The following is a 115,079-nucleotide window of genomic DNA, read 5'->3' on the forward strand; positions in this document are numbered from 1 at the left end:
AGAAGAGTCGGTACGTATCGACCTTGAACGCGTCGACTACTGGGTAAGCAAAGGTGCGCAGCCTACTGATCGTGTTGCGCAGCTAGTTAAGGAATATCGCAAGGCTCAGGCCTAATCGCCAGGAGATTGCGCGATGGCTGATTCCGCAACAGAGTTTGTTGTCTTAGGCAAAATTAATGGTGCCTACGGCATTAAAGGGTGGGTAAAAGTGTATAGCTACACCGACCCAATGGATCGAATTCTGGATTACGGCAAATGGTTTCTACGCCGTGACGGAAAAGTTAAGCCTGTCGAAGTAAATCGTGGCCGTAGTCATGGTAAAGGCATGGTGGCACAGCTAGTTGGCTGTGAAGATCGCAACGCAGCAGAGGCAATCTGCGGCAGCGAAATCCTAGTTGCAAAACAGGACCTGCCCAACCTTGAAAACGGTGAATTTTATTGGTTCCAGCTCGTAGGCTTGGTTGTAATAAATCAAGACGGCGTGCGCCTTGGAACAGTAAAAGAAATGATGAGTGCCGGTAGTGCCCATGACGTAATGATCGTTGATGGGGATACCGACAGTGTTGATCGCGAGCAGCGCCTCATTCCATTTGTGGAAGACGTGTATGTGAAGTCGGTCGACATTGCTGAGCAACGCATCGTTGTAGACTGGGATCCAGAGTTCTAGCCATGTGGATTGGCGTAGTAACAATTTTCCCAGAAATGCTGCAAGCATTAACGGACTGTGGCGTAAGCCGCAGAGCGGTAGAGCAGGGCAAAGTGGTGGTAGACACCATTAACCCAAGAGACTTTACCCACGACGTGCACAAAACTGTGGACGATCGACCGTTTGGTGGCGGCCCTGGCATGCTAATGAAGTATGAACCAGTGGTGGCTGCCATTAATGAAGCCAAACGCCGAGCGCCGGGCGCTGCAAAAGTGATATACCTATCACCGCAGGGCAAGGTGTTTAACCAGCAGGCGGCAACAGCATTGACCAGCGAAGAGAATTTAATTTTCTTATGTGGTCGCTACGAGGGTGTAGACGAGCGCATTGTTGAAGCGCACGTTGATGAGGAGTGGTCGTTAGGCGACTTCGTACTCAGCGGTGGAGAGCTTGCAGCAATGACCATGATGGATGCCATCATTCGATTGTTGCCAGGTGTGTTAAATCACGACCGCTCTGCTGTAGAAGACTCATTTACCAATGGTTTATTAGATTGTCCGCACTATACGCGGCCTGTAGAGATTGACGGCATGTCCGTTCCAGATGTACTCCGCAGTGGCAATCACGCAGCTATCGAGAATTGGCGAAACCAACAGGCATTAGCAAGAACATGGCTAAGACGCCCAGAGCTGTTAAAAGATGTCGAATTAGACAAAAAACAGCGAGCGTTTTTAAAAACGCTACGGGAGTCTGGGCCGAGCGAAGATTCTGAGGAGCTTTAAATGAGCAACAAAACACCACTGATTCAGCAGCTAGAAGCTGAACAAATGACAAAAGAAGTCCCTGAGTTTGCACCAGGTGACACCGTAGTAGTACAAGTTAAAGTAGTAGAAGGCACGCGTGAGCGTCTTCAGGCATACGAAGGCGTAGTAATTGGTAAGCGCAACCGTGGTCTGAACTCTGCTTTCACTGTTCGTAAAATTTCAAGCGGCGTTGGCGTTGAGCGTACATTCCAAACGTACAGCCCACAAGTAGCTGAAATTGAAGTGAAGCGTCGTGGTGACGTTCGCCAAGCGAAACTTTACTACCTACGTGAGCGTTCAGGTAAATCTGCACGTATCAAAGAGAAAATCACTGCTAAGTCTAACTAAGCATTGTTATCTCAAAAAAAACCCAGCCATTGGCTGGGTTTTTTTATGCGTAGGTTTTACAAACCGAAGGTTTGGGAAACATTGATTGATGCCAATCAACCCCATCAAACTTGTCAAATCGATATTTTACTACCTTGGATTCGGTCACAAATCTACCGTTTAAATTTCATAATTCTATCATTGTTCGGTAAAAAATGAGGGGTAGGGCTGGTTTTTAATCCTGACTTTTGGTTTAGTTGTGCCACGTTTAAATACCAAATTTGAGGTACGTGATGGCCAAAACAATTATTAAAGCCACACCACTGCTGTTAGCCGGTATTGTGCTAGCAGGCTGTAATAGCTCTGGCGGGGGCGGCGAACAAGCGCCACAACCAGCTGATCCTACCCCGGTAGTCACAGCAACACCTATTGCTACTCCAACCCCTACTCCGACTCCAAGGGCAACTTTGCCGCCAACGCCGATTCCTTCTCCGAGGGCAAACTCTGAGACAGTGCTCAACGATACCGGCATGTTGAAATGTGGGGATGTTGCGAGTTTGCAGTCTACCGGTCGTCAAGGATCGGGTATTAGTTATACAAATAATGAAGACTGCATTTATTACTATGATGAGGGTGGCGACCCAATCCCACAGGGTCAGGATGGTCGAGTCGGTCGAGATTCAACCAACTTTGATGACACAGACGGTACTGCAGGATTTTCATTTACCAAGTTAGCTGCAGATGGTGGTGGCGACCTTGCCCAAAACTCGTCATCTTGGGGCTGTGTTCGTGACGAGGTATCGGGACTAATCTGGGAAGTGAAGGATGATACGTCCATTACCAGTCCTAGTTTCCCAGAGTTCACATTCTCTTGGTTTTCTAGTTCCTCTAGTGCAGATGGCAATGGAGTTAATGGTGGTAGGCAGGGTGAAGGTATTTGTAACGACAGTGAGTTCTCGCCGTTAGAGCGCTGTGATACCGAAGACTTCATAAATAAAATCAACGAGTCGCAACTTTGTGGCCTTACAAATTGGCGCTTACCGACGCGTACAGAGCTATTGGGCTTGGTTGACTATGGGTTCAACGACTCACCGGATGGCCTTAGAAATGCCGCAATTGATATGAAATTCTTTCCAGGAACTCGACCTGATCAGTATTGGGTTAGCTCTCCAGCAATCACACTAGATAACACGGTAGAAGCCATTGGCTACAACAGTTTCATCGGTTACACGGTCGATTTTGAGACCGGGCTTTTGGTTAAATCATGGCGCAACAATGAAGACCCAAATCAGATAGGGAAGCATCGTGTTCGCCTTGTTAGTGATGGGTTTGGAGAGTAATGATGAAAAAAATAGTAATAGCGATGTCTGTTCTTATTGGTGCCACTGTATCGGCAGAGCAAAAATGTTTTTTTGATAGTATCACTGCTACTACTCCAACCGCAGAGTTCGTTGACAACCTTGACGGAACGGTTACAGACTCTACAACTGGACTGATGTGGCAGGCGTGCTCTGAAGGGCAAAGCTTTGCAGATGGCAGCTGTTCAGGGCAAGCGCAAGCTCATACATGGAAAAGCGCGCTCGAGGTTGCTCAGTCGAGCGCTTTTGCAGGCTTTTCTGATTGGCGACTGCCAAATATTAAAGAGCTCGAGTCGATTGTAGAGCAAGCTTGCGTTAACCCTGCCGTGAACTCACAAGTGATACGGTCAGCAGAGGCCAGAGATTACTGGTCGTCTACGCCAGATGTATTAAATGCAGACCAAGTGCTCGCGCTAGAGTATTACTTTGGCGAGCTACGCTCTGTTAAAAAACAGCCCGGTGATACCGAGATTTTCGTTCGTTTAGTGCGCGATGCAAACTAAGCTTCGACAGAAAAAAATGCCGGCGATTGCCGGCATTTTTGTATGCATCATCGGCGAAAATCATTGTCTAGCCCTCAATATAACCTTTTTTAGCAAACAAAGTGTTTTGTGTAATTGACACTTTGCTCTCTAGCCCTTATCGTTCCGCTGGTTTTAATCGCTGAATTCATTCAGCTCATACAGCACGAAAAGAGGACGTCAAATTGAATCCGGTTAATGTAGGAATATGCGGTCTTGGTACTGTCGGCGGTGGTACTTTTAATGTACTTAAGCGCAATGCTGACACCATTCGTCAGCGCGTTGGACGCGATGTACGAATTACCCGCGTAGCAGCGCGCCAAGCCAATCCAGCTTGTGACCTAACCGGTGTTGAGCTTACCAATGATATTATGGACATCGCGCGCGCTGACGATGTGGATATTGTGGTAGAGCTAATTGGCGGCTACGACGCAGCATTTGAGCTGGTTAAAGAAGCTGTGAGCAACGGCAAGCACGTGGTAACAGCAAACAAAGCCTTGATTGCCGTGCACGGCAACGAGCTATTTGCACTAGCAAAAGAAAAAGGCGTGACTATCGCGTTTGAAGCAGGCGTTGCCGGTGGCATTCCAATCATTAAAGCATTGCGTGAAGGCCTAACGGCAAACCAAGTAGAAAGCTTGGCAGGTATCATCAATGGTACCGGCAACTTCATCATGACCGAAATGGCCGAAAAAGGCCGTGCGTTTAATGATGTGCTCGCCGAAGCGCAGGCCCTTGGCTATGCCGAAGCAGACCCAACATTCGACGTAGAAGGCATTGATGCGGCACATAAGCTAACGATTCTAGCGTCGATTGCATTTGGCATTCCGTTGCACTTTAAAAAAGTATACACCGAAGGCATCTCGCAAATTTCGCAAGAAGATGTGCAGTTTGCTGACGAGCTGGGTTATGCCATTAAGCACCTAGGTGTAGCGCGCCGCGCCGAAGAAGGTGTTGAAATGCGCGTACACCCAACACTCATACCAAACAAACGCTTGTTGGCAAATGTTAACGGCGTGTTAAATGCCGTACAAGTACAAGGCGATGCCGTAGGCCCAACCATGTACTACGGCCCAGGTGCTGGTTCTGAACCAACTGCCTCGGCGGTAATTGCCGACATCATTGATATCGCTCGCCAAATTGATTCGGGCTTTAGCGTGCCACCACTAGGCGTAGCTGAACCAGACGAAACCGTGCGCGTGTTGGATATTGAAGAAGTTGAAAGCGCCTACTACTTGCGCATGAATGTTGCCGACCAAGTAGGCACCATGGCAGCGGTTGCGCAAATTATGCGTGATAATGAAATTAACATCGAAGCCATCATTCAGAAAGAACCAAAAGAAGGCCACAACATGGTGACCTTGGTAATGCTGACGAAGGCAGTCAAAGAAAAACGCTTGAACAGCGCTTTGGCGCAACTAGGCGACATGCCACAAGTGATGGAAGGCGTTACGCGCATCCGTGTGGAGTTGCTGGAAGGTTAATATGAAATACATCAGTACTCGTGGCCAAGCGCCAACCCTAAACTTTGAAGACGTGTTGCTCACTGGCTTAGCCAGTGACGGTGGTTTGTACGTGCCAGAAACGCTGCCGCAATTCTCGTTAGACGAAATTCGCGCGATGCGTGAACTGCCATACAACGAGCTAGCATTCAAAATTGTGCAGCCATTTGTTGGTGGATGCATTGCCGATGCCGACCTAAAAGCCATTATCGATGATACCTATGGCTCGTTTGCCCACAAAGCGGTTGCACCGGTAACGCAAATTGACCATAACGAATATGTATTGGAGCTATTCCACGGCCCAACACTAGCGTTTAAAGACTTTGCACTGCAGCTATTGGGCCGTTTACTTGACCACGTATTGGAAAAGCGCCAAGAGCGTGTAGTGATTATGGGTGCCACCTCTGGTGATACCGGCTCGGCAGCGATTGAAGGCTGTAAGCGTTGTAACAACATTGATATCTTCATCTTGCACCCGCACAACCGGGTAAGTGAAGTACAGCGCCGCCAGATGACCACCATTGAAGGTGACAACATCTACAACATTGCCATCGAAGGCAACTTCGATGACGCTCAGGCAATGGTGAAAGCGTCGTTCGGTGATCAAGGCTTCTTGCGCGGCGAGCGCCGCCTAGTGGCCGTTAACTCGATCAACTGGGCGCGCATCATGGCGCAGATTGTTTACTACTTCTACGCTAGCCTAAACCTAGGCGGGCCAGACCGTAAGATGTCTTACTCGGTGCCAACCGGTAACTTTGGTGACATTTTCGCAGGCTACCTAGCCAAGCGCATGGGCTTACCAATCGACCAGCTGGTGATTGCTACCAACCGCAATGACATTCTGCACCGCTTAATCTCGACTGGTATCTACAAAAAAGAAGCCCTTGAGCACACTTTGTCGCCAAGTATGGACATTGTGGTATCAAGTAACTTTGAGCGTATGTTGTTCGACCTATACGACCGCGATGGCAACGTGCTGGCTGACCTAATGCAGCGTATGAACAATGAAACCGTTGAACTCGACGCTGATAAGCTAGCTAAAGCACGCGAACTATATAGCTCGGCAGCGGCAGACGATGAAGTGACATCAAAAGTAATTAGCGATGTGTTTAACGACACCGGCTACTTGCTCGACCCGCATACGGCTATTGGCGTACATGCCGCGCGCACCACGCGCTGGAACAAAGACGTTCCTATGATTACGCTAGGTACCGCACACCCAGTGAAATTTGCCCCAGCCATAGAAAAAGCTGGTTTGGCATCACCTGAGTTGCCACACCACCTAGCCGACTTGTTCGAACGCGACGAGCGCTACACAGTGCTACCAGCCGAACTCACAACCGTGCAAAGCTTCATTGCTGACCACGTATTTGGCTGATAACAACCAAACACTGACTCTCTCTCAGTGAGCCCACCTCTGGTGGGCTTTTTTAATTGTGTTGGTCATTCCCGCGAAGGCGGGAATCTATTTGCTATATTAAACCCTTCAAACTAGACACCCGATAAGACCACTCGGGTGTGACGGGGTTGAGTCATTCCCGCGAAGGCGGGAATCTAGTTGTTGGACAGACTACCAGCTGGATCCCCGATAAAATCACTCGGGGATGACAAACTCGGTCACACCCACGCCATGCTGTGCCAGGCGCATTGGGGGCTAGCGAAGGCGCGGCGGATGTAGGCGGTGCACTCATCAACAAAGCCTTCGCTGGTATCAGCCCTCCAAAACTGGCGCCCAGCTACGTAGGCTGTGGCATATTCCTGCCACGAGCGATATAGCGGTTTGGCAAGGCTGGCAAGCTTTAGGTGTTGCTGGGTAGCCACTTCTGAGCTAATCCAACCACAGCGATGCGCACACTGGGTCAGCCAGCTTGCGCGGCCAATGTCCCAGGCTTTAATGCCGCCTTGGGCTAGGCGGTGGCGATAATTTAGGACTAGCTCAAACTTGGCTTGGTCGTTGGCATCAAAACGGCTAATAAACGCACGAGCACGCGTGTCAGTCATGGTGCGCAGGCGATGGCAGTACTGCCAATAAGAGTCGGTATGGCCGCTGTCGATTAACCACTGATAGGTTTCAAAATAGTCATCGCCCGATTCAATACCCCAATCACGTTTTAAGCTTTGTTTGGTACCAGTTAGGTCGTTGTCGTTTTCTTCACTTAGCAGCTGGTTGTATGGGGTGTTGTTCTGCGAGGCCAGCACGGCACCTAGCCCGATGGCCCATGTTAGTTGGTCGCTCATGCGGCTTCTCCTAGTGCATCTACTTGTGGTTTAAACGCAGCGGCGGTTTCGGGCGCTAGTGTATTCAACTGTTCCCAAGCTTGGTTTGCGCGCTCGCTGTCTTGGCGCTTTATTGCTAGCTCTAAAACCTGCTGCCAGCACGCTGGCATGCGCTCCTGTACCCGTGCGGCTTGGTCGGCCGCATCCTGTGCTTTGTCGAGTTCGTTTAGCGACTCGTAGCAGTAAGCAAGGTTGCGATAAGGTTGGGCGCTATAAAGGTTTTTACTGGCGGCAAATTGAAAGTGCGGCAACGCTTCTAAATGCTGATTTAAGCGCGAATGCAGCACACCCAAGGTGGTGTGGTAATCTGCTTTACTTGGCGCTAACGCCACGGCTTGCTTGGCAGCGGCTAAGCCAGAATCAAATGCGCCCGTTTGAATGCTCAATGTAGCAACTTGATAAAAGGCTTCGTCGTCACTTGGCTGGTGCTTGCATACGGCTTGCCAGCGTTCTAAAGCTTTCTCTTGCTCACCTTCACTGGTGTACATCTCGGCCAATAGGCGGGTGGGTAAGTGCACCGGTACCTTGTGATGCCACTTTTTCAATAAATACTTCAGCTCGAACTCGGGCTTTTTCTGGGTGCCCAAGCGGTACTCACACAGCGTGCGATAAAACAGGCGCAATGGCCCGCCTTGGTAAAACTCGTGACCAGGTTTTTCATGTTTGCGCAGCCCCCGCCAAAATTGCAGGCTAAAGATACTGGCGCTTTTAATGTAGCGCAGCGCTTCCTCATATTGCTCGGTGGCTACTAGACTTTTCACCAATTCTTTTGCCACCACGTCGCGCTTGGAACCCTTGGTTTTTTGGTAAGCTGCTTTTAGGTTGTTGATCATGGCTTGGTGGCATTTTAGCTGCAGTACACGCAGTTCCACATCATAAGGCGCGTGGCTTGCTACGGTTTCAAGAATAGCGAGCGCTTCGCTAAACAACCCTTTTTCAATGTAGGCATTAGCCATGCCCCGAAGGGCATCAATGTTCTGCTCGTCTATTTCAAGCACCTTGCGGTAGCACTCATTACGCTCGTGGTTATTACTGGCCAGGCGCGCTAGGGCAAGCCAGGCATCGGCATCCTCTATTTGCTGATAATGCACCTTGGCAGTGGCGATATTATCCTGGCATTCAAACAACACACCGGCTAAGCGGTGCAGCTCTGGGTCGGTATTGGTAAGTTTGAGTAGGTCGGCCAGCACCTTTTCGCCCTCGGCCCATTGCTCGCTTTGAATGCAGTGCTCTAAATATTCACGCCCATTTAAGTAGTGGTCGAATTGGGCTGGGTCGGCAATAGTCGCGTGCAGGGGTAACTGCCATTCACTCATTTGAATGCGGCGTAAGGTGCGGTCGATAAACTCGTCGCTAAAGTACTTACTCAGCGCCACATAGTTTTGCTGCCAAGCAAAGCGCTGCTCAAAAAATTGCCACACTTGCGCTGGCACGTGCGGGTGCTGGCCTAAATAGTTAAATACATTCAACGCCAAACTTTGCAACGCACCCATGTGTTGCAGTGCTGGCGAATAGAACAAGTTTTGCCAATCGGCTTGTGAAGTACGCTTGCTGGTATCTTGATACAGAGCGTCGAGCTGGCTAAGGAATCGTTTGGCGAGCACGTCGGCTTCGCTTTCTTCTGGGGCTTGGTTGCTGGCTTCTGTCGTACTGGCTTCCGTATGGTCTTCTTTAGTGGTAGAAGCTGTTTCGGTGCTCTCTGCCTTGGTACTGGCTGTTTCAGTCTTTGCAGCGCTTTCGTTTGCAGTCGTTTTTACTGGCGCTTTTTGCATGCCGGCTAAAGCGGCTTCATACGCTTGGCGCAGGGCAACAAACTGCTCTGGGTTATCTTCTGGGTTACAGCGTTTTAGTTTGCGCGCATACGCACGCTTAATTTGTTTGCTGTCGTGCGTTGGTTCAATCTCTAAGTGTTGCCAACAATCCATGCTTATACTTCCTCTAAACTATTAAGCGACTGACTGACCAGTTCGCGCACTTGCTCAATAATCTCTGGATCTTGCGAGGCCAGTGCTGATTCAAACTGCTTAAGCCACTCATCAACCCGCTCGCGCTCATGCCCACGCAGTTGGGCATACAAGCGCTCACCTTTGGCAATAACCGAGGCGTTTAACTGTTGGTCTTTGGGGTGAATTTTTAGCGGCGCTAAGGCTTCTAGGCGCTTGGCAATCTCGGCTTCACTCAGCTCTTCACTGCTTTGCACAAACACCTTATTGGCTGTTTCGCTGCCTACCGACGCTTCTACCTCTAACAAACCATCGATGTCGTAAGTAAAACGAATGCTCACCAGTTGGCGCTCATCGCGTGGCGCAAACTGCACATTGAACTCACCTAAGGCAAAGTTGTCGGCAAGATTGCGTGACTCGCCTTGAAATACCTCTACCTTAATCTCTTCCTGGCCGGGATAACTAGTGCTGTATTCGTTCATTCGGCTAGTAGGCACCACGGTGTTGCGCTCGATAACAGGCGAAAAGCGATTGCCAAATTCGCCTTGCACTGCCACCCCTAACGTGTGTGGACATACATCGGTCACCACCACATCTTTGAGGGCTTGATTACGCGCTTTCAGCCCCGCCTGAATGGCTGCACCACGCGCCACAACCAACTCTGGTGCGGTATCGATGCGAGCAAAGTTGCCTAGCCACTGGCTTGCCGCCGAACGTACCAGCGGCATTTGACTTGCGCCACCCACCAGTACCACGTCGTCTAGCTCGCTGGCTTGCAGCTTGGCATCCATCATAGCTTGTTGAATGGGGCGTTGCAGGCGCTGCATAAGGGGCGCGCAAATATCGCTGAAGGTATTGCGGTTAAGCTGCCAAGTAAACGACGCTTCAGCCAAATTTACCTCCACGCTTGCTTCAAACTCATTGGTGAGCTGGCGCTTTAACTGCTCGCCCAAGCGGCGCAACTGCGCCTGGCTTTGTGGTGATAAGTTGGTTAGCCCTTGTGTGTGTTGGCAATGCTCAATGATGGCATCGAGGAAGTCTTCACCACCTAGTTGCTGGTCGCCAGCGGTGGCGGTAATTTCCATAATGCCATCAAAACTATTCAGCACCGAAACATCAAAGGTGCCGCCGCCAAGGTCGAGTACCACAATATTGCGCTCGTCATCCTCGGCAAGTAGGCCATAAGTGAGCGCGGCAGCGGTGGGTTCATTGATTAAGCGCTCCACCTTAAACCCTGCTAACTTGCCAGCAAGCTTGGTCATGCGCCGCTGCGCTTCATTAAAATAAGCTGGCACACTGATAACCGCCTCGGTGACCGGCTCGCCCAAAAACTGCTCGGCATCTTGCTTAAGCGACTTCAGCACCATAGCCGAGAGCATCTCGGGCGTGTAGGACACATGATTCAGCACCACAGTGCGCTGCGTGCCCATTAGGCGTTTAAACAAATGAGTGGTAAGGGCAGGGTGGGTAATTAAGCGCTCTTGCGCAGGCTTGCCAACCAATAAAGTATCGCCATCCACACTCACCACCGACGGCGTTAAAAAATCGCCATGGGCATTGGGAATAAGCGTGGCACCGGCATCGGTAAATACAGAAATGGCACTTTGGGTAGTGCCCAGATCGATTCCAACAATCATAGCTGTCCTTGCAATGGTTTTTAGCTAATGTAGCAAACTCTAAAGATTAGGATCAATCGTGCGATAGGTGGTTGCGACGGGCGTCTAGCTTATAGGTTACCGCCATCACACCCGTCACGCCCGAGGGTTTAATCGGGCGTCTAGCTTATAGGTTACCGCCATCACACCCGTCACGCCCGAGGGTTTAATCGGGCGTCTAGCTTATAGGTTACCGCCACCGCACCCGTCACGCCCGAACGTTTTTATCGGGCGTCTAGCTTAGGTAAAAAATCCCGTAGGTCTTTAAATAAATCCGCTTGCGGATTTTTTGAAGACAATAAACGCTATAAAAAGCACTAATTTATAAAAATTAAATAAAATAAATAAATTAGTAATAAAAAATCACAAAATAACTAAAAAATAAAATAAAAACTACGAGTTCCTACCCAAGCCAACAAGCACGACAGCCAGCAAGCATTTCACCCCAAGAATCGCCACCAGATTAAGTACCTTCAACTCGGCAGCTGACCGGTAAACTTCGACACCAACTCATCAACTTTCGAGGCTGGCTTGTGCTTCAGTTGCTCACAACCACATTTTGGGCACTGTGTGGGGGGTGCTTCAAACACTGCATCGCCAGGTGGTGCATATATTCCCGACCATCTGCATTGCGTACACGAAATCTTTCTAGCCATCGGCTTTATTGGCATTGTTACCTCCTTGAAGCCGCCCTATGAAGGGCGGCAGCCTTTTTAAATATTAACGTCAACAATCGACAGCAGATTTGTATTCGTTCTTGTCCACCATTCTTCTTCATCGATACTCATTAGATCAAGTGCTTTCATTAAAACTGGCACTGCTTGTTCATTATCGCCAAGTTTCATAAGACACTCACCGCGCATCGCAAATGCTATATTGCGCTTTCTCTTATAATCATTGGCTAAGCTTTCATAAGGAATAAGAGCGCGAAGCTTGTTTAATGGGAACTCTTTGCGGTCGTCATAACTAGCTCCATAATAGGGTTCCAGTGTGCTCGTTATTATGTTCGCTAGGTAGTTGGCTTTCTTGCTATAGTCTTCCAAAACTGGTATCGCTTCTTTGCATTGCTCGTTAGCGAATAGCTGTCTTGCGCTCTCCTCAAGAGCATCTACTGCAGGCTGTGTCACAATGCCAAGCTCATCTGCATCCTCTTGCAGGCTAGAAAGGTTAAACGGGTCCTCGGCTATAGAGAATGTAGCCAAAAACAGCAAGGCAAAAATAGAAAGGTTTTTCATAAATGATCCTTGTTTATTTAGGTGTTGGTGAAACAAGAACCAGATTAATAGCCAGTAATCATCAAAGCGATACTGGCCAAAATAACATGTCGCAATAACAGCCAGAGCTAGCCAAAAACATATCCTTTTATTTCATCGGCATTGGCGAGCACTATCTGTTGGGCTTCGGCTTTAGGTTCAATTTTATGAGTGTCGATACCGTAGGCCTGCAGTACATACTTTACCAATGCAGCGCGAGTGGTGATCACCAACATGCCAGACTTCATACCATAATCATGCTCAATAACGGCTTGCTGTGCCTTTGTTAGCCGTGGATCTGGCGTGAATACAACATCTACCTCGGTATTCCAGTCAACGTCTTGCTCCACAGTGTTGTCGCTTGGAAGCAATACATCCGATTCAGCCCGAAAGCGGCTAAGCACAAAGTCTCGGTAGTCCTTGTTCTTTTCACAAAACGCCCGAACGTGCCATCTTAGCGGGGTATAAACAATGCTGTGGGGTGCAATGACGCGTGTTTCCACATCTGGCGAGCTAAGCGATACATAGTCAATTTCTACGCGCTTTTGTTCGCGAATGCCTTGCAGAATAGGGCGAAGCACTTGTGGTTCAATGGATCTTGAAACCGGTGTCAAAATTTCACTATGAGCAAAACCTAAGTCCAGCCCGTGGAAAGTCTGCCGTAAATCTTGGCTGCGGCTCATTACATGCAAGTACTCATCTGCCGAACCGGTTGTGAGTACCGGACTAAAGTGTTCGGCAGGTTTGTAGCCTTTTAGCGACGAGTCGTACTCAAGATTCCCTGGCGCAACATCTTCGCGGTAGTTGCGAATATCTTTCGAGGCCTGCTGGCGACCCATGCCAAAGCTATTCATTAAGTGATTGGTGGTTAACCGCCCTTCCCATAGCGCAACAATTTCTATCAACCGATACCGCGCTAGCAAGTCCCACTTCATAGGCCAGGTTTGCATAAAATTCCCAGTGTTCCTTTTGTTGTATTCGTTTGGATACCACAGTTGTACTTTTCAACAAAGTTACATTTCGAACATTGTTTAGCCGTTGACGAATCTTTGATCGGTATCAAGAAAACTAGTACCTGGAGGGATGATTTTAGGACATGCCGTTCTAGGCGACATGTTAATTTGTACAGGCTTGTATGCTGCGGTAAAAATGTGAAATAGTTAACATTGTAATGCTTTTTAAGAGCTCTAATAGGCAGAAGTTATATGAACTTCAGAAAACAAGGAAGCTTGATAAGCTGGATTGGCACAGCAGACCTTAATGCAATAGACAGTTCCAGTGAAGGTCAACCAGTAGGTCCTATAGCGGCAATGTTACAGGAGTATGATTTTGACAGAGTTTGTTTGCTGCACTCCTACTCTAAACCCGAAGACAAAGCTAGAGTTGATAGTTACCTAAGCTGGCTTCGCGAACGTGTAACTACCTCAGTTGATGATCATGATGCTGGGCTGACATCGCCCGTAGACTTTGGTGAGATTTACCTAATTGCAGATAAACACCTAAGCCAGCTGGCGAAGCTAAAGCAGTCAATATCAATACTTTTGAGCCCGGGTACGCCAGCGATGCAAGCCGTATGGATTTTGCTCGGTAAAACCAAGTACCCCTGTGAATACTATCAATCGTCGCCAGAACAGGGTTTGCAGAAAGTACAGATTCCTTTTTCGCTATCTGCTGAGTACGTGCCATCGCTTAAAAGGATGAGAAATAGTCAGCTGTCCAGGCTAATCGACACTTCCGCGCCAGTAAATGTCGCCTTTGACGATATCGTCACTCAAAACCCACACATGCTGAAGCTGAAGGCGCAAGCTCAAGTTCTCGCCGAAAGAGAACTTCCAGTACTCATTTATGGTGAGACAGGTACTGGTAAAGAGTTATTCGCTCGAGCAATTCATGCTGCAAGCTCTAGATCTAGCAAAGATTTTAAGGCAGTAAACTGTGGAGCGATTCCAAGTGAACTAATTGATGCTGAATTGTTTGGCTATAAAAAAGGGGCGTTTACTGGGGCTATTGCCGACAAGCCCGGCTATTTCGACCAAGCGGATGGTGGAACGCTCTTTTTAGATGAGTTTGGTGAACTAGAACCTAGTGCACAAGTCCGACTGCTTAGAGTGCTAAATGATGGTGAGTTTACGCCAGTAGGCAGTACCACTTCTAAAAAAACGGATGTTCGACTGATTACCGCAACACATCGGAATCTAATGGAAGATGTTGCCAATGGCAGATTTCGCGAAGATCTGTTTTACCGTGTCGCTGTGGGTGTCTTACATCTTCCTCCTCTAAGAGAAAGGCAGGGCGATTTACTGTTTTTGGTCGACAACATCATGCAAAGCCTGGCCGAGGAGGATGTGGCTTTTAAGAATAAAAAAATTTCCCCAAATGCAAAAAATCTTATCCTTTCTCATCCTTGGCGCGGCAATGTCCGTGAACTTAGATCAACTTTACTGCGCGCGTCGTTATGGGCTCACGAAAATTTGATTACCTCGTCTGATATTCAGCAAGCGCTCTTTCAAATGCCGGAAAAAGAAAACGCTCTACTACATAAAGATGTTGCGAACGGTATTGATTTGAAGGCAATGATCGGTGAGTTTGCGGCAAAGTACGTCAGAGGTGCAATGGTTGAAAGTGGTGGTAAAAAGGCCAAAGCCGCTGAAATGTTAGGGTTCAATAACTACCAAACGCTCAATAATTGGATGAAAAGATACAAGATTTCTGACTAAGAAAAAAACTTGGCACGCCTCTAGCTTATGTACTGTTAAGTGGCCTCGCTAGAAGCCAATTAGAAGAAAATTAATTATCAAGGAGAGTCATTATGTCTCAGTTGAAAAAATTCCAACACGAAACAGCCCGCCCGTTACCGATTATCATCCTTGCCGACACCAGTGGCAGCATGAGTGTAGATGGAAAGATCGAAGCGCTTAACTTGAGTTTGCAGGAGATGATCAAAAGCTTCGCCACGGAAAGCCGGGTTCGTGCAGAACTGCAAGTATCGGTCATAACATTTGGTGGTTTGCAAGCCGAAGAGGTTTTACCTTTAACGCCCGCTCACGCAATCGAAGCAATGAGTTCGTTCGATGCAGCAGGTCCAACCCCGATGGGCGGTGCCTTTCAGCTAGCCAATGCTCTAATTGAAGACAGTGAGCGCATCCCATACCCGCGCGCATACAAGCCAGTTGTTGTGCTCGTATCCGACGGCTATCCAACAGATGATTGGCAATCTGCATTCGAGCAGTTTAACCAGGGCAAGTACTCAGCCAAAGCGACACGCTTCGCAATGGCAATCGGTAATGACGCCGACGAAACCATGCTAAGCGAATTTGCCAATGACCCCGAAGCACCGCTTTTCCGCGGTCAAAATGCCCGCGATATTCATCGCTTCTTCCGTGCCGTTACCATGTCTGTCACGACTCGTAGTCGCTCTGCCACACCCAATCAATCGGTTGAACTGGTGGTCGATGAGGCTGACGACGTTGAGTGGGAATTTTAATGAGGCTACTTGCTTCCAGTGCAACAGTGATTGGGCCTGCTCACACGCAAGATGGACTACCCAATCAAGATGCGCACGTAGCAAAAGGATTCCGCGGCGGTTGTTTCGCCGCGGTTGCAGACGGGCTCGGCAGTCGGCCGCTAAGTCATTTGGGTTCTGCAGCGGCAGTTACTTTAGCCAGAGAGCTCTCGCCTCATAACTGCAAGCCAAGCCAGTTAAGCGAAGCGTGGAAGGCTAGTTTTGAAAATGAGTTCGACCTGTACGAGACCACATGTTTATGGGCTTGGGTGAACGACCAAGGCTATGGTTCTGTGCACCAAGCGGGCGATGGACTAGTGCTCGCCAGAACTGGTGGCAAATTTCAGGTGCTTTCGCCTGAAAACCAACTGTTTGGTAACCAAACAACAACGCTCGCACAGGCTACAAACGAGCTAGCTATGAACGCAGATATCAAGCTGACTAAGGCAGGTGACGGTCTGCTGCTAATGACAGATGGCATTTCGGATGACCTAGTGGCCGAGCACCTAGAAAGCTTCTTTGAGGTCATTTATCAATATCAAAAGAGCCGAAGCCGCCGCAGAATGAAACGCTGGCTAGCAAGCGAACTTGAGCAGTGGTCAACACCATTGCATGGCGATGACAAAAGCATCGCTTGCATACTTAGAATGGATTGAACGAATGAGCAAACAAGAAAAGCCAAGAAAGCGCATTGTCGAAGACACCAAGGGGACACGCTATGAGCTTGGTAATGAGCTAAGCAAAGGTGGGCAAGGCGTTGTTTTCCACACCAACTACCCTGGTGTACTGATCAAGGGCTTTACTAATAAGAACGAGAAAGCAGCACAGCGTTGGCGTAAGCAAATTGAATGGTTAACTCGCCAAGACTTCACCGAGCTAAAGATTGCCAAGCCTGTTGCTTTGCTAAAAGAACCGCGTAACGGCTATGTAATGGAGCTTATGGACGGCTTAATTCCCCTACAGAGCTTGTTAGAAAGCTTTGTCGAAGCCGAAGAAAATGCTGCCGAAGACTACATTCGCCAAGGCGGCTTACGACGCCGTATCCGTATTCTTTGCCAGTTAGCTAACACGCTAAACCAGCTACATGCACAAGGTATGCTTTACGGAGACTTGTCTCCATCTAACATCTTTGTTTCCGACGATCCAAATTTTGCCGAAACCTGGTTAATTGATTGCGACAACATCAGCCTAGAATCGCACAACGACCACGCTCTATATACCCAAGATTACGGCGCACCAGAGGTCGTCAAAGGTAAAGCATTATTGTCAAGCTTAACCGATGTCTGGAGCTTTGCAGTCATTGCCTATCAGCTGCTAACGCACAACCATCCGTTAAAAGGCGATATGGTGAACTATGGAGACCCAGAGGTTGAAGAGGCGGCAATGCGGGGCGAGCATCCCTGGATTAATGACTCTGAGGATATCGACAACGAGTGCATGCAAAACTTACCACCTCATGTAATTGAGCACTCTCGATTACCACAGCTATTTGCCCAATGTTTTGAGCAAGGCAAATCGCAACCACTAGAACGGCCAAGTATGGCGCAGTGGCTAGAGGCGCTTACCGAGTGCGATGAGCGCTTGGTACTGTGCGAAAGCTGCGGCGCACATAATCTGTTTGCTGAAAATTCAGATTCAGAATGCTTTTTTTGCGAGGCGAAGATTGACCCAAATTTAGTAGTTTTTGAAGAGTTTATTGTTCCCACTTCAGAAGACAATACGCCAATAGAAAGTAGTGATTGGATACCATCGGGAAGAAAAGTGGTTCTACAGCCTGGTGTTGAAAAAGAGCTTAAACGATTGCTGCCAAGTTATGCTTATAGCTATTGGCCAAGTGACCATCTAAAAATTGAGTTCTTGGATAAAGGCTTAAAAATCAATGCGACTGAAGATGACTGCGTTACCTTGCAACGCGGGTCAAAAACCAAGCTCCTATCAAAAGGGCAAGGTATTCCCTTGGCCAAGCGTGGGCAAGATGAAACACCGTTTTGGTTGCATATAGGTGAGCTCGCCACGCAACACATTGTTTGGCAGTTTAGGTGGTGAGCACTATGGACTTAAAAGATTTTCCTTTTTTTGATGAAACGGTTCTAACACTTAGTTCAAGCGATAACCTTGACCAACTTGTCGAAGGCCAGAAGGTAGCGATTCAGAAGTATGGTGATGACTGGCTACTTGTGCAAAATGACCAGCGCGTAAAAGTTAGGCCTACCGCAAATAATAGAGGCAATTTTGAATTGCTGGTGGAGCGCGACCAAACACAATGGTTATTAACTAAAGCAACAAAAGGCAAATTATTATTAAGATATTGCGCGCCAGTTGAGTTGCAGTTCTTAGACATCGAAGTGGGTATCGATGAGCTCATTATCGACGATTTGTATAGCAAGCAAGAAATTCCCACCCAAGATCCAATTAAAGCTAGCGCTTGGTTTGCAAAAACTTTCATCGTTGATGCCGCTAACAGCCAATGGCTGGTCGTGGCCAACCATGTTAACCACGCTAAAGCTGGCGCTTTTCAGTTGTTAGGTAACGGCTGGCGCGCCGATATAGAGGAAACGGACGACGCCAAGTTGCTGGTGAAACGACTCACTCGAAGAATCAAAAGAGACGGTGGTTTTGCACTAATCATAGGTACTTTCAGCTTTGTAGATGCTTCGGTAGCGCAAGCGCTACAAAGTGGCACTGAAAAAGCCATGCTCGACGCAGCGCTGCGCAGTAATCAAGGCTATCTAGATTTATGGAATCTTTATAACAGTAAAGAGTGGGATCAAGCTTTAGATCAAGCGAGTACTCTAAGAACACTAAGAATTACTGAAATCGAAGGTCGGCAAGAAGGGCGAACCAACTATTGGAAGCTAACACCTCGAACGCTCGATGACTTAAAAGAGTTTAAAGAGCGTTGGCAAGTGCTTGAACTAGAAAGTAACCAGCAATACGACCTTGGTACTAACCCGCCTGATTTTACTGAAGAGCTCGCAGTGACTGCTTTGCAAGCCGGCGAGCGACAGGTACCAAGAGGCACGATTAGATTTAGACCAGATCATGTTGAGTTTCGGCCAGCAAGCACAGGTCAGCACTCACAGCTCCGCCAGCAAGATGGTTGGTTGTACCTGTCTTTAGCAGGGCATAGAACAGCTGGTAAGCGTAGGCTCGCTGCCAAACAAACAATCGACTCGGGCAAGCGTTTAACACAGTTAAAATGGTTGCTAGAAGGTGTTGCTGTACCCCCAAGCCGGCGCAGAAAAATAAAAGCATTAACACCCTACGCAAAAGAAACGTTTAAAGGTGGCAAGCCCACGGCAAAACAAGAGAACGCCTTAGAAGTGGCACTCAATACCCCTGATCTTGCCATCATTATAGGGCCGCCAGGTACAGGCAAAACTCAAGTGATCGCTGCACTACAGCGTCGTTTAGCCGAAGAATCGCAGGAGCAGAGCTTATCAGGCCAGGTGCTTATTAGTAGCTTTCAGCATGATGCAGTGGATAACGCGCTTGATCGCAGCGACGTCATGGGTCTGCCAGGCACTCGCATTGGCGGCAAACGTGGTTCAGCAGATCAGACAGCATTACTGGAACCTTGGATTGCCCAACGAGTCGACTACTTAAATGACCAAGTCGCAGCCGAGTACGAAAAACACTCGGAACTTAAACTGATTAATAATCTTGCTGATCGTTTAGCAATGGTGCGCTTAGCTGGTTATCAACAGAATCGCCTAGCAGATGAACTCGAAAAGTGTCTAGAAGATATTAGAGCCTTGCTTAATAACGGCATCTCTGTGAATAGTGAGCTGGAGTTTGAACTAGAAGACTACATCAGCGAGCTGCGTAGTAAAGGTGGCGCACAAGCAGCAAGTATTGAGCAGGCTGATAAGCTAGTGAAAAAAATCCGTGCTATGCGCATTACGGCAGAATCATTTGCTGACGATGGCAGCGAGCGAGCATGGGATTTGTACAGTACGCTCAAGCGTACAAATCACAATGTTGAGCCTGGTCTATTAGCCGTATTGGAGGACCTAGCAGAATCTTCGTCAGATAATATTGAATCCTTTGATGGGCTTGCCCAGTTAAAGCACCAACTACTCGACAAGTTCTTACCCGACTATCGCCCGCCTGCACTAAAGCAAAAAATAGATGACCAAGGTTTGGCCTTAATCAGCAAGCTCGAAATCCAAGTCGAAAAACTGGTACAGAAAAGCAAGCAAGGTGCTGCATGGGTACTCGAACAGCTAGTTGCCAGTCTTAGCCAAGACCAAAGGGCGACCAAGTCAGTAATCGATGAGTATTCAATGGTTGTTGGCGCTACCTGTCAGCAAGCAGCTGGTAAACAAATGGCTAGCCTCAAAGAGATCGCCGGGTTTGACAGTACAGAAATCGAGTTTGAAACCGTTGTGGTCGACGAAGCCGCGCGGGCAAACCCGCTAGACTTATTTGTGCCTATGGCAATGGCTAAGCGCCGAATCATCTTAGTAGGCGATGACCGCCAGCTACCACACATGCTTGAACCTAGTATCGAAGAAGCACTACAACAAGAACTAAATTTAACCGATCAGCAGCAAGAAGCTTTTCGTTCAAGCTTGTTTGAGCGGCTAAGAATTAAGTTGCAAGAACTGCAGAAGCAAGACGGTGTTGATCGAGTGATCATGCTCGACACTCAATTTCGCATGCACCCCGTGTTAGGCGACTTTGTTAGTCAGCAGTTCTATGAATCAGAAGGGCTAGGCAAAGTTCATTCGGGCCGCTCAGCCGAAGACTTTGCTTTTAGCGAGAGTTTCTTAACCAACATAGCTGCTCAAAAAGGTAACTATGAGGATAAAGTTTGCCAGTGGATTGATGTAGCTGACGCCAATAATCCGGCTCGTCGAAATAACGGGAAAAGCCTTAGCCGAGAAGCCGAAGCAGATGTCATTGTAAATGAAGTCCAGCAGCTTTTAGCAGCGGGTGGCGAAGCCATGTCAGTCGGCGTGATTACCTTCTATGCCGCCCAGCGTGAACTCATTATGCAAAAACTCGCTGAGCGCAAAGTAAACAACACACCTTTGATGGTCAAAACCGATCAAGGCTATGAGCCGCATGATGATTTTAAATGGACCAAAAAGACCAATAAAGACGGCTCAATTACCCGCGAAGAGCGTTTGCGCGTTGGCTCAGTTGATGCCTTTCAGGGTAAAGAGTTTGATGTTGTATTGCTCTCGGTAGTGAGAACGTTCAATGCTAAAAAACCAGCGTCAGAGCCAGGTATTAGCGAAGAAGAAAAAGAAAAAAGGTTGCGCAGCCAATTTGGTTTTATGCGCTTAACCAACCGTATGAACGTGGCAATGAGTCGCCAGCGCCAAATGCTTATCTGTGTTGGCGATGCGCAGCTGGCGCAAGGCCAGGATGCACAAACGGCTGTGCCGTCTTTGGCCGCATTCTATCAACTTTGTAAAGGGGATCACGGTGCAATTCGTTCATACTAACTTATTCCTCAACTTCGCCCCATTCTCCTCTGGCAAAAGGCAAACCGTACTCTGGCCTGTGCGTGTTTATCGGGTGTTATATCCAGAGCCACGCCGCACAAGGCTAAACTTGTTCGAGCGAGCGATTTTAGGGTTGATACGTGCCAAACGTTGGCAAGTTACTGAACTGCAGACCCTAACCGGCCTGCATCCTGATCTAATCAAACTGATCATTGCCAATTGCATTAGCCGCAATTGGCTTGAGCATTCAGGTGAAAAATTGACCCACGAGGGTGCTAAAACATTAGACGACGAAGAAGTGGATAACCAAGATCTTAAAGCTGGATATTTATTTCAAGATGCCATCACGGGTCATTTTTGGCCAAGAATGAGCACCACGTTAAATGAAGTAGAGCCAATTAACCCGCATGCCAAACAGCTCAAATTTAGCCTTAGTCGCAAAGAGGGGAGCTCAATAACGCCCTATCTGCTTGAACCGGTGCAATCAGATTTACCTAGCTTAACACCAGAGCAGTTAAACCGAGCATACCGTGAATACCGACGAGACGTGAATGCCTACAAACAACTCGAAGGCAGTTATGGCAGTAACGACCTAACACTGCCAGGCGTGCAGCAGCTAGATGATTCACCTGAGCAAGCTTACATGTTGCTCGATATCACAGCAGACCACTATGGTGAGCAGCTTTTTATGGTGAAAGACCCATTCGAAATCCGCGAACATGCCTGGTGGTTAACAGAAGGGTTAAATGACTTGCTGGCTCGTGACAAGCAATTTTGTAAAAGGTTGGGAGGGTTAGTCGGCAGGGCTGATATGGCCGAGCAAACCGCTGCTGAATGGATTAAGAGCCTGCAAAACGAAACTGAGCTCGAGCTATTAACCAGCTACCCTTGGCTAGAAAAGCAAGCCAGCATAAGCCGCTACTTCGCCAGGCTAATTGAAAAAGAAAAGTCCGTTCAACAAGGCAATCAAAGCCCAGCAAACCTCGAAGCAGCGCTTAGCGAATGCCAAATGTTGCTCGAAGTGGTTATGCAATGGCTAATCAAAACGTATCCCATTGCCAAAAACGCAGTGCCACACCAAGAACGCCACAGCTTCAAGCTTAACCGAGAAATATTAAAAGGTCTGGGTATTCCTGCTGCAACTGACAGCGTAATCGCAACGCTTGCTGGCCAAAGATTAAGTCAGGTTGCAAGAGCGGCGCAAAGCCCAAAAGCGTCGCTTAAAGCTTTGTTATTCGCGGCAGCGTTAGGTGTATTCGAGCACACGGGTCATCCATTACTGCATTTAAGCGCAGAGCAACTAGCGCTCGAGGAGCTGTTAAAGCTTGCCAATTTGCGTAACCAAACCAGTCACGCACAGAGTGAGTTTAACGCGGCTCAGCTCCAGCAGGTCACCGCTGACTTGGTACTCGGCTACATCAATTATTGTAAAAAATTTACTGAACAATTTAAGGATTGGTTCTAATGGGCAAAAGAAAAACAACGCCAAAGCCAACATCACCGGCCACTCAACTGACAGGACTCGCGAGTACACTAGGTGCTTCATTCGAGAACGCCTCAAAGTTTTATAATGCGAGCAGTGCCGCATTCACTATTGATTTTGAAGATCAATGGCTTAAAACAGTTCTGGGTTCATTGGAGAAACATGACGAAGCGCCGAAAATTAAATCTTGGCTAAACCGCTTTTCAGATGTCTGCAAAGAGCTCAATAAATACCAAGAAGCTCTAAATAAGGAACATGAAGAGCGCTGGAATCTAGTAAATGAAATGGGTGCCAACAACGAAGAGTTAGGTCAGCTACACGAAGAAAAAGCTCAGCAACTAAAAGCACTTGAAGATGAGTTGACAGAAAAGCAGAACGAGCTTGAAACTGAAGAAGCCGAGCTGGCTAGCTTAAAAGCGGAGCTGACTAGAAGAGAGAAAGAAGTTAAGAAGAAAGAGCTAGACGCAAAAGTTGGATTTACAATCGAAAACGAAAATGCCTTAAAACAGCTCGAAGCAAAACAAAAAGAGCTAGTTGCCCAGCACGAAAATGATCTAAAGGAGTTGCGCGAGGAGCAACATCGTCTCGACAAAGCAATCAGAGAGGCAAAACGAGAACTAGAAACCGTTCAACACGAGTATACAAAGGCAGAAGTAGATCGACTTGAAGCGCTCGATATTCGAGAAAGCAAACTAAAAGCTGAAGAAGCTCTTGTTGCCCGTGATAAAAATCGCGTGGGTCGCGAGTGGCGAGAAATCAAAGCCGAAAGAGATGATCTCGAAAATGTAATCGCCGAAAAAATGGAGCTTGAGCGCCAGGCGCATGAAAAACAAGTAGAGCGCCAAAAACAAAGACTAGCCGAAGTCTTTGAGAGGCTAAATACAACAAAAGAACAGTTTGCCGACCTGGCAGCATTGCAACAAGAGTTAGGTGATAAAGCACCTAACGAGCTGCTTGATGAGCTTGAAACACTAAAAGCGCAAAATTTTGAACTAAGAAGAGAGCTTGACCAGTCTGATTCCGAAGGACTGCGCGAAGAAAAAGACTACCTAAGCAAGCGAGTGAATGACCTAGAAAACGACCTCGCAACGCTAAGGCCAGAACTCGACGCTGCCCGTCGTGAACTAAGTACTAAAAGACTTTCAGCTACTGACCTGGAAACCGTAGAGTGTGAAAGGAAGGTTCTCGAGCACCACAAAAATGTTCTAAAGGTTCATATCGACGACCTCGAAAGCCGAGTTACACAGCTTACCGACGCCCAAAAAGCCAAAACGGCTTTCCCAGCCATGGCAAAAATGGATCAAGACAAGGCGTATACGGCGCCAATTGAACTTGAGCATGTACCCGAATTAAATGCCTTCGCTGGCGAGCTGCAGCACCGCATTGCCCAGGCCGAAAAGCATGTTGAGCTATTTTACCCACTCGAAGACATTCAGGTGCTACTGGGTGGTTTGGCCATGAGCCAGCTGCATGTATTCCAGGGTATTAGTGGTACAGGTAAAACCAGTTTGGCCAAAGCCTTCGCCAAAGCCATGGGTGGTTTCTGCCAAGATATTTCGGTACAAGCAGGCTGGCGTGACCGCGATGATTTACTAGGTCACTTCAATGCTTTCGAGCGCAAGTTCTACGAAAAAGACTGCCTGCAAGCCTTGTACAAAGCTCAAACAACTCGCTGGCAAGACTCTTGCAACGTCATCTTGTTAGATGAAATGAACCTATCGCGCCCAGAGCAGTACTTTGCCGAGTTCCTGTCTGCATTAGAAAAGAACAACCCTAGCGAGCGACTAATTAGCCTGGCCGAAACCGAACTGCCTGGTGCGCCACAGTATCTGCGCGATGGCCGCCAAATTTTGGTGCCAAATAACGTTTGGTTTATCGGCACCGCTAACCACGATGAAACCACTAATGAGCTGGCCGATAAAACCTATGACCGCTCACATGTGATGACATTGCCGAAACAAGACGCGAGTTTTGACATTACACAGTTAGAGCCTAAAAAGTATTCTTTCGAATCACTGATGAAAGCATTCGATAAAGCCTGTAAAGACCATTCCAAAGAGGTAAAAGAATTATTGGCTGAGTTAACGCGCAACGATTTCACTGCGAGCTTAGAAAAAGACTTTGGCCTGGGTTGGGGTAACCGTTTTGAAAAGCAAGCGCTGCGCTTTATTCCCGTGATGATGGCCACAGGCGCAACCAAGGGGCAAGCGCTTGATCACCTACTAGCAACTCGCGTTATGCGCCAAGGCAAGGTGACTAGCCGTTTTGATGTAAACAAAGACGCGCTAGAAAGCCTACAGTTAGCGCTCGATAGTTTCTGGCAATCTGCCAAGCTCAACAATCAGCCAACCAAATCACTAGAACTACTAGAAAAAGACATCTTGCGCAAAGAAGGTGGCTTTTAATGTGGCAAGATCGGCTATCCGGTAGCAATGTAAAAGTGCTCCCTCCCGAGCTTGAAGCTGGGCGCTACTTAGAGCAGAAAGATGACTCAACAGCAGGCGAAAGCCTGCTAGTTGATGCCGCTGGCGCACCCATACTAATAAATGACGAGCGCAAAACGTTCGTAAAACCAGCGGCAGAAGTGCTTCAACGAGCCGAATTATTTGAACGCATTCTTACCACCATCGAAAGCACCTACGATGAGCAATCTACTGAACTACCATCGCCTTTAATGCCGGCAGGCGTGGTGACAGACGACTGTGATTTAAATACCTTTGAACACACATTGCTTAGCGTGCTGGAGGCGGGGCATTTGCACCAAATTTCTGCCCGACCAAGACTCGATCTGCGCTACAGTGAGCAAATTACCGACGTTGCTAGGGCAAAAAAACTGGCCAAAAATGCTCTGGTGCATCTAGCATCGCACTCGGAATGTTGGCAACGGCAAACCTTATCTGGTGTTGTACCAAAGCGCGTCAGTGCCCGTTTTAGTGAGGATGATTATCAAATATACGAAAACATCGTGTTCGCCCGGCTGATAGACAAGCTCGACAACTATCTAAGCAAACGCATCGCTCTGTTACACGAATTGAAATCAGCGGTGAACGAAGCACTCGAATTCTATAACGCGACCGATGTTCACCATCGCTTATCGCAAGCAATCTGCAAGCTTTGGGGCCAAGCATTTAGCGAAGAAGAAACCAATAAAGCCTCAGAAAAGTTGACCAATACCCTAGCGCAGCTAGTGCAGGCACAATCGACCGTGCGCGGGCTAAAGCAAAAAGGCCTTTATGGTTTAGTGAGTCGTCATTTGCAAGTGACAGATAGCCTGCACCTAACCAATATTCTTACCCACGATCAGCACTACCGCCACTTAACCATTTTGTGGAACGAACTAAGGGCTGTAATCGGTGGTAAAAAACTCACCGCCGAAGAACGACGAGCGCAAACCCTAGCCAAACACAAAGCCTATTCGCGCTATGCTGGTTTGGTGTTAAAACACGCGCTATACCCATACTTGAAGGGTGAATTGGTAGCAAACTGGGCCGGTAACACTCTAACGCTTGAGCAGCACGACCTCGACTGGCAATTAGTGATAGAAAGCCCAGGCAAAAAGGCGGTTCTATTGCATATAACGCCTTGGCTGGGTTTTGTTGCCAAACCAGATATTAAGCAAACCACGAGTACAGCCCAGCACATCATTGCTTGGCCAAACCTAAACAAAGAAGATCAACCAGCAAGCGACCAGCCATACTCTGGCAATTGGCTACAGCTATCGCCGTTCGATCTATATGGAGTAGAACGATTTGGCTACCTAGTAGACAAAGTATTGCTCAATGTATTGATGCAAAACTACAGCCAGCCGATCTGCAAAATACCAAGTAAAGTGGAAGTGCAGGCTAAGCAGATAGGTCAGTTAAAGGTATTGCCTAACCATCAGCTATCTGTGCTGGAATGGCTGCCCAAAGCAGAGGTTCAAGCTTTGAAACAAGCGCTAGTTCGTGACAACGCCCGTAAACAATCCGAGGAGCTTGTTAAAAGAAACAACGAGCTGGCAGCATTGAATCAATGCCCCGTTTGCCAGGCAACAGCTGCGATTACGAGCCAGCAAGCAAGCGGTTTTCGCAGTACATGTCGAACTTGTGATACCTCCAGGTATTTACGAAGCGAAAACGGGCATAAGGTGTATCAGCAAACGGCCAATCAGTTGGATCGCTTCTCACAGGTAGGTCGGCGAAGCATGCAGTTCATCGTAGCCTAAAGCGAAAACCAACATAAAAAAACAAGGAAAAACAATGACAATTATTGTGCAAAATAGCCAAGGAGAAGCCTCATTAAAAGGCTTGCAGTTGCAATGGAGTAATCACCTAGACTTGGTTAAACAGCTGCTAACGCATTGTGATGAATGTTTGATTGTGTCGCCTTTTTTGGCGCAAGACAGCCAGGTACTACTTTCAGAACTAGAGCTGACAGGCAAGCGGTTCGAGTTAATCTCTACGTGCCCAAAAGCAGGTAGTGAGCAGTTCACCAAACCACAAGCGCTAATGAACTTTGGTCAATATATTGAATCGCAAACCGGTCACTGGCCAGTAATTGGGTTAGATCAAAAACTGCACGCTAAAATCTACATTTTTAGCAAAGCAGGCTCAGATTTTTGCGGCATCGTCACATCTGCAAACTTCACCATGAATGGCCTTAAGCACAATCACGAAACGGGTGTGCTAATCACCGATGAGCATGCTCTGCAACGACTAAAAGAAAGCGCTCGTAACGGCCAAGACTTTGTAAACCTTGCTCAGTGGCAGCTAGACAAGCTGGTGCTAGTCGCAGACATGCAAGAAAAAGCGAACAGCCACGATGAAGTTGGTGATATAGGGCTGCACAATATGCTCAATAACCATTGCACGCCGAGCGAAGGTAATCGCTCAGTTAAAATAAACGCAGCAGCTAAGTACTTTATAAAGGTGTCAGGCTACAAAGAAGAACCAATTTTGCCCGCCGACCAGCGAGTAATTGATGAGCCGCATGCAATGCTAACGTTTGCCAAAGCGCCAAAGAATATTCGCCAAGGCGATTGCCTGCTAGAAGTTGCCGTTGGCGGGCAATGCTTCCTCAGCTACTATGCTTGCGCATCAGCGGTCGCAGAGTTTACCGAAGAAGAGCAACGCACCGATAGCCACAAAAAGCGCTGGCCGCATTACATGTATGCCAACAATCTTTCTCTGCAATACGGTAAACAATGGTTCAAAAATCCACTTTTTTACAACGACGTGATCGAAAGTTTTAAAGCAGCAAACCCTGGCGAAGCAGTAACAGCAAGCGGTGGGTTTGATATCAAAGGCACCATTCAATTCGGTAGCTCATACTTCGAAGTAACCAAAGCATTCGCTGAGTTTGTTATTGAGCAAATCAATCATCAGTTTTCTAATGAAGAATCAGATGTTCTTGTTCAGACTTAATCGGCCAGCCGATACCAGGTACTACCTCGCTTCTTTTAAACCTTGCTGTTAACATTCAGCCATAGTTTCAACACTCTTTTACAAAAGGTCTGCACATGAAAATCGAATCGTTAACGCTGACTAACTTTAGGCGCTTCGAGCACCTAACGGTCGATTTTCATGACCAACTTACCGTTATTGTGGCAAAAAACGGCCAAGGTAAAACAACATTACTAGACGCTATTTCAATTGCCCTTGGCCCTTTTGTCGGCGCTTTTGATTTGGGCAAAAACAAAGGAATGGAAAGAACAGATCCACGTTTTCAAAGACGAAAAGAGCTGTCTGATAACGAACAAATCTTTCCCGCTCTAATTACGGCTGAGTTTGATGGTTTCAACGGCAGTGTATATCGGGAAATGAATAGCCCCAAAGGCAAAACCACAACAAAAAATGCTAAGTTATTGTCCAACTATGGCGCAAAGTTGATGGAACAGGTTCGTGCGCTTGAAGATGTAACACTTCCTGTTGTGGCGTACTACGGCTCAGGCCGACTTTGGAATGCTCACAAGAATGCTAAACGCAAAGCGGTATTAAGTGAGAGTAGAACAATGGGCTACGAAGACTGTGTTACGGCGGCTTCTAGCTTTACCCAAGTTCAGCAATGGATGAGCAAAGCCGAATATGCCGCTACCCAGCAAGAGCGCGATTCAAGCTATTCTGGTTACACATTGCGAGAGCAAATTGACGGTATACAAAATACAGTTAACGCCGTGTTAGCTAGTGAAGGTTGGTACAAATTTCACTACAGCATAACCCATGAAGAGCTAGCGATGTCGCACGACGATGCCGGCATCTTACCGGTGTCGATGCTTAGTGACGGCGTACGAGCCATGGTAGCCCTAGTTGCCGATTTAGCCTGGCGCTGCGCCAAGCTAAATCCACACCTACACGAAAATGCTAGCCAGCAAACCAATGGTATTGTACTGATCGACGAAGTGGATATGCACCTACACCCAGCGTGGCAGCAAAAGGTTATTCAAGCACTGCAGCAGGCCTTTCCAAAAGTGCAATTTATCTTAACCACGCATAGCCCACAGGTGCTCTCGACGGTTAAAAAAGAGTCGGTTCGAGTTCTGTCTTCAGACCTTGCTGGTAACTCAATTGCCTCAACGCCGGTCTCAAAAACTTATGCGCACCCAAGCAATGAAGTCATGCAAGCGGTAATGGGTACTAACCCAGTACCAAATATCAATGGCATAGAACTGCTACGCAGCTTTTTGGTTGAGGTAGAGTTGTGTACCGACAATAGCCAGCTACCAGAGTTAAAAAGCCGTTTAGAAGACTTAACTCAAGACTTTGGCAATCATGACTGGTTAACCAAAGCTAAGCGTGTATTGGCTCGCAAAGAGGCATTGGCCAATGCACAAAATAGTTAAGCGCGACTGCAACCGGCCCGAACTGCGCACCGCCCAGCAGAGCCCTCCAGAAGACAGCTCAGAAGCGGCTTCACGCTGGAGGCGCATGCGCAAAGACCTCCTAAGCAAGTTCCTTTGGCAAGAGCAGCGTGGTTTATGCGCCTATTCCGAAATTCAGCTAAAAATTGAAGGCGGTTTAGATGAGCGGCCAACCAGCCTAGCAGTTGGCTATCACATTGATCATGTGCAGCCAAAAAGTGCGTACCCAAGTAGAACCTTTGATGAGTACAATTTGGTGTTGAGCGCTTTTGCGCAAACCGACCTAGCTCGTTTTCCCAAAGATGCCATATTTGGTGGTGACCCCAAAGACAACCATTATGATGAACACCGATTTATTTCACCGCTGCAAGATAACTGTCGTGGCTATTTTCTGTTTTTACCCAATGGTGAAATGACACCGCATCCATCGAAAAGCATAACCGATCAGCAAAACGCCCAATATACGATTGATCTGCTTAACCTAAACGCAGAGCCACTAAAACTTGAACGAGAAAAGTGGTACGACGAGATTGAACAAGCATTCGATGTACACATCGAAAATGGCGATTGCCTGACTAGTTTAATGGGCTGTGACCTAGTGCCAAGGGGCGGCCAGCTCAGTCCGTTTTTTAGCTTAACCAGTCAAATATACGGTGACTTGGCGCATACCTTTGTAACCGAAGTTGAAACTACCAGCGCCTAAAACCCGCCTTAAAAAGCGACCTATACAAACATACAGTATCGTAAAGGTCGCTTAACCCTGCCAATATCAAGGCTATCAGCCATTCGCAACAGCGAAAAAGCAATGAAAACAGCATCATAGTCATGCGCGCAAAAGTGTGATTTGGTAGACTTTTTGTTTTCGATGCCTAGGGTGAACAGGTTGGAGACTAAGGTGTTAGAAGCATTTGGATTTAAATACGGCAAAAGTGGGGCGCATTCGGCGCGCAGCATGATGATTGCCGAGCTCACCGAGCTACTAACCTTGCACCCGCAAGGTGCTGCCTTGAGCACCTTTAAAGACGACATCATCGACTTTAATGTGCTGCACAAAAACACCGCCAACAGTCGCAAACTGACCTACCGCCACCTAACCGACCTATACGGCCTAGACGACAGCATTTGTTTGTATCGCAACTTTTTAGCCCTATGGCAAAACACCAGCGAGCAAAGCCGGCCCCTGTTAGCCCTGCAACTCGCTTTTTGCCGCGATGCACTACTGCGAATTGCCATACCAATGCTGCAAGCCGTAAAACCTGGTGAGCCATATAGCAAACAGCACACCATGGACTTATTAGAGCAACATAACCCTGGTGGTTATAGCCCAGCCTCGTTGAGCTCGTTTGCCCAAAACATCAATGGCAGCCTAACCCAAGCTGGTTATTTGCAAGGGCGAACAAAAAAAACACGCAGCCAGCCGCATGTTAGCGCCACCAATGTGGCATTTGCCTTATTTATTGCCCACCTGCACGGCGAAGATGGCAACATTGGCCTAAATAGCCAATGGCTCAAACTACTAGGCATTAATCGCGACGAACTCATCGCGCTTGCCCATAACGCCCATAGCCGCGGTTTAATCAAGTTTTCACATGCCAGTGAAGTGATGGAAATACGCTTCCCAAATTGGCTAACCGAATCAGAAAAGGAAACCCTAAATGGCCGACCGCATCAGTAATCTGCTAAAAGAATACGAAAGCCATATTAGCCTCTCTTGGCCTGCCGTTGCGTCGGGCGAAGAGCGCTCAATTTTTGCCATTTATAAACCCGAAGACGAACTCAAACTACGCGCCAGACTCGAAGCCTTTGAGCAAGCCACCACGGCCCATGGCCACCAATGGCAACTGCTCAACATTACCCATGCCTTCGAAGCCTGGTTAGCTGGGCAAGAATACGCCGAAGCCTATTTTGAAAACCCAGAATACCTAGAAGCCAATTACGAGTTTTTTGCCGAAGACCTCGTCAGCCAACTGCGCCAAAACATTCAGGCGCAAAGCGAAACCGCCAATACTGTCGTTGCATTATTAGGCTGCGGCACACTTTTTGGCATCAGCTCGGTGTCAGACCTGGTTCGCCAACTCGCCGACACAATTGAAGGACGTTTGTTAGTGTTTTTTCCGGGCGAAAAAGATGGCAATACCTACCGCCTGCTCGACGCAAAAAACGGCTGGGGCTACTTGGCAACCGCATTAAAAGGATAAAAATAAGGATCGCTCATGTTAAACAAAGACATCTACCATAACGACCCAACCACCCACCTATTAAAAAACCAAGGGGTGGCCAAAGTAAGTGATAGCCGCGACGCGGAATCGCTCGCCACATTAGAATATGAGCTAAAAACCTTCGTTTGCGATGGCAAATACCAAGCAGGCATCGAGGACATTTTAAGCCAGTTTATCAACTGCTTTAACGGCCGCGACGAGCAACCAGGCGTATGGATTTCGGGCTTTTTTGGCTCGGGTAAATCACACCTAGCCAAAATGATGGCCGCACTGTGGACCAACGATAGTATTGGCAATCAAAACGCCCGCACGCTAGCCAACTTACCAAACAGCACGCTAGAACTATTTAACCAACTAGACAGTATTGCTCTGCAAACACCTGGTAAACACCATGCATCGGGCACCATCGGCAGCGCTGGCACCAAAAACGTGCGCTTGTCGGTTTTAGCCGTATTATTCCGCTCGCTGGGTTTACCCGAGCAATATCACCTAGTGCGCTTTTGTGTTTGGCTCAAGCAGCAAGGCTTGTTAAACACCATTCAACAAGAGCTAGGCGAAGAGCAGTGGCAAAAAGCACTGCGCAACCTCTATGTTGCGATCGACCTACACAAAGTACTTTTAAAACACATGCCAGACCTAGCCGAGAGTGTACCGGCAGTTGGTAAACTGCTTGCCAGTCAGTACCCTAAAATCACCTCAGACATCAGCGATGACGACCTGCAGCAAACCTTCTTTGATGTTCTCGAAGATAACGGCGAAGTGCCGCTCACGCTAATCGTGCTAGACGAAGTACAGCAGTTTATTGGCAACGAAGTAGACCGCGCCCACGACATTCAACACGTTGTCGAAAAACTCTGTTCGGCACCCAAGCTAAAATCGCGAGTAATCTTTGTCGCTACCGGCCAAAGTGCACTAAGCAGCAACGAAAACCTACAGCGCCTATTAGGCCGCTTTCAGCTAAAAGTACAGCTAGAAGACACCGACGTTGATTCGGTAATTCGTAAAGTGATTCTGCAAAAAAAAGAATCGGCCCGCTCGGCCATCGAAACCGAAATAAAAGGCCACCTAGGTGAACTTGCGCGTCACATGCATGGCACCGTGATTGAGCACAATGCGGCCGACGAAGAGCACATGGTTGCCGACTACCCGTTGCTACCCGTGCGCCGCCGTTTTTGGGACAAAGTTCTGCACGCACTGGATGCCACCGGCACAGTGTCGCAACTACGTACACAGCTACGTATTGTACACGACGCCTGTAAAACCACCGCCCATAAGCCGCTAGGCCACGTATTACCCGCCGACTTTATTTACGACCAGCTAAAAACTCAGCTGGTACAAGCGCAGGTGATTTCCAAAGACATTCACGAAACTATTTCGCGCAAAGCCGATGGCAACGAGCAAGAACAGCAAGAAGCTCGCGTGCTGGCGCTCGTGCTGCTCATTGGCAAACTGCCAACCGACGTTGACCACGGCATTGCTGCCACGGCCGACTACCTAGCCGACCTAATGATTGAAGACCTAGCCGGCGAAAAAAACAGCATGCGCCGCGACGTGCCTGAACTGCTCGATTCATTGGCCAAGCAAGGTCTACTAATGTCGATACAAAATGCCCAAGGCCAGCTTGAATACCGCTTACAAACTGCCGAAAGCCAGCAGTGGTACGACCAATACATCAACGAGCGCAACCAGTTAACCGGCAACCCTGGCCGCATTGAAAACCTGCGCCTCGATATGCTGCAGCAATATGTCCGCCGACTCATTGGCAATACGCGCCTGACCCAGGGCGACAGCATGGTGCCACGGCCACTGCATGCTTGTTTTGAATCGTCACTGCCGGCCGATGCCAAAGAAAAACTCTATGTGCATGTGTTAAACGATTCAGAAAAGAACTTCTTAACCGAAGCGCGCAGAGCGACCAGCGACCAGGCCACCATTTATTTATATGTGCCAAACCTGCACCAAAGTGACTTATTCGACGCCATGGTCGAACATAAGGCTGCCGAGCTAACACTCGAAAGCCGTGGCACACCCAAAACCGAAGCGGGGCGCGATGCCAAAGCCGCCACCCAGCTACGTGTTAGCCATGCCAACGGGCGCATCGACAGCATCACCAAAGAAATCTTCGCCGCCATTCAAGTTAAAATGGCCGGTGGCAGCGAGGTCGATGGCGACACGCCAGCCGAACAGTTAACCAGCGCTGGTCGCAAAGCCATTGAACGCCTTTACCCAGAGTTTAAAAAAGCCGACGACAGCAAATGGGGCCAGGTATACAATGCCGCCCGCCGCGCCGGTGGCGAAAACGCCATTCAGCTGCTTGGCGCTAGTAACGAAAGCAGCACAGATAACAGCTCAGGCAATAACCACCCGGTGACGGATGCCGTCAGCCGCTTTATGGGTGTTGGCAAAACTGGCAAAGAAGTACAGCAGCACTTTGGTAATGCGCCTTTTGGTTGGCCAACCGATGCCATAGACGGCGCCCTAATGGCCATGCTGGCCAACGGCCAGCTTAATGCCACGCTTAACGGTCAAATGACCGATGCCAAAACCCTAGAGCGCCGCGACATTGCCAAAGCCACCTTTAAGCCAGAAAAAGTGCAGCTAACAACAATGCAGCTGCTGCGCATTAAAGGTACTTTGCAAGCGCTTGGTGTGCAGGTGCAGCCCGGTGAAGAAGCCAGTAAAGCCCACAGCGCTATAGACATGGGCCTTGCCCTTGCGCGCCAAGCCGGTGGCGATGCACCACTGCCAGCCAGCCCTGTGCCAGATTACCTAGAAGACATCTCGATGTACGCGGGGAACGAACTGCTACTAGAGATTTTTGCCAACGCCGACAAAATTAAAACCGACGTTGCCGACTGGCAAGCCAAGGCCGAGCTGATTGGCCAGCGCAAAAAAGACTGGGCCGAGCTGCAAAACCTATTGCCACTGTGTCGCGATATGGGCTTTTTTGCCGAGCTGCAACAAGAGCAACAAGCCATTATGGCCAATCGCAGCTTGCTGGCCTCGCCAAACCCTGTAACACCGTTGATTACCAAGGCCATTAGCTCACTGCGCGATGCCATTGTGCACCACCAAACAGAATACCAGATGGAATACGACAAATGTTTGGCCGAGCTAGAAGGCGACCAACAATGGCAAAAGCTAAAACCAGCCGAGCAAACCGAGGTATTGCAAGCCAACCACATTAGCGCCATGCCACCGCTCGACTTAACCAGCAATGGCCATGTGCTCGAGAGCCTAGACCAATGCAGCCTAAGCCAATGGCGCGACCGGACCGCCTCGCTGGCGTCTAAGTTTGAGCGTGCCCGCGCCGAAGCCGTGCGCCGCCTAGAGCCGCGTATGCAAGTGGTACACGCACCACGCAAACTAATTAAAACCGACGAAGAGCTTAGCCAATGGCTGGCCGAAGCCGAAGCCAACATTCGCGAAAAACTGGCCTCTGGTCCGGTTTCGGTTTCTTAGTGGTCTGCCTAAAAGGCGCCCAGTAATAGGTAAAAATGATGACAGTTGAACAAACACGCCAAGCACTGAGCAAAACCCTGCGCAACCAGCTTGAAAGAACTGTGACCCAGGGTAGAACCCTGGTCGAAAAGGCCGCCCGCGAAGAAATAGAACGAATTGGCGTGGGCGAAAGCAGTGCGCCGGACTATTTACAGCCAGCTGATGCCAAATTACGTACCCAGCTGCGTGCCCATGGCCGCAGCCTGGGTGATGTAAAAGCCAGCGATAGCAGCCAGCAAATCGACCATCTGGTCAGCGAGGTGGCCTACGAGCAATGGCACCGCATGTTGTTTGCCTACTTTTTGGCGCAAAACAATCTACTGATCTGCGAAGGTTACCCCGTATCACTGGCCGACTGCGATGAACTAGCCGCCGATTTAGGCGCCCGCAGTGGTTGGGAGGCCGCCGGTTTTATTGCTGCAAGCATGCTACCGCAGGTATTTCGTGCCAGTTCACCAGCGCTCAAAATTGCCCTGCCGCGCGATGCCATTCAGCAACTCGAACAGCTGATTAAAAGCATTCATCCCGACACGTTCCAGGCGCAAGACGCCCTCGGCTGGCTCTACCAGTTTTGGCAAAGCGAGCGCAAAGAGGCGGTAAACGCCTCTGGGGTTAAAATTGGTGCCAGCGAGCTCAGCCCAGTTACCCAGCTATTTACCGAGCCCTACATGGTGAGCTTTTTGCTCGACAACGCCTTGGGCGCTTGGTGGGCCAATCGCCAACTCAGCCAAAACGACCTAAGCACCACCACCAACGAAGCAGCACTGCGCCGCACTGCCAGTGTGCCGGGTGTGCCACTCAGCTATTTGCGTTTTGTTAAACCCGATGCCGAGCAACCACCCAGCGAGCAAAACCCTTGGGCACCTGCCGCGGGCACCTTTGAGCAATGGCCAACCCAGTTAAGTGAACTAACCGTTATTGACCCTTGCTGTGGCTCGGGCCACTTCTTGGTGGCGGCATTTTTAATGCTGGTGCCCTTGCGCATGGCCGACGAAGGGTTAAGCGCCAAACAAGCAATCGACGCCGTACTCAGTCAAAACCTGCATGGCCTCGAGCTAGACCAGCGCTGCGTTGAGCTAGCCGCGTTTGCCATCGCTTTAGAGGCCTGGCGCTACCCAGACGAAAACGGCAACCCACTAGGCTACCGCCAGCTACCCGAGCTACAACTAGCCTGCAGTGGCGTTGCCATTGGCGCGGCCAAAGGCGAGTGGAAACAACTGGCCCAACAAATTGCTGCCCACGCCAACCCAGATAATTCAGCAAGCTCAGGAAACTCAACTAGCTCGGCACAAAAAAGCAACCTCAGCATTGCCCTCGACTGGCTACAACAAACCTTTCAACATGCTCCAGTATTGGGCAGCCTAATTAACCCTCAGCGCAGCGACGCTGCCAAAATTGTTAACTGGCCAACTCTGCAAAGCGCGTTGAATAATGCCCTAAAAGCCGAAGAAGCGGCAGAAAAGGGCGAATTAGCAGAAACAAGCCAAACCTTCGAAGCCCAGGTGGCCGCCCAAGGTTTAACCAAAGCCGCCCAGTTACTCAGCAAACAGTACAGCTGGGTCATCACCAATGTGCCTTACCTAGCCCGTGGTAAACAAAGTGATGTGCTGAAAAACTACTGCGAAAAACATCACCCGGCTGGTAAAAACGACCTAGCCACGGTGTTTTTAGACCGCTGCCTACAAATGAACACCCAGGGTGGCCATACCAGCGTGGTATTGCCACAAAACTGGCTATTTTTAACCAGCTATAAAAAGTTCCGCCAGCAGCTCCTCACCCAAGATACTTGGAATATGGTGGCGCGATTAGGGCCGAAGGGCTTTCAAACGCCTATGTGGGATTTTAATGTGCAACTATTAGGCATTACCCGTGGCCAAAATGCCGCAGAAGCAGCCCTCACTCTGGGCGCTACCACCAGTGATAACAACGACCACCAGCTCCGCGGCCTAGACGTCGCCGACTACAAAACCGCCGCCGATAAAGCCGAGGCGTTATTGGTTGAAGAGATCAAATCGGTTAGCCAAGCAGGGCAGTTGGAGAATCCGGATTTTAGGGTCAATCTTGATGAAGGATCTGATCTCGAGCTCTTGTCTGAAAGTGCAGATTGTTATGTTGGAGTGCAAACTGGTGATGACCCTAGGTATGTTCAGAAAGTTTGGGAACTGGATCGCTTGAATGAAAATTGGGAATGGTTCCAGGGTACGCCGTTGTCAGATGGGCATTTCGAGGGGCAGTGTGAGATTATCCGGTGGGAAAATGGCATAGGCGGCCTACATTCATCGGGTAGTGCACGTATCCAGGGCATAAAGGCTATTGATAGCAAAGCAATAGCACTGCAAAGGATGCGTGTAATTCAAGCCTATGGGTACTCGAAGGGTATTTTCCACCAGAATATTGCTGTTATGGTTCCTCAAGATGTAAGTGAACTGACTGCTATGTATTGTTATGTAAGCTCGGAGGAATACTTTACAGAGATTCGTGCCATTGACCAAAAATTAAATGTGACTAACGGCACGTTGGTAAAAGTACCGTATGACAAGGCTAAGTGGCATTCTGTAGCTGATCAACAATATCCTAACGGCCTACCTCAACCCTATACCAATGATCCAACCCAATGGATTTTCCATGGTCATCCATGTGGTTCGGTGGTTTGGAGCGAAGATAGCAAATGGACTGAACCCGGTGATCTGCGTGTTGACGACACCGTTTTGCAAGTTGCCACGGCCAGGTTATTAGGCTATCGCTGGCCAGCCGAACTTGACGCTTTATCAGACAATGAAATGGAATTAGCAGTCGAACAACGTGAGTGGGTAAAACGCTGTGATAAGTTGTTGGGTGATGATTTGGTCGACGACGATGGCATCGTTTGTTTGCCAGCTCTGCGCGGCGAAGCCGCGGCGGCACGCCGATTAGAACTAATGCTCGAAGCGGCTTATGGTGAGGCTTGGTCAAACACCGTACGCGACCAGTTATTGGACAGTGTCGGTGCGAAATCGCTAGAAGCCTGGCTGCGCGATAAGTTTTTTGAGCAGCACTGCAAGCTATTCCAACATCGCCCATTTATTTGGCAAGTGTGGGATGGTCTGAAAGATGGTTTTAGCGCCCTGGTTAACTACCACAAGCTCGATGCCAATAACCTCGACCGGTTAATTTACACCTACTTAAACGACTGGATCAGCCAGCAAACCGAAAACGTAAAACAAGGTGTCGACGGTGCCGACATCCGCCTCGAAGCTGCCAAAACCCTGCGCACCGAACTAGAAGCCATTAAAGAAGGCGAAGCCACCGGCAATTCGGCAACCGACACTGGCTACGACATCTTCGTGCGCTGGAAGCCCCTACACGAGCAGCCAATTGGCTGGAACCCCGACCTCAACGATGGCGTGCGCCTCAACATTCGCCCATTTATGAGCGCCACCGACATCGGCAAAAAAGGCGCCGGCATCCTTCGTGCCAAACCAAACATCCACTGGAAAAAAGACCGCGGCAAAGACGTACCAAGCGCCCCATGGTACCACCTAGGCCTGCAATACGGCGGCAAAGAAGGCGATCGCATCAACGACCACCACCTAACCCGCGCCGAAAAACAACAAGCCCGCGACGACTTTGCCAAAAAGCAGGCCAAAGTACAGACGGGAAAACTGACTGAGGCATAACCAACGGCACCAAAGCGCCCGCCCAACCAGGCAGGCGCTAAAAACGATAACAACAAGTATAAAGACTAGGGAATTTATGAGCAGTAAAAGGCATTTGCGCTATAAGGACATTACCCAAAGCGGCTGTTCACAAAAAGGACTAATATGCAATGATTTTTAATAATAAGGCTGGAAGCTTAATATGGGGATCAGTCACAGGGAAAAAAAGAGAGAATCTAGTTGACGGTACGTTAGATGAATCTTTGCCAGCCAGCGAGGATATAGTGCCGGAACAGCAGTTCTCTGACCTGGACGAAGAACCGATGATTGAAGAGCACACCATAGAGCAAGTAGGTAGCGAAACACTTACTGCTAGTTCAAGGGGCATATGGCTTGGGTTTCATCGCGCGCGTTCTGAAAGGGCCGCGAGCCAGCATGCGCGTGATGTTGAAGAGCCCCTTGCGCCTCTGCATAACAACCTAGCAATCACAACACGCCCGAACAAAGGATTTTTTGGGCTTTGGGGTCATTCAAGGCAGCCAAAACCAATTTTGATTGCCGCCTCAATGAGTGCTGGTAAGTCTTCTTTAATTAATGCTTTGTTGGGCATGGAATTAATGCCTACCGGCAACGAGGCGACCACTGCCAAGATCACGCGCATCACTGTGGCTGCCGACCAACCTTTCGAAGCCAAAGCCTATTCTCAATCTGGGAAACTGGTAAAAACCAGTTCGAGCCTTTGTGCCGAACAAATCAAAAGATGGAATAGCTGGCGTTATATTGGCGAAATTGAAATCACCATCCCACACATAACCAATCAATCTTGCAGGGGGTTAGTAGGTTTTACCTTAGTGGATACACCAGGTGCTAACAATAGTATGGATGAGCGGCACAAGGCGCAGTTTACTCGTGCGCTCGAGACCTACCCTAATGCACCAATGATTTACCTATTAAATGCTGAGCACCTTGGCACCAATGACGACGTTGAGATTATTCGCACTATTGGCAAGCGTCGGTCACATCGCAGAGTGATCTTTGCTTTGAACAAGATAGATCAGCTTGATGAGGAGCGTGGTGAAACCGCGGTGCACTATATTCAACAAGCACGTTGCTACCTTGAGGGAATGGGGTACAGCAATGCCACCGTGATCCCTTTGATGGCGCAGCAAGCGCTCATAGCGAACAAAAAGCTGAGCCAGCAAGAACTATTGCGCCGAGAGCGAAGCAGACTCAATGCAGAGCTGGAACGTTTTCGAGAAAAGCCATTTCACTTGTACACCGCAACCGATATTCAAACAGCCGATGGGCAACTATTAAAAAGTCATTTACGGAAAGAGCTAGTTAAGGTGAAACAGAGCACCATGGCGACACACAGCGACGACGAGTTGACTACGTTTATCGAGTACACAGGTTTAAGTACTGTGCGTGCTCTGGCTACTAAAGCAGCTCGGCACAATTAAATACAACAATAACAGATAGCGAATAAGGATTTTTCTATGGAAACCATCCATATTACTCACAATCCATTTTTGATTGAGACTGAGTTTTTGATTAATGGTCAGGCACCGGCGGCGGGGTCAAAAATTAATGCATTCAGTAAAAAGCGTTTACAGCTTTGGGTCGAACAAATATTTGACGAGTTGGTTGAGCTTTTTAATGGTTGTAAGCAATTTCAAGTCGAGTTTAAAGGCGTTCAAGCCGACTTTGAAGATGTGAAAGAAGCTGCCGAAAAAGCCACAGCAAAAGGCCTGGAGATTGAGCTGTCGTATACGCTAGTGGAAGGCGCGCAGGAGCGCTTAACAAAAATCACCGAATTTATGACTCGGTTAAGATATGAATCGGAAAAGTTTGCTTCCTACCTTGAACAAAGCGATCAGAACGCTAAGAAAGACTTTGAAGAGGCCCTCGACAACGACTTTGATGCTTATGTTGTCGCGACTATGTCGTCGGGTAAGTCCACGTTTATTAACGCTTTGTTGGGCCAAGATCTACTGCCAGCCGCCAACCAAGCAACCACCGCGACAATCGCCAAGATCTATGATGATAAAGAAGTTGGTGACACGTTTATAGGTGAACGCTTTGACCGCACTGGTCAGTTAGTCGAAAAGGTCGAAGAAGTAGATCGCGAGATTCTGCAAAAGTGGAATAGCGATAAAGAGACCAAAACCATCGAGCTTCATGGGAATATTCGTGCAGTAAAAGAAAATGCAAACATTAGGCTGGTATTAACCGACACACCAGGGCCGAACAATGCCCAAGATGCTGAGCATCAGCGTACAACGCTAGGTTATATCCAAGACTCCGCTCGTAATCCTCTGATCGTTTATGTGCTCAATGCTACCCAATTGGGCATTAATGATGATCAGCAGCTGCTGCGACTGGTTGCCGACACGATGGAAAAAGGCGGCAAACAAAGCAGAGACCGTTTTCTATTTGTGATAAACAAAATGGACGAGTTTGATCCGGAGAAAGGGGAGAGTGTTGAGAAGGCGCTTGAAAATGTTAAGGCATATTTAGAAAAGAACGGCATCGTCGACCCGATTATGTACCCCGTTTCTGCTCGTATGGCTTATCTGCTTCGCCGCCAAGGTAGTCTGACCCGCTCGGAGCGCAATGACAAAGCCTGTATGGCTGACTTGTTACTCGAAGAGCCGAGTATGGCAATGCCGCAATATATGCGGGTAAGTTCGAGCGTGCGCCAAGCCATGGAAGATAAAGCGAAAAACGACCCAGCGCTTGTAGACGCTACCTTGGCGGAGGCTCTACTAAATAGCGGTATCACTGGCGTTGAAGCTGTTATCGATGAGTATATTGCCAAATATAGTTTTCCAATGCGTTTAAACCGGGCTCATTTAGCGATGAAGGCCGCGCTAGAAGAAGGTTTGCAGGAAGCGGAGCTAAACAAGCAGCTTGATATGAACGAAAAAGAGTTGGAGCAACTTAAAGCCCAGATACAAGACCTTATGCAGCGCCGAGAGCAAGGTTTTAATACAGCTGCTTATCAAGAGACGCTACGAACAGAAAGGCCTGATTTACCTGGCGAAGTGCAAGTGCAGCTAGATGAAGCCGAAGCGCGGGTACTACAACATATTGCGGATTTAGGCAGAACTTACAAGGGCGAAGCGAGTGAAAGTGAGGCGAGCGCAAAGTTAGATCGCTCGGCACAAGATATACAGTTCGAGTTTAACCGAGTAATTAACGAGTACGAAAGAGCCTTTAAACGCTCACAAGAGCTGACTAAAGAAAGATTACATGAGGAATATCTGCAACAAGTGAAGGCACTGTTCCCCGATAGCTCGAGTTTGAATCTACCAGCATTCAAGGTGCTAAAAAAATCGATTGATGATTTTTCACTAAATATTGAGCTGCACAGTAATGAAATCCAAACCAAAGACGTTGTTGTTGATTCATATACTGTGAGTGATTTCACCTGGTGGAAACCATGGACCTGGGGTGATACTCGCACAGTAGAGGTAAAGGAAGAGCAGTCCTATGTTGACCTTCACGACCTATGGAAAACGCGCGTGATTAATATTCGCAGTCAGTTTAGCACGCTTAAAAGTGGCGCAATTGAGCGAATAGAATCAGATATCCAAAAGCTGGTAGATAACTATTTAGCCTTTTTAGATAACGAGTTTGCGCCAAAATTTAACGCCTTGCTTGCTGATCTAGAGCACAAGATCGAGCATACGGAAGAACGCAAAGAAGCGATTGCTAGGGCTGAAGAAGAAATTGCCGAGATCGAAGGGATCAAAAGGGAGTTAGACAGCATTTTGCAGATCTAATGGAAACTTGGGCTTATTTAGCAACAGGATAATGCGTTATGAATACAACAAATGAACTGCTGAGCTCAGAACTAACACCAGCGGCGTTTAAAGATCATATTGTAGACTTTGTGAAGAACCCTAATTGCTCCGCAGAGTTGCTTCGCCAGGTCATGGCAGAGCTGCCCTCTGATAAACAGGCACTGTTCGAAGAGTATAAAACCAGTGTTGTCATTGATGAAATTGGCACTGACAAATATGAATGGGAGCGCCCTGGATACTTTGAAAAGCAGTTGTTTGCGGCGAAGAAAAACTTCTGCCAGCGGCGTCTCAACCATTTATTAGAAGTAAAGAGTTACCTAACACAGCGTGGTGTCGCTGGGTTTTCGAAACCAGTGCAACCGAAGCAGAATAGTACAGGTGGTGCTGAAAATAATAAGGATAACCCGATGAAATCGTCCCTCGCTTCAGTGAATTTGCAAGGCTTTACGCCGTCTCCTTCTCTAGAAAACTGTGTGCAGAAAGGTGACTTGTCGGCGATACGCGTCGCGTTGTTTATGGAACTGAATGACGAGCGTTTACCGACCGAAACGATTAAGCAAGCTTTTGCCTGGGTGCGCTCTAAACAGCCTAATCTTTTTGTTGCCTACGAAGAAAATGCTTATGCCAAGGCAATGAGTGAAGACAGCTCTAAATGGACTGACGACTACTATCATTTGCAAGAAGTGTACGCGTCTTCCAACTTTAGCGAAGAACGTATCAGCCACATGATTGAGGTGCGCGAGCATGTCTTTAAGCCTGCCAAAGCAATGCCACCTATAAAAAGCATCTCAAGGCCTGCGCAAGTAACTGTTGCTGAGAATGCCAAACCACAAACGACACGAAGGTCTAGGTCTGCTCACCCTGCACCAGAAAAACAGCCAACGGGCAATAACTCTTTACAGGCTATGTTGTTAGTTGGTGGCGCTGCCGCTGCGCTAGCTATAGTCGTTCTTGCAGTGTTAATTTAGAGGAGTTTGCTATGGAAGCAACAGGGAATCGATCACAGGAGCTCACAGAGACTGATGAGTTATTACCATTGCAGAAGCAAGCGCTTACCACCTTGGCTACAGCCAATGTGCTAATTAACAAAAGCTACTTGGCTGAGTTAGGGCAGTACGATGTGTTACCTATGGCTGGCACAAGTTCTGTGCGGCTTAGTCCTGGTTCGGATGTGCGAATTTTTCAAGTTGAGCGATTAGTACAAGAAAACAAACAATCAGTGATAGAAAGCATGACAGCTGCTTACACCGCAATGGGTGCAGCGGGTTATACGGTGTTTTTGTACTTAACGTCAGATGGGCAAGATACCTTGTTTTATATAGGCACGCGTGGCGAGCCTGGAAGAATGCTTGGGCAAAACTCTGGCGAGTTATTGCAAGAAACATTTAAAGGTCACTTTCCTGGTAGTAAGCTTTCAAAGCTCGATGGTTCTAAGACAACTGCGCTACTAAATAAGTTAGGCGACAACAAAGCTGGTAATACAGTCACTGCGGTAAGTAGTGTGCCTAGTCTATCGACCGAAGATCAAGAGCACTTTATGCAAGGTCTTGAGCGTTTTATTGATGCAGCGGAGGAGCGAGTTTACGAAGGACTAATTCTGGCAGAGCCTGTTTCGATGCAAAACTTGAATGTGGTCCGCAGTGGTTTCGAGCAAGTGTCGACGCAGCTATCTACTTTAGCAAAGCGGCAATATAGCTATGGCGAGCAAGACAGCGAGGCGGTAAGTACAAGCATTAGTGAGGGGATCAGTCATTCGTTAGGCGAAAGCCTTGGCTTAACCGAAACGACGGGCACCAACTCTAGTAGCACCACCTCTAAATCGACCACCCATTCAACATCTAGTAGCACTAGCTCACCAGATTTAATTTCAGGTATTGCAGGTGCTGGCGCAATGGGCATTGGTGCTCTTGTTGGTGGTCCTATAGGTGCTTTCGCCGGGGCACAAGTGGCAGGCATACTTCAACGTAGTAATACCCAAGGTAAATCTGAGTCAAAGACTGATAACTTTAGTGAAACCAAAGGGCACTCTCATTCGGCCGCATCGTCTAATACCAAGAATGAAACAGAGACTAAGAGCTTAAATAGTACCGAAGGAAAAACTCAAACTCAGGGTACCTCACGCCAGCTTAGTTTTGAGGTCGTTGATAAAGGAATTGTTAACTTATTAGACAAGATAGATCACCACTTAAGGCGCGTGGATGAAGCCAAAAGCCATGGTGGCTGGCAAAGTGCTGCCTACTTCATTGCTGACAGCGCGGCGACGACAGAAGCATTGGCTAGCCAGTTTCTAGGTTTAACTCGTGGCAGTGATTCTTCTATGGAGGAACTGGCTATGACAACCTGGGACAGCGACAAGGCAAATGATGTGCGGCACTGGCTTAGCCAGCTAGCGCACCCAAGGCTAAAACCGAGCTTTGCTAGCAATGCGAATCTTTCGTTTTTAACGCCAGCAACCTTTGTTTCAAGCAAAGAAATGGCAATTCAACTGAGCCTGCCAAGAAAATCTACCTCAAACGTTGTGGTAAAAGAAGCGGCTGCATTTGGCCGAAAAGTGCAGCGGCTAAATGCCAATCAATCATTGGATTCCCGAGAATTGGAATTAGGCGTTATCCGTCATTTATGGACAGATTCAAAGCAAAGACTTCATTTGGATTTAGACCAGCTTGCCAGCCACACTCTAGTGACTGGCTCTACTGGCTCGGGTAAAAGTAACGCCATTTACTCGCTGCTTAGCGAAATAAAAGAGCAAGGTATTCCATTTTTGGTCATAGAGCCGGCAAAGGGTGAATATAAACATGTACTAGGCAATGACCCCAATGTGCGAGTATTGGGAACCAACAGCAAATTTGCCGAACTGCTTAAGATCAATCCGTTTTCATTCCCTGCGCAAACCCATGTGCTTGAACACATAGATCGTTTGATTGAAGTATTCAATGTGTGTTGGCAGATGCATGACGCCATGCCTGCATTGCTGAAGAGCGCTTTGTTACAAAGTTATGGGTCATGTGGCTGGGATTTAAGCAGCTCGACCCAAGATTTTGAGCCTAATCTGTTCCCTAGTTTTTCTGACGTGCTAATTGAACTTGAGTCTGTCATTGCACACTCAGACTATTCTGACGAGGTTAAGGGTAACTATACGGGTGCTTTAGTTACGCGAGTACGCTCGTTGTCGAATGGCCTCAATGGCGAAATATTCACTGCAGATGAAATGACTAATCAGGCACTATTTGACCATAATGTCATTATCGATCTCAGCCGAGTCGGTTCTCAAGAAACCAAGTCATTAATTATGGGGTTATTGATCATAAAACTTGCTGAGCATCGTGCTGAAAGCAATGAGATGAATCAGCCGCTTCAACATGTGACGGTTTTAGAGGAAGCACACCACCTGTTAAGCAGTAGCCATAGCGATCAGCATACGCAGAGCAGTACATTAGCCGCAAAGTCAGTAGAGCTTCTGTGTAATGCTATTGCCGAAATGCGAACCTATGGTGAAGGCTTTATTATTGCTGATCAGTCTCCAGGCGCTTTACACAAGTCTGCCATTCGCAATAGCAATACCAAAATTACCATGCGTTTGCCTGATGAGGCGGATAGGGTGCTAGCTGGTAAGTCAGCTGCGCTGAGCGATGACCAAATTGATGAGTTAGCTCGCCTGCCTAGCGGTGTTGCCGTTGTTTATCAAAGTGATTGGTTAGAGGCTGTGTTGTGCAAAGTAAAATACTTTAAACCAGAGTTTAAGAGCTATGATTATTGTGCAACAAAGACCGCCTTTTGGAATGAGGCCGAGTTCCGCATTCGGTTGGCGAAATGGTTGGTATCTCCTAGATGTGCTATCGACGCTAGTGCAGAGCATCAATCGGTGACTGAAGACTTGATGAAGAGCACTCTGCCAACTCAAACCAAGGTTAGTTTATTCAGCATTCTAAATGCTGGGAATGGCAAAGCACGGCTAGACATTCATAAAGACGAGCATTTTAGCTCACTAGCCAAACTTGTTTTATTGATTTTGGACTGTGAACAAGCGATAACACGTTTGACAAATGAGACAGCAACGGTTGCTGAATTTAGCTCAGCCTTTGAAGCCCTCATATCCAAGAAGATTGGCTCATGCCATCGGGTCTTGCTGCTTCAGATTTCCCATTCGGTGCTAAAGGCGCTTTCTTTGAAGAGCAAAGACTATTTTAATCTGTATGCCGCGTGGACAACACAATTTCCGAGGGAGGCGCAATCGTGATTGATATTCCTAATATGAAGGAGCTGCAAGCCGAAGTTAGACCAAAGCTCTTTGATTCACTTGAGCAGCGGAAGTATTCGCCCGAAGAGCTGCGAGACTTAGATAAACCAATCATCGAAAGATTGGCAAAACGCGAAGCTTTTGAGCCCCTCGATGACACAAAGAAAAAGGAACTAAAAGACTTAGGTTATTCGGAAGATGTGATCGAGGCAGTTGGTTCCAATGAAGAAGCTGATATTTATATGGGCGCAGATCTTGAGTCAAAAAGCCTGAATGATCGCGAAGTGTTGGTTAAGAAAGACATCGACCTTGAACAGCAAGATGATTTTGGCGCGACTAACCTAGAGCGAATGGAAAATGGCAAGCCACCTTTAGATAAAGATGGAAGGCCGATTGAGTTGCACCATATAGGGCAGAAAAATGATGCCCCATTGGCTGAGCTAAGTAAATCGGAACACACCGGCGATGGCAATGATAAGGTTCTTCACGACAAAACTAAGGAATCGGAAATCGACCGAACTGGCTTTGCCAAAGAGCGGGCGGAGCATTGGCAAGCTCGAGCCGAAGACATAAAGCAACAGGCAGGTACTGAAAATGGATAAGTTAGCAAAATTGCTTGAAATGAATGGCGCAGATACCCTTCCAGCAACAGCGGAACAAGTTGAAGCAGCTGAGCAGAAGCTTGGCCTATGCTTTGCACCTTGCTACAAAGAGTACTTGCGCCGCTTTGGTGTGATTTCAGTGGGTGCTAATGAGACATATGGCCTAGGTGTAAAAGAATCGTCATTTTTGAACATTGTTAATGCTTTGAGTGAGTTTAAGAAGAAGGCTGGTTTTCCTGCGAACTTAATTCCTTTGTCGAGCATTGGCGATGGTCATTATTATATGTTCGACAATGATGCGCAGAAAGTTGTTGTGCTTACTCTACCTGACCTGGGGACAAGGGACTTTGCCAATAACCTAGAACTCTTCTTAATTGACCTGTTGTTAGCCTAGTAACTCATGGCTATTTCAGATGAGCAAATAGCCGCAGTCTATGAAATCGCCAAGCGCGCCTATGCGCAGGCGATTTCATTTGACGACGCGGTTGTAAAGCTTGAGTTGGTGCATGGTTGGAACAGCAACTCAGCTCAAATCTATTTGAACACGTTCAGTTGTATGATGAGCGGTGAACAGTATCAAAGGACCATCAATGCGGGAGCTACTGAATACTTTTTAAGGAGTATTCATACTGACTTTGGTGCTGACGCTTTCTACTCGGCGGTTGGCTCAGTTCGAAAGCATTTGGACTACTACCGATCTAAAGGTAAATCAGCGCAGCCAAAAATTCAGCTACTGGTTGATCGATTAGTAATTGAGGTTCGCCAGAAATCTGAACTGGAATTACTTAACGAGAGTTTTTCCCAGCAAGTATTGCGGTCGCTAGCGCTAGCAGGCACTGAAAGGCAAAAAATACTGAGTAGATCAAATAGTCTTCCACGAAAGGTATCGGTAACAGCGACAGTCTTTATTCGTAACCCACACGTCGTGGCAGAGGTACTAGCTAGGGCAGGCGGAATATGCGAACAGTGTAATTGCCCAGCACCTTTTAATCGGGCCAGTGATGGTAGTGCTTACCTTGAAGTCCACCATGTTAAACCACTAGCTAGTGGCGGCGAAGATACGGTTTGCAACGCTATTGCACTTTGCCCCAACTGTCACCGAGAAGCGCACTACGGCTAGGATTCTTCTTTTCAAGTGTGGCTTGCCTGAGTTGCGATTGGCCGTTACTGTTCTTGGTAACAAAGGAACGACCTACCTCTATGAAGATCATTGATTGTTTAATCAGCAATATTCGCCAGCAAGCGCACAAAACCGACTTGTTAGGTGTTGAACCGGCGGCCATTTTATGGACCGACAAAGACGGCGCTTGGCAGAGTTCCATGCCGCTACTCAAGGCAGCCATGCCAGAACTGTTGGAGCTTGGTGACTATGCGCCAGAAAAGCGCACCGGCCCGGCGGTGTGGCTAAAATGTGTGATTGCTGGGCTTACCAGCAAGCTCGAGAGTGACAATGTACCGGTTATTTATTTGCCAGGAGTTTCGCGCCGCGAATTACGAGCAATTGAAAGTTGCCCCGCTGAGTTGGTTCAGCTGGCCGAGTTGCAGTATCGGTCCCGCTGGTGGGCAACGCCCAATAATAATCGTGACTGGTCAGTATCCGCCTTTTTAACAAACAAGAGGATTGGCCTAGAACTGGAAGTTGGTAAAGATAAAACCACGCAAGAGATGCTAGCGCAGGTACTTGAGCCGCTGCTCGAAGCCGATGCAAAAAGCCTACAGGGTAAGCGAGTAACCAGTGCCGAGCTTGCCGCTTTGGTTGTAGACGACCCAATTCGAGACCTATTGCATTGGCTGGATAACCCAACGATTGTTGCAGACTGGCCAGCCATGCGGATGCAAATGCTCGACCAGTATTGCCAGCAAACTTATGGCTTGCCAGCTAGCGAGCAAAGCAAAGCGAGCTTGCTGGCAAATATGTGCGAGCAGCCATCACAGGTATGGCAAGCGCTTTGGCATCGTTTTGAAGACATGGCCGAGCGGTTGCCTGGTTTATTAAAGCAGTTAGAGAGTATTCAGCCAGAGGCGCTGGCGCTTAATTCTGAGTGTTATTTGTCGATTACGCTTGATGGCGAGCAAAACCTGGCGAGCGCATTGCAGAGCTTGCACACAATGAGCGAGCTAGAGGCTGAGCAGCATGTGACCGATTTACATGTTAAACATGTGGCTAGTGGGCACCCATTGTGGAAGCGCCTAGGTTATACGGCCTACAGTTGTGCACTGGCGCATTTAGCAAAAATTGTTGAGCTAAAAGCCAAACCATTAGGTGGCCCTAGTTGCGATGCGATGGCCAAGGCATATCAGCGAAACTTTTGGCAGCTAGACTACGCGGCGCTTCAGGCGATGGCATGTGCTCAGCATGATCAACAGCGAGAAGTGATTGCAGGCGTTCTGAAAGCCATCTATACACCTTGGCTGGCCGGCACCGCTGAGCATTTTCAGCAGCTAGTAAAACAAAATGGTTATGCCAATGCGCCAGGCATTGAGTTTAATGACCCACAAGCGAATGAATACCAACGTGCTAGTCAGGTAGTGTTTTTTGTTGATGGTCTGCGCTTTGATATTGCCAGTGCTTTTGTTGAAGCGCTAAAAGCTGATTACCACGTTGAGCTAACAAGCCAGTGGTCGGCGCTTCCATCGCTGACTGCCACAGCCAAAGCAGCCGTTACACCAATCAAGCATTTGCTCGAAGGCGATTTTGATCATGGCAGCTTTGTACCCAGGGTGAAAGAAACGGGTAGCGAGTTTGGCTCGACAGCCTTTAAGAAGCTGTTAGATCAAGAAGGGTGGCAGTATCTTGATGGTGTAGAAACTGGTGACCCGAATGGTTTAGCTTGGGTGCAAACTGGCGATTTAGATAAAGCAGGGCATAAAGAGCAGTTGCGTTTGCCAAGCCGAATAGACACCATTTTGGCTGAAGTAAAAAGCCGAATTGATGGGTTAAAACAAGCGGGTTGGCAACATATTCGCATTGTGACTGATCATGGTTGGCTATGGGTACCCGACAAAATGCCTAAAACCGAGCTTGCCAAAGCTGCCGCCAGTGATAAAACACCGCGCTGTGCCATGTTAAAGAACACATCAGATGCCGAACACCTAACCTCCCCTTGGTATTGGAACGACGATGTGCGCATTGCTTTTGCGCCTGGCATCAGTGCATTTAGGGCTGGACTACACTACGAACATGGTGGGTTAAGTTTGCAGGAGTGCTTAACGCCGGTGATCGATATTCGCTAACAATAGCTTTTCTCTAACAGGGGGCAACCATGAGGGACTGGTTTTTTAAGGCAACAGGATGCTTGCTTGAATCGGACCTAGATGTTGCCCTATTGCTCTGCCCAGAAATTCACAATGTTGTTGGTTTTAGTGAGGGTATGCCGTGCATTCGGATCGATGGCCATACGGTAAAACTGGCGCTATCACTATGTGGGCGCCAGGGCCAGTCATTTGTGAGCCAAGGCGATCAAATATTACTTGCCCGCAACAATGATGCTGAAGTGCTATTTTGGCTACCGGCCGCAGAATTTTATCCCAACAAAATTGATAATAAAGCCTACGAAAAACATCGTAGCGCTTTCTTTGCCCATGTTTCTGGTGCACAAGTCAAAGCAGTCATAGAAGGCAAGTGGCTAACAAAGTCTCGTGCTCTTCTCATTGAACCTGTTGATTCTCTAGCAGACCCTATGCTTGCTGGCACTATTGGTCGCAAGCAAGAGCTGAAAGGTGCCGTGCAGAGGCTTGCTAGCTTTTGCCCAGGACAGATTACGCAAATCAGTCGACTCGACTTAATAAGTTTGATGCCGAGTAAGCTTGCCGCATGTAAACCGAGTAAAAATACCGCTATTGTTGAAGCTCGCCAGCTATTGTCTGCTTATTGTTCGCCGAACCGCACTTTACTCGATGAGCTTTGTTTCTATAAGCATGTGGATGGAAAACTCACATTAGATGAGTTTTGCTGGGTGACTTGTTCGCCGTTGATTGCTAATCAGATTTTTCGCTTTCGTGACATGTTAGTGGCTCTAATATCAGCGAAGCCACAAGACAGTCGTGAAGTATTGAGATTAAAACAGAAAGTACAGGGTGACGATTGGCAGCAAGCTGAAATTGATATTTTTGCCAACGCGGAGTATCGAGAGGCAACAGAATATTGGTTAGAGCAAAGTAAACAGGCTATTGCTTTTTACGAAGAAGTATACAAGAAGGCGTCGCTTTTATTACCCAAATTTCAAACGGCGCAAAATGCAATTGCCAAGGTTGTTGAAAGTTACCAGTCTGGTTCAAGGTTGCAGCCAACCTTTGAGCGCCAAGATCAGTTATTGGTTGAGCATTGGCTAAATGAAAAAGTGGCATGGCAGGGTGAGCTTGAGTTTGTGCCGGCAAAGCTAATGTCGGCTAGGCGAGCTGAAACAGGCGTGCTGAAGCTTTTTCCTGGTGCCGTTGATACATCGGTGTCGCAAATTTCAGATACGCCTGGAGATTGGCGTAATACAGATATTACTTTTGGTGATGTCTGCATTGATGTGAAAAATGCTCGGGTTAGTTATGCATTTCATCATTGCCGAGACGAGCATAAAGTACGTTATTCAGAGTTTTGTATTCCACCAGAAAAATCCCGGCGCAGCCAACGATCAGGGGTGGTTTATGTTGGTGTGCTGTCGGAATACAAGCGTGACTTCGTAGAACTAAATAACGTGAAGCCGCGCTTACTTGGCGCGTATGAGCCCAGTTATATTGATGCAGTGCAGCAATCTATCAGCCAAGCCGGTTATGGCAATCATCTTAATTTTTACCAACGAGACAACAAGCGCGTGCCAGGATGGTTGTTTTCTTTTGAGAATATGCCGGGTTTCATCTGTGCTGATCATAGCTTGGTCGTTGATTGGTTTAAAACGATCAAACCAATAGCCAAAACAGAAAGAAGCTTTGTTAGTTTTTATCTAAGTTTATTAAGCAAACATAAGCACTCACTTACCAGTTTGTATATGGCTGTTGTAGCTTTTGTTTTGCAAAGCCCAGCAGAGTTGGTGCAACGTGCGCAGGCCTTGCATCGGCTTTTGGTAAGCGATGTGGTAGAGACTAATGAATCTGAAAAAGACGCTCGAACTTGGGCTGGGCAAGAAAAATACTATGGCAGATCTGACTCAAGGACAGTGCTTGTTACCTATGATCCTCTTGGCTTTTTAATAGGTATGCTCGATGCATTGGTTAGAGTGGGTGAGGCCATTCAAAATTTAAATTACCCGGTTACATATTTTAGGTATGAAGGGGTAGGGCTACTAATTGGGCATACCCAAGCTCGTAAGTCGATGAAGCTGTTAGCCTATTGTGGAGGTAAATCATTGGAAGTTCCCCTAGCAAACTGCGGTTATGAGCCGTTGGTGGTAGGCGAACACCAAAACTGTCCCGCCTGTGGCTATTTAATTTGCCCTAAATGTGGCACTTGTTCACCAAGCTGTGCTGTCGGTGCTTTGCGTAGGCAGCAACTAAATTGAACCTCTGCCTGCTAGGGGCTGCGGTCAACAAGACCATAGCCCCTGGTAGGCAGAGATTTAGTCAAAAACTGATGTGCCTGTTGTACCTCTTTTCTCAACTTTTTCGTGTTCTGCAATTGCAGCGCCACGTTCAAATAGCACAACGATGCTATCGTCATCTTCTATACCAAGCTCTCGACATAAGTCTTCAACCTCGTAGGCTTCAATTGCTCGTTTATACTTTTCTTGCTGAGCCGACAAGTTATAGATGCTAAATACAACGGCAAACACTTGTTTGTCTTCAACACTTTCACCACCCCCTGGTGTGATTAGCGTCTCGTAGTCAATGATTTCGCCCGCTTCTAGCTCAGCCAGATAGTGAAGTGTTCGAAAGCGCACTGAGCTCATGCTATGGCTGTAATCATCAAATGTGACGCCGTTTACCCACTGCGCTTTGATCCAGTTTTTATCTGCTCCGCGCAAAGAGCGATTAGCTTTAATTATGGGGCCTTCGTCGGCAAGTAAGCTTTCACGCACTATGTTGGCAGCTTTGATAAGCGTTTGATTAGTGGTGTATTGTTCAAAATCGCTTTGCTTGCTTTTTAACTTCAGTGGCAGCACTGCATAGTCACCAGTTTGGTAGCGAGTTATGGTTTCTTTTTCTCTGATAACGGCCGGTTGCAATAGACTTGGTGTTTTTAAACCACGATCGAACCCTTGTATCTCGTACCTAGTGCAAATACCTTCAAAGGTGTCGCGGATGGCTAAGAGGCTAGGTTCGTCGTTTGCTAATTCTAGGTGGCTTAGAATCTCACTATAAGCGCTGATGGCATCAATATTGGTGTAGTGAATGGCATTCAAATTGTTGTGATAACCGCAAGCTCGGCCAATATTTGCTTGCACCACTGCGGCGATATTGGCAATGGTACTGTCCCAGGTAGCTAGTAGGTGATTCTTTAGCTCTTGGCCAAAGTTGATGCCAGCTCGAAAGCTTGCAACGGTAATGGCAATTACCTTTTCATCAAACTCGATTGCGCTTTCGCACTCGCGTTTAAATTCTGTTAGTGACGTTAGCTCGCTTTCGTCTACACCTTTCAAGTTTTGTCCAATAATGAAAACCTGATCTTCACTAAATCCCGCGTCGATACATACGGCTCTGGCTTCATGAGCATTATTCGGAGGCACTCGAATTAATGCCCAACCTGGGCCGTTATAGCTGTGTAGGTGATCGAATAGCCTGCGGCGCATGATCGAGTCGGCACAGAAATTTCGTTGGTCCGCCGCAATGCCGGTTATTTGTCGGTCGCGGTGCATTTGGCGAATGCCACGGTATTCATTACTGGCTTGGTGAAAGACAATGCTGGTATTGAAATTGTGCTTTAAAATGGAGTCTTCGCCACTTGCAAACAACGCGCTAAACGGGGTTGCAGAAACAAACACAACTCGCCCAGTGAGGTTTTCTTTTTCTAAGTAATTAAAGATATCTCGGTAGCGAATGGCCGACTTGGCGGAGCCGTAATGGCACTCGTCAATAATAATGAGCTTGGGCGGCTGGTGCTTAAAATCGCGCGCTATGGCTGAGCGAAAGTGAGTAAAGTTACTGACAACAGCATTGCGAGCAGGGAGAAGATCTACTTGTGCCTGCTCGAGCAGAGCGGTGTCGGCCATAGTCACTAAATAGAGTGTATCTTTGAGCTGGCGTTTGTCGCAAATTTGCTCATCACTTAGGTTTGTGCGCTGCAAACAGGCCAGCGCTAGTGAGATACCTGATTTACCGGATTGCATTTCTGCGGCCAACACGACTGCTCGTGAACCCTGATTTAGTTTATCGAAGGTGCGTTGAGCAGCTTCGTGTTGGTGCGAGAAAGTGTTGTTTTGTAGCGCGCTTTCCATGCGCTGCCTATGTTTTATTGCGTTATTCATTCGTCGTCAAACGTTACATCTGGGAAGCCAGTGAACTGACTCTCGTCGTTAATGATGCTTTCGCTGTCTGGAAGCTTGTTAAGGTTAATCTTTATTTGGGTTTGCTTATTATCGAACTCACCTTGTGCGTATAGTACAACTATGGTGTCGTCGTATGGCACGTTCAATAGTTTTGCAATCTCCTGCAGATCTTCGTCGTCCATCTGTTTTTTGTCGACCTTACGGCGAGACAAATTGTAACGGCTAAAGATGGTCGCTGTGACGGTTTTATCAGCAGAGGCTTCCCCGTTACCTGGCGCAACAATGTGGTTGTACTCAACTTCCTCACCAGCTTTCAGCTGCTCAATGAACTTCACGGTCCGGTCTTTCATTGTACCTAGGCGGCCAGCCTTCTCTGGGTTGTCGTAGCTATCACCGTTTACCCACTGCGCCTTGACCCAGTTCTTTTTGCTACCGCGCATTGCTCTGTGCCCTTTAGGGCGTGGGCCTGCATCGCGTAAATACTCTTCGCGAATTAGATGAATAGCGCGTAAAAAGTCAGAATTGCTAGTGTATTGCTCATAATCAGGTTCTGCTTCTAATAGTTGCAGAGGTAGGGCTACAAACTCACCCGTTTTGTAGGTTTCGACGTCGCCAATTGGGCGGCGCTTTTTGTGTTTAACCGTTAAACCAACATCTAGGCCTTGAACGTTATATTCGTCACACAGTGAATCAAAGAATTCACGCAGGCCATCAAAGTCAGAAGCTCCGTGCTCGTTTGTGTTGTTCTCTAAGTAATCTAGCGATTCGGCATAGGCTTGGGTGGCAGGCAGGTTAGTAAAATGCAAGGCAGTGTCGTTGCTGTGGTAACCACAACCACGCCCAATGTTTGCCTGTACGACCGCTGCCACACTGGCAACCGTGCTATCCCAGGTCGAGATTAAAGTGTTTTTCATACCACCGAAGTTGATCCCTGCACGACAACCGGCAACAGTGATGGCGATAAACTTTTCGTCAAAACCTTCGGCATTTTCATATTCTCGCTTAAAGCGTTCTATTTCAGTTTGATCGTCTTTTGGAATGCCTTGCAGTGATTTGCCAATAATAAAAATATTATCTTCATCAACGCCTTGGCTAATGAAAAATGACTTGGCATCCATTACTGTGCCTGCAGGTACACGTACCAGTGACCAACCATCACCTTCATGCTCATGAAACTTTTTCATAAACAAATCGCGAGCGCCCGACGGGTTAGCGAAGTTGCGCTCTTCGTCTACCAAAGGTTTTACCATGCCGTTGTTTAGCATTTCACGCACACCAAAGTATTCGTTACTGGTGCGATGGAAAACTAGCTTGGTACCAAACGCACGTCGTAAAATGGAATTTTTTGCGGCGTTTTCTGCTAATGCCTTGGCTTTTGCAGCAATCTTTAAATCTCCTATTGCCTCGGCACTCTCAGCAAAGTCAGATGCTTCTTCAAATGCTTGTTCGGCTGCGTATAGCGCACCAAAAGGTGTTGCAGAAATGAAGATAACTTTGCAGTCGGTGTGTTCTTCAAGGTAATCGAATACGCGGTTATAGCGAACCGCTGTGATATTCGAGCCGTAATGGCACTCGTCGATAATAATTAATTTAGGTGGCACACCCTTAAAGTTACTCTCAATGTCCCGTTCAAAACGATTAAAGTTAGTTACGACAGCATTGCGGGCATCTTTTAGGTCGTCTTCAGCTTGTTTGAGCAATGCAGTATCGACCATGGTTAACATGTAAAGTGTGTCTTTAAGCTGAGCCTTATCTTCAATGGCGATGTCACTTAGACTAAGCCTTTGGTTGCAGGCTAGGGCTAACGAGATGCCTGATTTACCTGCCTGCATTTCTGCCGCCAGCACAACCGCTCTTGTTTCACTGTCAAATGCTTCAAACGTTTTACGCGCAGCCTCTCGCTGATGCTCGTGCATGCCGTTGCCATTTAGTACTTTACGAACTTTTTGGCGCATGCGGTCAGCGCGAGTGATAGATGCTTCTGTCATCGATATCTTCCTTAAATGTATCTACACATCCTACCTAAATTTATGGCTAATCCAAACGGTGTTTCCCCTGGAGCGAAGACTTTAAGCTAACAGGTGAGTTAGCCGATGCCTTTGAGCAGGCCAAGCAAAAAAACGGTGATAACGATGATGGGTTTTATAAGTGAACGCCAGGCGCGCTACCAAAAGTGTTGCTCAAGAAGGAGGTTTTAAAGCCGTATATATTCTTTTATGATCAGCAGCTACACCTTGAACAGGTGGCAGCTGAGCTACCATCTGTTCATATTCCCTTTGGTGTTAGGAATCGAGCTTCTTGAGTGCATTGGTATAAAGGTAAAGGGCACTGCCGATTATCAGTGTTGCCACAGTGAATGAGCTCGTTGTGGCTCTTGGCTCTGCCAGCATGTATAAAATTAGCAACGGAAACGCTGTTCCAAGCAGTTGTGCGGCAATTTTAAGTTGGAAATTAGCGCTAGCTTGCTGTTTGGTCTTCATAGATCACTCCTCATGTAGGTGAGTATTCAAGCTATCACTGTTTTTAAACATCCCAAGGTTTGTTCATTAATGCATTTAGTTTTGCTGTCGATAGCCCTTAGTCTGTCGCTAGCCGAGTTTTATTCCCATATTGAAAACTTGGCTAAACTACCTTGGCATACAAAATAATCAAAGGATGAAGTTGCCATGGCAGAGTGGTCAGATTGGTTTAAAAAGTCGCTGCGTGAGATTGATCGTGATGGGGATGGTGACCAACTTAGTCATATTCTCGCGCTTAGCAGCGTGCGTGAACTATGGATTCAAGGTGAGCTGTATCTTCGAAGTAATGATGTGCAAGGCTTAACTGTTAATCATGACTTTGAAACGCATAAGAGTTTCGGCGATAGTGTGAAGGTCGATTTGTTAGCAGAGCCAACTAGTGCCGCTTGGGCACCTATGTTGTGCGAAGTAAAAGTCATCACGAATGACTTTCAAGGTAAGGTTGTTGGCTATTGGCAGAAGGATATCGAGCGCTTGTATTACGCAATTGGTAAGCAATATGAGCGATACTTTCTGGCAGTGGTAGGCAACTTTAACCGCAATACACCTGATTGGTCGCAAACACCTGATGAGCAAGACAAAACAGTTCAAAAATGTATTCAAACGCTACACGACGAGCAAAAACAACTAAAAATTAGCGCGATTGAAACCTTCAAAATCCGGCCAAGTGAGCCAGGAAAGCCGGCATGGGTAGAAGGCATTTTGTGCCGAGTAAATTCTGCCTAAACAAGCGAAGCCGAAAGCTTGGTGGAGTATTGAGTAACTGGGTTTAAGGCTTGGTAGTAAAAAACAAAATTAAACCTCTACATAAAAACAGAACATTGGCTGTTTGCCCGTATAAACATGGGGAGCTGCTTGGCAAATGGTTTCTGGGGACTCTAAAACATCGCATAGCTGATGAAACACAGCTTGGCTGATGTTTCCTAGTGCTTGTACTGCCACTAAGTTTTTGGTGGTTGCAAATCTAAGCGCCGCTTCCCAGTTGCTACAAATGGTTAGGTTCAGTTGCTTGCCCGCTAATGCAGTTTGCCAGTCGGATAGATCGATACCGGTTATGCCGTGGTGAAATAATGCGTTCACCGCTAGCCATTGCTGCGCCTTGGGTTCTGAACTCGATATGCTCACACCTATGTGGTTGGTACCACCATTCACCACGATGCTGAGCTCCGCTGGAAGGCGGGGCTGTTCAATGCACCCCCATAAAATGTGAACTGGTAAGTGAGGGTGTTTGGGCTGTTCGAACACACTGTTAAGTAGCCGCGCTGCGCTCAAAGTGGATTGCGCTTTAGTTCTGTCGGCCTTGTCTGCAAATAAGTTTATCGGTGCTACGTGTAGCATTAGTCTAGCCAGCAAGAATTGAACCTTTAGCTTACTAGTTGCGCGCTGCAGTTCTATAAAAAGCTCAAAAAAAGCATTATATTGGCGCGTGGCTAGTCTTCCGGTAAGACATTTGATTTATATCTGTAGTTTGACTGAATGTTTTTTATACAGTATTAACTTCCGAACAGTATTTGGTAATCTGGTTGTATCGCTCAGCTTGCTAAGGATTTGCCATGACTGCCCAGTACGCCGAATTAAAACAACAACACCGCGATGTGCGTGATAGCTACCCCGAAAACCTAAACCTGCGCGTGCACCGCGCGTTGAGTTGGTTGCATCGGGCTGAGTTGTGTGACGATGTAGACGGCAAGTTCGTTTTCTTATGGATTGCCTTCAATGCAGCCTATAACAACGATTACGTTGACCAGCAGGTCAGTGAGCGCTCGCAGCATGAGCAGTTTTTGTGGAAACTGGTGAAGTTAGATAAGCATAAGGTGCTCAGTAAGCTGGTTTGGCAGCAGTTCTCAATTGCTATTCGTTTATTGCTGCGTAATCGTTATGTGTTTCAAGGGTTCTGGGACCACATAAACGGCCAAATAAGCGAGGCCGAATGGCGTGAGCGTTTTAGTAAAGCCAAACAGGCGGCTAACTTGGCGCTGGCGCGCGATAACACGGCTGATGTATTAGCAATTGTATTGAGTCGTTTATATACCCTTCGTAATCAGCTAATGCATGGTGGCGCCACCTTTAATAGCAAGGTAAACCGCCAACAAATGCAGGATGCAACTCGGTTAATGGAGCGCCTAGTGCCGGCGGTTATCCAAATTATGCTCGCAAGCCCAAACGAGCATTGGGGCGAAGCGAGTTATCAGGTAGTAGAGTAGGGCTGCTTGATGTCGTTCTTGTAGGGAACCGCTAATAACCCCTTTTTCTCATTTCTACTCGCTGAGCGCAGCCCGGTTAAAATCGGCTCGTGTGCGAGTCCAATCAAAATGCTCATTTACTACAGTAAACTGCGCTTTCTCGCCGATTTTTGCCTCGTCGAAATTTCGCCTGCTAGGTTCTTAGATGCTCCCTGTAGCGATAGGGGTTAACGGATAAGCAGTGTTTGTTTGGCGAATCGTTGTGATAGTATGCCGAGTCAAATCGACTACCCGAAGTATGTTCACCGTCAATGAATAACCAAGCGCCTATTCCAACTTTATACGGTTTAACTGAATCGCAAATTTCTAATTGGCTAGAGGGCGACTGGCGCTCGTTAACCAATATTGAAGTTAAAGAACCGAGTAGCATACCGTGCAATGCCGAGGTGTTCTGCTACTTGGAGGCATTATGGTTGTATTGGTCTAAGCATGGCGACATTAAGCTAACAGGAAAAGGTAATTTACCGCGCAAGGTCGTTGAGTTTGCCAGTAACCACTTTGAAAAATATAACCCGCAGGGTGATACTTGGGGTTGGGGCGTAAAGAACGAAGAAGACGTTGCCGCCTTGCACTTTTGTCATATTTTGCTGCGCGAATGTGGCTATATCGCGCCACTAAAAACCAAGCTGCGCTTTACTGCGGAAGCGCAGCAACAGATTATTGAAGCTGGCCTGATTTGGCTATTTATTGAGTGCTTCAAATATGCCAGCACGCAGTTCAATTTTGCTTACCTAGATTGGGGTGAGGAGGCTGTTGCTCAGCTGCAAGCCTTTTCTATCTATGCCCTCTGGCGGTTAAGTTGCCATGGTAGTCAGCAGCGGTTGGCTGAAGACTTGATGATTGCCGAACCATCGTTAATCGATGAAGTTGATGACTGGGTGCCATCCATATTCGAGTTTGACCTGTCGCCTATGGAACTATGGTACAAGCGCTTAGGCAAGCAGTTTTTTGGCAACTTTTTGGCAATGTTTGGCATGGCAGAGCGTGTTGGCGAGATCACGGCGTATAAGTATCAGTTAACGCCGCTTTTTGCTGAGATGCTTAAGTTTAGCGTTACTGAGGGTGAGGGTGTTGAGTTCTCTAATCCGTGGTTAAACGATGGTGCCTATGACGACAATGAAATGTTCAATGAGCATGTAGAACTTGCTGTTGGCGAGATCGAGGCTTTACAAGAAGGGTTTATGGACTTTCTTGATCAGTCGCAAGCTCGGGTCGATAATGCTGTGGATCTATTCAAAAAGCATCAACCACATCTGTTTAAACTGATGGGTTTGCTCACGCCTGTTTTCGACGATCAAGACAAGCTAGGCTTGTTTTCGCGGGCCTGCGTTTATTTGTGGCACCAGCACTCCAGCGATTTGTTGAAGATGTTGCCTGCTGATATGGAGACGCTTCAGCAAGAATTGGACGAAATTATGGCTTGGTATCCGCAATCCGGGCCTCAACGCGACCAACAGTTAGCCGAGTTTTTCTCGCAATCGCCCAACGCTGTAAAGCCCATGTTTTTGTATGCGGTATCTTGCGAGTTGAGCGAGCATGACATGCACGAGCCAGCACAGATCACCGCGCTGGTGATAGGGAATGCTTTGGCAGCGATGTAGTGATACACGTTGCCCGGCGCAAAAACGCGCCGTACAACCTACAGGCGATGATTTGTAGGTTGTACGAACCGGAAGTTCGGGAAACAAGTATTACAGCAATACATGTTGCCCGGCACGAAACCATGCGCCGTGCAACCTACGGTGATCATTTGTAGGTTTTACAAACCGTAGGTTTGGGAAACAATGCACAATTGATCTACTGCCTTACGTTTAGTTACTCTTTTCTGTAATTATATACACTTATTTTGGCGCGGTGTTTAAATATACAGCTATAGTTAAAGCAGGCTCGTCAACAGGGTTTTGAAAGAGGTGTCGCTCAGGAGTGAAGCAAGGTAAGGCAAAGGTAGCAGAAGTGATTCAGTTGCATTGATTTTGTTGTGTGGGCCAAATCATGCGCCGTGCAACCAACAGGTGATCGGTTAACGTGGTTTACAAACCGAGGGTTTGGAGCAACTAGCAAGCGTTCAGTGAAGGTGTGTTGAGCAAGTTATTATTGGAAATTTACGTCTAAAAGAATAAGAGAGCGTGTGATGAAAATTGGTCGCAACGATACTTGCCCTTGCGGCAGTGGAAAGAAGTTCAAGAAGTGCTGTATTAATGTGTCTGCTGGACCAATTGAGCAGGTTGCTGGGCGTATCGAATCTGTATTGGCAGGTCAGCCTGATATGTCGATGGCAGATATACAGCAACTAGCCAGTAGGGGAGTTGATGATTTCAATCATGCCCCGTTGCCAGAGCTCTTTGGTTTAAGCCCACATCTAATGGCCAATTGGCAAGGAGGTGACTGGGGTAGCTTTGAACACGTCTCGCTCCAAATCCCGAAAGAGCACCTTCACTATTCTGTGGTTTACGCTTATATCAAGTCGCTTTGGCAATACTGGCTAATTGAGGGTGATTTTAAACTGACAGCGAAAGGCAACTTGCCACGCAAGTTGGTGGAAAAAGTAAATTATGACGTCATGGTTTACATGCCAGATTACGCTGAGGTTCTGCAGTCTATTAAAGAGCTTACGCCTGGTAATGCTGAAGATTTCCCAGAGCTATCACTTACCCATAAGCTGCTGCTCGATTCGGGTCTTCTGCGGAACCTAAAAACTAAGTTTTCTTTTAGTGCCAAGGCTTCACTTGCGTTTCATGAGCATGGCATCAGCGCCCTTTATATTGCTTGTTTTGAGTTTGCATCGCGTAACTTTAACTACGGCTACTATGATTACGAAGATGAGACGGTACTCGGCTTAATAAGGCTCACACCGTTTATCTTGTGGCGCCTTCAGCAACATAAAGATATTGATTTGGCCGCTCGCGAGTTGGTCACGGCGATACCTGCGTTGGCTAATGAATTTAAACCAAAATCTGGCGATGCAATGGCTGCCTGGATTAAGGTGTTTAGAAAGCAGTTCGTTGAGACCTTCCTGAACTTGTTTGGGCTTGTGAAAATAAATGGCTGGGGCGAGTTTGGTCATCGAGACTGCGCTATAACCCCTCTATTCGATGAAGTTCTTCAGTTTAACGTACACTCTAGTTTTGAGGTGCCGTTGGTCGACCCATGGTTAGAAGGCGGCGGTGAAGCATTTTTTAATGGTGAAATTGATTTAGGCAGAGAGCAACAGGGCGAATTAGAAAAAGAATTCGAGCAGTTTATGAGTGCTGCCAATGAAGTTGTGGCAGATTATGCAGAGCAATTTATTGAGCGTCGAAACGATCTTGCTGAGTACGTACTCAGCGAGTTATCTGGTAAATCAAGCGAGGATATGGTCAGTTTGATCATGGCGACAAGTACCTTTGTATACCATCGCCACAGCGACGAATTGAACCGGCGCCGCAAAGTTGATGGAAAGCAGCTGGATCAACTAGTCAAAGATGCCAAACGATTGTTTCAAGGCAGTGAATTGCAGCAAGGTAACCGACTCGATTGGTATTTATCGAAGAGCGCGAACCCAAAGACTATATTGTTGGCGTTGTCTTTGATTGAATCAATTGATTCTGATCGCCGCGACCTTTACGCCCGCGCCGTGCAAGTGGCGGTGCTGAAAGCTCTAGTTGGATAACGGATTTTGTTGCTCGGCTCGTTATGTAACCATGGCGATTTTGTCTGCAAACATTCGCTTCGCAAATGATTTGCAGACCTACATTTCATTACGCTTTTCTGTAAATATATACATATTTTCTCTGTAACTGTTTAAATATACAGCTATCTTTAGAGCAGACTCGTAAAGGGGCTGCTTATGGCGAAGATCAATAATCCGCACGACAAGTTTTTTAAGCAGAGCATGCAGCAGCCAATTTTGGCTAAACAATTTATGCAGCAATATTTGCCGACAAAGATTGCTAGTGCCTTAGATCTAGAGTCTTTGGTGTATCAAGATGGCAGCTACATAAACAATCAAATGCGCAGCGTTTGCTTGATCGTGGATTTTCGGTAAGCGAAGCTGCTCAGATTGCCGATTTAGATGAAGCCATTGTGGCTGAGTTAGTTCAGTCGCATTGATTTGTTGCCCGGCCAGTGTGGCCCAGCGCGAAAACGCGCCGTTCAACCTACTGTAAGTTGAAAAACGCTTGCGAAATATAGTCGGCGTCAAGCATTTCTTGCTCTAGTCGGTTGGGTTGTTGATGTAGCCGCTCAAACAACAAGGCTTCTTGCTCAGTTAAATCAGTTGGCACCGCGCCACACGAATTGCCCTGAGTAGCGCGGTGGTTGAATTGCTCGAACGTGTTCACGTCCATCATTACACTGACTAGATTAGGTTGCATTGCACGAGCGCGGGCTAGCAGGGTTAGGCCATCACTGTCTATGTCACCCCAGTAAATGACTTTTTTATCTTTTACCCAATCGGCGCCTAGCCAGTTAAGGTGATTGCCTGTACCACACACCACTACGGCGTGTTCAATATTGGGTACCACCAAACCAGACTGAAGATTTTCTACCACAATAAGCGTGTCGCCAGGTAAGGGGTAGGCCGCGAGTTGCTGGCCAGTAAGCTGCAGCAATTCTAAGCCAGCGAAAGCTTGTCTTGTTTTCTCGCAAAGTGGGCGAATGGTTAGCCAACCGGCAGGTTTGTTCATGCAGCCTAGCCAACTAAGCAAACCATCTGCCTTGTTAACGGCCTGATCGTGTAAGGCGTTCAATAATGCGCTAATCAGTTTTTCATGTTGCTCAATAAACTTGCCATGCACGCCAGCAAGCGGCAAGGCGCGCAAGTATAAACCCACGCCCATGCCGGCTTGTAGCTGCGGCAGCAGTGCTTGCAGCATGGTGAGTTCTGTCGTAGTTAACTGCATCAACGCTGCTAACTGTTTTTTTAGCTCGGCTTTGAAGTCCGCCGATTCAGGTGCCAAAGCAATTAATGGCTGAACTCGTTCAAACCATTGTTCAAGCTCGCCGGTTACCTGTAAAAAATCGGTGAGGCTTTTTAAGTTATGAAACACTAACTTTACTGGCACTTGTTGACTGCCAAGGCGCTGCCAGCGTTTGTCGGCCCACTCAACACCGCTCACGTTGCGCCAATCTTGCTGCCAAACAAATAGCTTTTCTGCATCGCTGCTGGCTTGCTTATCGCTCGGTGGCTTTAATCCTAGGCTAATTGGAAAGGTGACCGAGCCATTTAACAGGCGCTGGCATTTGGGCCAATTTTGCCAATAGCGGCTATAAAGAACTGCTCGCGCATCGTTAACACTTATTCCCCAGTCGCTCACTCGGCCTCCAAAGCAGCGTTCAAGGTGGCTTGGGCTTGCGCGGCGCGTTGTTCGTCTAGTTCTTGCCAAGTAATTTCGAGTAAACGGCTTTCATGCTGTTCGGCGTCGCGTTCGGCAATTATCAACGAGCGCGCTGATTCGCGTGCCAAGTTTAGGTTTTTATACGGCGTAATCAGGTTTACGTGAATGTTCAGCGCTTTAAATACTTTTAATACTCGCCTGCTCACCGACTCGGCGGTGTTGGAGAAGGCTTCGTCCAAGAAGACCGTGCTGTAAATTGGCTTGTGGTAGCCATCTGGGGTGAGTACGTAGGCGAGTGCAGCTGCCACAATGGTGCCGGCGAACGACTCTTTTTCGCCACCCGACTTGCCACTTGACGACTTTAACACATCGATGGTTTCACCATCTTCGTGGCGGTATTCTTCGGCATAAAATGCCATGCGATAGCTAGGCTCTAGCAGGCGCAGGCTATGTTTGGTCTTGGCGGTGCTTGGGTCGCAGGCTTTTGCCAAGGTCGAGATCACTTGTGCAATGTGCTTGAACTGCACCTCTGGATCGGCATCGCTGCCTTTAGCACTTAGCGCCTGTTTAAGTTGTTGGTCAAACTCGCGCACATGCACATAGTTTTCATTATCCCATTTTAAGCGCAGTGAGCTGCCTGCGCGAAACTCGGTACGTGCTAGCACCTGGTTAATTTGCTCAATTCGATCGGCAATATGTTCGCGCTCATCGTGCAAGCTGCCTTGCAGGTGTGCCAACGATTGGCCTGTGTGTTTGTTGAGTCGCTCTTTAAACTGCTCCACTAGTTCGGGCAGGCCTTCATCAACTAAGCTTTGATAATGGCCAATGTAGTCGTCTAGGCCATCTAAGCCAGTGCCCCAATCAACCGTTAGTGGTGCCCATTCTGGGTTGCCGCGAAACTTACTAATAATGCCAACTATGGTGCTTACCGCTGTGCCGATTTGCTTTTGTAGGCGGTTTAGCTGCTGCTCGTACTGTTGTTGCAGCGCCGTTTGTTTGGCTTCAGCTTTGGCTAGCTCGGTTTGTTGGCCAAGTTGTTTGTTTACCTGTTCAGCAATGTCTTGTGCTAGTGCTAGCTTGGCCAGTTGATTTAGCGTGGACAGCTTGTTTTGCCGTTCGGCTAACTGTGCTTCTAGGCCGCCTTGGCGTTTGTCTAGCGCACTCAGGGTTTGTTCCAGCTGCTCAATGGTTGCAAGGCTGTCCTCGTAGGCTTGTTTGGCTTTTTCGATTTCTCCACTTTGTGCTTGTAATCGAGCAAGATCGGCTTCAATTGTGCTAATGGCCTGTTGCCAGTGGCTAACATCAATTTGCGGCCAACTAAACTCAACTAGGCGCTGCCATGCGTTTTGTTGCTTGTTGAGTTGTTTTTGCTCTGCCAAGAGTTGCTGGCGCCGAGCGCCCCAGTGGCTAACTTGCTCGCTAATATCGCTCGCTTCGCTCTCCAAGGCGGCTAAGCGTTGTTTGTTGTTAAAACCCAGTAGCCAATGGCGGCGGTCACCCACTTTTTGTTGATCTTTTTTCTCAAACCGGCCGCGCTCTTTGTGAATTAAGCCGGCTAGGGTGATGGAGTATTCGGTTTTATTGAGTGTTTCCACCGAGTCAACGCAGGTGAGGTCAAACTTAGCTAAATGTTGTTTTAGCCAATCGCGATAGGGGTGTTGTTGCCAGTTTAGTTTGCGCAGTATACCGCCTGCTAAAAACTCTACCGGCTGGCTTGCACCTAGGTTCACCACTTGCGCGCGAACAAATACGCCAGTGTGGTGTTCATTGAGCCAGCGAGTCGCCTCGCGATAGCTGGCTTGTGGCAACAGTAAGGTGGTGCGCAGCCCACCAAGTGAGCGTTCTATCGCGCCTTGCCAAGGTTTGTCGTGCACATCAATGAGCTCGGCAATAAAAGGGCAATCGCTTTTATTTAACCCCAGCGCATCACATAGGTTTTCGCGCATGGTTTGGTAGTTGGCTGGCACGTTGGAGTCGGGCCGGGCTTTAATTTGGCTGATTTCTTCATTAAGCGCCACGAGTGCGTCATTGGCGTTACCCAGTTCTTTGCCGGCGTGCATGAGCTCGTCTTGTAGCTGTTGTTCGCGTTGCTCGATTTGCTGTTGTGCTGTTTGTTGCCTGGCTTGTAGTTGTTCAAATGCTTGCCTTGTGAGCTCGTCATTTTGGCCAACCAGCTTTGCTAAGGTTTGATAGGTTTGGGCGTTGGCACTGGTTTGGCCAAACTCTTGCTGGGCATGCGCGAGGTCGCGCTTGGCCTGCTCAATTCTATCGCCACCTAGTTGCATATAATCGTTATGTAAGCGCTGGCTACGCTGCTGCTCGGCGGTTTTTTGCTGCTTGTTGCTAGCTAGTTGCTGAGTTGTCTCACTAAGTTGCTGCTCAAGTTCGTTTACTTGCGCCTGTACTATGCTGGCTTGTTGGCGAGCGGCAACAATGGGGAGTGCTTCTTTCTGTGCCTGGGTGCTGGTTTGCTCTGCTATGGCCGTTTGGCGAAGGCTGGCTTGCTCGGGTAGGGCGCTTAGCGCCTCAGCTTGGTTGCGGGCATCTAGCAGCTTTTGATGCGTGCTGTCTAAATCAGCAAACTCCAACACCGCCTTCTGTGCTTTGTCGCGAATGTCACTTGGTTCGAGTACTAGTTCGCGGATTAAGCTCGTTAGGTCATCAATCTTTTTAAGGCCTAGCGCGCGAGCCAGCAAGTTGGGCGCGTTGCGATTGTCCATGTGCATCAGTTTGCGAAAGGCATCGCTAAAAGCACTGTGGTTGCCATCAAAGCCTTCTAATAGGGGCTGTTGCTTCACATGTGCTTTCAGTGCACGAACGTTGCCACCATCAAATGGCTCTAGCAGCTCGGTGAGTTTTAAATCGCGTTTGCCCAACACATATAAGCGCTCAACATCACTTAAGCCTTTACCCGTTTGTTTTACCCAAAACAAAGCGGCCAAGGTCATTTTGCTGCCGTCTTCAGCTTGGTACATGGCGCGCAGGCCGGTTACCACTGACCCTTCACGTTTACTGCGAATGCGCGTGGCACTGCCGCCATCGTGCACCGAGCCAAAGCTGCCACGCATATAGCTAAGCAGGTTACGGTCCGATTTATCGCCTTGGGCGGCGGCAATATTAAAGCTAGCTTTGCCTGGTGGTAGCAACAAAGCCATAAGGCCGTCAACGAAGGTTGATTTGCCAGCGCCGTTGTCGCCTGTGACCAGTGTGCCTTGGGCGTCTATGTTGGCGGTGTGCAGGCCGCTAAACGAGCCCCAGTTATACACCGAGAGCTGTGCTAAACGAATTTGGCCGCTGGCGAATAGCTGATCTAGGTTACTCATGCTCACCCCCAGCCATGCGGGTGTACTCGCTTAGTAGTTGCTGCAAAAACTCAGCGCTGACGACATAACGGATTAATGGCGACACTTCATAGCGCTCTTCGCTGCCCCGTATGGTGAGCAGCAGTTTTTTCTCGAGCAATCGTTTAACGGCGGGGTTAAAAATGCGGTCGAAGTCTTTATCGCGATTAAACAAAGGCATAAATGGGCTAAGAAGGTCGGCCATTTTATCATCGTCGATGGCAATGGTTTGCTCACCTTGGGTTTCACGCTCTTGGTAATATTTGCGCAGCACCAACAGCAATAAGGTATCGATGAGCAATAACTGACGTTGGCTAATCAAAGAGAAGCTTTCGGCGTCTTCATCATCAATTTGTTGATTCCCTATAAAGGCAACGCCGTTGTGTTCATCCAGCGTTAGGTCGATGAAGATTTGATTAAGGTAGCTGCGAATATCGCGCTTACCCGCCACAATATCGGCAAACAATTTAGGCTTTTGGCTTGCGAGCAGCACGCCGTTGCGTAGCAAATAGGCAATGGCCTTGCGAGTCGGTAGTGGCAGTAAACCTTCTTCTGACGATGGTTCAAACTCATTTTCTTCGTTTGTGTCCGATGCCTCAGTAGTTTCATTTGCCTGTGGGGTATCGACTAGCTCGCTGGCCAGTTGTTCGGTTTCGCTCAGCTCTGCTTCCGGTACTGTTTCGGGCTGAACTGGTTCAGGCTCAAAAAAGTCGAAGGCCGATTGTTTATCGCTCATAGGTTTAAATCGCTTAGCTGGTCAGGAAAATCTTCTGCCCGCAGTAAAAAGGTTGGAATCTGAACTTCTAAGGTGGCGCCGGTTTTATCGGATATCTGCACGGTTTCGGTTTGCTCTAGGCGCACGGCATTCACGGCTTTGGCAACTCGAATATGTGCCACCAACTCTTCGATGCCTGCTTGCACTGGGCGGTTTTGAATCACTTCGCCTATGCTGCCGCGCTGGTGCTTGATGAGCCAGGCGCGTTGTACATTTGCGACATCTTGCACGCGCACAGCACTCAGATGGCCAAGCATGCCTTGACTAACTTCTCGTTTTGCCACTTGTTCAATCACCGCACCGGTTTCTATTTTTTCATCCGGGGTGCGCAGGCGCATAGACTCAGGTGACTGGATATTGGCGTGACCATGGCGAACCATCAAGGAAGTGCTGGTGCGCAGGGGCGTTTCTTGCTGGCGTAAACGAATGGCTTGCTGCTCAATTTGATTAATTAGGCGCTTAACTGCGCGGTTTTCGTTAGCACTACCGGCTTCGATGTATTGGCGCAGGCTTTGTTCGGTACGGCGGCGAATTTTTAATACGCGGTCGCTTTCTTTGTTGAGTTCACGCATGAGGTTGCGCAGGTAACGCTGTTGGCTATCGCTTAGATGCTTGGCAATGGGCTCGCTCAATAAATGGCGAAGCTGTTGGCGAAACTCGTTAGCGCGGTCACTGTCGCTTAATAATTCAAAGAAGCCTTCAAAGGCTTGCCCAGCCTCGGTTTTGCCCAACAAGGTTTCCTTTTCGATTAGTGCCAGCAGGGTATCACCACGGCTGCCTTGGCTGTCGATCATTTGACTGCGCAGGTCTTTATCTAGTTGGCGAATGGTGTCTTCTACTCGGCGAAAATCACTGGTGAGTACCGAGGCGATTTGGTAAACCTCACGAATACGCTCGCGTTGTTGCACATCGGTAAGTGGCTCAAAGTGGCCTGCTTCTAGTGCAGCAATTTCATGCTCTAATTCTTGTTTTTTGCGTTGCAGAATCAATAAACGTTGTTCAGCATCTTCGCTAACATCAATGGTTAGATCACGCACGGCGTCTTGAACAATTCTTAGGTGCGAGGCCGTGGTGCTGGCTCCGCGCTCATCAATGCTTTGGCTAAAGCGCAGTGCCATTTCACAGGCGTCGGTTTTACTCAGTTGGTCGTCGAACTCACGCAGCCAGCCGGCACGTAACCACTGGGTAAGATAATCACCAGCACCAATTTTGGAATCGAATAGGTCTTGTTGGCGCAAACTGTCGAGCGTGTCTTGCAATTGCAGCTTGGCACGACTGACCGATACCTCGCTGTCTTCACTAAATAGGTCGGTGATAAAGGCCAGAATTAGCGATGCGTTGTCGGCGCGTAGTAGCCTCCACGCTGCGTGCTCCTTGGCCAAACGACTTTGCACGGCAAAGTGGCGATCAAATTTCATTGGGGTTTATCGTGTAGGTGTTTTGTCGCATTGTATTGGTGCAGCTGGGTGTAGGCAATGGTACGTCATTTGCAAAGGGCCTATGAGCTGAAAGTATGAGAAACCAATGTTCGGTGGCGATACACGTTGCCCGGCTTCGCCGTGCAACCTACGGGTGATCATTCGTCGGTTTTGCAAATCGAAGATTTTGGAAACAATACTGCAAAATTGTCTAACTGGTAACAGTTCTCAATAACATTAAGTTTGACATATCTCAAAATATAATGAGAATGCATCGCAAACGCATTCAGTGTGAAAGAGAAAAGGTTATGACAGCAGATCTTTCCAAGGCTTGGGCACAGTTGCGTGCCGAGCAACCCAAACTACGCATCCGCGATGCAGCCAAAGTACTTAACGTATCTGAGCTAGAGCTTGCACTATTGGAGCCAGGTACAGAGCTGTTAGTGCACCAGCCACATGTACTGCTAGGCAGCATGCATAAAGTGGGAAAAATTATGGCGCTTACCCGTAACGAAGCCGCTGTACATGAGGTGAAAGGCACCTGTGGCGAGTTGCGAGGCGGTGAACAAGGCGGCTTAATGCTGGGTGAAATCGACACTCGGTTATTTTTTAAGCGTTGGGCGTATACGCTTTATATCAACCAAGGCGAACGCCAAAGTATTCAGTTCTTCGACGGCTGCGGCGATGCCATTCATAAGGTGTTTGCCACCAAACAAACGAATCTTGATGCCTGGCATGAGTTGGTCGATGAGCACCGCTCAGCCAATCCACTCATGTTTGAGAAGCATGCCAAACCTCGCCCAGAGCCGCTTGCCGATACCACAAATGTTGATGTGCTACGCCAAGAGTGGCGAGCCATTACCGATGTGCACCAGTTTATGGCGTTGCTTAAGCGTCACAACATTAGCCGCTTGCGTGCCTTCGAGTTGGCCGGCAGAGAGTTCGCTCGCCAAGCCGACGTAGGCAAGTTGGTAAGCTTGTTTGAGGCCATTCGCGACAGTAGCCAAGAAATTATGATTTTCTGCCACAACCAAGGGTTGGTGCAAATCTACTCGGGCCGGCTAAGCAAGCTGGTGGCCATGGGCGACTGGTACAACGTGCTCGATCCAGATTTCAACCTGCACCTCAACTTGAGTTTGGTTAGCCAAGTTTGGACATCGGTGCGCCCAAGCGCTGATGGTGATATCCACTGTGTGGATTTATTCGACGCCAACGGTGGGCAGCTACTGCAAATTTTTTCTCGCCGCAGCGAAGGCAATAGTGAGCCCACTTTCTGGTCTCCCCTAATTAACCAAGTTTTACATGGAGCCTAATATGCGCCTTTTTTCTCGCACGCTAGCGGCTGCTAGTTTAGTAACTGCCATGGTTTGCAGTAGTTTTGCAAGCAACCTAGTGACCATCGACGGTGCCATTACCGAAACCGCTTATGCACTAGGTGCAGGCGATCGCATTGTGGCGGTCGACACAACCTCTAGCTACCCAGCGGCCGCCACCGAGTTACCCAATGTTGGTTACGTGCGTGCTTTAAGTGCCGAGGGTGTGATGTCGGTGGCGCCAGATATTATTGTGACCAACCAAGATGCAGGCCCAGCCGAGGCCATTTCCCAGCTAACTGATTTAGGGGTGACCGTTTATCAGCTGCAGATGGATTACAGCGCAGAAGGGGTCGCCACTATGATTCAGCAAGTGGGCGAGGCCATTGGCGAAACAGCTGCTGGTATTGAGTTGGCCAATGAATTTCGCCAGCAAATGGCTGAAGTGACCAACCAGCAGCACAATCAGCGGGTAATGTTTGTCATGAACTCAAGTCGTCGTGGGCTAATGGTCGCTGGCAGTGGCTCGCGTGCGCATGCACTTATTGAGCTAGCCGGTGCCACCAATGCTTTTGCCGATATGCAAGGCTACAAGCCTTTATCTGCCGAGGTGGTCGCCATGGCCGATCCAGACATGATTATGATCATGCACAGCGAAGAAGGGCCTGAGTTCTGGCAAGACCACATTGCCTTAAAAAATACCAAGGCCGCCATTAATGGCCGCATTCACATCATCGACGGCCTAGACCTACTAACGTTTGGCCCTCGTTTACCGCAAGCGGTGGCGCAAGTGCAAACATGGTTAGGTCAATAAAGTTTTGGCTGGTGCCAATCAGTGCTGCCGCCATGGTACTGGCCTCATTAGTGGGGCCAGTGCCATTAAGCCTAGAGCACTGGTTTAGCGCCATTCAGCTACGCGGCGATGCCACGGGTGCGGCAGCGGTCGTTTGGCAACTGCGCCTACCAAGAGTAGTTTTGGGCTTTTTAATTGGCGGAGGCCTAGCGGTAAGTGGCGCTGCTATTCAAGGCATGGTGCGCAATCCGCTTGCCGATCCTGGGCTGATTGGGGTAACTGCGGGGGCCATGTTATTTGCTGCTTTGTCTATTGTGCTGGCTGGTAGCTGGCCTATGGGCATTGCACTGTCGGCATTTTTGGGCGCGGTCATCACTACCTATTTGGTAATGGCCTTGGCTGGTAGAGAAGCACCCGTGGTCACTATGATTCTAGCTGGCGTTATTATCTCTGCTTTGGCCGGTGCTGTGGTGGGTGCCTTGAATTACATCGCCGACGATAACGAACTGCGGGCATTAACCTTTTGGACCATGGGTTCACTGGCCAATGTAAGTTGGTTTGAAGTGGCCATTATGTTGCCTGTGGTGTTGCTGGCGCTGGGGTTGCTTTGGCGGGTGGCAAAGTCGTTAGATGCTTTGTTGTTAGGCGAGGGGCCTGCTATGGAGATGGGCGTTAACCCTCGGGCGGTGAAACATCAGGTAGTGATTGCCACGGCATTGTTTGTTGGGGTAGCGGTGGCGTTTGCCGGCATTATTGGTTTTGTTGGGCTGGTAATTCCGCACATGGTGCGCTTCGTGGTGGGGGCTTTGCATCGGCATTTGTTGCCAGTCAGCTTTTTTGTTGGCGGCATTTTTATTGTGCTCTGCGATGCGGTTACTCGGGTGATTGCCCCACCCGCCGAGGTGCCCATTGGCATATTGACCAGTTTTATTGGTGCACCAGTGTTTATTTATTTGCTAATGCGCGCTAAGCGCCACGGCAACTTATTCAACTAGCAATTTGTTATGTTAGGCAGCAAAACAACACAGTAAAACCACTCATTGATAAAACATAGCGAGGACAGCCATGATTAACGTTGAGCACCTGCAATGGTTAGATGTGATTCACCGCATTAATCTCACCTTAAAACCTGGCCGCTTTTATGCGCTTGTTGGCCCAAATGGCAGTGGCAAGTCTTCGCTATTAGGTTTGCTGGCGGGTACGCGCAAGCCTTGTGCTGGTAAGGTGAGTATTAATCAACAAGCGCTTAGCCAGCTAAGTTTGGCGCAGTTGGCTTGCATGCGCGCGGTAATGCCACAAAGTGTGGCGCTCAATTTTCCGCTACCCGTGGTAGAGGTGGTGAAGCTGGGTGCCATCCATACGGCCTGCGACAGTAACGAGTTGGTAGACAATTGCCTCGAGTTAGTGGGCATGCTGGCGGCAAAAGATAAGTTATATAATCGGTTATCGGGTGGTCAACAGCAACGGGTGCAGCTGGCTCGCGTGCTTTGCCAACTAGGCCCTTTGGCGCAAGCGAAAGGTAAGTGGTTGCTGCTGGATGAAGCCACTTCTAGCCTCGATCTTCAGTATCAGCACCAAGTTTTTGCCATTGCCAAATATCTAGCTCGTTTAGGGGTTGGCGTTGTTAGTGTGGTACACGACGTGAATTTGGCAGCAAAATATGCCGATGAAGTACTGGTGCTTAAAAATGGTGAACTTGTGCAGCAAGGGTTGGTAGAGAACGTGGTAAACCACCAACTGGCAGACAGCCTTTATAATTTGCCGGCAGCAACCCTTAAAGATCCACAGTACACGCCCGTGATAAGCGTCGCACGCCAAGAGGTTGCCTAAAGCGAATCGTTAAATATCAGCCTGTGAATAACCTGTGAGTTATGTGGATAACTTTTTAGGAGAGTAGTCACTGCTACCAGTAAACTTGGTATTTAACGATTTAATGTTCTAGGTTTCATACATTGGAACTTGGGGGTAGCATCATGGCTTCACTTGCTAATAGGGTACTTGTTGGATTCGCAATTATTGCGCTGTTTGTCATTGTTTTGCTGGTGATTGCCTTACGTGGCACGGGTAGTTTAGTCAATGGTGTACAGCAAGTTACTGGCCCCGCTTGGGATACTGCCGATGGTGCCATGGAATCGACCATTGGTGTCCAGCAAGAAATTATTGCTATTGAGCGCTTATTAGCTGGTGCCGATCCACGGCGCAGCCTAGCCGACAAAGATTCAGCGCAAGCGCTTACCACAGAAGCATTTTCTCGTTTAACCAACGCCAACTTAATGGATGCACAAGCTGTTGAAGGCTTTCAAAGCCGGTTGCAAGCCTACCGAGACCTAGCCAATTCTGTTACTCAGTCTTACCAACAGTACCGCCAAAGCAAAGCTGAGTTTGACGTCCATGCCAAGCAGTTTGTCGAACTAAGCCAAGCAATGGAAGAGGCTGGTGATAGTGTGTTTGAACAATTTAGTGCGAATCCAGACCAAGTGCAGTTGCTAAGCTGGAATAGCGGCTTGAAAGATAAGTGGCAAACCGCTGACGGCGCTATGGAGAGTAACATAGGTATCTTAGGTGCCTTTTATTACTTGGAGTTGTTTGTTCAGCAGTCTATGCCTGCTGACGAGGCGGAGGCCAAAATTCGAGAGTACCTTGGCTTTAAAAACGAAGCCATTGGCGAACTTAGCCAAACCGTTTTCTTTTCTGGCTATGTACCTGAAGCGCTAGGGCAGGGAACTTATGCTGAGGTCTTTCCGGCTATGTCTGAGACGTTCGATACCCTGCTTTGGCAGGTTGTGGACGCAGCTAGAGCTTATCATCAGGCAGCTGCTAATTATGAAACCCTTTCCTATGAAATTCTAGAAACGCTCGAGCAGTTTGAAGAAGAAGGCGACAGCAAAGTGGAAGGCTATGGTGTCGAAATAGCTGGTTCTGCCGTTGGTATTCAATCACGGTTAGTATTAGTGGGGATCGTGGTATTAGCCGTGGTATTCGTCCTAATGGTTCTACTATTTCGCAGCGTGATGCTACCCATTCGAAACCTGAACTCCTATATGCATGGCGTTTCCAGTGGAGCGCGCGATTTAACTCAGCGCTTACCAGTTAAAGGCAACAATGAGCTGAGTCAAACGGCAAGAGCATTTAACGGCTTTGTTGATCAAGTTCAGCAGGTGGTGAACGAGGCCAAGCTTACTGCTAGGGCAGTAAGCGAGCAGGCGTCTATGCTGCAAAGCCATTTGCGTGAACTGGCGCAAGAAAGCGAAGCGCAATCTCAGGCAATTACTGAAATTAATCACGTATTTACCCAGCTCGATGACCTAGTTGGCCAAACGGCTGAAGCAGTGGAAGCGGCTGTAGCGGCGACGCGCGAAGCCGAACAGTTTGGCAGCAAAGGCATTGAAACTGTACAGCAAACTCGCGAGTCCATTCAGTCGTTAACCGCAGAAATCTCGCAAGCTGAAGGCGTAGTGACGCAACTTTCCGATGCCGTTGCGAGTATCGACAGTATTTTGCAGGCCATTCAAACAGTTGCCGAGCAAACTAACCTGTTGGCACTCAATGCTGCCATTGAAGCAGCGAGGGCTGGTGAGCAAGGACGAGGATTTGCAGTGGTGGCCGATGAGGTACGGGCCCTAGCAGGCAAAACCAGTGAGTCCACTGAGCTCATTCAACAAACCACACAGTCACTGCGCCAGCGTGCTAGTTCCGCGGTTAGTACAATGCAGGGTTGTGTGAACAATGCAGGCAGCTGTTTAGAGCTTAGTAAGGGTACAGAGCAAACTCTGCACAGCACTGGCGAGGTGCTGCAAACAGTGCTTGCGCGCACCGCTTCCATTGATGATGTGGCTCAGCACGAGTTGAGCATGAGTAAAAATAGTATGCAGTCAATTGCACAGATGGTTGCCCATAACCAGCGTATGAGTGAGCGTATGGCGCATTCGTCGCAGTCCGCTTCGTTGTTGGATGAGCACATCAACGAGCTGGAAGTTGTGGTGTCGAAGTTTAAGAGCTAGCTTTGCTCACACCCTTGCATGCAGTGTAATCTTGTGAAGATATTTGTAACAAATAAACCAAGTGATTTAGTCAAGTAATTTGTAAGCACTTGATTTACATAGGAAATTTTGTTTCCTTATGTATGTAATTGTTTCGTCTATAAGCGCTTAGTTAGATGGTACATACGATGATGCCTGCAATTGATGATGCTTGATCTATTCTAACTTCTATCCATAGCGAAGGAGTTAGCAAGATGTCGCAAGAGCAAGAGCTTGAACGCTTGTACGAGTTTCTCTACGTTGCGCCAGTGGCACTCGTTGAGTTTGGACAAGACGGCACAATTAGAATGGCCAACCCACGTCTTGCACAGGTGTTTAACCGTATTTCAATGGGCGCCTACTTTCCGAACTTTTTTGATTTTCTCGACAAATATATCCCTTCTTTGCTAGCAGTCATCAAGGCGTTTGACGCTGATAATGGCGAAATTCAAGAGAACGTGCGCTACAGCGTCGACGTACCCGCTGAGCAGGGTAGCGAGCGTTTGTGGTTCGACATTACCGTGGCTCGCCAGGAACAAGACCGTTACTTTGCGTCGTTAAACAATGTAACGCAGCAGATGAAGTTAGCCGAGCAAAACCACTACCGAGATCAGTGGTTGTCGGCTATCACCAATCACCTACAGCACCATGTATTTTTTACCATTGATGCCGTCGGTATCGTCGACAGCTGGAATCGTACCGGCGAGGTGGTACTCGGTACGATCTCAACGCATGCAATCGGCATGTCGCTGCTCGAAATAGTCGAGTGTGATGCCAACGAACTAGAAAAATGCATGTCACTGGCCGCTAAGCGTGGTGTTGCAAGTTTCAGCGCCACAATGACCGACCGCCATCACCAACGTGTGAGTGGCCAAATTAACTTACAAAGTATTCTTGATATGAAGGGCGACTTGCAGGGGTATTCCGTTGTGTTGTCGCTGTCATAAACCTGGGTAACCAGACCACGTTAACCTGTGAGGGAAGTGAAATGAACTTTGCAAATGTTTCTGTTGCAGATCTAGATAGTGCATCCACCAGTGCAATGAATGGGGCGGCCTTTGGCATTGTGAAAATGTCACACGATGGCAAAGTAACCGACTATAACGACTGGCAGTCGAAGTTTACCGGTATGTCAAAGTCTGCCGTAATTGGCAAGCACTTCTTCAGCCAAGTGGCCCCTTGTACCAATAACTTCATGGTCTCGCAAAAATATGATGCGGGCGCCACACTTGATGAATCACTCGATTACACCTTTACTCTTAAGATGGCACCAACGCCGGTAAAACTTCGTCTGCTTAAAGGTGCTAATAGCCAGTACCTATTATGCAATAAATAGCGGTTAGCGAGTTAAGGAGTAGAGCATGAGTCGTATTCAAACCTTAAGTGCAAGCGCGTTGTTTGCGGCGGTTAGTCCGCTCATTATTGCGGGTTTGTCATGGTTTTCTACGACTCTTGCTTTGTTCGTTGCAATACTGCTTACTTTAATTTTTGTTGTGCTGTTCTGGCAAGTAAACCAGAGTTTCACACAAAAACTAATAGCCTTGTTAGGCGCCGATCATATTGCTGATGCCGTTGAAAAAGGGCCTAAATTTATGCAGCCAATCTTGCGTGCTTTGCAGGCTCAGTACACCGAGATGCAAGGCAAGTATCAAAGCGAAACGGCGCGCATAGACGAATTGCAAAATGCTTTCAAGGGCCTCAGTTTATATTACAAACACATCGACGCGATTGACTCACAGCACCCCTTCGACCCAGGTCAAGTGCGCAATGCCTTCACCCAATCTAGTCAGGCTTCGGATTATGCTACCGACAGCTTTGCCAAAATTTATCAGTCGGTGAGCCAGCTGGGCGGTGGGTATAACAACATGGTTGAAAAAGCCAACGAGCTGCAACAAACGGTGCAGCAGAACGTTGATGTTGCCCAAACTACCAGTGTGGCAATGAAGTCTTTGCGAGAGCAGGTGATCGAAATTGCTGATGTCACCAAGTCAATTTCAGATATTGCTAACATGACCCAGCTACTAGCCTTGAATGCCTCCATCGAAGCAGCGCGTGCAGGGGAGAGTGGTCGCGGCTTTGCCGTTGTCGCCGACGAGGTAAAAAAGCTCGCTCAACAAACCGATGAAGCAACCCAGCGCATTAATCAAATTTCTAGCTCTATTGATACCAGCAGCGAACAATCGGTAACGGCCATTGAACAAATGGATTCAGCCAGTCAGCAAATACGCGATGAGCTTGAGCAAGTGTTGCAAGAAGTAGAAAGTCAGGTGTCGGAGGTGAAATCGTTAACCGGCACCATGGGGATGGCAGCAGGCACCGTGAGTGGTTTAAAAGGTATACTGCTGCAGTCGCAGGATGAGCTAGAAGGCCATTTTGCTATGCTTGAAGGCTTGTTTACTTTTGCCCAGCAGGCTTCATTATCGGTGGCTGAGTTAGCCGACCTATTCGGCATCGAGTTAGAAAAGTCTAGTGTAGATGCTTAAACTGAATCCTGGCGCTATTGATTATCGGCTTTGGCAACAAGTCGCTGTTGATCAGTCCTCGGTCAGCTGGCAGCCGAGTGAGCAGCTGCAAGCCAGTATCGATGAACTCAACAAACGCTTGCGCCTAGGGGAAGCCATTTATGGCGTGAACACCTTATTTGGTAGTATGGCCGACAGCGCAGTGGCCGACCATGAAGCATTGCAGAGCCAGTTAATTAGAGATCATGCCTTGCACGTAGGCAAGCCGCTGAAAATCCAGCATGTACGTGCTGCCTTGCTACTAAGAGTAAACAGTCTAGCGCAAGGCTACTCAGCTATCCGCCCCGCGCTTCTGCAGCGCTATATTGACTTACTCAACGCCAAACTCATTCCCCAGGTTTTCGATTTAGGTTCTATTGGCGCCAGTGGTGATTTGGTGCCTTTGGCAACAATGGCGGCGGCGGCACTGGGGTATGACGATCAGCATCTAGTGAATGAGCACGGCGAGACGCTAGACGCTAAGAGAGGTTTGCAGGCGCATGGGCTTGACCCGCTCATCTTAAAGCCGAAAGAGGGCATTGCGCTGATAAATGGCACTTCTTTCTCTACGGCCATTGCAGGCAACGTTATGCTAAGCGCTCGCCACTTGGTTAATCACCAGTTGCAGCTACACGCCTGTGTGGCCGAAGTAATGCACTTTAACGCCTCTACACTCGCCAGTGAGTTTCAACAATTAAAACCCTTTCCATATCAGCAATCGGTCGCAGCTTGGCTTGCTTCATTGCTAGCTGGTAGCCCGTGGGTGCAGTCAGATAATGATCGGCAACTGGCTTTCAGCCACGGTTCGTTGCTGCAAGATCGCTACAGTTTGCGCTGCTTACCTCAGTTTTGGTCACCCATTTTGGAGCAGTTTAACCGCAGTCGCGATGCGGTTTTAATCGAAGCCAATAGCGTCACCGACAACCCTGTGATAATCAACTCACAGATTTACCACGGGGGCCACTTTTTAGCTCAGCATATTGCTTGGGCAATGGATGGTATGCGCCAAGCTTTTAGCCAACTGTCGAAACATATGGAAGCACAAATTAGTTTGTTGGTCGAACCCGCATACAGTCGTGGTTTGCCGGCATCGCTTGCCACGTCTGGCTTTTCGGTTGCAGCCAAACCGCTGCAACTGATCAGTAATGCGATTACGCCACAAATTCAATTGCTGGCGAACTCGATGACGAACCTATTCCCAGTTCATGCCGAACAATTAAATCAAAATATTAATAGCTTGGCATTTGGCAGTGCGAATATGGCGGATCAGTCGGTTGATTGGTTAGCCGAGCAAACGGCTGTCTTTGCGCTGATTACCCTAAGAGCCATGACCATACGCCAGCAACAATTGGCAAGCGAGCCAAACGGCTGGCAGTATTTTGAGTGTTTGGCCAAGCAAGTTGAAGTGCCGCTAGGCCAATGGGCGGCGCAGCAAAACCAAGTGTTGCGCCGTTTAAAAGCTGTACTACTCAGCGCTAGTCAGCCTGTTGCATTAGATGAGCAACTACTCCCAGTCAGCCACTTTGCCTAGTTCATTTTTAGGCAGTTGATCGGCAAGGCGCCATTGACGTGGGCGCTCGTACTCTGGCAATTGTGCAAGCAGGGTTTGCAACTGTGCTTGGGTTGCCTCGGGTTTGAGCACAAATAACGCCTTTAGGTAAGTACCCATTGGGCCGTCAACTGGGCGCACGGCAACTTCCTGTACACCTGGTAGCGTGCGCAGCTTTTGTTGCACATTGCTTACCACAACGTTGTAGCCATTAATTTGAATGGCGTTGTCTAGGCGTCGTTGTATGGTGAAATGGCGAGGTGAGGTGAATTTGAGCTCGTCTTGCAAGGGGAGTGGACGACGATTTCGTTCAAGTCCATCCGTTATATCTGGCATCAGTTTAAACGTTTCCTCGTCATTTTCGCGCCAGCCAATACCCGCCGTTTCAGTGCTGCCATATACATGAATATGGCGATTCACCCCCAGAGCCAGTAGTTGCTGACTCATGGACACACTAGCCGGTGCCGCCGAGGTTATAACGATTGGCCCGTTGGCAAGAGGCTGATTGGCGTGTAGCCACAAGCGCATCACTTCTGGCGAGCTAATCAACACGGATTCACTCGGCAAGGTGGGCATATAACTGATGGGCAGGTTGTCCCTTAAGTCTGTGCAGCTGTGTTTAAAGTGGTTCGGCAGTAGCACGGTGAAAATGAAACCATACAGGTGATGTGCCGGAATGGTTCGATAAAACTGTGCGCCACTTGGCAATAGGGTTGCCCAATAGCTGGCTTCGGCAATTAAGTCAGCTGTATTGTGTATTACTTGTTTTGGCAGGCCGGTTGAGCCGGATGTGGTAAAGCACAGGCGCTGGTTATGGCTACCTAGGTGGCGCATCACAACATCTGTCCAAGCAGTTAAGCCATAGTCTTCTAGTAACTCAGTTTCACTGTTGGTTTCGTGAAGGCAGAAAAATACCGCTACTTCGGTTGCTACCTGGTAACGGGTAAGCGAATCAACAAGATGTTCATCAAACAATTGTTGCCTTGGAACTCGGCTTTGCGGCATTAACTTAGCGATGTTCGCTTGCACGATGTCGCTAATTACAATTGATACTTGCGATCTGGTGAGTTTCATTGGCTACGCCTCCTGCTACTGCATCAAAAAGTGTAGCCAATGATTATCTTATGCGCGTTTTTTCGGCATGTGTTTTAGGCTGTCGTGATACGGTCCAAAATCAAAGTGACGAACGAAATGATGCGGGCTGATTTGTACCGTGGTCAGCTCATGCTGGCATGGCCCCTCACAGTAGTGGCTGTGGGTACAGCCCCGACCATTCGGGTTCCATATTTGCTGCATTAAACTGGTTTGCCTGTTTTCGCTTAGATGATGGTCTGGGTTGGGGATGGCTTCTAGCAATGTTCTGGTGTAGGGGTGGCGTGGGTCTTCGGTCACCGCATCACTATTACCCCACTCAACGATTGTCCCCCGGTACATCACCGCTGTTCGCTCGGCAAAGTAGCGCGCTGTGGCGATGTCGTGTGTGATGTATAAAAAGGCGATGTTGAAGTCGTCTTTTAACTGCTTTAACAGGTTTAAAATGCCGGTACGCAATGACACATCAAGCATAGAGGTGGGCTCGTCGGCTAAGATTACCTCTGGCTCTACGGCTAATACACGCGCAATCGCAACCCGCTGACGTTGCCCGCCACTCAGCTCATGAGGGTAACGCCTTGCCCATGCACTGGGCAAACCAACAAGTTCAAGTAGCTGATCCACCCGTACTTGAACTTCTTTAGTACTATAGTGCGGGTGATGTATTTGTACTGGCCGAGCCAATTGATAACCCACATTTAGTGTTGGGTTCAGTGAGCCAAAAGGGTCTTGAAAGATCATTTGCACGGCTTTTCGATAGGCTTGTTTGGATGCCTTTTCTTGCCAAACATTTTTGCCGTGAAACAATAGCTCGCCACTTGAGGGCGCATAGACTTGGCTGAGTATTTTGGCGCAGGTCGATTTACCACTGCCAGACTCGCCAACTAATGCCATGGCTTCACCAGGGTTGAGTTCAAAGCTCACATTGGTCAATGCATTGAAGGGTTTGCTGCGTAAAAAACCTGCCTTAGTTTTGAATTGTTTACTTACTTGGTTTAGTGCGAGGATTGGCTGATGATGAACATTCGCCCGAGCACCGCCGGCACTGGCGTTGTTCATCGACATGAAGGCTTTTGCTAACTGGCGAGTGTACGGGTGTTCTGGTTGTCGCCATATTTGTTTGGCTGGCGCAACCTCTAGCAGTTCGCCATCTTTCATGACGCCGATACGATCACTAAACTCGGCCATCATTGATAGATCGTGGCTTATATAAAGTACTGCAAAGCCAAACTGCTCTTTCAGTTGGTATATTTTTTCAATAATGTCGCGTTGTACGACCACATCTAGAGCGGTGGTGGGCTCGTCCATAATGATAAGTTTAGGCTTAAGTGCCAGTGCTAACGCAATACCAATACGTTGGCGCATACCGCCACTAAACTGGTGAGCATATTCTCCCATTCGAGCGGGATCTATACCGACAAGTTCCAGTAGTTCACTGGCGCGCTCACGCGCTTGCTTTTTATCGATTTTCTGGTGTGCAAACAGCGTGTCACAAATTTGCTCTTCAATACTTAATACAGGGTTAAGTGCATCCATGGCACTTTGAAACACCAAGCTGGTCTCAGCCCAGCGGTATTGGCGCAAGGCCTCTTGGTTCAACGACAAAACGTCGATGCCTTGATAGAGAATTTCACCACCCGTGATTAGCCCTGGTAATTTGGTTAAGCGGCTAATGGCAAAAGCTATGGTGGACTTACCACAGCCACTTTCGCCAGCCAAGCCAAATACCTCGCCAGGGTGAATATCGAAGCTCACCTTGTTTACGGCGGGCACAATTTTATCTTCGCTAATGTAGTGAATACTTAAGTCTTTGATCGACAAGATTGCTTGGCTCATGCGCTGGCTCCCTTAAGAAAGCGGCGAATTTTGCTTTGGTTTTTCTGGCTTGCTAATTGAGGGTTGGTGATTTGATCAACGGAAAAGTTGATTAGGGTAAGAGCGGCCCCAGTCCACATAATGGCAACTGCCGGTGGCACCAGTTCCCACCAGGCGCCAAAACTAATGGCTTGGTTGCTTTGTGCCCAATACAACATGGTGCCCCACGTCACTGCACTGGGGTCGCCAATGCCGATAAATTCAAGGCCAGCTTCGGCAAGAATGGCGTAAATGGTTCCTAGAACAAAGCCTCCAACGGTGAGCGAGAGCATGTTTGGAAATATTTGAATCAGCACAATGCGCCATTTACGCTCACCAATGAGCTCGGCGGCGGTAATAAACTCCTTATTTTTTAAGGTGAGCGTTTGCGTTCGCAGCACCCTTGCCGACCAAGCCCAGCCGGTTATGGCAAAAACTACCCCAATCACAAACGGGCTAGCGCCGCCATCAAAAAAACTTGCCATCACAATAATTAACGGCAATCCTGGAATCACCAGCATTACATTGGTTAAGAATGTTAGTAGCTCATCTACTACACCACCAAAGTAGCCAGCGCTTACACCAATTACGATCGCTATGGCAACAGACAATAAACTTGCAGTGAAGCCAACCAATAATGAGGTTCGACCCCCATATACCAGCTGAGTGAACACATCTTTGCCCATGCGTGTGGTCCCTAAAATGTGCTCGGCCGAAGGTGGCTCATGCGAGCCACCCGCGCGGCGCTGAGGGTCGTAGTCACTCAACAAAGGAGCGCTTAAGCTCATTAGTAAAATAGCGAGTAACATCAACAGGCCAATAGCGCCTTTACTGTCGAGCAAAAACATCCTCAATGGCGCCGGTAAGCGAGCAAATTTTTGCTTATTTTTTAGGTTGAGTGCGGTTTCTAGTTTTGCGGTATCTATTTGGTTCATGCTGCCTCCGCATATCTTAGGCGAGGATCAAGAAGCACATTGGCAAAGTCGGAAATTAGATTAGCCACCAGTACGCAAGCAGTTACTAGCAATAGTTGGCTTTGAATAAAGGCGTAATCGCGCGCTTGAATGGCAGCCAGTGAAAACTTGCCCAGGCCTGGGTAGTTAAACATTACTTCCACAATGTAGGCGCCCCCTAACACATAACCAAAGGTCATGGCCAGTGAGGTTATCTGCGGCAATATGGCATTGCGTGCGGCGTAGCGATACACCACGCGCCGCTCGCTTAGACCTTTGGCCTGTGCCAAGGTGATAAAGTCCTGATTAATAAGGTTGATCATGTTGTTGCGCATACCCAGATGCCAGCTACCGATGCCAACAATAATCATGGTTAGCAATGGCACCACAGCATGGTAGGCAACGGCTGAGATAAACTCCCAAGTAAAACCAGGTATGACCATTGGCGGATGAGCGCGCCCAAGTGGAAACCACTCTAGTTGGTAGCACAGACCGTAGAATAGCAACAGCGCAATTACTGGCTGTGAAAACGCATATAGCATGACGTTAAATGGGGTGAAAAATGAATCAAAAAACTTTCCCTGGCCCCACGCGGCTTTAATGCCCATCAGCATGCCTAAAGCGAAGCAAACACTGATTGAAATGCCTACGAGGAAGAGTGTCCATCCCATCGCGTAGAAGAGGGTTTCAGCCACAGGGGCAGGGAAGTTGGTTGTGGAGATGCCGAAGTCACCGGTGAATATCTTACCTAGGTAAGCGACATACTGGTCCCATAGTGTGCCATCAAAGCCGTATGCCACCTTGATGGCCGCTAGGGCCTCTTCGCTCATCTTGCCACGTAAACTAACAAATAAATGCGTGGCTGGGTCGCCAGGCATCCATCGTGGAATAAAAAAGTTTAGCGTAATGGCAACCCAAAACGCTGATAAATAAAAGCCAATTCGAGTGAGGAGAAATCTCATTGGGCAGTACCTCTTGTGGGGGGGCAATCTCTAGCCCATGTCTGCATCAAACATGGGCTAGAGACTGAGCATTACACGCGAACCAAAACGTTTATTTTTGAGCCATCTGATCGCTGCGTAGATGAAGATTCAGCACATGCTGCCATCGTTCTGGCGTACCACCATGCACCATAGGGCGCACATACGGGTTATCCGCATTCGACCAACCTTCAAAGCGGGAGGTGTTGTATTGGTACCATTCTGGATTCGCAAAGAGCGAGATCACCGGTAGATTTTGTGCCACCAGCTCATGTACATCACCAATGTGCTGCAGCTGCTCTTCACGATCAACCGTGCGGGTAAAGGCGTCTAACGATTCCATGATGGCCGGGATCTTCATCTGGTGCATGGCTTGGAAGCTTAGTGCGCCGGGCTCCATATCGGCTGGGTTGAACAAATCATTATAAGTGCCCCACGGCACAACGTTAGAGTGGGTCCACATAATGTAGGCATCAAAGTCGCCTGTTGGCACTGCTTCAAACCAAGCATTCTCATCCGGTGTATGAGCGCTAGCGTCAATTCCGATATCTTGCAGGTTTTCGGCAATTTGCATGACCGAGTTCACCCAGTCTGTCCAACCACTTGGTACCGAAATTTTGAAGTCGATCGACTCTCCATTTGGCATATCGCGCCAGCCATCTCCATTTTGGTCAACAATGCCGGCCTCATCGAGAATTTCCATCGCCAGCTCTGGGTTGTACTCCATCAAGTATTTATAAGGCTCTAGGCGCTCTTCGTTGTACCAGCTGGCATAAAACTCACCAGTGCCAATTGGATACTTGGTTGGTGTGGTTAAGCCGAAGGTTGCGAAGTCGTGTAAGTCTTGGCGATTAATGGCAATGCTCATGGCTTGGCGGAAGGCTAGATTATTGAATGGTGCTTTGGTTGTATTAAGTTGCAAGTTAGTGTTGCCGCCGGCCGAGTACCAGTACTTGTTATGCTCACTTTTGCGGCTATAGGCCTGCACATTGGTAAGGCCAACGCCTAACCAGTCTACTTCACCCAGTGACGCAGCTGCTTGCGCTTGTTCATTGCTTGAGTACTGTGGAAACTTTATGCAGTCAATATAAGGTTTATCGCCTTGCCAGTAATTCTCGTTGCGACAAACCTTCACCATGGTCGGTGAAAAGTGCTCTACATTAGTGAATGGCCCTGTTGCGACTGGGTTTTCATTGCGGAAGTTTTTCGGGTCATCAATCTTTTCGAACACGTGTTTAGGCAGCGGATACATCTGCCCCAAGCCTAAGTAGGCAAGGCCATTAGGCTCGTCTATGTAAATGGTCACACTATGGTCATTATTTTTCTTAACCCCAATAATACTGCCCTCGCCGGTGTCTTCGTTGTACCAGTTAATACCGCGAATATTGTAATCAGGGTGTGCTTTGGCGTATTCAACGGTAAATACAACGTCGTCAGCGGTGAATGGGGTGCCATCGGACCATTGCACGCCCTGGCGCAATTCGTACGTCACACTTTTTAGATCATCGGCAACATCAAAACTGGTAGCCAGTACGGGAATTGGTTGATCGGGGTGCATGATGTTGGGAATCCACAACATTTCATAGATAAAGTCTTGGGCAAAGTACAGGCCGACGGCATCGTTGTAGGGGTTGAAGTTGCGCACATGAGCATCGGTCAATTTAGTGATAACCGATAGTTCACCACCCTTTGGAATGTCTTGGGCAATGCTGGAACCGGTTGCAAGTGTAAGGGCAGTTAATGCCAGGGTTGAGAGCTTTTTCATTGAGTGCCTCGCGTTCTTATTGTTGTTAAGTTCCTTTAACGTCTAGATAAAAGTTAATTGGGAACGTTACCAATTTGATATTACCTAAACGTAATGTCAAATATTTTTGGCTAAAAGTTGAAAAAAACTCTGACCCGTACGTTGTCAGAAATCCGACGCTTGAAAACTTGACTGTATGAATTGAGTAATTTAAAGCGGCAATTTCTGGAATTTTTAGGGGGTTGGGCTTTGCTGCATTTATAGATGCGCGTTGCGCGAGCAAACACATAGGTAACACTCATGGCACTAAAAAATAGCAATCCAGCCCCTGAATCCCATGATGATCAAACAAGCAGCGCAGCTGAGCGACGTGCAGCAGAAGAGAAGCGTCGCAGAGCTCGAACGCTAGCTAAGCAGCAGCAGGCTGCTGAGCGTATTTCAACGGCGGCTGTGGAACTAAGCAGCGGTATTACTCAAGCGGCAGCGGCGCGTGAGCAACTGAGTACTGCGATGACCGAAATTGCAAGCGGTGCTGAGGAGTCTGCAGGCGCCTCGCAGGAAAGCTTAAGTGCCATTACCCTAATTGCCAAACAGCTCAAACAACAGGCCACAGCGGCGAACGATGCTGAAGTTAAAACGGGTTCAATGAAGCTTATGATGGAGCGCTTGGGTATCGAGGTCACCTCGGTCGTCAATAACGTGAAATCTTCGGTACAAACCCAAGAAAACTCAGCCAAGATGATGGATGACTTAGAGAGCCAGTCGGTCACCATTAGTGAAGCGGTTAATCAAGTTAGCCGAATAGCTGATCAAACTAACTTGTTAGCATTAAACGCAGCCATTGAAGCAGGACGAGCGGGGAAACATGGTAAAGGTTTTGCTGTTGTCGCTGATACGGTGCGTTCATTAGCGGAAGTATCCGAGACGAATGCCTCGAACATTGGCGAGCTGATTAGCCAAATTCAAGAACAATCACGCAAGGTTGCTGAAGCCGTGCGAGGCTCGGCGGAACAAGCAAAAGTTGATGCAGAATCGGCTATGCAGGTTACCGAGCAGCTTGATGCCATTAAGGTACAAGCAGAGCAGATCAATGATCGCGCCCGGGCAACAACTCAGGCAAGCGCCGAGCTGGAAGTTGCCGTAAGCGACAGTCAAAAAGGGGCTGAGGCGATTGCAGCGGCAGCAGAAGAGCAATCATCGGCAGCGCAAGAAGTAATGAAAACCCTTGAGCAACAAGGGGTAGCGTTACAAAACGCTGAACAAGCATCATCTATGCTGGAAGACCAAACCGACGAACTAAAACGCTCAACCGAAATTACCAAGAGCGCTGAAGAGGTGGCTGCAGCCGCAGAAGAATTGTCGGCTTCGGTTGAAGAAATTAGCCGTGGTGCAACCGAGATTATGGCTGCCGTTGGTCAGTTAAGCCGGGGGGCTGAGCAAGCTGCGACTGCATCGGAGCAAGCATCGGCTGGCATCAATCAAATTGAAGCAGCGGCAACCAAAGCAGGTGAAGATGCCAAAGAATCGGTTGAAGCGAGCAACAGCATGAGTGAAATGCTGCAAGAAAATGCGGAGAGCGTCGAAAAGCTTATTCAAAGCATAAATGCTGCAGCAGAGATGGTGCGCGGCCGACAAGGCGATGTGGAGGCACTCGTTAAGCTAGCCCGCCAAATAGACAAAATTACCGATTCCATTGCTACCGTATCGATTAAAACCAGTATGTTGGCGGTGAACGGCGCCATCGAAGCGGCTCGAACCGGTGAGTTTGGCAAAGGCTTTGCGGTTGTGTCATCCGATATTCAAGCCTTGGCAGACGACGCTAGCGAGAATATTGAGCAAATTAAAGATCAGGTCAAAGCGATTCAAGATCAAGCCGAGCGCACGATGGCCGACCTGACATTGTTCGCCGAAGCTTCAGCACAGGAAGCAGAGAAAGCCAAGTCGGTGCTAGAAAACTTAACGGCAGCAACGCGTGAAATGGTTTCGGTGCAAAATAGCAACGCCAGTATTGCCGCCAGCTCCGACGAAATATCCGTCGCGATCAGTCAATCGAAAAAAGCCATTGAGCAGATTGCCGCTGCCGCTGAGCAGGCAGCAAGCAATGCGGCTGAGTCGTCTGCTGCTGCGCAACAGCAGTCTCAAGGTGCTGAGAGTCTTGCAAGTGCCATCGAGAGCATTGCCTCAATTGCTGATGAGTTGCAAAGCTTATAAAGGGGGCTTGCTATGTCTGAAGTAGACGAAGTGCAGGTTGCGGCAGATAGTGATCAGTTCGTCACGTTTTTTGTGGGGAATGAAACTTTTGCGTTGCCCATGGCATCGGTAGCCGAAATTGTTCGCCTGCATTCTTTAGTAGAAGTGCCATTAACGCCACCTGCTTTATTAGGTCTGAGTAACCTTCGAGGCGCCTTGCTCCCTATTTTGAGTTTGCGCAGTTTATTGTCGCTTGCTCCGATGCAGGCAACCGATTCAACACGTGTACTGGTTGTGGATATGAACCCAATGGTGGGCTTGGTGGTCGACAAGGTATCGCGAGTGACCCAAGCACAGCTCGACGAGGCATCACATGATGACATAAACAGTATTGCTGACGCGAGCCAGTTGGCGGGTGTGATCAATCAAGATGGTCATCTAATTCAAGTTCTGTCAGCAAGTAGCTTATTGGCTGGCCAGTTCAGCGAAAATATGCTGATGGTGGGACAAGCCAAGCGTCAGTCTGGTGCGTCATTGGGCACGCAAGAAGCCGAGATCGAGGAAGACGAGCTCGTTGTAACCTTTATGCTCAACAATGAGGAATACGGTATTGATCTTGCTAGTGTTGAAAGCATCGTTCGTGTTCCTGAGCGCATTAATGTCATTCCTCAAGCAGCGCCCTACATTATTGGCGTAATGGAGTTACGAGGCGCCATTACGCCGGTTGCCAGTTTAAGGGCGCTTTTTGCTCAATCAGAAGGCGAGTTAGGCGAGCATCATCGAATATTAGTGTGCAAGGTTCGTAACCGTTCCGGCCATCTTGTCACCCTAGGTCTAGTTGTCGATTCGGTACGCGAGGTGATCAATCTACCTAGCGCAATGCGTGAGTCTGCACCTGAGTTATTAGATGCTGGTAATGGCGAGTTGGCGTCGCTGGTAAAGCTAGACCAAGGCAAGCGGTTGATCAGTTTATTGTCGTTGCCACATTTACTCGATCAAGGGGAGGTGCAACAAGTGCTGCAAGAGCAAGAGCCAATCGATGCCGATGAGGACGCCTCAGAGGATCAAGACGATAGCAGTCAGTTAATGGTGATTTTTAAGCTTAAACAACAAGAATACGGCATCACCATTGCTAATGTGCAGGAAATCACTCGTCTACCTAAAGACTTAAAAGCAGTGCCAAAAACCCCTGACTTTGTTGAGGGCATGGCGAACCTGCGAGGCATAGTGCTGCCAGTAATAGACCTGCATGTTGTGTTGGGAATGCCTCGATCACAAGCAAGTGATGCCCAACGTGTACTTGTGCTCAATATTGGTGAGCAACGGGTAGGGTTTATTGTCGACTCAGTGGTTGAAGTAATGCATATCGATGAAGAGCATATCACCGCGGCGCCTAATTTAACCGCTGACAGTAGTTTGCTGTTAGACAGAGTCGCTAACCTCGTCGACGATTCGCGAATGATTCAAATTGTCAATCCTGAGTATCTATTATCTGAGCATGATCAAGGTGTGCTCGGCGACCTTTAGGAGAAACATATGGCGAAGACAGCTCTGGTTATTGATGACTCAGCTTTAATGCGGCGCACTATTGCCGAGGGGTTGCGCAAGGCAGGCTACGAGATTATCACAGCCCGAAATGGCGAGGAGGGTGTTGCGCAAGTCAAAAAACATCAGCCAGACGTTGTGACGCTCGACATCAATATGCCGGTAATGGATGGCCTGACATGCTTAAGCCTAATTACCGAAATTTCCGATGTGCCCGTGGTCATGGTCTCATCATTGACTGAGCAAGGCGCTCTGGCAACGTTTGAAGCACTAGAGCTTGGTGCCGTTGATTATGTGGGTAAACCTGGTGGTACTGTGTCGCTCAATATGGCGGACGTTGAGGAAGAGATCATTGCCAAGGTTAATGCCGCTGTGGCGGCTAAAAAGGTTAACCGTGTGCTACCTGTTTCGGCCTCGGCGAAACCAGTTGAGCCGGTTGCAGCCATTAATAAATCGGCCAATGTTGATGCCGTTCTCATAGGGGTGTCAACCGGTGGACCTGGTGCAATTGAAGCGCTCGTTCGCCAGTTACCCGCAGGCTTTGGGGCGCCCATTATCATTGCTCAACATATGCCAGAGCGCTTCACCGGCGTGTTTGCTCAGCGACTCAATGGTGTGTGCCAGTTAGAAGTCATAGAGCTCTCTCATACGATGGCACTAGAGCCTGGTGTGGTGCATATCTGTAAAGGTGGCGCTGACGCCAAGTTGTCGCTGCGTAGCGGCAAGTTGTTTGGCTCTGCCATCCCAGCAAAATCAAACTATACATGGCACCCTTCAGTTACGCATTTAATCAACTCGGCAGAGGGTGTTATTCCCGCCAAACGCCTTGTTTGTGTGCAACTTACCGGTATGGGTGACGATGGTGCACAGGCCATGGCCGAAATGCATAAACGCGGCGCGCGCACCATTGCTGAGTCGCAAGCGACAGCTGTGGTGTTTGGTATGCCTAAGTGCCTAATCGATCTTGGTGGGGCGAGCGAGATTTTACCCTTGGATCAAATTGCGCAGCAGCTTACGAAATGGGTGGGTAAATAATGGGGCTAAAAAAATCGACAGACAAGACTGATGAGCCTCAAGATTCAGTCAGCTTTGAAGCGCTTGTAGAGCTGTTAAACCATGGCAGTATGGCAGAGAAACGCTTAGCTGCTAGAGATTTAGCCGACCATCCCAATGGCAGGTCTGAGCTCATTTTGGCACTGCAAAATGAAACTGATGTGGCAGTGCTGGAGGCTATACTCGATTCGTTGCAGCAACATTTTGACGCACAGCTGGCAAATGACCTACTAGACTATTTGCGCTCCGAGAATGTGTTTGTGCGCAACGAGGTGATCGGCATACTGCAAAACTATCCCGATTTTGTTGGGCCGCATATTCTTGCCTTGTTAAATGATGTGGATTCCGATGTGCGGATTTTTGCCGTTGATATTCTGCAGCTACTTGCTCACCCCGACACGCCGCAATGGTTGCTGTCCGTAATTAAAGACGAACAACACATAAACGTGGTTGCTGCCGCTGTAGACCGCCTTGCTGAGGTGGGCACACCAGAGATGATCCCTGAGCTACAAGCACTAACAGAGCGTTTCCCAAATCAGCCTTATTTGTCGTTTGCAGTCAAAACAGCCATTCATCGAATTGCCGAGGCTTCGTGATGCCTATGGCCAATGATCACATCACCGAAGCTGACTTTGAGCGTTTTAGAGACTTCTTTTATCGCAAAACGGGCATCCATTTTGATGTAAGTAAACGTTACTTTGTTGATAAACGCTTGCAAGCTCGGATGGCAGCAACAGGCCACCCAGACTTTCGCAGTTATTTTACTGAGCTGCGATTTAACCCAAAAAATTCGGAAATTGAACAGCTGATCAACTCGATGACGGTTAATGAAACCTACTTTTTTCGAGAACAATATCAGTTTGAGTGTATGACCGAAGAGGTTATGGATGAGTTAGTACGTAACAATATTAACATGCGCGTGCCAACCAAAAGCCTAAAAATCTGGTCTATTCCGTCCTCGTCCGGCGAAGAACCATACAGTATCGCCATCTTTTTACTCGAGCATTGGCCTGGAATCGAAGAATATGATGTGGAAATTATTTCTTCGGATATTGATACCGCTATGCTTGCAAAGTGTAAAAAAGGCATATACAGCGAGCGATCTGTTCAATATTTGCCAAAAAATATAAAAGATAAGTATTTTAAGTACGACGCTTTAACGAAGTTTTATCATTTAAGTCCAGACATTAAGAATGCTATTAATTTTACCCAGGTTAATCTTGCTGATATTAAGCAAACAAGGTCATATAGAAACTACGATTTGATCTTTTGCCGTAATTTATTGATTTACTTCGATGATATTTCAAGAAGAAATGCAGCCGAAGTATTCTTTGATGCACTCAAACCAGGTGGCTATATATTTTTGGGCCATAGTGAGTCAATGAGCCGAATAAGCTCTTTATTTACCGTTAAAAAGTTCCGCAAGGCGATTGCCTATCAGAAGCCATTGGAAAGGGGGCTGTGATGAAGCGTGTACTGGTGGTTGATGATGCCGTAACCGTGCGGCTTTATCACTGTGATTTACTAAAAACAGCGGGCTTTGATGTATGCGAGGCCGAAAACGGTGTTGAAGCCCTTGAACACGCTATGCAACAGCCGTTCGACTTAATGCTTGTCGATGTCAATATGCCAAAAATGGATGGCTATCGGTTAATGTGCGAGGTAAGGCGTCAGGAAGCACTACGCGGTATCCCAATTGTCATGATTAGCACAGAGCAGGAAGAGCAGGATCGCCAGCAAGCGTACGCGAAGGGGGCAAACTATTATTTAGTTAAACCAGCTGAACCAGAGTTATTGGTGAATATTGCCTTGGTGATGACGGGAGGCAGTCAATGAATCCATTGTTAGAGTCTTTTGTACAAGAGTCGAGGGAAAACCTTCAGGAAGGCGCACAGGCTTTATTGAAGCTGGAAAAGCAACCACAAGACGCTGAAATTATTAATGAAGTGTTTCGATCTATACATACAATTAAAGGGTCTTCTGGGCTGTTTGATATACATCCATTAGGCAGTCTCGTTCATGCACTTGAAGACTTGTTTGATGCATTACGCAACGGCATAGGGGTAGTAAGCAGTGAGGTGATCGACCTTGCGCTCGATAGTTTAGACCAGGTAGGCAGCTGGCTTGACAGTTTAGAAAAAACAGAGCTATTGCCATCTGATGCAGAGGCAACGGCACAATCGTTTATTGCTAACATACGCCAGTTAAATAGTGCCGATTCGAATATAGCAGTCGCTGAACCGGCACCTGAAAAAACGGCCGCACCCTTGCCTGCGATGGTAGAGACCATTGCTCACGAAGACAGAAAAAAATGGTGGTTAGCCAAACAGAGCATTTATTGGCTTGAGTATAAACCGGATCCACAGTGTTTTTTTAACGGTGAAGACCCGCTGCGAACTATACAGTTGTTACCTGGGCTATACGATTGGCAAAGTGCACATTCGCTTAGTGCGTTTAATGAGTCTTATGACCCGTTTGTTTGCGCTTTGTCGTTTGAAGCCATTAGTACAGCGACAGAGAGCGAGCTGCGAGAGCATCTAAAATACGTAGCGGAGCAGATCACTATTCTTGAGGTACAGCCCGAACAGTTGTTGTTCTGTCATGGTAGTGATATTGAGCACGATGCCTTGCAGGCAGTTAAGGAGCAATTAACTAGCGATACCGAGCTGTCGAAGTTAGTGCAACCTCTGCACAGTGTGTTAAATCCCGATAGTAAGGCTTGGCAGGCCGTAGACTGGTTTATCGACCTTGGTGATGACGCGCTTGAACTACTGCAAGAGATGCTAGCGATTGACGTCAGTACTGCTGCACACAAAAAGCCACTAGAAAAGGCGTCATCCGAGGCACCACAAGATAGTAATGAAAAATCCTCTGCTTCCAACAAGTCACTAGAGGTTCCTGTCGATGTCGCTAAAGCAGTTTGGCAGACGCAAATTGAGTTACTTGAATCTGTTGCCGACGACCAACTGATTGCCGGTGCCATTGCATCGGTCGCCAATGTGTTGCGCAGCAGTGTGGGCTTGGTTGCACCAAGCCAAGTTGCTGAGTTAGACGAGGCAATTGCACAAGCCAAGGCAAAAGTAAGTGTTGAAGCGCTTATTCAGTTTATTGTCTCAGCACTCAGTAACAATGAGCTTGACGTGTTGCCAACTGTAGAGCCGCAAGAAACGCTCGCGACTGCGTTACCAGCGAGCTCGGTGGCGGCTGATAAAGCTAATGAGTCAGACAGCAAAGGCAATACGATGTTACGGGTTGATCAAAGAAAAATTGATCAACTCATGGACCTAGCAGGAGAGCTAATTGTTGCTAAAAACGCGTTGCCATTTATTGCTGAAAATGCGGAAAAGCAGCACGGAAATCGCCAAATAAGCAAAGAAATTAAAGCACAATACCAAGTACTCGACCGGCTCGTGTCGGCGATGCAAGAGGGCATTATGTCGGTGCGTATGGTGCCGGTATCGTCTGTGTTTCAGCGTTTCCCTAGATTAGTGCGGGATATTGGACGCAAGATTAATAAGCAGATCGATCTAACGTTGATTGGTGAGTCGACAGAAGCAGATAAAAATGTGATTGAAAGCTTGGTTGACCCATTAGTCCATATGATTCGCAATAGTGTCGACCATGGCATAGAGGCAGCTGATGAGCGCGTTGCAAAAGGCAAGCCTGCGGTTGGCAAGCTTATATTATCAGCCACCCCGCAAGAAGATCAGGTACTCATTCAACTTCAGGATGATGGTAAGGGCATTGATCCGGCGGTAATTAAACAAAAAGCGCTTGATAAGGGTGTTATTGATCAAGAGACTTTTGAGCGCCTTACCGACAAAGAAGCGCAACAACTCATTTTTGCCGCAGGTTTTTCAAGCCGCGATACGGCCTCCGACCTCTCTGGCCGCGGTGTGGGCATGGATGTAGTAAAAAATGCCGTCGAGAGCGCTGGCGGCACAGTAGAGCTTTCCTCCACAGTTGATGTCGGCACTACTATTAGCCTACACCTGCCATTGTCGGTCGCCGTCTCACGGGTGATGCGTATTGAAGTGTCTGGGCAACAATACGGCATTCCAATGGATATTATTAACGAGACGGTTCGCATACCAGTTGACCGAGTACAAACGGTGCGAAATAGGCGAACCATTGTACTGAGAGATACGCTGGTTCCGATTAAAAGCTTAGCGGACTTGCTGGCGATCGACACGATTCCAGAAAGAGACGAAGTTTCGTTGCTTATTGTTTCCACTCATCGAGGCGTGCTTGGCTTGGAGGTTGATGATTTCCTCGGTGACCTAGAGATTATCCAAAAGCCGATGGTTGGGTTTATGCGTGAGTTTACCGCTTACTCAGGTGCCACCATGCTTGGCGATGGCAGTGTTCTACTCGTTTTGAATTTGGAGGACTTGCTCTAATGGCTTGGCAACTCAAAAAAACGGTCGCGGTCGCCGATAAAACGCTAGAGGTTGAGGATGCAGAAACGCTAGTTGACTGGCTGCTAGAAACACCCAACGGAAAGGTGAACCTAAAGGACAATGAGTATATGCACACCGCCGTAGCCCAGGTGCTGATCGCAAGTGGCGTGGTGATTAGTGTTACGCCGAGTTCAGCAAGTCAGCAGCAAATTCTGCAAAAATTGCGCCTAATATGACGGTACTCACGGTCTGTAACCGCAAGGGTGGTACGGGCAAAACAACAACGGTTGTTAACCTTGCCCGCTATTTGAGCTTGGCGAATCATTCTGTTCTGGTCGTCGATTTAGATAGCCAAGGGCATGTGAATCAGGGGTTTGGTGGTGTGGCATCTGCGCAGTCGCCTTGGCAGTGTGATGAGGCGCTTAGCGAGCATAATGATTGGCCTAGGTTAACGCTATGCCAAATTGCTGATGATGAATCATTTGATTCGGTGCGTTTTATCACTTGGTTGCACCAGGTAAAGGCTCGATTTCAACATGTGATAATCGACACGCCGCCTACCAATGATGAAGCGCTCAATACGGCAGTGCGAGTAAGTGATGCACTCTTGGTGCCATTTGCTGCCACACCTCTTGGGGTTGCTGGTGTGCACCAACTAACGCGATTGTTTATGAAGGTCGCGGCAGCGTATAACCCAGACCTGCGATTAATTGGACTATTGCCAACGATGTTTGACCGCCGGTTAAACATCCACCAACAAGTGGTCACATCAATGCGTGCAGAATACGGCGAAAAGCGGGTGCTACGGCCAATTCGAAGTAATATTAAATTGGCAGAAGCCTTTTCAGCGCATTTGCCAATCTATGACTATGCTAAAGACTGTACAGGCGCGATGGATTACCAGCTACTCGCCGATGAAATTTCTGCATTGTGGGGGCAGGCATGAAAAAAATTCTCCTCGTCGATGACTCGAAGACTATGCTGATGAGCCTTGAAAGCGTTTTAAAAAAGGCCCAGTTTGAAACCAAAGCCGTCACGAGCGGGCAAGAGGCACTGACTACTGTGCAGCAGTTTGCGCCCGATTTGGTGATTACCGACTTGAATATGCCAGGGATGGATGGCATTGAATTAATTAAGCAGCTTAAAGCGCAGCCTAAAATGCGGTTTAAGCCCATCCTTATGTTAACAACAGAATCACAAGCTAGTAAGCGTGCGGAAGCTAAGGCCGCTGGTGCCACAGGTTGGTTGGTTAAACCCGTTGCACCAAATGATTTATTAGCAGTACTGAAAAAAGTCTTACCGGGCGTCTAATATCATGACGAATCAGAACGTGCTGGATGAGGCAGTCAATAAAAAACGTTTGAATCTGCTGATCTCGATTGTGATTGCGGCGACCTTCACCGTCGTCGTGATGGTATTGGTTGGTTGTTTCGCCTATGAGAGGCAGTCAATCATTAACAACTACACGACTCAGCTTGAAAACCAGTTGACGTCGGCTGCACAAGTTATGCTTTTTATTGCTCAACAGCATGAAACGCTAGATGCCGCGCAAGGGCCGCTTACAGCACTGGTTGAATCGATAAATCTATCGCCAGCGACGCAAATCGATATTAGCCAAGGCGGCACTAAACTAACCATTGGTGATCCCTTGTCGGCGAGTGCTGAGCGGTTAACTGTAAACCTGCAAGAAGGCAGCCTCAATGTTAGTGCATCTGTGCTGCATGCCGACATTAACGAAAGTGTTTCTGGCTTTATTTCAGAGTTGCAAGTTAGCTTGCTTGTTGTGCTGTTAGTGATCGGTCTATCGTTTTTGGTTGGAGCGTGGGTGCTCATGCGCTCTAACGTTCTGCCGTTTAGTGAGTTTGTTTCAAGCCGCCAAGCCGAAGACTTTTTGCGCAACCGGCTGCAAATTATTACTAAGTTTGCGCGGCATTTGAGTGAAGCCAATGAAATCAATCAAATACTGCAAAAACAAACCAATTCAATTGCGGATGTAACCGAAGAGGCGTCTAACACTATTGTTGCTCAAGTCACTCGATTAGATGAGCTGGTTCAACAAATGAGTGACGAGCTGCACAAGGTTGTTAATCAGTCATCGGAGCTGCGTGACGATGGTGACAGCGAGTTGTCTGCGGTGACCGATGCGCTCAATAATATGACCGGTTATATCGAATCGCGTCGAGAATCCGTTGCAGCGCAGCAGGCACAAGTACAAGAAGTCATGAATAAAGCCAAGGAACTTGACTCTCTCATTGAACTGGTTCGCAACATTGCTGCGCAAACTAACTTGTTGGCGCTTAATGCGGCAATCGAGGCCGCAAGGGCCGGTGAGCATGGTAGAGGCTTTGCGGTGGTGGCTGACGAGGTAAGAAGCTTGTCTGCTCGCTCCGATAACGCAGCAGAGCAAATCCAAGAGGGCATAGGCACCTTGATTGACACGGTCGATACGTATTTGTCTGAAATGAATCAAAGTGGCGCTGAGAACGACCTAGAGCAGTTGAATCGCTTGAGCGAGCAGATGTCTGGTGTCACCGACCTCTATCATAGGTACGAGGCGTTAAATAGCGAAGTGCTAGAAATCATGGAACGTGAGAACAATAGTTTCGCCGAAGTTATTTCAGAAGCGCTTGGGTCCATTCAGTTCCAAGATATAACCCGCCAACGCCTTGAGCAAGTGAGCGCTACGCTAGCAAGCATTAACGAAGGCGCATTAGCATTGCTTACCGCAATGGATGACTCGCAGGCTTTGACTAACGTTGAGTTGATTAATTCCAAACAACTCGCTAGCCAGTATCACATGCGCTCGCAGCGAGAAGTGCACAATGATGTCACAGACGAGCTTGATACCAGTGATGATAACAGTAATAAAATTGAACTCTTTTAGTGGACGCAGCTATGAAAGTTAACATGCCTGAACGTTTTGATTTTAGTGCTTTTCAAAAATTTGAAGAAGTGGAGCAAAGTGTATTGGCGCAAGCCGGTACTGTAAGCCTTGACTTCAGTCATACCATTTACATTGATAGCGCTGCGCTTGGCATGCTGGTACAGCTGCATGAAAAAGCAAGTGCTAATGGTGTGCAGGTTGTGTTGACCAACCTTGCTGGGGCGGTTGAAAAAACGATGAAGATTGCCAATATGGAACGCTTGTTTACCATTCAATAATTCTTTATTGCACCATTCATTAGCTGATTCAGCGTTTGTCACGCTGAATCAATCATTTCTGCAATGTCGATGATATATAGCGATGCATCGTCATCATTTTTACGCCCTTTGCGGTGGCCATTGAAGGCGGTTGCTATGGCATCGCAGGCAACGCGGGCAGAGAGCGTACAGAGCTGGAGAATCTGGTCATCGCCAAAAGGTTCTCCCGCGCTATTTTCTTGTTCGTTTAAGCCGTCCGAATAAACAACGATGTGATCTACTTTTGCCAATGGGTACTTGGTCAACTTAGCCTGCATTACCTTCGAGGGCAAAATGCCAAGTGCCATGTCACTCGATTCAACTTGTTCAATGTTCTCGTCGTGTGTTACTACTAGTGCATCGGGTAAACCACCGTTCCATATGGATACCATTTTCTCATCTGGATCGATTTCGAGCAGTATGGCGGCAATAAATCGATCGGCGGGCGTTTCACGCGTTAGGCGATCGTTAATCGCAATAATGATGTCGTGTGCATTGGCATTGTTGTGCACTAAATCTTGAAACATCGCAGCAGCAGGAAATAATGTAATGGCGGCAGCCAGAGCGTGACCTGTGGCATCGGCAAGCAAGATGAAATAACGCCCATCAGGTGACTGCCGGGAAAGCAATAAGTCGCCACTAAAAGCACTCGCTGATAGGTGAAAGCTGTAAACGCCACTAGCAACAAGCTGGTTCTTGCGTACAAAGTGATTATAAATCGTTAGCGCCATTTGCTCCTCACGCTCGCGTTCAAGTAGCAACTGCTCGAGCGTGGCTTTATTGGCTTGAATTTGATCCTGTGCGGCCTTCCAGCCAAGCATCGCTTTCACTTTGTGAATAAGCAAATCAACGTTAAATGGCTTAATGATGTAGTCTGAAGCGCCAGCATTGAAGCATTCTGCCAAGAAGTCTTGATCATCATCACCACTCACCATAAGCACTGGCAAGGAAGAAGCGCGATTACCAGACAAAAGTTGCGGAAGTAGATTGATCCCTTGACCATCGCCAAGGTGGTTGTCTAGTAAGACTAGGTCTACCGGCTTTTGCTCGTCGATCGCCCGCTTGGCTTCATTGAAACTCGCCATCGCTCTTGTTTCAAGTAGGCTTGATAAGCGCACAGTAAGCGCTTGTTGAATGATAAGCTGGATGGTTGGGTCGTCGTCGACGATCCAAACATGGATGCTTCTATGCTTCGACCATTCTTTGAACAAAGTACTACCCATAAGTTTTAAACTACACTCTTCAGTTTAGACGTTATGTCCTGATTACAAGTACTCGGATTGGATTATTTCTTAGTACTGATGTAAATCAGATGGTCTGAAGTCATTTCCTGTTTCACTGGTACTTTTTTGGGAGGCAAGATGCAAACACATAAAATTGAAGAAGTATGCCAACTACTGCAGGAAGCGTGGCTAGAGTCACCCAACGACAGTCTACTGTCGTTAATTGCTGGCTTTGCTAAATCGGCTAAGCATGAGGGGGCGCTCGATCAACTCTCTGATGATGTGCTGTTTTACCAATTGAAAATGCGCCACCACGCCACGAACGATATGATTCCAGGCATTGCCAAGGATTGTGAGGATGATTTTAAAGCTGCCATATTACGCGCTAGGGGTATTGAAAAAGATGCCTAGCCTAATGGCTTTTATACTCATCAACAAAACTTAAGAAGGGCACTGGACGGTAGTGCAGAAAGCCCTGCACTACCTCGGCCCCTGCATTGGCGACAAAGTCGTTTTGATCTTGTGTTTCGATTCCCTCTACAACTACGCGCTTACCAATGTTTAGAATGATACCAATGATACCAGTTAGAAGGGTGGCGGCATGTTGGGTCTTTTTCAGCTCTAAGATGAATAAACGGTCAATCTTCACCGTTGATATTGGAAGTCTCAACAAATAATTCAACGATGAGTAGCCAGAGCCAAAGTCGTCTAGGTGAATGTCCCAACCGGCATCCGACAGTCGTTGCAAATTGGTCAAAGCAGAGTTGCCTTTTATCAAACAGCCCTCGGTGACCTCTAATGATATTTGCTTGGTGGTGATATGAAAGCGCTCCATAATGCTGGCAAAATCGTCGAGTAGTTCGCCGCGGTCTAGCGACATGGCTGATAGATTAATTGAAACGGGCGGCAGGTCGGGGTGCTGGCGCACTAAACTGCAACTGTGACGTAAAACATACAGATCTAGTTCGTATGCCAGTCCTGAACGTTCGGCAAGTGGCACAAATACACCGGGTGATATATTGCCCAGTATTGGGTGGTGCCACCTGAGTAACACTTCCATCCCCACAACTTTACACTGCTGGCTAATATCAACTTGCGGCTGCACGTAAAGCTCAAGCTCATTACTAGATAATGCACGACGCAGTTCGGATAGTAAGTTTAGTCTTTCAAGACTGCCAGCATCTAGGCTCTCATCGTATGTTGTTGCAGAGCCTCGGCGCTGTTCCTTTGACTTATTTAATGCCACTTCGGCATGGCGAATGAGTGACTCAGGCGTGGTGTCTGCCTGGGTTCCCTCTTGATGAATCGATAAACCTATCGTGACGCCTAGGCGCAATGCATCGCCATTTTCTAAAATTAACGGCTGGTTTGAGCAATGCTCAATTAAACGCTTGATCGGTGGTTGGCCGTGGCCGGGCACGATAACAGCAAATACATCACTGTGCATGCGGGCAATCATTGCATCACTTGGAAAGGCATCCTTGAGTTTATCAGCAAAGCTATTGAGCACACGGTTGCCATACTCAAAACCCAGTGCTTCGGTTATTTCATGGAAATAGTCGATATCCAGTAAGTAGAGCACCGCATGATCATTTGAATCGATCACTTCCGGAATCGCGCGCTCCATTAAACCGTTGCGATTGTAGCAACTCGTTACATCGTCTTTGTAGGCAGTGTCGGCCAGTTGGGTTAGAAACTTCGTGTTCTCGAGCCCTAGCGCGATATTGCTGGCAAAAACTTTCAAAATTTCGTGGTCAACTTTGTCGGTAATATCTTGCTGGCTATGCAAATAAATACAAGCCTGCCACGTAGAAGGCGTATCCAGGTAAAGTGCTATATGATGATCTTCAATAACATGGCTTTTGGTGGTTAATGCACGGTTGATCAGCTGGCGTACCTCTTTTTTTGGAATCTGCTGCAATGGCACGCCAAACAGGTCTCTATAGCCAGTGCTCGTAGCAATTACGCGAAAATCATTGTCAACCTCGCTTAGGTCAACGTGTTTGTGCTGTGTAAGGTACTGAGCCAGCTCGGGAGACGGATTCTTAGGTGCCGAAGACACACAAAAAATACCATCAGAGTTAATGTTAAACAGAGCATTGATTTGCTCTAGCGCACCTTCTGAAAACTTTGCAATCGAGCGCTCCTGAAATAATGTGGAAGCGGAATCAATGATCTTGCGCAAACCCTCGCGCCCAGCCGCGAGGCTAGTTAAATTTTGATAGGCCCGCACAGCCGTATACACCGCACTAAAGAGCTTGGTGCGAGTTAGCTCACTTTTGGTTTTGTAATCATTGACTTCGTAGTCGGTAATGACCGACTCTTCTGGTGCATAGCCGGGTTGGCCTGTGCGCAAAATGATCTGGGTGTGAAAGTTACGCAGGTCATGTCGAATAGCCTTCGCAAGCCCCAAACCGGCTTCAGGTGTCTCCATCACCACATCTAACAAGACGACAGCAATGTCTGAATGCGCCGACAGCAGCGCTAGACCATCTTTTGCTGAATACGCATTGAGAAACTCAAGCTTGCGACCCATGATGTGAGTGTTGGCAAGGGCAAGTTTCGTTGCCTGATGCACGCTTTCCTCATCATCAATAACCGCTACTTTCCATACTTTCTCTGGACTAAGCGCCTGAGGCTCGTCTTCTACAATATTTAAGAAAAAATCCGACATTCAATCGCTACCTGAGTGCTTAACGGCTTGATTCTGATAGGGCTACCTTTAAGGTATAGAACACTGTGAGCGACTTGTCAGGAAATGTCTGGCAACTTAAGCATCGTATTTAAGGAGGTGGGCATTATGAAGATTGTTATGGTGGGTATCGGCGACATCGCTAATAAAGCATGGCTTCCTGCTGTAAATGAACTGACACATTTGGATGCCTGTTTAGTCGTAAGGAAAGCTCAGCATCACGATGCCATACGCCAGCGGTGGCATTTACCAGTGTACCAATCCTTGCAAACGGCAATAGCTGAGCATCGGCCGAACTGGGTAACAATCCATGCCGCTACAAACGCACACTTCGATCTTGCTTATCAGGCGCTCAGTGCTGGTGTATCCGTACTGGTAGACAAGCCGATCGCTACGTCTTTCGAACAAGTACAGACGCTGCAAAACTTAGCCAAGCAGAATAGCTGTTACATCGTTTGTGCTTTTAATCGGCGAACCGCTGACTTGTATCAGCAGCTGAAATCTTTTGGCGGTAATGCCTGGCAAATTAGTAAGCATCGACATAATTTACCGGGCGAGATACAAACGTTTCTATACGACGACTTTATTCATGTGCTAGACACCTTGCTGTGGTGGACAGAGCAGCCTACGTTTATGCAGGTGACGGTTTTACGAGATGATAATAATCGTGTTTTAGACCTTGCAGTGAACTGGTTGCAGTCCGATCAGCGAGTGTTTGGCGAGATGTCTCGCCGCGCTGGGGGTGATCAGGAGTGGGCGCGGGTGGTTGGGGCGAACCGTCTATGCTGGTAGACAACATTCGATCAGGAGAAATTGTAGAAGCGAAGCAGCGCCGGCTAGTGAGCACAGGTGATTGGCAATCTGTTGCGAGTCAACGTGGCTTTGTGCAATTATTAGAAATGTTAAGCCATGCTGGTGATTGGATTGAAAAGTGGCGAATGTGCGACTTAATGACTCACTATTGGCTGAGTGAGATTGAAAGAGAATTACTTTGTAATGATGCTCAACACTACCAATTTACTATAACGAAGGAAGTTTTATCTTGAAACGTGCTTTGATTGCGGCTATCGCTGCCTTGGCGTGGTCGCCGCTGTTAGCGCAACCAGCTTCTCCTGAAGTGGTGAGCGAGTTCTGCCAGCAAGTTGATGACCGACTTGCGAGTGTTGATTATAAAATGTGCACGGACTTGCAACTAGATACCTTGCTGGGCGAGTCAGTTGAGGGAAGACCAATACTAGGGCGCCAATTTGAAGCGAGTAAAGATGACGCAATCAAGGTACTCTTTCTTGGTGGCATACATGGTGATGAGTTGTCATCGGTGAGTATCACCTATATTTGGATGGACACTTTGCGTCAGTACCACTCGGGCAATTTTGACTGGTGGGTCGTGCCAGTCGTCAACCCGGATGGACTTTTGCGGCAAGAGAACGGCCGTTATCAGTCGTCGCGCTGGAATGCTAATGAAGTTGATCTAAATCGGAATTTTCTCCCTTCCAATGACGACTATCTTGCTAGTGAGTACCGTGATCAGCAAAAAGCACAGCGCCCACGCTACTATCCAGGGCCAGAAGCGGTGAGTGAGCCGGAGTCGAAACTGGTTGACCGCATGATTTTGGGTTATCGGCCCGATATTATTTTTAGTGTCCACGCACCACATGGCATTATTGACTTTGACGGCAGTACCGCACCACCGCCGCCACGCAGCTTCGGGTCATTAAGTCATAGGGCCTTGGGAACTTTCCCAGGCTCGCTTGGCGACTTTGCTTGGAACCGTATGGGCATTCCTGTTGTGACCATAGAGTTGGCGAGCGCAGGCTCTATGCCTACTCAGAGCGATATCGACCAAATGTGGCGTGATATTGTGCGCTACTTGTATCAGTTCGACCGTAATCGCAACCAATAGTACCTGCTATTAACGCTGACTAACTCGAATAGACTTGGTTGGTCGGCGTCCTATTTGTCCACCAATATGCTGATACTTTTCCCTTACCATTGCGCGCTCGTGCGTCTTGCGTTCCATAATTCTTTGTCGGTAGAAGAAGTTTTTCATTTTGTTACCTAAAGTCGATTCATGGGCGAAATATGTTTTATTTTGTCTCTATCAGTGTTAAAAATATATTGTTTTGCGTAATTTGATGTAATTTTGGCGGCTTGGTCTACAGTAAATTACAAGTGCATTAACAGTAAAGCTGCGCTCAAAGGCAGTTGTTAAGCAAGAAATATATTTTTTTCTTCATTTTTGTACACGAATGTGTCGCAAGCGTCTAAAGTTGTAAAAGGACGCATAATTTGGAACGGCAATATGGTTAGCTCGCTAGGACAAAATTCACGTATCTTGTTAGTCGATGACAACGAATCTGAAACTCAGGCATTGGTCGACCATCTTGAGCAACACGGTTTTATTGTGTCGCGTGAAACCAATGGTGCGACAGCCTTGTTACGAATACGTGACGAGCGCCCAGACCTGGTATTGCTTGAACTCGACTTACCAGGCGAAAACGGTTTAACCGTTTGTAAACTCTGCCGCCAGCATTATGCTGGTCCGGTTGTATTTCTAACCCATAAGGCAGATGAGTTGGACCAAGTTCTTGGGCTTGATATGGGAGCCGATGACTACATTTGCAAGTCGGTTGGCCCGCGCCTTGTGCAAGCCCGCGTTTCTGCCTTGCTGCGCCGCTCTGCGCGCTTAAACCGTCGCCAGACGGAAGCCGATAAACTACGGCTGACCTTTGATGACCTCACCATAGATTATGGCATGAGAGAGGTGTGGTTAGGGGGTGAGAACGTTGATATGACGTCGGCCGAGTTCGATTTGCTGTGGCTACTGGCTAGTAATGCCGGCACTATCCTGACTCGTGAAGAAATTTTCCATAAGCTGCGTGGCATAGACTACGACGGGCAAGACCGCTCGGTAGATGTTCGAGTATCCAGAATTCGCCCTAAAGTTGGCGATGATCCAATTCACCCACGACGAATTAAAACTGTTCGCTCGCGGGGTTATTTGTTCTGCGCCGATATTAATCAAGGTGTGTAATAAAGGTTGGAGAAAGGGCGCAGTTAGCGCCCTTTTTTACTTTTGAATGTAGGGCGCTTGAGCGTGTAAAATTTTGAACCCTGATTCCCTAGCAATGGGTTTTACCATTTTAAAGTAATGATTCAGCGTTTCTTCATAGGCTAAGAACTCATTGGCAACGGCCCATAGCTGACCTTTTAAATGCATAAGTTTTGCCATATCCGATAAGAATGCCTTGCTCATATCTATGTTGGTCCGCAAGCCTTCATGAAATGGCGGATTCGTAACGATATGGCGAAAACGGGCTTTAGGATGATTGCGCAAGCCATTGCGGGCAACAATGGTGATGTTGCTCAGTTCGTTTTGCTCTGCATTCCGCCGCGCCGACAAAACCGCCATTAAACTATTATCAACCAGCGTCAGATTTGCATCAGGACTTTGTTTGGCTACTGATAAGCCTATTACCCCACAGCCACAGCCAAAGTCCATTACGTCGCCTGCTAACGTTGGCAAGCTTGCCAGTAGTAGGCTGGTACCCTTGTCGAGTTTATTGGCACTAAACACACCGGGTAGGGTAGATATACGTAGCGAATCAATCGACCAAGATTGCCACCAATCATCCAGATTAAACTCGCCATGAGTGCCGTCAATACGTAACAACGAGCAGTGATTAGCGCTTTCTAATTTATCAGCAGATAACTCAGATTCTTTTAATCGTTTGGCAACTGATTTAATGCCACCCTTATTGCTACCAATGACCAAAAGCTCACCGTCTGGCGCTAATAATGAGCCGGCAAAGGCTACTAGCAGCTCGCCTAATCGTTTGGCTTTCGGCCAGTCAATGATAATGCGTTGATAGGTTTGGCGAATATCAAAACTGAAATAGCTTGTGCGCCCTAGTTGTTTGGCATGTTCATGATTGTGCTGATGCAAGGCCATTACATCAAAGTTGCCCGCTAGGTTTACCAAGCCCTCTGCATCTTCATCAAGAATCAGTAGGGTTTGATCACTCGCTAGCCATTCGGGAAAACGGCAGAGAAATTCGAACGTTTGTTTCACGATTGTGGCTCACTATTCATCACAACGGTTTGCTGATTCATCGTTAAATAAAAGCAGCTGCGGCGGTTGGTGTGACAAGCAGGGCCGGTTTGATCGATAAGCGCCAGAATGGCATCACCATCACAGTCTAATCTTAGTTCATGTAGGTGCTGGGCATGGCCAGAGGACTCACCTTTGCGCCAATAGCTTTGTCGTGATCGAGACCAGTAGCACATGCGCCCGGTGGACAGTGTTTCTAGTATGGCTTCTCTATTTGCCCAAGCCATCATCAATACTTCTTTGGTGTCGAATTGTTGGGCAATAACGGGTACCAGGCCATCGTCGTTGAATTTGACTTGATCTAAAATCTCGGACAACGGCCACTGTGCGCCAAGTTTGGCTGTTTCTATCGCTTTCATGATGCGCTCCTATCTTGGCGCGCATCATAGCAGGAGTGACTATACGGCGCTAATCTTTGCCTTCATGTTGCTCAAGGTTTTGCAACTGGATGTTTAGCGCATAACCCGATTGCAAAATTTCGACCAAGCTAATGCAAAGTGAAACAAACAGCATAACAATGCTGGCAGTTAGAATAACGAATCCAGTCTGTGTCCAGCCGATCAACAGCGCTGCCATGGAGGCCGTGCAGGCCATAAATGCGCCCACACCAAAAGCCTGCATCATGCGAATGAGAAAAATACGGCCCCGCAGGTGCAGCAGTTGTTTCTCTAGATTCTTAATACCCTCTTCGCTTTCGTTTAACTGTTTGTATAGCGAGCGAATGAGTTGACCAATGGTTAAAAACCGGTTGGTGTAGGCCAATAGCAACAAAGAAATGGCAGGAAAAATCAGTGCAGGGGTGCTTATGTTTAACGATTCAACCACGTTTGGGTCGATTTGCATGAGTTGCTCCTCTAGTGAAAACGGCTCGAGCTAAATAGGTGGCCAAGCCAATACCAATAATAATGGAACCTAAGAGGGTGAATGTTGGCATAGATTCACCATTCAATGTATTGCCTAAGATCACGGCAAACACAGGTGAAATTAAAGTGATCATGCCAACTTGTACGGCACTTAGGTGTTGTAGGGCAGTAAAATAGGCGTAAAAGCCAACCACCGAACCAATAGCGGCTAAGTACAGGGTGGCCAAAATTGCCCGAGTACCTAGTTCACCTTGCCACTGACCGGCAAGGCTTGTGTTGAAGCTAAACCCTATTACTACTACCAGTAGCGTGCCAGTGAGTTGCTGCATAGGGTGTAGTGGTGTGCTCGCGAGTTTTTTGATTAATACTGCGCCAAGCGCTTGTAAGCTCACGCCAAATACAATTAATAAAATCCAAGGCGCTTGTTTTGGGGAAACCTGTAACTCGCTAGCGAATACGAAAGCAAGGCCTAGCGAGGCAATGAATAGCCCAGCAATGCCAAACTTTGACGTGCGCTGCGATAAAATTGGCCAGGATAATGCTGCTGCGAGCATGGGAATAAGACCATGAATCACAGCAACTAACCCCGAAGACACGGCATGAGAGGCGACGTATACACAAGTCATTGTGCCATAAATACCCAATGACCCTGCCATATATTTAATGATTGCAGCGCGTGTCAGTACCAAGGGCAAACGTAAGGCTTTTAAGGATGCATATGAAAGCAGAAACCCGATGGCCATGCGCAACCATGCAGCAAACTGGCTGCTGCCATCCGCCACACTCCAATTGATGGCTAATGGTGTGGTGGACCAAACGATTACGACGATGAAAAATGCGACGACGGCGCTGCGCATACTAAGCCATATCTGGGGAAATAGGGCGCTATTGTGAGCTTTTTTTACTAAATGGCAAGGAACGTAAGTGGTTAGATTAGAAAATTCGTGGCAAGGCTCCTAGAAGAACGCTCCTACTAGTAGAAGCGTTCTTCGCAGAGGCGGTTAGACTTTAGCAGGTACTTTATCGAGCTGCCAAATATTGTCGCAATAGTCCTGAATAGAGCGATCAGAGCTAAATTTGCCGAGCATTGCTGTGTTCAGCATCGCTTTTTCAGCCCAAAGTGCCGTATCTTGGAACCATTCATCCGCTTTTTGCTGCGCTTGGCGGTAACTGCGATAGTCTGCTAACACCTTGTAGCCATCGTCGTGGATTAAGTTCTGTTTAATATCACTCAATGCGCCTGGTTGCTCCGGTGTGAAAAAGCCTGTATCGAGCCAATCTAGAATGCTTTTTAGCTCTTCGTCTTTTTCGTATATGCCGTATGGGTGGTAGCCATCACGGTTTAGTGCTTTCACCTCGTCGACGGTCAGGCCAAAGATCAAGCAGTTGTCTTCGCCAACTTCTTCGGCGATTTCTATATTAGCGCCATCTAGGGTGCCAATAGTGATGGCGCCGTTGAGGGCTAACTTCATGTTGCCTGTGCCCGAGGCTTCTTTACCAGCCGTGGAAATTTGCTCTGACAAGTCAGCGGCAGGGATCATTTTTTCAGCCAAGCTCACTCGGTAGTTCGGCATAAACACAACTTTCAGTTTATCGCCTACCAGAGGGTCATTATTGATTTTTTCTGCCACACGATTAATCGCATAGATAATGGTTTTGGCAAAGTGATAACCGGGTGCGGCTTTAGCGCCAAAAATGAACACGCGCGGCACCCGTGGTTTGGCTGGGTCGAGTAGAATCTCGCGGTACATCGCAAGAATGTTCAGCAAGTTAAGGTGTTGGCGTTTATATTCATGTAAGCGCTTAATTTGCACGTCGAACAGGGCATCTGGGCTAACTTTAATGCCCATCTCTTTAAAAATGGCATCAGCTAAGCGCTGTTTATTATTGCGCTTAATCGCCATATATTGCTTTTGCGCAGTTTTGTTCTTCGCTTTGGCTGCTAGCTTACTTAGTTGTGGCAGGTCGGCAAGCCAGCCTTCGCCAATTTGCTTATCAATAAATGCAGCCAGCTCAGGGTTGCAGCTTGCAATCCAACGCCTTGGGGTGACGCCGTTGGTAACATTGGTAAATTTGCCCGGCCACAGCTCGTTCATTTCTGGGAACAAGTCGGTTTTAACCAGCTGCGAGTGGATCTGTGCCACACCGTTTACTTTAAAGCTGCCGACAGCACTCAAATGACCCATGCGCACGAGTTTTGGCTCACCCTCGGCGATAATCGACAGTTTTGCCAATTTTTCAACATCACCTGGCCACTTTTGCGCCACTTCGTTCATTAAGAACCTGTGGTTGATTTCAAAGATGATCTCCATATGGCGCGGCAATACGCGCGATATTAAATCCACAGACCAAGTTTCAAGGGCTTCTGGTAGCAGGGTATGGTTGGTGTAGGCAAATACTTTGCGACAGATACCAAAGGCATGATCCCAGTCTAAGCCTTCTTCATCGATTAAAGTGCGCATTAATTCAGGCACGGCAATGGCTGGGTGAGTGTCGTTAAGCTGCACGACTAATTGTTCTGGTAGCTCGTCTAAGTCGGTACGCGTGCGCTTAAAGCGGCGCAGAATATCTTTTAATGAGCAAGCACAGAAGAAATACTGTTGGATTAAGCGCAGCTCTTTACCGGCTTCGGTTTCATCATTTGGGTAAAGTACTTTAGAAACGGTTTCGGCTTCGAGGTTTTCACGATGCGCATCAACATAACCACCTGCGTTAAATACGTCGAAGTTAAAATGTTTCGACGCCCGTGACTCCCACAAGCGCAGAATGTTAACGTTTTTACCACCAAGGCCTACAACAGGTACATCCCACGGAACACCTTGCAACATACGGCCCGGGTGCCAAACCTTGTGCATTTTACCCTTGCTGTCGTAGGTGGTTTCTACCCAGCCATAAAGGGGAACTTCTTGTACCGATTCAGGCCGGCAGATTTCCCAAGGGTTGCCGAACTCGCGCCAAGTATCTGGTCGTTCAACCTGTCGACCTTTGTGAAACTCTTGGCGGAACAACCCATGCTCATAGTGAATGCCATAACCAACGGCAGGCATATTAAGTGTAGCGAGTGAGTCGAGGAAGCACGCGGCTAAACGACCCAAACCACCGTTGCCAAGTGCCATGTCAGGCTCTTCTTCTAGAATGTCTGTCAGCTCAACGCCAAGTTGTTTTAAGCCCGCTTCGGCAATGCCAAATAATTCTAAATTATGTAGGTTGTTCGATAATAAACGACCCATCAGAAACTCAAGCGATAGGTAAGCCACTGAGCGAGTGTCCTTGGTCGCATGAGTCTTGCGGGTATTGGATACACCTTCAAAAACCAGTTCGTTTACTGCCGCGCAGGTGGCTAACCACCAAGCATGTGAGCTGGCTTTTTCTTCATAGGTGCCCAATGACGCGCGCAATTGATGCACGACCATGTCGCGAAAGCGCTCTGGGGTAATGGTTGAATCAGCTTTTTTTGTCGTTGCCATGGTTAGCGGTCCTCTTGAGGCTGACAAACAGTCATATTATCAATTTCAATAAAAGCATAACTTGCACCGGGTAGGTTGATCGTCTGATCAACGGGCTGCCAAGGAATATCATTGGCAAGCGACGAAACAGATACGGTTCGGTTATGAATGGTGACAAATTGGTCGCTATAACGATTAGCGTTAATCAATAGCCAGCGGCTGCCTTGCTCGATGTGGAGGGTTTGTGGCTTGTCATCCATATTAATCACTAGCAGCATAGCCTGTTTTGCCAACTTTGCATGGCAATGCGCAAAGACTCTGGTGCTGCGATTTGGTGTCATATTGGTGTTGAGTACTTCCTCACCCATGAGTTGGTTGAATAGCAGGGTGGCGTAGTAATCAGGCCGTGCTCGATACTGCTCATCCATCAAGGCGTAATCAGACCCTAATAGTGACTGGCGTATGATTCTATGGTTGCCCGTTCTTGCCATTAAACCCGTGTGTGAAAGCCACCAAAGTGCCGAGCCGGCGCGGTCGGTAACACCTGCTTGGCCGCCACACTGAGCCGGGCCTGTCTCCCCTAGCCAAACCTCGCTGCCTTGATTCCAGCGTTGAATTTTTTCCGCCATCGCCTTGCTCTGTTTGAACAAATCGAGGGACTTGAGGTGACGTTGGAACGCGTTCTGAGTTGCAACACCACAGCGTACGGACTGGGTAGGGTAAAAATGCCAAGTGAAAATATCTGGCTGCAGTGCGAAAAGGTCTTGGCTAGAGCCAAATAAAAAAGCGCCGGGTTCACCAAGGTATGGCCAGAAGGCATTGGCAGGGCCGGCAAGTCGATGTGATCGGTCAGCCAATAGCGTGTCTGCTTTGGCATAATCAAGCATATATTGGTCAAAATGGGCTTGCTGGCGCCAACCAAAGAATATCCAGTGTGCGTTGAACTCATTGCCTAGTTCAAAGTCTACGTTTGCGCCCTGAGGCGTCCAGTTGAGCAAGCGCTCAAATTGCTCACTCTGCCATCTGTGTTGGTCGTCTCGTGTGGCGGGGCCGGCATTGGCGCTAAATAAAATGCGTGAGTTAGTTGCATTGCCAAGGTCAAGAATTTGCTGCCATTGCTCGCTTGTAAGATGGCTGTCGAACCCTGGCGCAACGTACTCACCAAGATATAGCTTGTCGGCTTCTGTGCCACCAATGCGCAGCAAGTCGGTACCTGTTTGGGTAATGGCTTGTATGAGGCGAGGGTCGGTTAAATCTAGTGGCGAGCGATTAGAGCGGGTGCCTAACCCATCCCACCATTCGCCACCAACAACCAGAGCGGTATCAATGGCAAGGCCAATATAAGGGGCATGAACGGTGTCGACAATCGTGTTGTCTAGTGCAATGGTGACGTCGCGCTTTGGCCCTGAAGCCGCAAGCGCGACTAAAACAAACATTGCCAGAATCCAAAGTCTGTTGTTGCGTAGAATCATAATTGTTGTGTCGTCGCACGGCTTGGCGGCATGTTTAATTGAGACTGACATGAGTTAATGACAGTTGTGAGAAGCCTAGCCTCTGTGAGCAGATTTGGGCTTTCTAAATAAACTTTTTCCGCTATGATGGCAAAAACGCGTACGAAACTAGGACGATCAATGACTCAGACAATTGCTATTATTGGTGGCACCGGGTTGACCGAACTCAATGGCTTGACCATGCATGATGTGCACGATATGCACACCCCATACGGTGCCGTATCTACACCAATCCTGGAAGGTAGCTTTGGTGGTGCTCGGCTGTTGTTTTTGTCACGCCATGGCCGGCCACACAAAATACCACCGCACAAAATTAACTACCGTGCCAACGTTTGGGCGCTAAAAGAGTTAGGCACAACCGATGTGATTGCGGTTAATGCGGTTGGCGGTATTACTTCTCGCATGGCAACGCGTGCAATCTGTATCCCAGATCAAATTATCGACTACACCTACGACCGCGATCATACCTTTTATGATGGTAGTGATGGCAAGGTCGTGCACGTTGATTTGAGCTATCCATACACCGAGGCGCTGCGCAGCCAGTTAGTCGAAGCGGCACGCTTAGCTGGGTTGCCGGCAATCAATGGCGGCGTTTATGGCGCTACGCAAGGCCCGCGCTTAGAGACTGCAGCCGAAGTGACGCGCATGGAGCGCGATGGTTGCGATATCGTAGGTATGACCGGTATGCCAGAAGCGGCACTAGCACGCGAGTTGAAAATGGGCTATGCCTGTTTGTCGTTAGTGGTGAACCCAGCCGCTGGTAAAAGCAAAGGGGTGATTACCATCAAAGAAATCGAAGCGGCCTTGGCGTCTGGCATGACAGATGTGCGCGCCATTTTGGCAGCTTATATGGAGCGCTTCGCGGGTAAATAATGCTTGGCAATCGCTGGTAAAAAAGGGCTCATTGCGAGCCCTTTTTTTGTTTGCCCAGCGAAGCTGGCAAACCCGTCAGGTTGCAAGAAACCTGAATCACCCCGACCAAGGGGAAGATAATCCGACTGGCAAGGGCGTTGCTGGCCAACGGCAGGGTCTGAAGGAAGCCATAGGAAGTAAAGTGTACACAGCGAAAGCGAACCTGATTCGGCAAGCTAGGTGGGTAAGCATGCGAAAAGTTGCGAAGCCCGATACTTGGTCAAACCTAGCTTGTGCTTGAGGGTGGCATACTTTGCAGGGAGTCAGTGCAGTAACTGGGGAAGCCTGGCACTTTGCCTAGCACTAGGCATCATCATAGCAAGAGGCGACTCAAGCATGGTGTGAGTGTGAGGTGGCAGATGAATCCGTAGTAGTGTCGAAATCTTGGCCTGTAAAGCCCAGTAATGGTGTGGAGGACAAAACCAAGACGACCATTAGCAATGCGTCTAATGGAGGGCTTGTGCATCAAAAGTGCATCAGTTCTGCGAAGGGAGGAAGCATACTTTAACGACTGTTGCGCATGATGGTCATTGAGGTTGGTACACAAACCGAGTCGCGTTCGGCGTCTTTA

91 protein-coding genes (1 of these 91 only partly in view) are annotated in these 115,079 nt (G+C 48.1%); 65 read left to right on the forward strand and 26 right to left on the reverse strand.

The genetic code is table 11. The features are described from left to right. From rpsP to thrC, 8 genes are all read left to right on the forward strand, one after another. On the forward strand, positions 1 to 115 hold the end of the coding sequence (gene rpsP / locus DUW71_RS09580) for a 30S ribosomal protein S16 (RefSeq protein WP_119395033.1). Its footprint begins 137 nt before the window's first position; 115 of the gene's 252 nt are visible here — the last part of the coding sequence; the start codon falls outside the window, past its left edge; its stop codon occupies positions 113 to 115. Between the two features lie 18 nt (positions 116 to 133). After that, positions 134 to 667 carry a ribosome maturation factor RimM gene (rimM, locus tag DUW71_RS09585; protein ID WP_119395034.1) on the forward strand — a complete coding sequence of 178 codons (534 nt, stop codon included), beginning with the start codon at positions 134 to 136 and terminating at the stop codon, positions 665 to 667. A 2-nt stretch (positions 668 to 669) separates the two neighbouring features. Further along, positions 670 to 1,428 (forward strand): tRNA (guanosine(37)-N1)-methyltransferase TrmD, encoded by a 759-nt coding sequence (gene trmD, locus DUW71_RS09590; RefSeq protein WP_119395035.1) that lies wholly within the window; start codon positions 670 to 672, stop codon positions 1,426 to 1,428. After that, a complete protein-coding gene (rplS, locus tag DUW71_RS09595; RefSeq protein WP_119395036.1) occupies positions 1,429 to 1,797 on the forward strand; it encodes a 50S ribosomal protein L19 in 369 nt (122 codons plus the stop codon). Between the two features lie 272 nt (positions 1,798 to 2,069). Next, positions 2,070 to 3,116, forward strand: a complete 1,047-nt coding sequence (locus tag DUW71_RS09600) for an Lcl C-terminal domain-containing protein (RefSeq protein WP_119395037.1) — start codon at positions 2,070 to 2,072, stop codon at positions 3,114 to 3,116. A 2-nt stretch (positions 3,117 to 3,118) separates the two neighbouring features. Further along, a complete protein-coding gene (locus tag DUW71_RS09605; protein WP_158583960.1) occupies positions 3,119 to 3,637 on the forward strand; it encodes an Lcl C-terminal domain-containing protein in 519 nt (172 codons plus the stop codon). Positions 3,638 to 3,840: 203 nt separating this feature from the next. After that, positions 3,841 to 5,139, forward strand: a complete 1,299-nt coding sequence (locus DUW71_RS09610; RefSeq protein ID WP_119395039.1) for a homoserine dehydrogenase — start codon at positions 3,841 to 3,843, stop codon at positions 5,137 to 5,139. 1 nt (position 5,140) lies between these two features. Further along, positions 5,141 to 6,535, forward strand: a complete 1,395-nt coding sequence (gene thrC, locus DUW71_RS09615) for a threonine synthase (RefSeq protein WP_119395040.1) — start codon at positions 5,141 to 5,143, stop codon at positions 6,533 to 6,535. A 239-nt stretch (positions 6,536 to 6,774) separates the two neighbouring features. Here thrC and DUW71_RS09620 read toward each other — a convergent pair whose 3' ends face one another. From DUW71_RS09620 to DUW71_RS09645, 5 genes are all read right to left on the reverse strand, one after another. Further along, positions 6,775 to 7,395, reverse strand: coding sequence for a DUF1266 domain-containing protein (locus tag DUW71_RS09620; protein WP_119395041.1), 621 nt, complete (start codon positions 7,393 to 7,395; stop codon positions 6,775 to 6,777). Beyond that, a complete protein-coding gene (locus DUW71_RS09625; RefSeq protein WP_119395042.1) occupies positions 7,392 to 9,359 on the reverse strand; it encodes a tetratricopeptide repeat protein in 1,968 nt (655 codons plus the stop codon). The genes DUW71_RS09620 and DUW71_RS09625 overlap by 4 nt, the downstream gene beginning before the upstream one ends. 2 nt (positions 9,360 to 9,361) lie before the next feature. After that, positions 9,362 to 11,014: an Hsp70 family protein gene (locus tag DUW71_RS09630; protein ID WP_119395043.1), complete on the reverse strand. Its 1,653-nt coding sequence runs from the start codon at positions 11,012 to 11,014 to the stop codon at positions 9,362 to 9,364. A 731-nt stretch (positions 11,015 to 11,745) separates the two neighbouring features. After that, a complete protein-coding gene (locus DUW71_RS09640; RefSeq protein WP_119395045.1) occupies positions 11,746 to 12,267 on the reverse strand; it encodes a hypothetical protein in 522 nt (173 codons plus the stop codon). Between the two features lie 107 nt (positions 12,268 to 12,374). Beyond that, positions 12,375 to 13,235, reverse strand: a complete 861-nt coding sequence (locus DUW71_RS09645) for a helix-turn-helix transcriptional regulator (RefSeq protein ID WP_119395046.1) — start codon at positions 13,233 to 13,235, stop codon at positions 12,375 to 12,377. Between the two features lie 255 nt (positions 13,236 to 13,490). Between DUW71_RS09645 and DUW71_RS09650 the strand changes: the two genes are divergently transcribed. From DUW71_RS09650 to DUW71_RS09765, 24 genes are all read left to right on the forward strand, one after another. Then, a complete protein-coding gene (locus DUW71_RS09650) occupies positions 13,491 to 15,002 on the forward strand; it encodes a sigma-54 interaction domain-containing protein (RefSeq protein WP_119395047.1) in 1,512 nt (503 codons plus the stop codon). Positions 15,003 to 15,094: 92 nt separating this feature from the next. Next, a complete protein-coding gene (locus tag DUW71_RS09655; RefSeq protein ID WP_119395048.1) occupies positions 15,095 to 15,769 on the forward strand; it encodes a vWA domain-containing protein in 675 nt (224 codons plus the stop codon). Beyond that, a complete protein-coding gene (locus tag DUW71_RS09660; protein WP_119395049.1) occupies positions 15,769 to 16,443 on the forward strand; it encodes a PP2C family serine/threonine-protein phosphatase in 675 nt (224 codons plus the stop codon). Before DUW71_RS09655 ends, DUW71_RS09660 begins: the two co-directional genes overlap by 1 nt. A gap of 4 nt (positions 16,444 to 16,447) precedes the next feature. Next, complete coding sequence (locus tag DUW71_RS09665; protein ID WP_119395050.1) at positions 16,448 to 17,833, forward strand: protein kinase domain-containing protein; 1,386 nt, start codon at positions 16,448 to 16,450, stop codon at positions 17,831 to 17,833. A gap of 5 nt (positions 17,834 to 17,838) precedes the next feature. Further along, on the forward strand, positions 17,839 to 21,243 hold the full coding sequence (locus DUW71_RS09670; RefSeq protein ID WP_119395051.1) for a DEAD/DEAH box helicase: 3,405 nt from the start codon (positions 17,839 to 17,841) through the stop codon (positions 21,241 to 21,243). Beyond that, positions 21,224 to 22,708: a hypothetical protein gene (locus DUW71_RS09675; RefSeq protein WP_119395052.1), complete on the forward strand. Its 1,485-nt coding sequence runs from the start codon at positions 21,224 to 21,226 to the stop codon at positions 22,706 to 22,708. Before DUW71_RS09670 ends, DUW71_RS09675 begins: the two co-directional genes overlap by 20 nt. Beyond that, positions 22,708 to 25,131, forward strand: a complete 2,424-nt coding sequence (locus DUW71_RS09680; protein ID WP_199671194.1) for an AAA family ATPase — start codon at positions 22,708 to 22,710, stop codon at positions 25,129 to 25,131. The genes DUW71_RS09675 and DUW71_RS09680 overlap by 1 nt, the downstream gene beginning before the upstream one ends. Next, positions 25,131 to 26,930, forward strand: a complete 1,800-nt coding sequence (locus DUW71_RS09685; RefSeq protein ID WP_119395053.1) for a hypothetical protein — start codon at positions 25,131 to 25,133, stop codon at positions 26,928 to 26,930. The genes DUW71_RS09680 and DUW71_RS09685 overlap by 1 nt, the downstream gene beginning before the upstream one ends. Positions 26,931 to 26,964: 34 nt before the next feature. Continuing rightward, positions 26,965 to 28,128 carry a restriction endonuclease PLD domain-containing protein gene (locus tag DUW71_RS09690; RefSeq protein ID WP_119395054.1) on the forward strand — a complete coding sequence of 388 codons (1,164 nt, stop codon included), beginning with the start codon at positions 26,965 to 26,967 and terminating at the stop codon, positions 28,126 to 28,128. Positions 28,129 to 28,223: 95 nt separating this feature from the next. Beyond that, on the forward strand, positions 28,224 to 29,543 hold the full coding sequence (locus DUW71_RS17815; RefSeq protein WP_119395055.1) for an AAA family ATPase: 1,320 nt from the start codon (positions 28,224 to 28,226) through the stop codon (positions 29,541 to 29,543). After that, a complete protein-coding gene (locus tag DUW71_RS09700) occupies positions 29,527 to 30,264 on the forward strand; it encodes a retron system putative HNH endonuclease (RefSeq protein WP_119395056.1) in 738 nt (245 codons plus the stop codon). Before DUW71_RS17815 ends, DUW71_RS09700 begins: the two co-directional genes overlap by 17 nt. Before the next feature lie 192 nt (positions 30,265 to 30,456). After that, positions 30,457 to 31,236 (forward strand): hypothetical protein, encoded by a 780-nt coding sequence (locus DUW71_RS09705; protein WP_199671195.1) that lies wholly within the window; start codon positions 30,457 to 30,459, stop codon positions 31,234 to 31,236. After that, entirely contained in the window at positions 31,217 to 31,759 is a 543-nt protein-coding gene (locus DUW71_RS09710) for a BREX protein BrxB domain-containing protein (protein WP_119395058.1), read from the forward strand. Before DUW71_RS09705 ends, DUW71_RS09710 begins: the two co-directional genes overlap by 20 nt. Before the next feature lie 15 nt (positions 31,760 to 31,774). Continuing rightward, positions 31,775 to 35,242, forward strand: coding sequence for a BREX system P-loop protein BrxC (brxC, locus tag DUW71_RS09715; RefSeq protein ID WP_119395059.1), 3,468 nt, complete (start codon positions 31,775 to 31,777; stop codon positions 35,240 to 35,242). A 38-nt stretch (positions 35,243 to 35,280) separates the two neighbouring features. Beyond that, positions 35,281 to 38,937 carry an Eco57I restriction-modification methylase domain-containing protein gene (locus tag DUW71_RS09720; protein ID WP_119395060.1) on the forward strand — a complete coding sequence of 1,219 codons (3,657 nt, stop codon included), beginning with the start codon at positions 35,281 to 35,283 and terminating at the stop codon, positions 38,935 to 38,937. Between the two features lie 149 nt (positions 38,938 to 39,086). Further along, entirely contained in the window at positions 39,087 to 40,376 is a 1,290-nt protein-coding gene (locus tag DUW71_RS09725) for a dynamin family protein (protein WP_119395061.1), read from the forward strand. Positions 40,377 to 40,412: 36 nt separating this feature from the next. Next, positions 40,413 to 42,701, forward strand: coding sequence for a dynamin family protein (locus tag DUW71_RS09730; protein ID WP_119395062.1), 2,289 nt, complete (start codon positions 40,413 to 40,415; stop codon positions 42,699 to 42,701). Positions 42,702 to 42,739: 38 nt separating this feature from the next. Continuing rightward, positions 42,740 to 43,690: a hypothetical protein gene (locus tag DUW71_RS09735; RefSeq protein WP_119395063.1), complete on the forward strand. Its 951-nt coding sequence runs from the start codon at positions 42,740 to 42,742 to the stop codon at positions 43,688 to 43,690. Positions 43,691 to 43,701: 11 nt separating this feature from the next. Further along, positions 43,702 to 46,959, forward strand: coding sequence for an ATP-binding protein (locus DUW71_RS09740; RefSeq protein ID WP_119395064.1), 3,258 nt, complete (start codon positions 43,702 to 43,704; stop codon positions 46,957 to 46,959). After that, positions 46,956 to 47,561 carry an HNH/ENDO VII family nuclease gene (locus tag DUW71_RS09745; protein ID WP_199671196.1) on the forward strand — a complete coding sequence of 202 codons (606 nt, stop codon included), beginning with the start codon at positions 46,956 to 46,958 and terminating at the stop codon, positions 47,559 to 47,561. Before DUW71_RS09740 ends, DUW71_RS09745 begins: the two co-directional genes overlap by 4 nt. Next, a complete protein-coding gene (locus tag DUW71_RS09750) occupies positions 47,554 to 47,955 on the forward strand; it encodes an SMI1/KNR4 family protein (protein ID WP_119395065.1) in 402 nt (133 codons plus the stop codon). The genes DUW71_RS09745 and DUW71_RS09750 overlap by 8 nt, the downstream gene beginning before the upstream one ends. 6 nt (positions 47,956 to 47,961) lie before the next feature. After that, on the forward strand, positions 47,962 to 48,681 hold the full coding sequence (locus DUW71_RS09755) for an HNH endonuclease (RefSeq protein ID WP_233546089.1): 720 nt from the start codon (positions 47,962 to 47,964) through the stop codon (positions 48,679 to 48,681). Positions 48,682 to 48,761: 80 nt separating this feature from the next. Continuing rightward, complete coding sequence (pglZ, locus tag DUW71_RS09760) at positions 48,762 to 50,795, forward strand: BREX-1 system phosphatase PglZ type B (protein WP_119395066.1); 2,034 nt, start codon at positions 48,762 to 48,764, stop codon at positions 50,793 to 50,795. A 29-nt stretch (positions 50,796 to 50,824) separates the two neighbouring features. Then, on the forward strand, positions 50,825 to 53,050 hold the full coding sequence (locus DUW71_RS09765) for a hypothetical protein (protein ID WP_119395067.1): 2,226 nt from the start codon (positions 50,825 to 50,827) through the stop codon (positions 53,048 to 53,050). 57 nt (positions 53,051 to 53,107) lie between these two features. On the opposite strand, the gene DUW71_RS09770 is transcribed toward DUW71_RS09765, so the two are convergent. Continuing rightward, positions 53,108 to 54,952: a DEAD/DEAH box helicase family protein gene (locus DUW71_RS09770; protein ID WP_199671197.1), complete on the reverse strand. Its 1,845-nt coding sequence runs from the start codon at positions 54,950 to 54,952 to the stop codon at positions 53,108 to 53,110. Next, entirely contained in the window at positions 54,949 to 56,961 is a 2,013-nt protein-coding gene (locus DUW71_RS09775) for a DEAD/DEAH box helicase family protein (RefSeq protein ID WP_119395068.1), read from the reverse strand. Before DUW71_RS09775 ends, DUW71_RS09770 begins: the two co-directional genes overlap by 4 nt. Positions 56,962 to 57,146: 185 nt before the next feature. Here DUW71_RS09775 and DUW71_RS18085 point away from each other — a divergent pair, with 185 nt between their 5' ends. Continuing rightward, positions 57,147 to 57,275, forward strand: coding sequence for a 5'-nucleotidase (locus DUW71_RS18085; protein WP_119395069.1), 129 nt, complete (start codon positions 57,147 to 57,149; stop codon positions 57,273 to 57,275). On the opposite strand, the gene DUW71_RS09785 is transcribed toward DUW71_RS18085, so the two are convergent. Next, positions 57,256 to 57,453 (reverse strand): hypothetical protein, encoded by a 198-nt coding sequence (locus DUW71_RS09785; protein ID WP_119395070.1) that lies wholly within the window; start codon positions 57,451 to 57,453, stop codon positions 57,256 to 57,258. The genes DUW71_RS18085 and DUW71_RS09785 overlap by 20 nt on opposite strands. A gap of 186 nt (positions 57,454 to 57,639) precedes the next feature. Between DUW71_RS09785 and DUW71_RS09790 the strand changes: the two genes are divergently transcribed. Continuing rightward, a complete protein-coding gene (locus tag DUW71_RS09790) occupies positions 57,640 to 58,218 on the forward strand; it encodes a hypothetical protein (RefSeq protein ID WP_119395071.1) in 579 nt (192 codons plus the stop codon). A gap of 69 nt (positions 58,219 to 58,287) precedes the next feature. On the opposite strand, the gene DUW71_RS09795 is transcribed toward DUW71_RS09790, so the two are convergent. Continuing rightward, positions 58,288 to 58,830: a hypothetical protein gene (locus DUW71_RS09795; RefSeq protein WP_119395072.1), complete on the reverse strand. Its 543-nt coding sequence runs from the start codon at positions 58,828 to 58,830 to the stop codon at positions 58,288 to 58,290. A gap of 215 nt (positions 58,831 to 59,045) precedes the next feature. On the opposite strand from DUW71_RS09795, the gene DUW71_RS09800 reads away from it, so the two are divergent. The 4 genes from DUW71_RS09800 to DUW71_RS09815 all read left to right on the forward strand — a co-directional run bounded on the left by DUW71_RS09800 (position 59,046) and on the right by DUW71_RS09815 (position 63,759). Next, positions 59,046 to 59,696: a HEPN domain-containing protein gene (locus DUW71_RS09800; RefSeq protein WP_119395073.1), complete on the forward strand. Its 651-nt coding sequence runs from the start codon at positions 59,046 to 59,048 to the stop codon at positions 59,694 to 59,696. 290 nt (positions 59,697 to 59,986) lie between these two features. Beyond that, the gene (locus DUW71_RS09805) at positions 59,987 to 61,336 is read left to right on the forward strand and encodes a hypothetical protein (RefSeq protein WP_119395074.1); all 1,350 of its coding nucleotides are present in this window, start codon (positions 59,987 to 59,989) and stop codon (positions 61,334 to 61,336) included. A 530-nt stretch (positions 61,337 to 61,866) separates the two neighbouring features. Further along, on the forward strand, positions 61,867 to 63,384 hold the full coding sequence (locus DUW71_RS09810) for a YecA family protein (RefSeq protein ID WP_119395075.1): 1,518 nt from the start codon (positions 61,867 to 61,869) through the stop codon (positions 63,382 to 63,384). Between the two features lie 177 nt (positions 63,385 to 63,561). After that, positions 63,562 to 63,759 carry an Rpn family recombination-promoting nuclease/putative transposase gene (locus DUW71_RS09815; protein ID WP_119395076.1) on the forward strand — a complete coding sequence of 66 codons (198 nt, stop codon included), beginning with the start codon at positions 63,562 to 63,564 and terminating at the stop codon, positions 63,757 to 63,759. A gap of 112 nt (positions 63,760 to 63,871) precedes the next feature. Here DUW71_RS09815 and DUW71_RS09820 read toward each other — a convergent pair whose 3' ends face one another. The 4 genes from DUW71_RS09820 to DUW71_RS09835 are packed head-to-tail and all read right to left on the reverse strand — an operon-like array spanning position 63,872 to position 70,584. Then, positions 63,872 to 65,029 (reverse strand): DUF3322 domain-containing protein, encoded by a 1,158-nt coding sequence (locus tag DUW71_RS09820; RefSeq protein ID WP_158583961.1) that lies wholly within the window; start codon positions 65,027 to 65,029, stop codon positions 63,872 to 63,874. After that, entirely contained in the window at positions 65,026 to 68,373 is a 3,348-nt protein-coding gene (locus DUW71_RS09825) for an ATP-binding protein (RefSeq protein ID WP_119395078.1), read from the reverse strand. The genes DUW71_RS09820 and DUW71_RS09825 overlap by 4 nt, the downstream gene beginning before the upstream one ends. Further along, positions 68,366 to 69,127 (reverse strand): DUF4194 domain-containing protein, encoded by a 762-nt coding sequence (locus DUW71_RS09830; RefSeq protein WP_119395079.1) that lies wholly within the window; start codon positions 69,125 to 69,127, stop codon positions 68,366 to 68,368. Before DUW71_RS09830 ends, DUW71_RS09825 begins: the two co-directional genes overlap by 8 nt. Further along, a complete protein-coding gene (locus DUW71_RS09835; RefSeq protein WP_119395080.1) occupies positions 69,124 to 70,584 on the reverse strand; it encodes a DUF3375 domain-containing protein in 1,461 nt (486 codons plus the stop codon). Before DUW71_RS09835 ends, DUW71_RS09830 begins: the two co-directional genes overlap by 4 nt. Before the next feature lie 308 nt (positions 70,585 to 70,892). On the opposite strand from DUW71_RS09835, the gene DUW71_RS09840 reads away from it, so the two are divergent. From DUW71_RS09840 to DUW71_RS09880, 9 genes are all read left to right on the forward strand, one after another. Next, the gene (locus DUW71_RS09840; protein WP_158583962.1) at positions 70,893 to 71,897 is read left to right on the forward strand and encodes a hemin-degrading factor; all 1,005 of its coding nucleotides are present in this window, start codon (positions 70,893 to 70,895) and stop codon (positions 71,895 to 71,897) included. Between the two features lies 1 nt (position 71,898). Then, positions 71,899 to 72,711: a heme/hemin ABC transporter substrate-binding protein gene (locus DUW71_RS09845; RefSeq protein WP_158583963.1), complete on the forward strand. Its 813-nt coding sequence runs from the start codon at positions 71,899 to 71,901 to the stop codon at positions 72,709 to 72,711. Beyond that, complete coding sequence (locus DUW71_RS09850; protein ID WP_119395083.1) at positions 72,696 to 73,685, forward strand: FecCD family ABC transporter permease; 990 nt, start codon at positions 72,696 to 72,698, stop codon at positions 73,683 to 73,685. The genes DUW71_RS09845 and DUW71_RS09850 overlap by 16 nt, the downstream gene beginning before the upstream one ends. Before the next feature lie 70 nt (positions 73,686 to 73,755). Further along, entirely contained in the window at positions 73,756 to 74,520 is a 765-nt protein-coding gene (locus tag DUW71_RS09855; RefSeq protein ID WP_119395084.1) for an ATP-binding cassette domain-containing protein, read from the forward strand. 143 nt (positions 74,521 to 74,663) lie between these two features. After that, on the forward strand, positions 74,664 to 76,691 hold the full coding sequence (locus tag DUW71_RS09860) for a methyl-accepting chemotaxis protein (protein WP_119395085.1): 2,028 nt from the start codon (positions 74,664 to 74,666) through the stop codon (positions 76,689 to 76,691). A gap of 233 nt (positions 76,692 to 76,924) precedes the next feature. Continuing rightward, positions 76,925 to 77,656, forward strand: a complete 732-nt coding sequence (locus DUW71_RS09865) for a hypothetical protein (protein WP_119395086.1) — start codon at positions 76,925 to 76,927, stop codon at positions 77,654 to 77,656. 41 nt (positions 77,657 to 77,697) lie between these two features. Next, the gene (locus DUW71_RS09870) at positions 77,698 to 78,045 is read left to right on the forward strand and encodes a photoactive yellow protein (RefSeq protein ID WP_119395087.1); all 348 of its coding nucleotides are present in this window, start codon (positions 77,698 to 77,700) and stop codon (positions 78,043 to 78,045) included. Positions 78,046 to 78,070: 25 nt separating this feature from the next. Further along, a complete protein-coding gene (locus DUW71_RS09875; protein WP_119395088.1) occupies positions 78,071 to 79,192 on the forward strand; it encodes a methyl-accepting chemotaxis protein in 1,122 nt (373 codons plus the stop codon). Next, positions 79,185 to 80,741 carry an aromatic amino acid ammonia-lyase gene (locus tag DUW71_RS09880; RefSeq protein ID WP_119395089.1) on the forward strand — a complete coding sequence of 519 codons (1,557 nt, stop codon included), beginning with the start codon at positions 79,185 to 79,187 and terminating at the stop codon, positions 80,739 to 80,741. The genes DUW71_RS09875 and DUW71_RS09880 overlap by 8 nt, the downstream gene beginning before the upstream one ends. Here the strand turns inward: DUW71_RS09880 and DUW71_RS09885 are convergent. The 5 genes from DUW71_RS09885 to DUW71_RS09905 form a co-directional block, all read right to left on the reverse strand. Then, positions 80,715 to 81,833 (reverse strand): AMP-binding protein, encoded by a 1,119-nt coding sequence (locus DUW71_RS09885; protein WP_119395090.1) that lies wholly within the window; start codon positions 81,831 to 81,833, stop codon positions 80,715 to 80,717. The two genes, DUW71_RS09880 and DUW71_RS09885, sit on opposite strands and share 27 nt — an antisense overlap. Before the next feature lie 48 nt (positions 81,834 to 81,881). Then, complete coding sequence (locus DUW71_RS09890; protein ID WP_119395091.1) at positions 81,882 to 83,687, reverse strand: dipeptide ABC transporter ATP-binding protein; 1,806 nt, start codon at positions 83,685 to 83,687, stop codon at positions 81,882 to 81,884. Then, positions 83,684 to 84,640 (reverse strand): ABC transporter permease, encoded by a 957-nt coding sequence (locus DUW71_RS09895; protein WP_119395092.1) that lies wholly within the window; start codon positions 84,638 to 84,640, stop codon positions 83,684 to 83,686. Before DUW71_RS09895 ends, DUW71_RS09890 begins: the two co-directional genes overlap by 4 nt. Further along, on the reverse strand, positions 84,637 to 85,620 hold the full coding sequence (locus DUW71_RS09900) for an ABC transporter permease (protein ID WP_119395093.1): 984 nt from the start codon (positions 85,618 to 85,620) through the stop codon (positions 84,637 to 84,639). Before DUW71_RS09900 ends, DUW71_RS09895 begins: the two co-directional genes overlap by 4 nt. A 91-nt stretch (positions 85,621 to 85,711) precedes the next feature. Then, the gene (locus tag DUW71_RS09905; RefSeq protein ID WP_119395094.1) at positions 85,712 to 87,403 is read right to left on the reverse strand and encodes an ABC transporter substrate-binding protein; all 1,692 of its coding nucleotides are present in this window, start codon (positions 87,401 to 87,403) and stop codon (positions 85,712 to 85,714) included. Positions 87,404 to 87,682: 279 nt separating this feature from the next. On the opposite strand from DUW71_RS09905, the gene DUW71_RS09910 reads away from it, so the two are divergent. The 12 genes from DUW71_RS09910 to DUW71_RS09965 are packed head-to-tail and all read left to right on the forward strand — an operon-like array spanning position 87,683 to position 99,732. Continuing rightward, a complete protein-coding gene (locus DUW71_RS09910) occupies positions 87,683 to 89,593 on the forward strand; it encodes a methyl-accepting chemotaxis protein (RefSeq protein WP_119395095.1) in 1,911 nt (636 codons plus the stop codon). A gap of 12 nt (positions 89,594 to 89,605) precedes the next feature. Then, positions 89,606 to 91,099 carry a chemotaxis protein CheW gene (locus DUW71_RS09915; protein WP_119395096.1) on the forward strand — a complete coding sequence of 498 codons (1,494 nt, stop codon included), beginning with the start codon at positions 89,606 to 89,608 and terminating at the stop codon, positions 91,097 to 91,099. 9 nt (positions 91,100 to 91,108) lie between these two features. Then, positions 91,109 to 92,152, forward strand: coding sequence for a chemotaxis protein CheB (cheB, locus tag DUW71_RS09920; RefSeq protein WP_119395097.1), 1,044 nt, complete (start codon positions 91,109 to 91,111; stop codon positions 92,150 to 92,152). After that, complete coding sequence (locus tag DUW71_RS09925) at positions 92,152 to 92,766, forward strand: HEAT repeat domain-containing protein (protein WP_119395098.1); 615 nt, start codon at positions 92,152 to 92,154, stop codon at positions 92,764 to 92,766. Before cheB ends, DUW71_RS09925 begins: the two co-directional genes overlap by 1 nt. 5 nt (positions 92,767 to 92,771) lie before the next feature. Continuing rightward, on the forward strand, positions 92,772 to 93,635 hold the full coding sequence (locus DUW71_RS09930) for a CheR family methyltransferase (RefSeq protein ID WP_119395129.1): 864 nt from the start codon (positions 92,772 to 92,774) through the stop codon (positions 93,633 to 93,635). After that, positions 93,635 to 94,006: a response regulator gene (locus DUW71_RS09935; RefSeq protein WP_119395099.1), complete on the forward strand. Its 372-nt coding sequence runs from the start codon at positions 93,635 to 93,637 to the stop codon at positions 94,004 to 94,006. The genes DUW71_RS09930 and DUW71_RS09935 overlap by 1 nt, the downstream gene beginning before the upstream one ends. Beyond that, the gene (locus tag DUW71_RS09940; protein WP_119395100.1) at positions 94,003 to 96,570 is read left to right on the forward strand and encodes a chemotaxis protein CheA; all 2,568 of its coding nucleotides are present in this window, start codon (positions 94,003 to 94,005) and stop codon (positions 96,568 to 96,570) included. The genes DUW71_RS09935 and DUW71_RS09940 overlap by 4 nt, the downstream gene beginning before the upstream one ends. After that, entirely contained in the window at positions 96,570 to 96,806 is a 237-nt protein-coding gene (locus DUW71_RS09945; protein ID WP_119395101.1) for a hypothetical protein, read from the forward strand. Before DUW71_RS09940 ends, DUW71_RS09945 begins: the two co-directional genes overlap by 1 nt. Further along, positions 96,803 to 97,516 carry a ParA family protein gene (locus DUW71_RS09950; RefSeq protein WP_119395102.1) on the forward strand — a complete coding sequence of 238 codons (714 nt, stop codon included), beginning with the start codon at positions 96,803 to 96,805 and terminating at the stop codon, positions 97,514 to 97,516. Before DUW71_RS09945 ends, DUW71_RS09950 begins: the two co-directional genes overlap by 4 nt. Continuing rightward, positions 97,513 to 97,881 carry a response regulator gene (locus DUW71_RS09955; protein ID WP_119395103.1) on the forward strand — a complete coding sequence of 123 codons (369 nt, stop codon included), beginning with the start codon at positions 97,513 to 97,515 and terminating at the stop codon, positions 97,879 to 97,881. The genes DUW71_RS09950 and DUW71_RS09955 overlap by 4 nt, the downstream gene beginning before the upstream one ends. 4 nt (positions 97,882 to 97,885) lie before the next feature. Next, on the forward strand, positions 97,886 to 99,454 hold the full coding sequence (locus DUW71_RS09960) for a methyl-accepting chemotaxis protein (RefSeq protein ID WP_119395104.1): 1,569 nt from the start codon (positions 97,886 to 97,888) through the stop codon (positions 99,452 to 99,454). 11 nt (positions 99,455 to 99,465) lie between these two features. Next, complete coding sequence (locus tag DUW71_RS09965; RefSeq protein ID WP_119395105.1) at positions 99,466 to 99,732, forward strand: STAS domain-containing protein; 267 nt, start codon at positions 99,466 to 99,468, stop codon at positions 99,730 to 99,732. A 38-nt stretch (positions 99,733 to 99,770) separates the two neighbouring features. Here DUW71_RS09965 and DUW71_RS09970 read toward each other — a convergent pair whose 3' ends face one another. Further along, positions 99,771 to 100,973: a PP2C family protein-serine/threonine phosphatase gene (locus DUW71_RS09970; protein ID WP_119395106.1), complete on the reverse strand. Its 1,203-nt coding sequence runs from the start codon at positions 100,971 to 100,973 to the stop codon at positions 99,771 to 99,773. A 138-nt stretch (positions 100,974 to 101,111) separates the two neighbouring features. Here DUW71_RS09970 and DUW71_RS09975 point away from each other — a divergent pair, with 138 nt between their 5' ends. Continuing rightward, entirely contained in the window at positions 101,112 to 101,384 is a 273-nt protein-coding gene (locus tag DUW71_RS09975; RefSeq protein ID WP_119395107.1) for a DUF1040 family protein, read from the forward strand. A gap of 1 nt (position 101,385) precedes the next feature. Here the strand turns inward: DUW71_RS09975 and DUW71_RS09980 are convergent, their stop codons facing one another. Continuing rightward, the gene (locus DUW71_RS09980; RefSeq protein ID WP_119395108.1) at positions 101,386 to 103,647 is read right to left on the reverse strand and encodes a two-component system response regulator; all 2,262 of its coding nucleotides are present in this window, start codon (positions 103,645 to 103,647) and stop codon (positions 101,386 to 101,388) included. A 126-nt stretch (positions 103,648 to 103,773) separates the two neighbouring features. On the opposite strand from DUW71_RS09980, the gene DUW71_RS09985 reads away from it, so the two are divergent. The 4 genes from DUW71_RS09985 (at position 103,774) to DUW71_RS10000 (ending at position 106,699) form a co-directional block, all read left to right on the forward strand. Continuing rightward, on the forward strand, positions 103,774 to 104,457 hold the full coding sequence (locus tag DUW71_RS09985) for a Gfo/Idh/MocA family protein (RefSeq protein ID WP_158583965.1): 684 nt from the start codon (positions 103,774 to 103,776) through the stop codon (positions 104,455 to 104,457). Next, positions 104,448 to 104,711 (forward strand): hypothetical protein, encoded by a 264-nt coding sequence (locus DUW71_RS09990; RefSeq protein WP_119395110.1) that lies wholly within the window; start codon positions 104,448 to 104,450, stop codon positions 104,709 to 104,711. The genes DUW71_RS09985 and DUW71_RS09990 overlap by 10 nt, the downstream gene beginning before the upstream one ends. Further along, entirely contained in the window at positions 104,708 to 105,568 is an 861-nt protein-coding gene (locus DUW71_RS09995) for a M14 family zinc carboxypeptidase (protein ID WP_119395111.1), read from the forward strand. Before DUW71_RS09990 ends, DUW71_RS09995 begins: the two co-directional genes overlap by 4 nt. A gap of 399 nt (positions 105,569 to 105,967) precedes the next feature. After that, positions 105,968 to 106,699: a response regulator transcription factor gene (locus DUW71_RS10000; RefSeq protein WP_119395112.1), complete on the forward strand. Its 732-nt coding sequence runs from the start codon at positions 105,968 to 105,970 to the stop codon at positions 106,697 to 106,699. Between the two features lie 36 nt (positions 106,700 to 106,735). Here DUW71_RS10000 and DUW71_RS10005 read toward each other — a convergent pair whose 3' ends face one another. The 6 genes from DUW71_RS10005 to DUW71_RS10030 all read right to left on the reverse strand — a co-directional run bounded on the left by DUW71_RS10005 (position 106,736) and on the right by DUW71_RS10030 (position 113,521). Next, positions 106,736 to 107,737 carry a class I SAM-dependent methyltransferase gene (locus DUW71_RS10005; RefSeq protein WP_119395113.1) on the reverse strand — a complete coding sequence of 334 codons (1,002 nt, stop codon included), beginning with the start codon at positions 107,735 to 107,737 and terminating at the stop codon, positions 106,736 to 106,738. Then, entirely contained in the window at positions 107,734 to 108,135 is a 402-nt protein-coding gene (gene hisI, locus DUW71_RS10010; RefSeq protein ID WP_119395114.1) for a phosphoribosyl-AMP cyclohydrolase, read from the reverse strand. The genes DUW71_RS10005 and hisI overlap by 4 nt, the downstream gene beginning before the upstream one ends. Before the next feature lie 49 nt (positions 108,136 to 108,184). Further along, positions 108,185 to 108,619: a DUF2721 domain-containing protein gene (locus tag DUW71_RS10015; RefSeq protein ID WP_119395115.1), complete on the reverse strand. Its 435-nt coding sequence runs from the start codon at positions 108,617 to 108,619 to the stop codon at positions 108,185 to 108,187. Next, positions 108,594 to 109,496, reverse strand: a complete 903-nt coding sequence (locus DUW71_RS10020; RefSeq protein ID WP_119395116.1) for a DMT family transporter — start codon at positions 109,494 to 109,496, stop codon at positions 108,594 to 108,596. The genes DUW71_RS10015 and DUW71_RS10020 overlap by 26 nt, the downstream gene beginning before the upstream one ends. 144 nt (positions 109,497 to 109,640) lie before the next feature. Then, a complete protein-coding gene (locus DUW71_RS10025) occupies positions 109,641 to 112,106 on the reverse strand; it encodes a glycogen/starch/alpha-glucan phosphorylase (RefSeq protein ID WP_119395117.1) in 2,466 nt (821 codons plus the stop codon). A 2-nt stretch (positions 112,107 to 112,108) separates the two neighbouring features. Further along, positions 112,109 to 113,521: a glycosyl hydrolase family 79 N-terminal domain-containing protein gene (locus DUW71_RS10030; RefSeq protein WP_158583967.1), complete on the reverse strand. Its 1,413-nt coding sequence runs from the start codon at positions 113,519 to 113,521 to the stop codon at positions 112,109 to 112,111. 195 nt (positions 113,522 to 113,716) lie between these two features. Between DUW71_RS10030 and DUW71_RS10035 the strand changes: the two genes are divergently transcribed. Continuing rightward, positions 113,717 to 114,469: an S-methyl-5'-thioinosine phosphorylase gene (locus tag DUW71_RS10035; RefSeq protein ID WP_119395119.1), complete on the forward strand. Its 753-nt coding sequence runs from the start codon at positions 113,717 to 113,719 to the stop codon at positions 114,467 to 114,469. Positions 114,470 to 115,079 lie beyond the last annotated feature (610 nt).

This window comes from Salinibius halmophilus, assembly GCF_003577475.1.
GTDB lineage: Bacteria > Pseudomonadota > Gammaproteobacteria > Pseudomonadales > Natronospirillaceae > Salinibius > Salinibius halmophilus.

Bases quoted from the DNA above. Each gene is read 5' to 3' on its own strand.
- DUW71_RS09660 (WP_119395049.1), top strand. From the start codon at position 15,769: ATGAGGCTACTTGCTTCCAGTGCAACAGTGATTGGGCCTGCTCACACG.
- DUW71_RS09900 (WP_119395093.1), bottom strand. From the start codon at position 85,620: ATGAGATTTCTCCTCACTCGAATTGGCTTTTATTTATCAGCGTTTTGG.
- DUW71_RS09945 (WP_119395101.1), top strand. From the start codon at position 96,570: ATGGCTTGGCAACTCAAAAAAACGGTCGCGGTCGCCGATAAAACGCTA.
- DUW71_RS09640 (WP_119395045.1), bottom strand. From the start codon at position 12,267: ATGAAAAACCTTTCTATTTTTGCCTTGCTGTTTTTGGCTACATTCTCT.
- DUW71_RS09970 (WP_119395106.1), bottom strand. From the start codon at position 100,973: ATGGGTAGTACTTTGTTCAAAGAATGGTCGAAGCATAGAAGCATCCAT.
- DUW71_RS09810 (WP_119395075.1), top strand. From the start codon at position 61,867: ATGAAAATTGGTCGCAACGATACTTGCCCTTGCGGCAGTGGAAAGAAG.
- DUW71_RS09825 (WP_119395078.1), bottom strand. From the start codon at position 68,373: ATGAGTAACCTAGATCAGCTATTCGCCAGCGGCCAAATTCGTTTAGCA.
- DUW71_RS09790 (WP_119395071.1), top strand. From the start codon at position 57,640: ATGGCAGAGTGGTCAGATTGGTTTAAAAAGTCGCTGCGTGAGATTGAT.
- DUW71_RS09990 (WP_119395110.1), top strand. From the start codon at position 104,448: ATGCTGGTAGACAACATTCGATCAGGAGAAATTGTAGAAGCGAAGCAG.
- DUW71_RS09630 (WP_119395043.1), bottom strand. From the start codon at position 11,014: ATGATTGTTGGAATCGATCTGGGCACTACCCAAAGTGCCATTTCTGTA.
- DUW71_RS09750 (WP_119395065.1), top strand. From the start codon at position 47,554: ATGGATAAGTTAGCAAAATTGCTTGAAATGAATGGCGCAGATACCCTT.
- DUW71_RS10030 (WP_158583967.1), bottom strand. From the start codon at position 113,521: ATGTTTGTTTTAGTCGCGCTTGCGGCTTCAGGGCCAAAGCGCGACGTC.
- DUW71_RS09795 (WP_119395072.1), bottom strand. From the start codon at position 58,830: ATGCTACACGTAGCACCGATAAACTTATTTGCAGACAAGGCCGACAGA.
- DUW71_RS09935 (WP_119395099.1), top strand. From the start codon at position 93,635: ATGAAGCGTGTACTGGTGGTTGATGATGCCGTAACCGTGCGGCTTTAT.
- DUW71_RS09985 (WP_158583965.1), top strand. From the start codon at position 103,774: ATGAAGATTGTTATGGTGGGTATCGGCGACATCGCTAATAAAGCATGG.
- trmD (WP_119395035.1), top strand. From the start codon at position 670: ATGTGGATTGGCGTAGTAACAATTTTCCCAGAAATGCTGCAAGCATTA.
- DUW71_RS09670 (WP_119395051.1), top strand. From the start codon at position 17,839: ATGGACTTAAAAGATTTTCCTTTTTTTGATGAAACGGTTCTAACACTT.
- DUW71_RS09690 (WP_119395054.1), top strand. From the start codon at position 26,965: ATGACAATTATTGTGCAAAATAGCCAAGGAGAAGCCTCATTAAAAGGC.
- DUW71_RS09905 (WP_119395094.1), bottom strand. From the start codon at position 87,403: ATGAAAAAGCTCTCAACCCTGGCATTAACTGCCCTTACACTTGCAACC.
- DUW71_RS09915 (WP_119395096.1), top strand. From the start codon at position 89,606: ATGTCTGAAGTAGACGAAGTGCAGGTTGCGGCAGATAGTGATCAGTTC.
- DUW71_RS09740 (WP_119395064.1), top strand. From the start codon at position 43,702: ATGGAAGCAACAGGGAATCGATCACAGGAGCTCACAGAGACTGATGAG.
- DUW71_RS09765 (WP_119395067.1), top strand. From the start codon at position 50,825: ATGAGGGACTGGTTTTTTAAGGCAACAGGATGCTTGCTTGAATCGGAC.
- rimM (WP_119395034.1), top strand. From the start codon at position 134: ATGGCTGATTCCGCAACAGAGTTTGTTGTCTTAGGCAAAATTAATGGT.
- DUW71_RS09700 (WP_119395056.1), top strand. From the start codon at position 29,527: ATGCACAAAATAGTTAAGCGCGACTGCAACCGGCCCGAACTGCGCACC.
- DUW71_RS09870 (WP_119395087.1), top strand. From the start codon at position 77,698: ATGAACTTTGCAAATGTTTCTGTTGCAGATCTAGATAGTGCATCCACC.
- DUW71_RS09875 (WP_119395088.1), top strand. From the start codon at position 78,071: ATGAGTCGTATTCAAACCTTAAGTGCAAGCGCGTTGTTTGCGGCGGTT.
- DUW71_RS09775 (WP_119395068.1), bottom strand. From the start codon at position 56,961: ATGACAGAAGCATCTATCACTCGCGCTGACCGCATGCGCCAAAAAGTT.
- thrC (WP_119395040.1), top strand. From the start codon at position 5,141: ATGAAATACATCAGTACTCGTGGCCAAGCGCCAACCCTAAACTTTGAA.
- DUW71_RS09885 (WP_119395090.1), bottom strand. From the start codon at position 81,833: ATGAAACTCACCAGATCGCAAGTATCAATTGTAATTAGCGACATCGTG.
- DUW71_RS09845 (WP_158583963.1), top strand. From the start codon at position 71,899: ATGCGCCTTTTTTCTCGCACGCTAGCGGCTGCTAGTTTAGTAACTGCC.
- DUW71_RS09730 (WP_119395062.1), top strand. From the start codon at position 40,413: ATGGAAACCATCCATATTACTCACAATCCATTTTTGATTGAGACTGAG.
- DUW71_RS09950 (WP_119395102.1), top strand. From the start codon at position 96,803: ATGACGGTACTCACGGTCTGTAACCGCAAGGGTGGTACGGGCAAAACA.
- DUW71_RS09800 (WP_119395073.1), top strand. From the start codon at position 59,046: ATGACTGCCCAGTACGCCGAATTAAAACAACAACACCGCGATGTGCGT.
- DUW71_RS09880 (WP_119395089.1), top strand. From the start codon at position 79,185: ATGCTTAAACTGAATCCTGGCGCTATTGATTATCGGCTTTGGCAACAA.
- DUW71_RS09620 (WP_119395041.1), bottom strand. From the start codon at position 7,395: ATGAGCGACCAACTAACATGGGCCATCGGGCTAGGTGCCGTGCTGGCC.
- DUW71_RS10000 (WP_119395112.1), top strand. From the start codon at position 105,968: ATGGTTAGCTCGCTAGGACAAAATTCACGTATCTTGTTAGTCGATGAC.
- DUW71_RS09840 (WP_158583962.1), top strand. From the start codon at position 70,893: ATGACAGCAGATCTTTCCAAGGCTTGGGCACAGTTGCGTGCCGAGCAA.
- DUW71_RS10035 (WP_119395119.1), top strand. From the start codon at position 113,717: ATGACTCAGACAATTGCTATTATTGGTGGCACCGGGTTGACCGAACTC.
- DUW71_RS09895 (WP_119395092.1), bottom strand. From the start codon at position 84,640: ATGAACCAAATAGATACCGCAAAACTAGAAACCGCACTCAACCTAAAA.
- DUW71_RS09785 (WP_119395070.1), bottom strand. From the start codon at position 57,453: ATGAAGACCAAACAGCAAGCTAGCGCTAATTTCCAACTTAAAATTGCC.
- DUW71_RS09625 (WP_119395042.1), bottom strand. From the start codon at position 9,359: ATGGATTGTTGGCAACACTTAGAGATTGAACCAACGCACGACAGCAAA.
- DUW71_RS09910 (WP_119395095.1), top strand. From the start codon at position 87,683: ATGGCACTAAAAAATAGCAATCCAGCCCCTGAATCCCATGATGATCAA.
- DUW71_RS09890 (WP_119395091.1), bottom strand. From the start codon at position 83,687: ATGAGCCAAGCAATCTTGTCGATCAAAGACTTAAGTATTCACTACATT.
- DUW71_RS09960 (WP_119395104.1), top strand. From the start codon at position 97,886: ATGACGAATCAGAACGTGCTGGATGAGGCAGTCAATAAAAAACGTTTG.
- DUW71_RS09650 (WP_119395047.1), top strand. From the start codon at position 13,491: ATGAACTTCAGAAAACAAGGAAGCTTGATAAGCTGGATTGGCACAGCA.
- DUW71_RS09600 (WP_119395037.1), top strand. From the start codon at position 2,070: ATGGCCAAAACAATTATTAAAGCCACACCACTGCTGTTAGCCGGTATT.
- DUW71_RS09855 (WP_119395084.1), top strand. From the start codon at position 73,756: ATGATTAACGTTGAGCACCTGCAATGGTTAGATGTGATTCACCGCATT.
- brxC (WP_119395059.1), top strand. From the start codon at position 31,775: ATGTTAAACAAAGACATCTACCATAACGACCCAACCACCCACCTATTA.
- DUW71_RS09980 (WP_119395108.1), bottom strand. From the start codon at position 103,647: ATGTCGGATTTTTTCTTAAATATTGTAGAAGACGAGCCTCAGGCGCTT.
- DUW71_RS09655 (WP_119395048.1), top strand. From the start codon at position 15,095: ATGTCTCAGTTGAAAAAATTCCAACACGAAACAGCCCGCCCGTTACCG.
- DUW71_RS09930 (WP_119395129.1), top strand. From the start codon at position 92,772: ATGGCCAATGATCACATCACCGAAGCTGACTTTGAGCGTTTTAGAGAC.
- DUW71_RS09645 (WP_119395046.1), bottom strand. From the start codon at position 13,235: ATGCAAACCTGGCCTATGAAGTGGGACTTGCTAGCGCGGTATCGGTTG.
- DUW71_RS09720 (WP_119395060.1), top strand. From the start codon at position 35,281: ATGACAGTTGAACAAACACGCCAAGCACTGAGCAAAACCCTGCGCAAC.
- DUW71_RS09805 (WP_119395074.1), top strand. From the start codon at position 59,987: ATGAATAACCAAGCGCCTATTCCAACTTTATACGGTTTAACTGAATCG.
- DUW71_RS10025 (WP_119395117.1), bottom strand. From the start codon at position 112,106: ATGGCAACGACAAAAAAAGCTGATTCAACCATTACCCCAGAGCGCTTT.
- DUW71_RS09860 (WP_119395085.1), top strand. From the start codon at position 74,664: ATGGCTTCACTTGCTAATAGGGTACTTGTTGGATTCGCAATTATTGCG.
- DUW71_RS09865 (WP_119395086.1), top strand. From the start codon at position 76,925: ATGTCGCAAGAGCAAGAGCTTGAACGCTTGTACGAGTTTCTCTACGTT.
- cheB (WP_119395097.1), top strand. From the start codon at position 91,109: ATGGCGAAGACAGCTCTGGTTATTGATGACTCAGCTTTAATGCGGCGC.
- DUW71_RS09755 (WP_233546089.1), top strand. From the start codon at position 47,962: ATGGCTATTTCAGATGAGCAAATAGCCGCAGTCTATGAAATCGCCAAG.
- DUW71_RS09735 (WP_119395063.1), top strand. From the start codon at position 42,740: ATGAATACAACAAATGAACTGCTGAGCTCAGAACTAACACCAGCGGCG.
- DUW71_RS09725 (WP_119395061.1), top strand. From the start codon at position 39,087: ATGATTTTTAATAATAAGGCTGGAAGCTTAATATGGGGATCAGTCACA.
- DUW71_RS09850 (WP_119395083.1), top strand. From the start codon at position 72,696: ATGGTTAGGTCAATAAAGTTTTGGCTGGTGCCAATCAGTGCTGCCGCC.
- rplS (WP_119395036.1), top strand. From the start codon at position 1,429: ATGAGCAACAAAACACCACTGATTCAGCAGCTAGAAGCTGAACAAATG.
- DUW71_RS09665 (WP_119395050.1), top strand. From the start codon at position 16,448: ATGAGCAAACAAGAAAAGCCAAGAAAGCGCATTGTCGAAGACACCAAG.
- hisI (WP_119395114.1), bottom strand. From the start codon at position 108,135: ATGAAAGCGATAGAAACAGCCAAACTTGGCGCACAGTGGCCGTTGTCC.
- DUW71_RS09975 (WP_119395107.1), top strand. From the start codon at position 101,112: ATGCAAACACATAAAATTGAAGAAGTATGCCAACTACTGCAGGAAGCG.
- DUW71_RS09605 (WP_158583960.1), top strand. From the start codon at position 3,119: ATGAAAAAAATAGTAATAGCGATGTCTGTTCTTATTGGTGCCACTGTA.
- DUW71_RS09710 (WP_119395058.1), top strand. From the start codon at position 31,217: ATGGCCGACCGCATCAGTAATCTGCTAAAAGAATACGAAAGCCATATT.
- DUW71_RS09770 (WP_199671197.1), bottom strand. From the start codon at position 54,952: ATGAATAACGCAATAAAACATAGGCAGCGCATGGAAAGCGCGCTACAA.
- DUW71_RS10020 (WP_119395116.1), bottom strand. From the start codon at position 109,496: ATGCGCAGCGCCGTCGTCGCATTTTTCATCGTCGTAATCGTTTGGTCC.
- DUW71_RS09965 (WP_119395105.1), top strand. From the start codon at position 99,466: ATGAAAGTTAACATGCCTGAACGTTTTGATTTTAGTGCTTTTCAAAAA.
- DUW71_RS09835 (WP_119395080.1), bottom strand. From the start codon at position 70,584: ATGAAATTTGATCGCCACTTTGCCGTGCAAAGTCGTTTGGCCAAGGAG.
- DUW71_RS17815 (WP_119395055.1), top strand. From the start codon at position 28,224: ATGAAAATCGAATCGTTAACGCTGACTAACTTTAGGCGCTTCGAGCAC.
- DUW71_RS09815 (WP_119395076.1), top strand. From the start codon at position 63,562: ATGGCGAAGATCAATAATCCGCACGACAAGTTTTTTAAGCAGAGCATG.
- pglZ (WP_119395066.1), top strand. From the start codon at position 48,762: ATGAAGATCATTGATTGTTTAATCAGCAATATTCGCCAGCAAGCGCAC.
- DUW71_RS10015 (WP_119395115.1), bottom strand. From the start codon at position 108,619: ATGCAAATCGACCCAAACGTGGTTGAATCGTTAAACATAAGCACCCCT.
- DUW71_RS09955 (WP_119395103.1), top strand. From the start codon at position 97,513: ATGAAAAAAATTCTCCTCGTCGATGACTCGAAGACTATGCTGATGAGC.
- DUW71_RS09680 (WP_199671194.1), top strand. From the start codon at position 22,708: ATGGGCAAAAGAAAAACAACGCCAAAGCCAACATCACCGGCCACTCAA.
- DUW71_RS09925 (WP_119395098.1), top strand. From the start codon at position 92,152: ATGGGGCTAAAAAAATCGACAGACAAGACTGATGAGCCTCAAGATTCA.
- DUW71_RS09940 (WP_119395100.1), top strand. From the start codon at position 94,003: ATGAATCCATTGTTAGAGTCTTTTGTACAAGAGTCGAGGGAAAACCTT.
- DUW71_RS09685 (WP_119395053.1), top strand. From the start codon at position 25,131: ATGTGGCAAGATCGGCTATCCGGTAGCAATGTAAAAGTGCTCCCTCCC.
- DUW71_RS09830 (WP_119395079.1), bottom strand. From the start codon at position 69,127: ATGAGCGATAAACAATCGGCCTTCGACTTTTTTGAGCCTGAACCAGTT.